Raw genomic sequence first — 111,522 nt, forward strand, 5'->3', positions numbered from 1 at the left:
GGCGCGCCACTGGCGCATGGCATTGCGCAGGGTCAGCACCTGCCGCTCGAAGGGCGGGCAGGCCGAACACAGCGCCATGTGCAGGCGCAGGCCCATCCGGTCCTGCCACGACAGCGCGCGGTCCTCCCGGGCGATGACCAGCGCGGTCACTTCCTTGCAGCTGCGACGAAACGGATACCAAGGCTTCATGGGCGGCGGGTGTTCTGGAACCAGTTCAGATCAAGGCATTCGCGCAAGCGCAGGCGGGCGCGGTGCAACTGAACATAGAGGTTGGTCGCGGTCAGGCCCAGTTCCTTACAGATTTCCTCACTGGACAGTTCCAGCCACTCGCGCATCAGGAACAGGCGCGCCTGCACCGGCGGCAGTTTCTCCGTGCAGGCTTCCAGCACGGCCATGAACTGGCGCTGGCGCAGGTCCTGCTCCGGATCGCCCCAGTCGGCCGGCTGCTCGGCGAAGTGTCCGTCACCGCGAAACGCCATCAGCTCCAGCGGGTCGCTCGCTTCGTCCTCGTCGCCGGTGCCCACGGTGACCTGACGGCTGTGGTGACGCAGGGTATCGACAATCTTGTGCTTGAGGATTCCGACCAGCCAGGTCTTGAGCTGCGAGCGGTTGCCGAAGGCCTGCGGCCGGGCCAGCGCGGCCAGCACCGTTTCGGAAACGGCATCCTCCGCCCAGACGTCGTTGCGCAACTGCAATCGGGCAAAACGCATCAGGTAGGCGCGGTGCTCCACCAGTTGGTGCTCGAACGGGGACGAATCGGCGGTGGACATGGCGGCGCAGTGTAATGAATCCGCCGCCGGGCCGACCAAAGCCCTGCAACCGGAGTTACCGATGTCCATCCCCACCCGACCCCTGCCGACGACACGGCGGCACTGGCTGACCAGGGCGCTGCCGCTGGCCCTGACGCTGGCAACCGCGCCCCAATGGGCCCGCGCGACCACCCCGGCCGGCGGCTCACCGGGTGCGCCCGGCCCGGTGGCCGAACTGGCGGGCCGCACCCTGGATGGCCGCGCATTCGACCTGCGGGCCCTGCGGGGGCGGGTGGTCCTGGTGGTGGCCTGGTCGACCGACTGCGCCGTCTGCCGCGACAAGATGCCAGAGCTGCGCAGCAACGCCGCCGGGTGGCGGGACCAGCCCTTCAGCCTGGTGTTGCTCAGCATGGACCGCCGCCGGCAGGATGCCGCCGACTACGAAGCCATCCTCGCACGCACGCTGGCACCGGGCCAGCGCCTGACCTCGATGTGGATTGGCGACATGGTCACCGCCACCGGCCTGAGCCGCCGCGAACCCCTGCCCGCGACCTGGTTGCTCGACCGGCAGGGTCGGGTGGCGCAGCAATGGACCGGGCGCATTGCGCCGGAGGCCTGGGACCAGATTGCCGACCTGCTGTGACCGGCGAAAAAAATCCTCCGATCGCGTAAGAAGCGGCTCCGGTGACCGACAGACCCACACAACCGGCAGCGATGTGCAACCGCACGGGCCACCGGTTGTTGAACGTTTCCCTGTATCCACCTTCCCACTCTGGAGAATCACCATGAACCAACGTACCCTGATTGCCACCGCCGCCACCTCCCTGATGTCGCTGGCCTTGCTGAGCAGCCCGGCCCTGGCCCAGACCGCCGCCAAGGAAAAGTGCTATGGCATCGCCAAGGCCGGACAGAACGACTGCGCCAACCTCGCCGGCACCCATTCGTGCGCCGGCCAATCGAAGGTCGACAACGACAAGGGCGAGTGGAAATACGTGGCCAAAGGCACCTGCAAGCAGATGGGCGGCCTCAGCGCCGACGAAGCCAAGGCCGCGGCCAAGAAAGCCTGAGTCCCGCCGTGACCGCTGCCCACCGCGCCCGCTCCTTCGCCCTGCCGGCGGGCGGTGTCGCCGTTGGCATCGGCTGGCGCCACCCGCATTACGAGGCTTTGCTGCGGGAGTTGCCGGCGCTGGATTTCATCGAAGTCCATTCCGAGAATTTCTTCGGCGAGGGTGGCGCCGGCCTGGCGCTGTTGCGACAGGCCCGGCAGTCCTACCCCGTCAGTCTTCACGGCGTGGGCCTGTCGCTGGGCTCGGCGCACGGTATCGACGCCTGGCATCTGGATCAACTGGCGCGCCTGGTCGACACCATCGATCCGGTCCGCGTCAGTGACCATGCCAGCTTCGCGCGCGGCCAGCGCGATGGCGTCACACAGGCGCCGACCATGCACGGCGCCGATCTGCTGCCCCTGCCTTTCACACACGAGGCGCTGGACACCCTGTGCGCCAACGTGCAGCGGGTACAGGAACGACTGCGGCGGCCCATCGCCGTCGAAAACCTGTCGGCCTATCTGCACTGGCGCGACGCCGACATGGCCGAGCCCCGGTTCCTCGCGGAACTGGCCCGCCGGACCGGCTGTACGCTGCTGCTGGACATCAACAATCTTTTCGTCAACGCACTCAACGGCCAGTACGGAGACGACCGAGTGACGCCCCTGCAGGCATGTCAGACCTGGCTGGAGTCGATCCCGCCCGATCTGGTCACCGAGATCCACCTGGCGGGCCACCGTGACTGCGGCGACATCGTCATCGACGACCATGGCAGCCGGGTATGCGACGCGGTCTGGCAGCTCTACGGCGACGCGCTGAAACGATTTGGCCCAGTGGCGACCCTGATCGAATGGGACACAGACGTTCCGCCGCTGCCGGTGCTGCTCGATGAAGCACGGCGGGCGCGCGACAGCGCCGCGCAGGCGCTCCAGGCCGCGGTGGAGCTGGCAGCACAGGCGGTGCCGGCATGACGCCCCTGGCCCAGGCCCAGCAAGCGCTGCTGGCGGCCATCCTGTATCCCCCGGGAGGCGCGGACGCCGCGGCGGCACGGCTCCTGCCGCTGGTGTCGCCCCCGTCGGCCCGGGGCCTGGCCGCCTACCGGGCCAACGGCCATGCCCTGGCCGAGCGTGCCCTGGCCGCCGCCTACCCGGCGTTGCAGGCCCTGATCGGTGCTGAGGACTTCGCCGCGCTGGCGCGGGACTTCTGGCACCGGCGGCCACCCGAGTGCGGTGATCTGGCCCATTGGGGCACGGACTTGCCCGATTTCGTCCGCAACAACCCCATGCTGGCGCAGGTTCCGTACCTCGCCGACGTGGCGCAGGTCGAATGGGCTCTGCACCGGGCCGCAACCGCGGCCGACCCGAGCGCCGACCCGGCCAGCTTCGCACGCCTGACCGACACCGACCCGGACCAGCTCGGGCTGACCCTGGCGCCGGGCCTGGCTCTGATCGCCAGCCGCTGGCCGGTGGTCACGCTGGTGGTGGCCCACCAGAGGACGCCCCCGGATCTGCAGACGGCCGGGGCACGCCTGCGCGAGGGCGCCACCGAGACGGCGCTGGTGTATCGGGAAGGCCTGCGCCCCGTGGTGCGCGACTGCGGCCCCGGCGAACAGACCTTGCTGAGCGCTTTGCTGGCCGGCACCCCATTGGGACCCGCGCTGACTGCCGCCGTGGCGCAGGAGCCGGCGCTCACCGCAGCCAGCCGTGTGCCATTCGACTTTGGCGCCTGGCTGCCCTCGGCCGTGCAAAGCGGTCTGGTGCTGGGCGCGCACGCCTTGCCGGTGCGCCACTGAGCCGGCCTGCCACTGAACCCACCCCCGATCCCCGGAGCCTATTCATGACCTTGACCCATCTCGTTCACCGCGGCGAATCCGTGTGGCGCCTCATTCGCGCCGCGCTCGACGGTGCCCAGGCGCCAGCCGCGCTGCTGGCGCGCTTGTACGTCGCCCAAGTGTTTTTCAGCGCCGGCCTGGCCAAGGTCCGCGACTGGGATACGACGCTGGCCCTGTTCCACGATGAATACCAGGTGCCGTGGCTTTCGCCTGCCCTGGCCGCAGTGGCCGGCACCGCCGGGGAACTGGTCTTGCCGGTCCTGCTGGCTCTGGGTCTGGCGGGACGCCTGGGCGCACTGGGGCTTTCGGTGGTCAATGCGGTGGCCGTCATCAGCCTGGCGGAAATCGCCCCCGCCGCCCTGCAATTGCATGTCACCTGGGGCGTGTTGCTCGCCGCTTTGGCGCTGTATGGCCCGGGACGCTGGTCCATGGACTGCCTGCTGGTTGCGCCCTGGCTGCGCCAACGCATGGCCCACCGGGCACCCTGAACCGAACGCCGCTGCCGCAGGTCCTTTTCCCCGCCACCGCCACCGCGGCACCGGCACATGCGGCCGACCCCCCGGGGCCATCGATTTTCATAGCAGAAAACGACCTTTTTACGCTGGGTAAGGCCGGATTCGACGTCAAATCCAGCCGGACGGGACGTTTTCCAGGTCGGCGGGCTCGTCCACATCGCTGAGCATCGGGCCGGTCCAGACCGATCGGCCCTGCTGCCCCAGCCGGCGCACGGTTTCGGCAAACACCGCCGGTGTGCTCCACGGCATGTCGGCAAAAACCGGCTCACACGGTGCGCGCAGGCCGATCAGCACGTAGCCGCCGTCGCGCACGGGCACCAGTGCGGCGTCGTGGTCCGCCAGCGCCGCCGCCGCCGCCGCAATGACACCCTGGTCCAGCGCCGGGCAATCCGTGCCCAGAATCAGCACCGGCCGCATCGGCGCATGGCGGGCCACGATGCGGGCCATGCGCCGGCCCAGATCACCCGGACCCTGGTCGGTGCAGGTGTCGACACCGTCCCGATCCACGCCGGCCCAGGCCGGATCGTCCGGCGGCGGGCTCATGCACAGCTCCACCGGTCCGGCGGCGCTGGCCCGCGCCTGCTGCAGCGCATGCGCCAGCATGTGCCGCGCCAGCAACGCGGCGCCCTCCAGGCCAAGTGCCGGCGCCAGCCGGGTCTTCGCCAGACCTGGCTGGGGCGCTTTGGCCATGACCACCAGCTGCACTGGCGCCCGCCGGGCCAAAAGCGCGGCCGGCGCGCCGGGCAGCGGGGGCCACACGCCACTCAACGGTAGCGCTCCGCCAGGCGCTCGGGCGACTCGCCGCGCCAGTACGCCCAGCGCAACTGCCACATCAGCACCATGGTTCGCCAGGCACCCCGGCTTTCCCAGCGGCGGCCCGACGTGCTCACCCGCTGGCGCAGGCAGGCCGGCGCAGACAGCGCGCGCAGGCGGCGCGAGATCTCGATGTCTTCCATCAGGGGCTGGTCGGGAAACCCGCCCACAGCGTCGAACGCACTGCGCCGCACGAAGATGGCCTGATCACCCGTAGCAATGCCGGTAGCCCGAGAGCGCAAGTTCATCAGCGCCGCAATCACCGGCAGCAGCGGATGCCGCCCGGCAATCCGCACGTCGAAACGGCCCCAGTCGGCACCGCTCGCCAGGGCGCGGGCAATCGCCTGGTCGGCTTGCGGCGGCAGGCGGGTGTCGGCATGCAGAAACAGCAGGCAGGCACCGGCGCTGGCCTGCGCGCCGGCATTCATCTGCCGCGCCCGGCCGCGCGGCGCGCTGATCACTGTCACGCCGTGCGCGCGCACCCGCGGCACCGTGTCGTCGGTGCTGCCGCCGTCCACCACCAGCAGCGCGGCGCCCCGCTCGCGCAGCGGCTGCAGCGCCGCCAGGTGCGCGTCGATCCCGCCCGCCTCATTAAGCACGGGCATGACGATGCTCAGTTCCCGCACCACCACCGCTCCGCAACGGGGTTCACGCCGGGTTTCAGGCCGCCAGGGCACCGCCGCAGCTGCTGCCCTGCCCCGCCGTGCAGCCATAACAATGGCCGGCGACACGGATCGCCTGGCCTGACAGGTCACGCTGCAGCAGGTCGCGCAAGTGGCGGCGCACACTGCTGTGGCCAGCCGGCAGACCCAGCTGCTGGTTGAAATCGCAGTCGTAGAGCCAGCCTTGCCAGTCCACGCTGACCAGGCTGCGGCACATGACGCCGTCAAGATTCTCGGGGCGGAAGCTGCCGCGCAGCAGATCCATGTAGGTGTCGAAACTGCCCTTGGACACCAGCGTCGAGCCGAAGCGCTGGATGGGCATGTTGGTCAGCGCCAGCAGTTCGTGAAAGACCACGCCGAAATGTTCGGCCAGTTCGCGCTGATAGTCCGCCTGCAGGCGTTTCTGGTCCGGCGGCAGGGACGGCCCCTGCGGGTTGTAGACCAGGTTCAGCCGCAAGGAAGAACCGGGCTGTCCGTAACCGAGCGCGTTGAGGGCCCGCAGCCCCTCGATGCTGCGCTCGAACACGCCGTCGCCGCGCTGGCGGTCGACATTGCCTGCCGAGTAGCAGGGCAGCGATGCCACCACCTCCACCGCCTGCTCGGCCAGAAAGGCGGCCAGATCGTCCTGCCCGGGCTCGGACAGGATGGTCAGGTTGCAGCGGTCAATGACCCGCACACCCAGGCCGCGCGCCTGACGCACCAGCGCGCGAAAGCCCGGGTGCAGTTCGGGCGCGCCGCCGGTGAGGTCCAGCGTCCCCAGCCCGCGCTGGCGCAGCACCTCGGCAATCAGGGCGATGTTGTCCTCGTCCATCATCTCGGTGCGGTTCGGGCCGGCGTTGACATGGCAGTGCAGGCAGCTCTGGTTGCAGCGGTAGCCGAGGTTGACCTGCAGGGTGTCCAGCCGGCCCCGCTGCAAGGGGGGAAAGGCAATGGCGGTCAGGCGTGGCAAGGTGTCATGCATGGTGGGTGCTCCGTCGGATGGGCGATCAGGCCAGCAAGGCCGCCAGGCGCTGGCGAACGGCCGGCGCCATGGCGTCGGGCTGGGTGACCAGCGCGTGGGCCAAGGCGGTGTGGGCCGGGCTTTCGGGCCATTCGGCGCCGAGCCGCGCGATGGCGGCCGCCGCGACCCGCTGGGCCCGCGCCGCGTTGCGAAACAGGTTCTGCAAGGCCATGTCGGCCGTCACATGGGCCTCGCGGGGGTGCCAGCAGTCATAGTCGGTGACCATGGCCAGCGTGGCATATCCGATCTGGGCCTCGCGGGCAAGTTTGGCTTCGGGCAGGTTGGTCATGCCGATGACCCCGGCGCCCATGGCCCGGTAGCGTTGCGATTCCGCCAGGCTGGAAAACTGCGGCCCTTCGATGCAGACGTAGGTACCCGATTCATGCAGTCGCACGCCGTCGGGGTTGCCCTCGCGCGCCAGCTCGTCGCGCGCCGCGTGCGCCAGCGCCGCTGCCGCCACCGGGCAGACGGGCTGCGCCATCGACACATGGGCCACCGCACCCTGACCGAAAAAGGTGCTGTCGCGGCGGGTGGTCAGGTCGATGAACTGATCGGGCAACACCAGATCGAGCGGGCGAAAGTCTTCCCGCAGGGACCCCACGGCCGACATCGACAGCAGGTAGCGCACGCCCAGTTGCTTGAGCGCATGGATGTTGGCACGGTAGGGCACTTCCGAGGGCAAAAGCCGGTGGCCCCGCCCGTGGCGGGCCAGAAAGGCGACCGGCACCCCGGCCACCGTGCCGGTGACGATGGCGTCTGACGGCTCGCCAAACGGGGTCTGGACCCGCTGTTCCTGCGCCTGCTCCAGCGCCTCCATGGCGTACAGGCCACTGCCGCCAATCACACCGACCCGTTTCTGGCTCATGGTTTCTCCGTTCCAGTTCTGCCTTGCGATGGTAGGCGGCTTGTACGTCCGGCGCACCACCGCCGGCCAATTCACCCACACCCGCACCCCGACGTGTCGGTCGGCGGGCGCGGCATTGTCTTACAGGCCGGCCACACACGCGATGGGCCGGCGAAAAACGTGGCGCGGTGTAAGAATGGCTCCGTCCCCGCGACACAGCACCACTGCGTCATTCCTCTGGAGCCCCCGTGAACGTGAGAAAAATCCTGGTCCTGCTGGCGCTTGTGGCCACCGTCGGGGCGTTTTTCGCCCTGGGCTGGAACCGCTATTTCAGCCTCGAATTTCTCAAGGAAAGCCAGGCCCGCTTCGCGGAACTGCGCGCCACGCAGCCCCTGACCCTGGCGGCGGCCTATTTCCTGACCTACGTGGCGGTGACGGCGCTGTCGCTGCCGGGCGCCACGATCGTGACCCTGGCCGGGGGTGCCCTGTTCGGCCTGGGCTGGGGCTTGCTGCTGGTGTCGTTTGCCTCCAGCATCGGCGCGACGCTGGCCTTTCTGACCGCACGATTTCTGCTGCGCGACAGCGTGCAAAGCCGCTTCGGGCAGCGGCTGGCCGAGATCAACCGCGGCATCGACAAGGACGGTGCCTTCTACCTGTTCACCCTGCGCCTGATCCCCGTGGTCCCGTTTTTTGTCATCAACCTGCTGATGGGCCTGACAAAGATGAAGGCCCGGACCTTCTACTGGGTCAGCCAGCTGGGCATGCTGGCGGGCACAGCGGTGTATGTGAATGCCGGCACCCAACTGGGCCAGCTCAATTCCCTCCAGGGCATTCTCAGCCCCGCCCTGCTGGGCAGCTTTGTGCTGCTGGGCCTGTTCCCCTTGATGGCGCGCAGGCTGGTCGAAGCGGTCCAGAAGCGCAAGGTCTACGCCCGGTGGGCGCCCCAGCGGCCACAGCGCTTCGACCGCAACCTGATCGTGATCGGCGCCGGCGCGGGCGGCCTGGTCAGTGCCTACATCGCCGCGGCGGTGAAGGCCAAAGTCACGCTGGTGGAAGCCCACAAGATGGGCGGCGACTGCCTGAACTACGGCTGCGTGCCGAGCAAGGCGCTGATCCGCAGCGCCAAGCTGGCGCACCAGATGCGTCACGCCTCGCACTACGGCCTGTCCGATGCCACGCCCGGATTCCGTTTCAAGGCGGTGATGCAGCGCATCCACGACGTGATCCAGGCCATCGCGCCACACGACAGCGTGGAACGCTACACCGGCCTGGGGGTGGAGGTGTTGCAGGGCTACGCGAAACTGGTCAACCCGTGGACGGTGGAGATTGCGCTCACCGGCGGCGGAACACAACGGCTCACGGCCCGCAGCATCGTCATCGCGGCCGGCGCCCGGCCCTTCGTGCCGCCGCTGCCGGGGCTGGATGACGTGGGCTACGTCACCAGCGACACGCTGTGGGATGCATTTGCCCGGCTCGACGAGGTGCCCAGGCGCCTGGTGGTGCTGGGCGGCGGCCCTATCGGCTGCGAACTGGCGCAAAGTTTTGCGCGGCTGGGGGCGCAGGTCACGCAGGTCGAAATGGCGCCGCGCCTGATGATCCGCGAGGATGAGGAGGTCTCGGCACTCGCGAAGGCCTCGCTGGCAGCCGACGGCGTGGCCGTGCTCACCGGCCACAAGGCGCTGCGCTGCGAGCGGGTGAACGGCGAGAAGACGCTGGTGGTGGAACACGATGGGGTGGAGAAGCGCATCGCCTTCGACCAGCTGCTGTGCGCCGTCGGCCGTGTCGCGCGGCTGACCGGCTACGGCCTGGAAGACCTGGGCATCCCGACGAACCGCACGGTCGAGACCAACGAATACCTGCAGACGATCTACCCCAACATTTTTGCCGCCGGCGACGTGGCCGGGCCGTTCCAGTTCACCCACACCGCCGCGCACCAGGCCTGGTATGCCGCCGTCAATGCCCTGTTCGGCGACTTCCGCAAGTTCAAGGCGGACTACTCGGTCATCCCCTGGGCCACCTTCATCGACCCCGAAGTGGCCCGTGTCGGCCTGAACGAGCATGAAGCGAAGGAAAAAGGCATTGCCTACGAGGTGACGAAGTACGGAATCGACGATCTGGACCGCGCCATCGCCGACAGCGAGGCGCACGGCTTCGTCAAGGTGCTCACCGTGCCCGGCAAGGACCGGATTCTGGGCGTGACCATTGTCGGCACCCATGCCGGCGACCTGCTGGCCGAGTATGTGCTGGCCATGAAACATGGCCTGGGCCTGAACAAGATTCTGGGCACCATCCACACCTATCCGACCCTGGCAGAAGCCAACAAATACGCCGCCGGCGAATGGAAACGGGCCCATGCGCCGCAGCGCCTGCTGCAGTGGGTGCGGAAATTCCACGACTGGAAGCGAGGCTGACATGAACACCCGCCGAAACGCTATCTTTTATATAGCTTCATTGCACCTTTTTACGCTGGGTACGCCCGGTTTTGCCCAGAATTCCGGGCTGGACACCCGCTACCAGGCCTGGGAGGCACTGCTGAAAAAGCATGTGCGCTGGCTGCCCGACAACCGGCAGTCGCGGGTGGACTACCGGGGCTTCGCCGCCGATCGCGCCGCCTTGCAGGCGGTGCTGGCGCAATGGTCTGCCGTCACCCCGGCCCAGTTCAACGCCCTGCCCCGCGCCGAACAGATGGTTTTTCTGATCAATGCCTACAACGGCTTCACCATCGAGCTGATCCTGACGCAATACCCCGATCTCAAATCCATCAAGGATCTGGGCTCGTTGCTGCAATCGCCCTGGAAGAAAAAGTTCTTCACCCTGCTTGGCGAGACCCGCCATCTGGACTGGATCGAGCATGAGCAGCTTCGCCCGCGCTACCAGGAGCCCCGCGTGCATGTGGCCGTCAACTGCGCCAGCATCGGTTGTCCCGCGCTGTTTCCGCAAGCCTTCACGGCCGATCGCCTGGAAGCCATGCTGGAAGACGGCATGCAGCGCTTCCTTGGTGATCGCACCCGCAACCGCCTCAGTCCGGGCGGGCTGCAGGTTTCGAGTATCTTCAAATGGTTCCGTGAAGACTTTGAAAAAGGCCACCAGGGCTTTGCGCGCCTGGAAGACGTGTTTGCCCGCTATGCCAACACCCTGGCGTCCGATGCGCCCAACCGGCAACGACTGCAGGAGCGCCATGTGGCGATTTCTTTTCTCGATTACGACTGGTCTCTCAACGATCTGGGCCGCTGAGGCGCAGTCGGCCGAGCCGGCACTGCCCCCGGCGGGGCCGCTGGCCGCCTTTTCTGCCGGGCGCGGCGATGCACCGCCGCCCGCCTGGCGGGCGGTCGGGCTGCCCGGCGGCAAGGTGCCATTGAGTGCGATGCTGCTGGACCACCGCCTCTTTCCCGGCGCCGCCGTATTGCGCCTGGCCAGCACGGCCTCATACGGCACACTGGTGCACGACCTGCCCCTGTTGCCCGCACAGCCGCAGACGGCGCTGGCCTGGCGCTGGCGGCTCGACCAGCCTGTGCCCGGCGCCGACCTGCGCCAGCGCGCCGGCGACGATGCCGCCGTCAAGCTGTGCGTGATGTTCGACCAGCCACTGTCTCGCCTGTCGCTGGGCGAGCGCAGCCTGTTGCGCCTGGCGCGCACCGTTTCCGGCGAAGCCCTTCCGGCGGCCACCCTGTGTTACGTCTGGGACCCGCAATTGCCCGCCGGCACCGTGCTGGCCAACGCCTACACCCGGCGCATGCGCTGGCTGGTGGTCGATGGCAGCGACAGCCCCCTGGGTCAGTGGCGCGAACACCGCCGCCCGATCGCCGCCGACTTCCAGCGCGCCTTCGGCGACGAAAGCCCCACCACGCCGCCGATGACGGCGGTGGTGGTAGGCACGGACAGCGACAACACCGGCGGGCGCAGCCTGGCCTTTGTCGGGGATGTCAAACTCTCGCCATGACCACGTCGACCCTGGCCCTCAAACATCTGGTCCTTCTTGGCGCCGGCCACGCCCATGTCCAGGTCCTGCATGGCCTGGCGCAAAGCCGGCCCGCCGACCTGATGGTCACGGTGGTGGCCCCCTACCCGCGCCAGATGTATTCGGGCATGGTGCCCGGTTTTGTTGCCGGTCACTATGCGCTCGACGACTGCGCGATTGCGCTGCCCCGCCTGCTGGAACGGGCCGGCGCCCGCTTCGTGCAGGCGCATGCGGTGGGCCTGGACGCGGACCACCGCACGGTTTTTCTGGACGACGAAAGCACACTGGACTTCGAGTGGCTGAGCATCAACACCGGCCCGGTGCTGGATCGCACCTGGCTGGACCGGCATCTGCCCGGCGCCACGGAGCATGCCCTGCTGGTGCGCCCGATCGAACGTTTTGCCATGCTGTGGCCCCGGGTGGTCGAGCTGGCCGGCGAGCGGCCCCTGCATGTGGCGGTGGTCGGCGGCGGCGCGGCCGGTATCGAGCTGTCCATGGCCATGAACCATGCGCTGACCGGCCCCGGCACCATGCCGCAATCGCACGTGACGCTGGTGTGCGGGCCCGACGAGCCTGGCGCCGCGTATCCCGAAGCGGTGCGCCGGCGGATCGCACGCGCCCTGAAAAGCCACGGCATTACCGTGCTACGCGACAGCTGCACTGGCTTCGCCGCCGGTGAAGTGCTGCTGGCCGGCGGCGCGCGGCTGCACTGTGACGCGCCGGTTCTGGCGATTGGCGCGCAGGCGCCCGGCTGGCTCGCCGACAGTGGCCTGGCGCTGGACGCGCAAGGGTTTGTCGCCGTCAACGCCTGCCAGCAAAGCACCAGCCATGCGAACGTCTTTGCGGCCGGCGATGTCGCCAGCCGGATGGACCGGCCCCACCCGCGCAGCGGCGTCTATGCCGTTCGGGCCGGCCCGCCGCTGCTGACCAATTTGCGCGCGACGGCGGCGGGGCAAGCGCTCACGCCTTACAGGCCCCAGACACGAACGCTCAACCTGCTCTCCTGCGGTACCCGCACCGCGATCGGGGCGTGGGGGCCACTGAGTTTCGAAGGCGGCTGGGTCTGGCGCTGGAAAGACCGCATCGACCGCCGCTTCATGCGCACCTATTCCTCATGACAGCCCCCCCTTCGCGTACCCGAACCCTGACGCTGTTCGACTATGACTGGGACGCGGTCGGCCATGCCCGTGCCGCTGCGGCGCGGGGCATTCAACTGGACGAAGCCGGTTTCGACCTGTTCTCGTTTCCCAGCAACGCGCGGCTGGCCTGGTTCGACCTGGACCGCTTCGTAGCCCGCCTGGCCCGGCAGGCTCCAGGCCGGGGCTGGAGCGCCGTCACCTCGCAGCACGAGCAGTTCGGGGCGCTCGCGGCCGCGATGCTGGCGGAACGCATGGGCTGGCCCGGCACCCCGGTCGACGCCATCCTGACGTGCCAGCACAAATGGCTGGCCCGCACGGTCCTGGAGCGGGTGGCGCCTGAGGCCAACGTGCCGTTTGCGCTGCTTCAGGCCGAATACGGCGCCCCGGTGCCCACCGGCATCGACTACCCGCGCTTTGTCAAGCCGGTGAAGGCGGCGTTTTCCGTGCTGGCGCGCACCGTGCACAACCACGCCGAGTTGCACCGGCACACCCGCTTCGGCGCCTGGGAGCTGTGGGTCATCCGCCACCTGGTGGAGCCGTTCGAACGGATCGCCCGGCGCCGCCTCGACCCGGACCTGCCCAGCGCGCACCGTCTGCTGCTGGAGGCACCGGTTCGCGCGGCGCAGTTCAACCTGGACGGCTATGTCTTTGACGGACAGGTTCATGCCGTGGGTGTGGTGGACGCTGTCATGTACCCCGGCACCCAGGCCTTCATGCGCTTCGAGCTGCCCAGTGCCCTGCCGCCGGCGGTACAGGCGCGGGCGCTGGACGTGGCCCGCCGCTTTCTGCAGGCGGCGGGCTTCCGCCACGGCCTGTTCAACATGGAGTTCTTCTACGACGCCGCCCGGGACCGGCTGACGGTCATCGAATTCAACCCACGCATGGCGTCGCAGTTCTCCGACCTCTACTTGCGGGTGGTCGGTATCGACCTGCACGCCCTGGCGCTGGCGCTGGCGCACGGCGAGGACCCCGCACGCGTTCCTTCGGTGGCACCGGTGGCAGGGGCGGCGGCCAGTTTCGTCTACCGCAGCTTCCAGCCTGATGCGGTGGTCTGCCAGCCGACGGCGGCCCGGCGCATGGCCTTGGCCGAAGCCTTCCCCGATGCGCTGCTGCTGCCTTTTCCGAAAAGCGCAGGGTCCGTCGAACGCGATTTCAAATGGCTGGGCAGCTACCGCTACGGCATTCTCCACCTGGGCGGGCGCGATGCCTCCGACCTGCGCGCGCGGTGTGAAGAAGCCAGCGCCCTGCTGGGCTGGCCAGCGCCTTACCGGGAACCCGCCGAGCACGACGCGACTCTCATCCGGCAGGCCGTCGAACCGCAACCCGCGCGACCCTTTACCCACCCCTCCACGAAAGCTGCACGATGAGAACGACCGACGCTCTGCCCCCCTCGATTCACCGCGCCGTGCTGATCAGCACAACGGTGCTGGCGCTGGCCGGCTGCGGTGCGATGACCGCCCAGAACCCGTCATCGGCCCTGAAACCGGTCAACGCCGTGGAAATCGCCCCCGATGCGCGCGTCATGCTCAAGGGCGCCGATGTGGTCGCCTATTTCACCCTGGGCAAGTACGTGCAGGGCAGCCCGGCCTTCAAAAGCACCCATGAGGGCGTGGTTTTCCACTTCTCGAACGCCGAGCACAAGGCCCGCTTCGATGCCGCGCCGGCACAGTACCTGCCGCAATACGGCGGCTATTGCGCCAATGGCATCGTCTATGGCATCCCTTGGGGCGGCGACGCAGATACCTGGCGGATGATCGACGGCAAGCTCTACATTTTTGGCGGCCAGGCCAGCAAGGACGGCTTCGAGCTGGACCTGAAGACCAATCTCGCGCTGGCCGACAAGTACTGGAAGGAAGAAGTCCAGGGCGCCAACAGTTTCATCCAGCGGGGCAAGCGGCTGGTGTTCAAGGTCCCGCACTACAAGACCGGCGAAGAGCTGGCCAAGGCCGTGGCCGAAGCCAAGGCCAGGAAACCCTGAGTCCACGCGCCCCTGAGCCGCTGTCATGCGCGTGCCGCGCCGCTCCCTGCTGATGATGGCCGGCGCCGCCGGCCTGGCCGGCTGCAGCCTGGCACCCGACCAGGACCACACCGGTCCCGATGCACCCCGCACGACGGCCCTGCGCCGCCCGGTGCGCACGGCCTGGGTGCTCAGTTCGGGTGGCCCACGCGGTTTTGTGCATGTGGGCGTGCTCAAGGCGCTGCAAGAGCTGCAACTCAGGCCCGATCTCATCGTCGGCGCTTCGGCCGGCGCGCTGGTGGGTTGCCTGTGCGCCTCGGGCGTGCCCGCTGAGGAGGTCGAGGCCCTCGCGCTGGACCTGCAGGCCTGGTCGCTCGGACGCCTGGCCCTGGGAACACCCGAACGCCTGAGCGGCAGCGCGGTGGCCGACCTGGTGCGCGAACGCGCCCGGGTCCGCCTGCTCGAACAGATGGCCGTGCCCATGGCCTGTGTGGCGCTGCGCCGCAGCGACGGAGCGCCGGTCGCCTTCACGGCGGGCGACGCCGGGCTGGCTGTACAGGCCTCGACCGCGATCGAAGGCCAGTTTGCACCGGTGCGCATCCGCGGCCAGCGCTACGGGGATCCTGACGGGAGCACGCCGCTGCCGGTGCGCATTGCCCGGGCGCTGGGCGCCCAGCGCGTGCTCGCGGTCGATGCCAGCGCCCACGTGGAGCGAGCCCCGCCCGGCGCCGAGCGCTACCGCGAGAGCGATCTGCGCAAGAAAGCGCTGATCGACACCGACGCTGCGCTGGCCGACTTGCTGCTCAAACCCGACTTCGGCTATTGGGTCAGCCTGTCACGCGAGTTCCGCGAGCGCGCGATGGCGGCGGGGTACCGGGCGACCATGGCGCAGGCCAAGGAGCTGCAAGCCTTGCATGCGGTTTGAGGCCCAAGGCGCATGAGGGGTGCCGGGTTCCGGCACGGAGCGGATTTCCCCCGCACCTCCCGTTGGCGAGCGGGAGGTCTGCGGCCTCCATCTTTGCCTTCAGGAAGGCTGCGCGCCGGGCGCATAGGCAGCCGCGAACTCGGCCGACGGGGCGATCGGCGTGATGACGTCGATCAGGACGCCAATCGGGTCTTGCGCAATGAAGTGACGCTGACCCCAGGGTTCGTCCCGCAGCGACAGCACGATCGGTACACCGGCAGCCGCCAGCCGCGCGTGGTGTGCATCCACATCGTCGACCTCGAAGTTGATCAGCAACCCGCTGGTGCGTTCGGCTTTGGGGCCCGGGATGGTCGGGTGCCCTGCCTGCATCACCGCCAGGTTGACGTGATCGTCTTCGCGGGACTGCAAATGCACGTACCAGTCTGAGGTAAACACCGTCCGGAAGGCAAAGTGACGGACGTAGAAGTCGGCGGTTTCGTTCACGCGGTCGCTCATCAGGACCGGGTAATACTGCTGGCATTTCATGGTGACTCCTTGGTCAAGAATAACATACACTCTGTATGTAAATGCACTTTACATACAGGATGCATGTATGTCAACGCCCCACCGAACACAGGAATCACGGCGCGAGGCCACGCGTAAGGCCTTGATGGCGGCGGCGCGACGATTCTTCGTCGAGCGCGGCTATTCCGCCACTGGAACCCCGGAGCTGGTCGCCGAGGCCGCGGTCACCCGGGGCGCGCTCTACCACCATTTCCAGGACAAGTCGGACCTGCTGATGGCCGTGGCCACCGACATGGCCTTTGAGGTCGCCGCGGCCGTGGCCGCTTCGACGCCCCCCGATCTGCCGCCACTGCAGGCAATGCGGGACGGCAGTCACGCCTATTTCGCAGCGATGGCAGAAGGCGGACGCGCACGCGTGCTATTGCTGGACGCCCCCGCGGTGCTGTCCCCGGCGCAGCTTGCGATACTGAGCGAGGCCGCCGGGGCGGACGAATTGCGACACGGGCTGAAGGCTTGCCTTCGTGCGGGACGCAATGCGCCTGTGCACGAACTGGGCAGCCTGCTGTCCGCCGCATTCGACCGCGCCGCCCGGGCCGTGGCCGAGGGCGAGGATCCGACGCCTTGGACAGCAGCGATGGACCTGCTGGTCGGCGCGGTCGCCGCCGATCTGGCGCGCTGATCCGGTCAATGGTGCTGCCGAAACAAGCCCGTGTTCGCGTGACGACCGCTCTCCCAGTGGACAAGCCAGCGGGCCGCCAGGGCGGGCGGTGGCGCACCGCGCGGCGGGGATGTCATGTATCCCGGGCCAGGCGCACCCCGCTGAACTGCCAGCGCGCGTCGGTGGGGAAAAAGTTGCGGTAGCTGGCACGGATGTGGTCGCGGGGTGTGGCGCAGGAGCCACCGCGCAGCACCATCTGGTTGATCATGAATTTGCCGTTGTATTCGCCCACGGCACCGGCCCAGGGGCGGTAACCGGGGTAAGGAAGGTAGCTGCTGCCGGTCCACTCCCACACGTCACCGCCCATCTGCTGCAGCCCGGGCCCGCCGCGCGACAGCGGCATGGGATGCAAGGCGCTACTTTCCAGGAAGTTGCCCCGGGTTTGCAGCGCAGCGCCCAACGTGCCGGCCGCGTGCTCCCATTCGGCTTCGGTGGGCAGGCGGATGGGCTCGCGGTCTTGCGCGGCGCGCCAGCGCGCGTAGGCATCGGCTTCGAACCAGCTGATGTGCACCACCGGGGTGTGCGGGTCGATGGGCACACGACCGTGCAGGGTGAAGTTGGTCCAGCCGCCGTGTTGCGCCGGGTCACCGCTCTGCTGCCAGTACAGCGGCGCCTCGATACGCTGGGCGCGCAGCCAGTCCCAGCCTGCGGCCATCCACCAGCGCGGATCGGTGTAGCCGCCATCGGTCATGAAGTCCAGCCATTCGCCGTGCGTGACCAGCCGGTTCGCCAGTGCATGCGGCGCCAGCAGGGTGTCGTGGCGCGGCGATTCGTTGTCGAACGCAAAGCCGTCGCCGGTGTGACCCTGCGACGCGATGCCACCGGCAAACGCGACCCAGTCGATGGGCGCGGCCACCACGCTGCCCAAGGGCCATTGCGGGTGGTAGACCGGGTTCAGCGGGTTGCTGGCCAGCAGGTGCTTGAGGTCGGTGAGCAACAGTTCCTGGTGTTGTTGTTCGTGCTGCAGACCCAGCGTCAGCAATTCGGTGATGGTGCCGGTCACCCCGCCTTGCAGCAGCGCGGCCATGCGCGCATCCACCTGCGCGCGGTAGGCCTTCACCTCAGTCAGGCCGGGGCGTGTGATCAGGCCGCGCTGCGGGCGCGGGTGCTGGTCGCCCACGCCCTGGTAGTAGCTGTTGAAGAGCACGCGAAACGCCGGGTGGAACGGCCGGAAGCCGGGTTCGAAGCGTTCGAGGATGAAGGTCTCGAAAAACCAGGTGGTGTGGGCCAGGTGCCATTTGGTGGGGCTGGCGTCGGGCATGGACTGGACCTGGCAGTCGGCTTCGCTCAGCGGTGCGGCCAGCGCCATGGTCTGCGCCCGTACCGCGTCATAACGCAAGAAAGCCGCCGGGCACGGTGGCGGACTCAGAGGGGCGGTTGTGCTGCTCACCGGACATCTCCCTTGTGAAGACCACTGGCAATATACCCCATACCCCACTGGGTACTTTCCCAGACAAACGCGTCGCAATGTGCGGCCACCAGGCTCCAGGGTTCCCACAGATCGGCCGCTTTGGCGTTGTAGGGACGGTTCTTCAACCAGGCCAGCACATTCAGCGGCCCGGCCCACCAGGGAAAAAACTTCATGCCCGCCATGGCCACGCGCGCACCCGGCCTGACCTGGCGCAGGATATTGGCCACCGCCTCGGGGGTGCGGCAGATGTCGTGCGTGTAGTTGAACAGCACCGCATCGGCCGTGTGGGGCAAGCGCACCGTTTCGGCCGGTTCGTTGGTGTGCCAGACATTGCGCCAGCCTTCCCGCTGCACGCGCCGGTGGGCAAGGGCGAACATGTCCGGGCTTTGTTCAAAGGCCAGCACGCGGCCGGTTTCGCGCACCCCGTCACGCAGCAGGGCATAGCTCAGACCGGTACCGGCGCCGACGTCCAGCACCGTCTGTCCGGGAACCAGTTGCAGCAAGACAATGGTGCGCCGACGCAGCGCCATGGTGCGTTCGGCCGAGGCGTCATAACTCGCGGCTTTGCCGCGGTAGCGTGCGATGGACAGTTCGTTGTCGGTCATGTCCCGCTTGGTCGCACCAAGGCCTCAGGAACTTACACGCGATGCGGAGTGCAATCCCATGACACCAATGACGATCAGACCGATACTGACCATCTTGACTGCAGTGGCCGGCTCCTTGAAATACCAGATGCCGATCAGTGCAGTCAGCACCGTGCCGACACCCGACCAGACGCCATACACCACGCTCAGCCCGAGCACCCGGATCACCATGGTGTTGAGTGCAAACGAAGCGGCATAAAAAACAAAAATCATCACCGACGGTGTGAGCCGGGTAAAACCTTCGGCCAGTCGCATCGAGGTGGTCCCGGCCACCTCCAGCAGGATGGCCACCGAGAGCACGACCCAGGCCTGGGAAACCGTCAACAGCGGGAGGGACATGGTGATCTTGCGGATTGGCGGGATGAATCAGCGGGTGAGCCAGCGACGCGCGCCATGACTGGCGGCATCGACCACGGCCACCATCAGCAACATGGCCCCGAGGATGGTCGCGGTCTTGCTCATGTGAAACAGCCCCATGTGGAAGGCCAGCAGCTGGCCCAGTCCCCCCGCACCCACCACACCCAGCACGGCGGCGGCGCGAATGTTGTTTTCCCAGCGGTAGAGGGTGTAGCTCATGAGCTGCGGCAGTACCTGCGGCAAAGTCGCGTACAGAAACACCCGGCCATTGCCCACCCCGTGGGTACGCAGGGCGGCCGCCGGGCCGGGGGGCGCGTTCTCTATCGCTTCGGCGAACAGCCGCCCCAGCACGCCGGTGGTGTGCAGCGCCAGTGCCAAGGTGCCGGCAAACGGACCCAGGCCGGCCGAGATCAGCAGCAACGCCGCCCACACCAGCTCCGGGATACTGCGCAGGGCGTTCAGTATCAGCCGTGTCGGCACCCGGGCTGGTGCCGTGTGGCCCGCGTACAGGCGGCTGGCGGGCACGGCCAGCGCCAGACCCGCCAGCGCCGCCAGGCCCGTACCCAGCGCCGACATGGCCAGAGTCTCCCAGGCGCCCAGGGCCACCTTGCGCAGAAACGCCGGCGAGGTGTCGGGCGGAAAAAACTCGCCGACGAACCGCGCCATGCTGTGCACCGCCTGCAGCGACAGAAACTGCGCCCACTGCAGATCCAGCGACCAGAAGCTGGCGATGACCAGCACCACCAGGGCCAGCGTGAACCAGCAGGCTTTGCAGCGCGCGTCAAACAGCGGCGGCGGCAGGCGCCAGGGCTCGTTGGCAGCGCGCGGCCGGGTCATCCCAGCGCCTTTCGCAGCCAGGCGCTGACCCGGTCGGCCAACGCCACGAGGGCGATGAAGACCAGCAGCATGCTGGCGACCTCGCCGCCGTTGAACATCTTCATTGAATTGTCCAGTTGTTGCCCCAGGCCGCCCGCACCCACAAAGCCCAGCACGACCGAGCTGCGGATCGCGCATTCCCAGCGGTAAACGGTGTAACTGGTCAGCTCGGCCGCGCTGCTGGGCAGCAGCGCGTAGAAGAACGCCTGCAGGCGCGAGCTGCCGTTGCGCAACAGCGTTTCCGTGGCATGGGTTTCACCGCTTTCCAGGATTTCGCCATACACCTTGCCCAGCATGCCGCCGTAGGTCAGGGCAATGGCCAGCACTCCGGCGGTCGGACCCAGACCCACCACGCGGACAAATACCAGCGCCCACACCAGTTCAGGAATGCTGCGCAATACGATCAGCAGCCAGCGCACCGCCTGGCGCAGCCAGAACGGCCCCCGCGCCATCCGCCCCGACAGGGCCGAGATGGACAACACACGGGTGTTGATCAGCGTCAGCGGGATGGCCACCACCAGGGCCAGCGTGACGCCGGCCGTGGCCATGGCGACGGTGCGCCAGGTCTCGCGAACCACCATGCGCACAAACTCTGCATCATGCGCCAGCGGCCAGAAACTGCCCAGGAACTGCCCGGTCACCTTCAGGTTGTCCGGCTCCAGCAGGATCCAGGGTTTGAACTCGGTGGCAACACCCAGCGGCCACAGCAGCACCCCGATGGCCAGCATCCAGAAAAGGCGGCTGTGCCAGGCCGGGTCACGGCGCGGGACAGGGGGCAGGCTCAGTTGCGCCACCACCCACCTACCGGCAATGCATGACCACCGGCTGCGGGGCCAGGGCTTCGGCGGACGCCGGCACCGGAACCTCGCCGCGCAGCTCGTGTTCGAACTGGTCGTACAGCGCCGCCAGCCGCTCGCGGGAGACCGCCCGGGCGGGCAGGTCGAAAGCCATCTGTCCGTCGCGCAAGCCGATGATGCGCGGGAAATGCGCCAGCGCCACATCCACCTGATGCAATGTGGCCACCAGCGTGGCCCCGCGCTCGCCCGCCCCGGCGACCAACGCGCCGATGGCCTGGCGGGACCGCGTCGGGTCCAGGGCCGACAAGGGCTCGTCAATCAGCAGCAAACTCGCCCCGGCCCCCATACCCATCAGGGCGCGCGCCAGGCCGACGCGCTGGCGCTCGCCACCCGAGAGGCGGTCCACCCGCTCAAACAGTTTGTCGCCCAGATCAAAGCGGTCCAGCGCCTCGTAGGCGGCGGGGATGTCGTCCGGATAAAACAGTGACCGCACGCTCTGCCACAGCCCCATGGCCGGCAGGCGGCCGGCCAGCACCGCCGTGACCACACGCTGGCGCGGCGGCAGGGGCGGTACCTGGGGCGCCAGGAACAAGCGGCCGCGCAGCCGCTGCAGCTGCCCACGGGGCAACTGCCACGGCAGTTGCCCGTCCACACGCAGCGTGCCGGCCGACGGCGGCAACGCGCAGGCCAGCGCCTGCAACAGGGTGGTCTTGCCGGCGCCCGACGGGCCGATGACGGCAACCTGCTCCCCCGGCGCGATCGTCAGGTTGAGCTCACGAATGGCCGCCGCCACACCCGCCCGGGCCGCCGGGTGACGCGCCGACAGCGCCTGCAGTTCAAGCTTCAAGACCGCCCCGCCCTGCCCGCGTCAGAGCAGGCCGGCGCTGCGTGCCGCTGCTTCCAGCCCCTTGTAGTTTTCGGGCTTGGTTTCGATGTAACGGGTGGCGCGGTTCAGACGCAGGATTTCGGCCTGGTCAGGCTTGGCCGGGTCCAGCGCCAGCAGCGCCGCCTTGACCTTGGCCTGCTGCGCCGCGGGCATGTCGGCATGCACCGACCAGTTGTAGTTGTAGTAGCCCGGTGTGGTGTAGAACACATCGACCGCCTTGGTGTCCACCTTGTTTTCGGTGACGAACTTGCGCCAGACCGTGATGTCCAGCGCCGCGGCATCGACCTTGCCGCTGACCACCGACGCAATGGTGGCGTCATGCGCGCCACTGTAGGCGATACGCCGGAAATCCTTTTCCGGGTTGATGTTGGCCGCCAGCAGGAAGCTGCGCGGCATCAGGTGCCCGGACGTGCTGCTTTGCGAACCAAAGCTGATCTGCTTGCCCTTCATGTCGGCCAGCGTCTTGATGCCCGAATCGGTCTTGGCGATGAAAACCGACTGGAACCGGGTGTCTTCCTCGCGCTGGGCCAGCGGCACGATCTTGCCGCCCGAGCGGATGTTGGCCTGCACGTGGGTAAAGCCACCGAACCAGACCAGATCCACCTTCTTGTTGACCAGCGCTTCCACCGCCGCCGGGTAGTCATTGACCGGCGTGAACTCGACCTTCATGCCCAGCGCCTTTTCCAGATAGGCGGCCAGCGGCGTGAACTTGCGCACCTGTTCGGTGGCAGCTTCTTCGGGGATGGTGGTCACCCGGAACACGGCAGGGGACTGGGCGTGGGCCAGACCGCTGATGAACAGGGCGGGAACCGCCAGAACGGCGAAAAGGGCATGACGGCGCTGGGACATGGAATCGCTTTCAGAGGGATGGAACGGACGTATTACAACCGAAATGCCACCCTTTTGCGGGCGCGGGTCATGCAGACAAACGCCTGTAAGGAAATGCCGCTTTCACCGACCCACGCGGGCAGCACGCCCCCCGCAGCGTGCCCCCGGGAGGCCAACAGGCGGGTATAAACCGCTGCGCGACCCCAACTTTCCCATCCGCCCAGCGCTCGCCCCATGCCCGCCTCAGACGCCCCCCGTTTCCTGCAGCTCCATCGGCCCGACGCCGAGGCCCTCCGTACCGAGCTGACCGAGGGCCTGCTGGCCACGCCGGCACGCGCCGAGCCGAAATTCTTCTATGACCGGCTGGGGTCGTGCCTGTTTGACGCCATCACCGAACTGGGCGAGTACTACCCCACCCGCACCGAGGCCGGCATTTTCGACGCAGGCATCGCCGACATGGCCCGGGTGCTGCCACCCGCGGCGGTGCTGATCGACCTGGGGGCCGGCAACTGTGCCAAAGCCGCGCGGCTGTTCGCGCCGCTGCAGGTGGGCGCGTACGTGGCGGTGGACATCTCGGTGGATTTCCTGCGCCACACGCTCGCTGCCTTGCAGCAGCGCCACCCTGCCCTGCCCATGCTTGGGCTGGGGCTGGACTTTTCGCAGACGCTGGCCCTGCCCGACGCGGCGCAGGAATGGCTTGCCACGCAGCATCGGGCGCAGGCGCCCCGCTGTGTCTTCTACCCGGGCTCCAGCATCGGCAACTTCACCCCCGAGCGTGCCCTGGCCCTGTTGCGCCAGGCCCATGCGCTGTGCCGCGCCGGCGGGCCGGGTGGCGGCCTGCTGATCGGTGTGGACCAGGTCAAGGACCACGGCGTGCTGCAAGCCGCCTACGACGACGCGCTGGGCGTGACGGCCGCCTTCAACCGCAACCTGCTGCTGCACGTCAATGCCCTGCTCGGATCGGATTTCGCGCCCGCCCGCTGGCGCCATGTGGCGTTCTACAACAGCGCCGAATCACGCATCGAAATGCACCTGGAATCGGACCGCGCCCAGACGGTTCGCTGGCCCGGCGGCGAGCGCCGCTTCGTCGCGGGCGAACGCCTGCATACCGAAAACTCCTACAAATGGACCCCGGAGCGCTTCCGGTCCCTGCTGACCGCGGCAGGTTTCGGCCCCGCCACCCACTGGAGTGACCCGCGTGGCTGGTTCAGCGTGTTCTGGGCACCTGTCTGAAGGCACTGCCCCTTCGGACAAGGGCCCGGCCTGGTCCGACCGACCCCAAACAGGCCCGCCAAGGGAGATTTCAAGCAAAAACGGCCCATACCCAGCGTGAAAAGGTCACATTCAGCTATATTATTTATAGCTATCGGTCGATGGTCGGATCACCGGTTGGAGGCTTGACCGGGGCAGATCCGGGCGGAGGGGCTGTCTCCGGGGGGCAAGGATGCGGTTCAAACCGCCACGCTGCGAAAACCGGCAAAGATATCGTTGCGCTCGGCGGTGAAAAAGTTGCGATAACGAGGGTGAACCATCGACGCGGCCGTGGCGGCGCAGGCCCCTTTGAGCACCGGGCGTCCGTAGAACCATGGCGCCGAATAGTCCCGGTAAGGATGGGGCTGAAATCCGTCGAACGGGGCAAAGGGGCTGGCCGTCCATTCCCAGACCTGGCCCCAGTCAAAACCGGGCTGCCCGCTGACGGCCAGCCATTCGGCCTCGGTCGGCAGGCGGCGCCCGGCCCAGGCACACCAGGCTCGCGCTTCGTGGAAAGTGACATGGCAGACCGGCGCCTGAGGCTCCAGGGGTGTCCAGCGACCCCAGCGTTGCTGCTGCCAGCCTGCGGTATCGACGCGCACGTAACGGGGCGCACGTGCCGACGTCGCGCAACGCCAGCGCCAGCCTTCGGCCGTCCACCACCGCGCATCGTCATAGCCGCCCGCTTCGACGAAGGGCAGATACCGCGCCCAAGTCACCGGCGCCGCGTCGATCCGGCCTGGTGCCACCGGCACCCGCTGCGTGCCACATTCGTTGTCGAAGGCAAAACCCGGCCCGTGCCAGGCCAGATCGCAAGTCCCCGGAGGAACGGCAAGCTCGGCGGCGCCGCTCCCATCCACCCGCCGCGGCAGGCTCACCGGCCGGTCCAGCGCGGCGCTGGTCTGCGCATCGGCCGGGTCATAACCCACGGTCTGGGCCATGTACACGGCCGCTTCGGCATGCATGTCTTCGTGGTAGAGCGCCAGGCGAAAGAAATACAGTCCGGCGTCGGTTTCGTCGGCGGCTTCCAGCCACGCCAGCGTGTCGGTCAGACTGCGCTCCAGGTCGGCGCGCGTCTGCGCCGCGTCGGGCAAGGGCAGCTGCCAGCGCACGTTGTGGGCCACGCGACTGGAGTGGTACAGCGCCTCGGCATCCACACCCCGCGCCGCCTGGCGTGCGGGACGGCGCGAAACATCCGGGTCGGCGGCCAGCCCCAGGGCGCGGTGCGGGTTGCGGGCAATCCACCAGTCGGCAAACCAGCCGACATGGCCCAGCTCCCACAGCGGCGGATTCAGCTCGGCGCGGACCGGCACGACCAGCGCCGGCCCCAGGGCGCGGACTGCCGCATCAAACAAGGCCAGTGTGCGGGCACGGGAGGCCACCAGCGCCTCGGCCAGCGCCCGCCGCCCCAGGCAGCGTGAGGCGTCTTGCTCCACAATCCGCCCACCTCCCCCCTGCGTCGCATCCATGTCGTCAAAGCCCTCGTTGTGCCTGGTAACGCCCGCGCTGGCCGACGCCAACAACGGCAACTGGCAAACCGCGCGCCGCTGGTCGCGCCTGCTGCGCGACCATTATGCGGTGCGCCTGGCCGCCAGCTGGCCGGATGCCGCCGAGGCGAAGCAACCGGCAGCGCTGCTGCTGGCCCTGCACGCCCGGAGGTCGGCTGCCAGCATTGCCGCCTGGGCGCTGTCCCATCCCGCCAGGCCCCTGGTGGTGGCCTTGACCGGAACCGACCTTTACCGCGATATCGAAACCGACCGCGACGCGCAGCGTTCGCTGCGCCTGGCGACCCGCCTGATCGTGCTGCAGGACCAGGGCGCGCTGGCGTTGCCGGCCAGGCTGCGGTCCCGGTGTGACGTGGTGGTGCAGTCCACCACCAGCCGCCAGACCCTGGCCAAAACGGGCCGCCGCCTGCGCGCCGTGGTGGTCGGCCATTTGCGCGACGAAAAAAGCCCGCAGACGATCTTCGCCGCGGCGCGCCTGCTCTCCCCGCACGACGGCATCACCATCGACCATATCGGGCTTGCGCTGGACCCGGCGCTGGGCGCCGCCGCGCAGCAAACCGCCGCCGTCTGCCCGCATTACCGCTGGCTGGGTGGCATGACCCATGCTCAGGCACGTCGCCGCATCCAGCAGGCCCATGTGCTGCTGCACCCGAGCCGGATGGAAGGCGGCGCGCATGTGATCATGGAAGCCGTCTGCAGCGGCACGCCGGTGCTGGCCTCGCACATCCCGGGCAATGTCGGCATGCTGGGCGCCGGCTATGGCGGCTATTTCCCACAGGGCGACGCCGGCGCCCTGGCAAAGCTGCTGCGCCGGGCACGTGCAGGGCAAAGCGGCCACTCGCCCGACATCCTGGCCGCTTTGCACGCACAATGCGGGCTTCGCGCGAGCCTGTTCGCGCCCGAATCCGAACGCGCAGCCCTGCTGCAATCGCTGCGCACCGCGCAAGCCCCCCTTTCAGGAGAACACCCATGACCCAGACCGCCGACACCCCCCGCGCCGAACCGCGCCTGACCAGCCTGTCGCACGGCGGTGGCTGCGGCTGCAAGATCGCCCCGGGCGTGCTGGCCGACATCCTCAAGGGCACAACCCAGATGCCGGTACCCAAGGAGTTGCTGGTCGGCATCGAGACGGCCGACGACGCCGCCGTCTACCAGCTCAATGACGAGCAGGCGCTGATCGCCACCACCGATTTCTTCATGCCCATCGTGGACGACCCGTTCGATTTCGGGCGCATCGCGGCCACCAATGCCATCAGCGATGTATACGCCATGGGCGGCACACCCATCATGGCGCTGGCCCTGGTGGGCATGCCCATCAATGTGCTGTCCACGGCGACCATAGCCAAAATCCTGGAGGGCGGCGCGTCGGTGTGCCGCGCGGCGGGCATACCGATTGCGGGCGGCCACACCATCGACTCGGTCGAACCGATCTACGGCCTGGTTGCTCTGGGACTGGTGCACCCCAGGCGGGTGAAACGCAACGCCGACGCCCGGCCCGGTGACGTGCTGGTACTGGGCAAACCGCTGGGGGTCGGGGTGCTGTCGGCAGCGCTGAAGAAAGAACAGCTGGATGCGGACGGATACGCCCGCATGATCGCCACCACCACCCGCCTGAACACGCCGGGCCCCGCCCTGGCCGCCCTGGCGGGCGTGCATGCGCTGACCGATGTCACCGGCTTTGGCCTGGCCGGACACGCACTGGAACTGGCCCGGGGCTCGGGCACGCAGGTGCAGATCGACTGGAGCCGCGTGCCGCTGCTACCCGGCGTGCGCGACCTGGCCGCACGCGGCATCGTGACCGGCGCCTCCGGCCGCAACTGGGCCGGCTACGGCGCCGACGTCACCGTGCCCGAAGACTTCGCCGACGCCGACCGCGCCCTGCTCACCGACCCGCAAACCAGCGGCGGACTGCTGGTGGCATGTGCGCCCGAGGTCGTCGACACCGTACTGGCGGTGTTTCGGAATGGGGGGTTTGGGGAGGCGGCGGTGGTGGGGGGGGTAGGCAACCTTGCCAAACCCAAGCTCCACGTAACCTGAGGCTTCACCAATAAAACTTTGATAGTAGACCGCAGCACCAGCGTGGGCTGCCTACTCCGTCAGGAACGTCTTTTGGTCCGAGTGGTTCTCTACGAACTCAAACTGTATGGTTCGCCTCAAGCCTTCCGCTAACTGAACAACCGGGACAAAGCCGGTCTTCCTGACTGCAGTCGTGTATTGGGAGTCCGCACAAAATTTCCGGATGCGAATGGCACTCACCGGGAACGTGCGACCCGTCGCTCGAGCGATCATGTCCAACAGGTAACCACCGAATAAGCCCACCGGGAAAGGAATGCGAAATCCAACTTCTGGCTTCCTTCCAAGCGACTCCCTGACATTCACAACCAACTCGTTCATTGAAAAATCAGGTGTATCAACATAATTGAAAACATGAACTCCCGGATCGAACGCCAGAGAATACTCGAGGAAGGCCGCCACATTCTCGACATAAGCTAGCGATTTGCGATTTTCCCCCGAACCCACCATCAAAAAACGATGGTTCGCGATCTGACGCAACAGATTGTAGACGTTTCCCCTATTTCGTTCCCCGAAGATAACAGTAGGACGAACGATTACCAAAACACGGCGATCCGGATCACGGGCTTGCCAATTTTTCAGGACCTCTTCCGCTGCCGCTTTGGTTCTACCGTAATCATTGAACGGATTGAAAGGCGTATCCTCACCGGAACCAGGCTTCGCAAACCCATAACACGCGACTGAACTGGTGAAGACAATTTTCTCGACTCCATTCCGTTCAGCCGCTTCGACGACATTCGACGTCCCCATCACGTTGGTCTGATCATACAAAGCGATCGGACGAACATCATCGCGATGCACAGCCGCGAGGTGAACAATGGCCGAACAACCTCTCACGGCATTGCACAAATCACCCGCCTTCCGAATGTCGACGTCCATTCGATGATGCGGGTAATCGGGACTTTCAGCAATATCGAACAGCCGAAAATCCGTACCGACTGCCTGCATTCGAGCACACAACCGAGTTCCAACAAACCCGGAACCTCCAGTAATACCAATTGTCACCTGTCAAATTCCTTAATGTAATTGGCGAAAATTGCGCTTTGGACCTGACGAGAGTAACGGCTTCTCTTCAAATGCAGATTGTCGCGAAAGGGTTTCGTATCAATTCGATCATCTATTAAATCGGCAATCAAGCGCGCGCACTCGATGGACTGACTGTTATCAAAACTCCACCCAAGGCCCTCTCGCTCCACCTCAATACCGGACTCGTTCTTCGGGATAACAATAGATGGTATTCCCGCACCGATAAATTCGAAAACCTTAACCGCAAAACCAGCGTTCGTGCTTGGCTGATTGGTGTGGACGGAGAGTCCGAAGTCCGCCTTCGCGAGATGTTGGAGCACTTCTTGATGCGAGAGATGCCCGACATATGATAAGTTTTTGAGCTTCATTTCGGTGATCTCCTGAATCCCAGGTCCATAACCTGCAATCACGAATTGATGCGGCCCCGCATTCACTCCACAGTATCGAACAATATCAACAAAGGAATTGATATCAAATAGTCTTCCAAATAAACCATGCATGAAGATGACCTTCGGCGCCCCGCTTGTTCTAACGTCAACGCCTTGCAGCACCACAGTCGCATCAAAACCGTTCATCACGACCTTTGGAACAATCTGGGTTTCATTGCCGATCTCCTTAGCCAACGCCGAGGTAACCGTGGTGACCATGGCAGAATGCCGATAGATGAATCTCTCCAACGCAAGCAAAATACGGCCGGCATACGAATCGCGTCGCAATAGTCCAAGAGAAAAGAAAACCTGAGGATACCGATCCCTCACATCGAAAACGTAGCGCCTGGAGAATAAGAAACAGACGAATGCTGGGATGACCATGCCGAAGAATGGCGGACTGGTCAAAATAAAGAAATCGAATTTCCTGTAATGAGTCACTATCCTCCACCCAAAGGCGAAACCAAGGCGCATTTCATGAACCAACCGGTTAATCAAGCCCTTGCTATTGTCGGGCGGTTGGACATTGATATGCTGAACTTCAGAATTTTTTGCAGGCTCGGGCGTCACTCCATCGACTTTCGCCGTCAAGACAACAACCGACTGCCCCGCATCAATCAGTGCCTCGACGTTAAATCGACTACGAACTGCTACAGCGGTTTGCCCAGGATAATATTCCGAACAAACATAAACTATCCGCATATTTGGAAATATACCTTCTGATACGCACTTGTCATCGGTCGGCTGTCATCCAACGACTTCTTTTGCGCATCTTATAGATCAAACTTCTTCACATATTTTCGGAATCCGATTCACCACATTGATAACCTCGGCGAAATCCAGGCCAATCGCATCAAGATACCATTTGATATTCGGATAACGCGGTCGGTTTTCGTCCTCGACCAAAACCAGTGCTTCTTCGCGGGTGATGTCGCCCTCGCGAATCTGATTGCTGCGGAAAGTATCGTGCTCGGTAAAACCTGCGACGGTATAATAAATATAATTATAAATAGCCGCCGTTCCATCACCGATGCGCCAGGTTGTGTTCGTATCGGGCGCACGTTCCCAGTCATATTCATTCAACAAGGTATCGTCGATTGTTTTCTCATCCCAACGCCAGAAGTCAAAGATATGGAAATAATCGGTTTTTTCATGGAAACTTCTGTAATACTCTCCGGACAGGGTATCCCAGAGCGACGAATTGAAGTACCCAGGACTCTTCAACATCGCCTGAATGCGCAACCACTGATAGCGCAATTGCTTCATTGCCCCGTGGGAATACACCCGCTCCTCCTCAAAGTCAGGGGGAACACCAAGAAAACCAGCTTTAAAATGGGTAACTTCCAAAGGATTTACACCCCAAAGATTCAGAGAAATCCCGGTCTGCTTCTTGACGGTTTCAATGTGACGGAAAAAATGTTTATCTCCCGCAGTAAATATACTTACCATTCCCAAATGGGGAGATTTGAGCCACGCTTTAAAATTCATGGCGATATTTCGTCGCTTCTGGGCGATATCGTCCGCCACAATGATGTTCTCAACTCCGAGTCGGGCACTCATCCGACTGATGTTGCGTCGTCCAAGATCCGTCACCATACCCCAGTCATACGTGTAGGTTATCGGCTTCATCTTGAGTTCGCGCGCGATCAGATGCAGCCCGTAACAACTGTCCCGCCCGCCGGAAAACGGAACCAGACAGTCATCGCCAACCTTGCGGCGATACGGCTCCACCAGCGAGAATAGCTCTTCAACCGGGCGTGGGCGATTTCTGGGCTTGTAGTTATTACAGTAGTTACACACCCCGTTAGCATCAAATTTGATGTAAGGCATTGTGTGGGGCAAAATACACTTGGTGCACCGTTGCAGGCGATACCGCTTGTACTCCAGCATTTTCTCTTCCTGCGCATGCGTTCCCAATTTCGGGATCAGGTCGATACGAGTCGATGCCAATTCCACAACATCCAGGCGAGTCTCCTGTTTCGGCATATCCAGAACGCGCCCTTCGCGCCGAACCTGATCAATCTGCGTACAGCCGATCAGGGTCAAAGGATAGCGCTCGGACGAGAAATACCATGAACCATCTTTCGAACCCAGGTAAAGACTACCGTTATTTGAAAAAAGGCACAATTTCCCGAGCTTTGGAAGAGCAAGAGCACAAGCAACCACTCCATCACAGGAAGACAAGACTCGCTCAGCCACACCATCGGCCAGCCCAGTCTTTTCTACCTCCTCTGCCGCAAGGGCAGCAATGATCTCCGTATCGATTTCCTGTTTGCGTTCCTTGGAACACTTCGCCCAGAGCTCTTCGTAATTGACAACAATGCCATTGTGAATCACAACGATATCGTCGCGATACACCGGTTGATTGTCAGCGAGTCCGTTGGTAATCAGTCGACTGTGACCAATCGCAAAGGAAGAGCCACCAATGTCAACCTCTTTCAGCAATGACGAAATAGCCTTGTCCGCGCGATAAATTTTCCCGATTTTTCCCGTGAAAAGCAGAAGCCCACTCGAGTCCTTGCCGCGTTGTTCGGCATGATGCGCCAGGACGCTCAGCTCATCGGACGCAATGGAACCCGACGAAACAATACCGAAAATACCACACATAAGAATACTCCATGAAATCCAGATCGAAATTAACGAGATAGAAGCTCTTTATAGCTTTCCTGAAGCCGAGTCGCCTGTGTCTCCCACGCCAAGAGAGAAAGATCTCTGACGTTGCGATGAATACCATGGACACAAATCTTTTCAATGGCTTCGACCAAACTATTGGAATCAAGTTCACAAGTCGAACCCAAACCATGATGATCGACCACTCGTCGGATTTCAGGAAAATCACAGGAAAGCACGTACAAACCCGCGAAGGCGTACTCAAACAACTTGTTGGGCAGACAATAGTAGTCACTCAATGACACGTTTTCGATGAGACAAAGCCCAACATCCGCGCTCCGCGCGATCGCAACAACCTCATCGTGGGGAACAGCTTCATGATAATGGATATTGGAAAAGCGGGAAGCGCTCGCTTTGGCCAAGGGTACCAGAGCGCCGTATCCGACCATTACAAAATGGGCGTCCGGATGACAGCGAGAGAACGCATCCAAGGCAATCTCAATACCACGTCCCTTGCCAATGATTCCGAGATAAAGAAATATCTTCGCCTTCTCCGGAATCTGAAACTTGCTATGCAAATACTGCGCTTCTTCATCGCAGACTTCATTGGTAGTATGCGTTGAACTCTTTATTTGCGGGGAATTCAAAACCAACGTCGAGGGCTTGGGGCCAAATTTCTCAAAATACCACTGTACAATTCTGTCGCTGACAGTGACAAAATGATCCACTGAAGACCAAGAGATACGCTCCATAACCAACGTTGATACGGAAAGAAGCTTCGTCTGACCGTTCTTGTTCGACTCCAACTCGTGCGCATCATAAATTAAACGCGACTTCGTAATCCACTTCAGAACAACGCCTGCTGGAAGAACAAGGGTGTCGTGACAATGAACGATTTGCGGTTGAATCGTTCGCCCACGCAAAACCAATCTGAGCGAAAGTTCAACAAAATTGAAGGCGTAGCGTATTGGGCGTGGCAACCACTTGAATATCTTAGTGTAGAGACGAATTGTTTCAATCCGAACATCAACAATAGTTTTTGGTGGAGCTTCCGAAGTGTCAGCCAGTACACCAAGCCCAAAAACTTGGACTCCATCAATATTTCTTATCGCCTCAATTTCTTTCAGTATTCGCGAGTCCGAACGTATATCGGTATGACTAATATGCAAAACCCTCTTTTTCATCCGCATTCCTTCAACAAAATACGACGGGCCCATCAAATCTGAAAATCGGACATTTCATCTGTAAACCTTAGCGAAAATCACGGCGTCGTTCTCCCAGTATGTAGATTTTGCATATTTAGCGACGCTACTTTTAAACGACTTAATTTCTTCGATATCGAGGCGTGCAAAAACATCCTTCAAATTTTGCAAACCAACCACGAGACCTAAAGAGTTATCCGTAAGCAGTCTTCCGAGGTATTTCAGGTTATCGCTGACCAAAATCGGCAGCCCCGCATGTATGTACTCGAAAAATTTATTCGGCTGGCTCAACTCATAGCTTAGCGAAGTACCCTCAGAAACAATAATGCCAATGTCAGCCCCAGCGGAATACGAAGTAATCAAATTCAGCGGAACCGGTTCGTGATAATGAATATTGATCCATTTCTCGGCAGCACTCATGACCATGGTCTCCGCTTCAGAAGATCCAAAGCCCATCATGACGAGATGTGCCGCGTCATTATTTGAATAAGAGAACGCGTCGAGGAGTTCTTTAGTGCCTCGGCCAACACCAAACATTCCCTGATATATAAAAATAATCGATCGCTCTGGTATATCAAATTTCTTCCTGAAATTCGCTGGCATTGGCTTGACCTTGGCAGCCTCTATTTCGGGTGCATTTCGGACAACGTGAACATTCTTCAATTTGTACCGATCACGATACCACAGTGCAATCGGCTCACAAACTACGACAACATCTCTGACATATTGAATAAAAAGATATTCATATAATTTATCTCTATATTTCGCAAACCCCGCCAATCCAGACCTCTCGGTCTCGAGTTCATGAGGCAGATATACGACCGGACAATCGCGTATCCACCCGAAAAAACAAGCGATCGGAAGGTCTGTGACATAATGACATGTCAGCACATCTGGTTCGGCTTGACGGATTGCAGAATAACAGCCACGGAAGTACTGGAAATATGCGTAAAGAGCCAAGATTTTTCGTATGAAAACAAGCCGAAAACGGTAGTTTTTGGAGAAAAGCTCCCTTATTTTGGTCTTTATTCTGATTATTCTCAAACCGGAGGGATGGATCTCGGTTTCTTCCCGTCCGCCCACCCAAAGACCCACCGCGTAAACGGCATCAGCGATCCCTGTTGCAAGGACGTATCGAGCCTCCTTGAATAATCTATTTTGACTATAAATATCCGTCGGATAAATATGGAGTATCTTCACCGTAAATCCATTTCACCTTATCGCATTTTTGATTCTTACAGCGACTCGACTCAGTCTGCCAATCCACATTTTTTGACGGCTATTCGTTGGATATTCTTGTGCGCATTTCGGCTGCTCGCTCATTACCCGCTCAAATTCCGCCTGTGTTATCTCAAGCTTCTTTAACCAGTAATGCATTTCCTCTTTTAGAACTCGGTCTTCGTAAAGCGGTTCCTCCAGTTCGCGTATCGCATCTTCGCGCGCAAGTTGGCCGGATACAATCAGACTTGACAGATGGGCTAATCTCTTGTCATAGCCGAATTTCGTTGGTAAATAATAGGCCTGATGGAACTTCGTGAATACCGACTCGTAGTGTTTTCCACCATAGTCGCGCCACCCTAATTCTTCTTTCAGGAGTCTTTTCGCAGATTCTTTTTCGTAAGCAATGTATTCGAGAGGACGGTGGACACGCATTCCCAGAATGTACGGGTTGAGTACAAGTCGTTGAAACGCGCTGATAGTTGGGTAGTTTCGTAAGGGGATGCGTCCGAACTTCCGATGAATGGCACGGAGGTTTACTGCATCCGAGGCGTCATAACCCCAGGCCGGCGGCAAAACAGATTCGGTCTGCATGTTTCCGCCATTCAGTACATCTCTGATCCCATACTTCTTTGCTTCTCTGTAGAGTGACGCGATGAATGCATGATCTTGCGGCACATCCAGGTTTGCAACCCCTGAGAGGAAGTACGCTCTTTGAATGTCTCGAATTTCATTCCAATCAATTACCAAAGTATGCAGATCAATTTTGAGTTTCTGTACAATGTTTTGTATGTTATTGACCGCGAGTTCAGAATTCCATCCTGTATCTACATGTACGACCAGAGGTCTAAGTTGGAACTCCTTTACAGCCAGCCATGCGAGATAGGAGCTATCAACCCCCCCAGACAACCCCATGATGCAGTCATAGTCTTTACCGCGGCCACGCTCCTTCAAGTTGGAGACAATATCTTGAAGTTTTTTGGCCCGCTCCTCAATGGTGCCAATCGCTTTTTGATATTTCTCGTAACTGCGGCAATGATTACATACGCCTTCACTATCAAAACTGATGTCAGGATCGGAAGTATCCATAACACAGCGAACACACCGTTGATATTTTTTCTTTCCATGTGACGCCAAGTGGCTGTCTGTCAAGTCTTTACTTTCGTTCATTTCGCTTTTTCCCGTTTGCAAATCGGTACGACATAACGATACACAGAACGTACCAAGCGCCTACAGCGGCGGAGTAAATAAAGAGCGTTGTCTGCAATGTGGTTTCTGACATCAAGATTTTCGGCATCAACAACGCGCCAGCACTGATGACTACAAGGCCAATTTGCCAGAAAAAATCCTCTTTCTGTTTTCCTGCGATGATCCAAACATAGCTTAGAGGTGAGGAAACAAAACGCACAATCAACAAAAATGCAAGACACTGGATGATTTCACCGGCATCGACCCATTGCTTTCCAAATATCAAAGGGAATACAAATGGAAAGGCAATCAGCATGGGCACGATTGCGACGAGTGAAAACAGGATCAACAGAACGAAAAAACGGTTGAAAGTCCTTTGGCAGCTGCCGTCTTTTCCATATTCATCAGCAGCCTGCTGCCGAAAAAACTCCTGTGCGCTTGTTGTAACAAAGCTCAACGGCATACTGATCATCCGATTTGCCAGTGAGTACTGACCCAGCTGGGCAGTACCGAAATTTCGACCAATCAGAAGATCAGGCAGATAACTGCTCACCGTGTTGACGAGCGTTGCCGGTAGTGTCCATAACGCCAACCTGTAATGCTCATTGAATTTTCGAATAAGTTGTCGGAAACTTATAATTCTAATTGAATCAAGCTGGTGATTGGCGCAACAGATTTTTACCAGCAATATTAGCGAGATGGTCATACCAATGAGATTTGCAATCACGAATCCACTCGGCCCAGGCTGCAGGAAACCTATTCCGATCTGCAATACTGCAGTGAGACTCGCCAATATCAGCTTGTTGCGTCCGAGTTCCCTGTAACGCTGATTTTTTGTCGCCCATGCATAAAATGAAGCCGATAGTCCCCCGATCAACACGGTCAGTGGGAGCCATCTTTCGACATGACTGTCAGTTGCAACGCCCAAACTGACTAACAATGTGCCAGGCGTCGCCGCAATTACCGCGGCAGTGACAAGTGCGGACATCAAAGTAAGACCACATGCTACGAACAGTGCATGCATCTGACCAATTTGGTCGTCTTCCAGGATGATCGCGTTATGCATGCACAGTGAGGAGAGCACCGTCAATATGGTCGCAATTGCGAAATAGACTGCATAGACGCCAAATTCGGATGGGCTGTACAGACGCGAAAGGATCGGGGCACTGATCAGCGGAAACAGCATGGACGCAGCAGTCCCTCCCGCAAAAATGGCATGCCCTCTATTGAAAACTGATAGCAAGTTTCGGAGATTTAACATCGACTATCAGTCAAACACCGTCTAAGTCACTCAGAGACCCGCCCGGTCTTTAGAGTCCGGGTAACTGATCAGCACCGCGCGATGCTTTCCTTGAAAAACAAACATGGCTCCCGCGGCGGCGGCGGAGGCCCCGGCTTCACGAATCGCCCGTCGCATGTCATCGATAGAACCGGCCCCCCCTGCCGCCACAACAGGTACATTGACCGCCAAGGCAATGCGTTTCACCAATTCGAGATCGTATCCAGACATTTCACCGTCGCGATCGACTGAATTGATCAGTATTTCGCCGACACCTAGTTGTTCCAACCGGCGAGCCCACTCTTCAGGACCTGGCTTGATCTTTTCGGTGCCGCCACGTATCAAAACCTGTTCCTTGCCTAGCCAGTTGCGACGAACGTCAATTGAGCCCACCACGGTGGAACTACCGAAGCGGTCGGCAAGCTCGGTGACAAAGGCTGGATTTGTCCAAGCGATTGTATTGACCACCAGTTTTTCAAATCCGATTGCCAATATCTGCCGCGCCAATTCAACGGATCGCACACCGCCACCATAACTCAATGGCATGAAACATTCGCCGGCGATGTTCTTCAGAAGCGGGATATCTGGGTCAGCGCCTGTTTTTGCAGCTTCAATATCGAGAAAGATCAGCTCATCAACTTCTTTTTCGTTGAAAATCCGGATGCTGTTGATCGGATCGCCGAGATAGGTTTCGTCAGTGAATTTTCGGGTCTTGTAGAGATATCCCTTCTTCAGCAGGAGGATAGGAATAATTCGGGATCGCATCAGGCATACCTCGCAAAGAAGCGCCTGAAGAAGTGCATACCGAACTTGTGACTCTTTTCCGGATGAAATTGAACACAATGAATATTGTCCCGACTGAGACCGCAGGCAAAATCGAAGCCATATTTCGCTGTCATCGAAACTTCCGCCTCATTCTGCGCCTTGAGATAGTAAGAATGCACGAAATAGAAGCGTGGCGGTTCATCCAATTTGTCCAGAAAAGGGCAACCGTTTTGCGGATGCACGTCCCGCCAGCCAATGTTCGGCAACGGCCAGCGACCCTCTACGCCAGAAAAATCCATCCTACGGGTATGGGCCTGGAACCAGCCCAAACCGGCCTCCGACCCTTCATCGCTCGAAAGGGTCATGAGTTGCGCACCCAAACATATCCCAAGGACTGGGATGCGTTTGTTCATGACCAGATCATTCAGGGGTTCAACCAGTCCTGACGATCTCAAATGCTGCATCCCGGTATCGAAGGCTCCAACTCCGGGCAGAATCAATGCCGATGCCTGCTTTACCTCCTCCGGATCGCGACTGATTATGGAATCGAATCCTAACTTCTTGAGCATGTTATGGATGGAACCGAGATTTCCTATCCCGTAGTCGATGATTGTAATCATCAGGATTTCTTTCCACGTCCAAGGACCGGCTTCATTGATGCGATACCCAGCATTAACCAGAACACAGGCCATGTGAAAAACGTCGCTACCGTACCAATTGCCAGCACAGCTACGAAAACAATCAGGGCACTGCGCTCGGTGTCCGTGACGAAATTCCACCCCTTCAGCCGCGACATGAGCGAGAAATACAAAACAAATAAAAATATTGCAAATCCGACAATGCCTGAGTGCGTAAGGAATGAGAGCGGCAAACTATGAATATAAAACCCCTCCCCGGCATATGAGAGGTTCTCGGCATTGAAATTCCCAAAAATCGGCGAAACTTCGAATTGATCGATAAACGTTGAAAGCAGATTAATTCGATTGTCAAGCGGTGAGAACCCTTTATCAACACCCAGCAATTCCGAAAACCTGGTTCTCGCAACGATATTTTCTATGGCATCACCATAAAAATCAAAAATAATTACTAAACCGAAAATAACAACCCCAGCGGAGACTGCCTTGTACCTCGAATCGCGCACCATCCCATATAGAATATTCGCTACAAAAAGAGCGCCAAACAAAACAATCAAGGTGGATTGCATCAGGGCAACAGCGGCAATCAAAAACCCCGCCCCTACAAGCAGCAACACATTAATAAATTTTGGCACGCCATCAGACCATGCCGCCTTTGATGTCAGAAAAAGGAAAATCAAAAGAGTAATTGCAGTTGCTGCTGCAGGCTGATAGTTTTCAGTTAGCACGGGATCGGCAATATAATCAATCGACGTGTCAATGATGGCAAATATACCCATCACCATCATGAACAATATTGCCATTCTCGCTCGCCGATCCCGGCTCCCGTCTTTTATCTGTGCAAACGCACTCAGCGTGGTAGCAACGCCAACACCCAAGATAAACCACATCAATATTCCGTGTCGCGATATCAGAAAAGCTTCAAACGGCGTTCGGACGTCGGTGAAGGCGAAAACGATTGACACGTATCCAATGAGCACCAAAACCAGTAGCAGGGCAGGAAAATTGAAATACCGATGCATCAACGCTCGCAGACCAAGAATACAACTGATCATTACGGAGACCCAGAAACCAAGAATATCTAAGCGCGTCCCCGACAGTTGGAACGCATCAATATTCAATGATCGAACCATCTGAAAGGTAAATACTCCATAAAATACCAGCGCCAAGGCGACAACCCAAAGCGGCGCTCGTTTCATACGAATATCATTTCCGGCGTCCGGCATTACCTGTTTTCTCTGATATTACGTTTTACGGAATCTATGATGCAAGAATCTGATTAACTTGAAATAGTTTGATTCACCATGCCTAAGATTGGCCGTAGCGGTAGTCTTGATAGCGATATTTGCTGTAGCGATAGCCGTAACCTCCGTACCGACGCTTGTCCGCCCTGAAGTCGTTGAAGACGATGCCCTTGACTGCTATTCCAGCCTGTTGCAGGCGTTTTGCGGATTCCTGTATTTCCCCAACGGTGGATACGCCTTCTTTGCTCACCAGGAACACAGTTCCTGCATGGGCAGCAACGATTTGGGTGTCCGCAACAGCCAGTACCGGCGGTGTGTCAATCAGGACCAGGTCATACATGGCACCCAAACGATTCAGTGCATCGAGAAAAGCGGGAGAATTCAATACTTCTGCTGGATTGGGGGGAAGAGCACCCGTGGCGACAAGGTCTACGTTGGGCGCGACGGCGCGTCTGATGGCGTGTTCCAAACTGGCCGTACCGGCGACCAACTCGCTCAAGCCTGGCTTGCGGTCAATTCCGAAATATTGGTTCAAATACCCCTTGCGCAGGTCTGCATCTATCAGCAACACGCGCTTTCCAATCGCCCCCAGCACCGCTGCAAAGTTTCCACTGACAAAGGACTTTCCAATTCCGGGGGTCGGCCCGGTGAACAACACGATATTGTTGCGGGCGTCCAGTAGAGCAAACTGAAGTGCCGTTCGCAGGCTCCTCAGACTTTCAATGCCAGGATCCCCGGAGTGGCTCAAAGCCAGAAGATGCTGGCCGGGCGCTTTGGATTTGATCGCTGCGAACAGCTGTTCTTGTGCATCGCTGTGGGGGACCGTGGCGAAGACACTCAGCCCGGTTCGGCCCTCGATCTCGCTGGCATCGCGCACGCCGGGATTCATCATGCTACGAAGCACGGCCACTCCCAAACCCAGCAACAAACCTACAAAAGCACTGGCCATGACGATCATTCCCCGTCTTGGCGCGATCGGGCTGGGACTCACTGCGGCGGAATCCACCACGCGAACATTGCCCACCTTGCCTTCGCGTACCAAGCGAAGCTGCTGGGCGCTGTTCAGCAGGCTGGTGTAGAGCTCTGCGTTGACTTTGACATCCCTGGTCAAACGCAGGATTTCCTGCTCGACATTCGGCAGCACGGTGACCTTGGCGTTCACTGTGGCCAGCTCCTTCTTCAACGCTGCGATTTGCGCATCGACAACCTGGACCGAAGGGTGCGCCTGTGTGAACTGCGAAAGTAGCTCGCGGCGCTTCTGTTCAAGTTCTACAACCTTGGTTTGCAATCCCACCGATGATTCCAAGGCAAGTCGTCCTTCAGAGCTCAGGTCAAACGTGCCTTTCTGGTTTCGAAACTGGCTGAAACGGGTCTCGGAGGATTCGAGCTGCCGCCTGAGTTCCGGCAAGAAGCCGTTCAGGAAGCCGAGCGTCTTGTCCGCTTCTGCCGCCTTTCGTTCCACGTTCTGGCGGACGTAATTCGCACCGACAGCTGACAAAATCCGAGCAATATGGGCTGGGTCACCGCCACTGAGTGACACGGAAATGACGCCCGATTGGCGCCCGCGCTCCGAGATGCGGAGGCTTCTCTGCAGGTTCTCGACGACCGACTGGCGGTTTGCCCGCACAACATGGAACTCCGCTCCGGGTTTGCCCCGCAACTCCTGAACCAAGAAGCGCCCCCCAGCGAATTCGGCAACATTCCCCACGGTACCTCTGACAATTTCCACCCCCTCCCTGTTCAGGAGGGTGTAGCCTTCCTGCGTCGCGACGAGCGTGAGGCGGGTACCCTCCAACTCCGAGGGCAGCTCCAATATGCCAACGCGAACTGCCTCATTGCCCGAAACATAACCTTTGAAACCCATGAACCCGGGATCGGACAAGCCTTTTGCCCTGCTGGCAAGCCAGCCACCTATATACGGAAGCCGCTTGGGTGCAGCAGACACAAACAGCTGCAACTCATCGACCGCCTGACCAACCACGAGCCGGGACCGCAAGATTTCCATTTCAGCGGAAGCGGGCGAGCGAATCTCGAAAAGGCTGGCAGCTTCGCCGAGCGCTCCTGCGGCTCCCGGTTTGCTTTCTTCCACCTGGATGAGCGTATTGGCTTCGAACACGGGGCGGCTCAACATTGCGTACGTGGCCCCAATAAGCGTCACGACGATCGTTACCGCCGCAATCAACCACTTCGCGTCGAGCAGAGAGTCCAGTACTCCGAGTAAATCGAAGGAATCCTCCGCTTCGACGGCTGCGGGCGCGGTTGCGGAGTAGGTAGTTGGGTTAGTCATTGGTATGCAGAACCTGCGAACATTCAGGAAACAAGACGGATTCGTCGAATCCACTCCACGGCGCCGGCTTCAATACGTTGATGCGCGATTTCAAAAGCGGCCAGGGGTTTTCGGTAGGGATCGTCAATTTCAAAGGGTCCCGTCGGGCCGTGATCCCCCAGACGCCGAACCTTTCCGCGAGCGAAAGGGAATCGTTCTTCCAGCGCTGCCTTGTGGGATGACTCCATCACCAGGATGAGATCTGCCTGGGTGCACATCCATGTTTGAACTTGCTGGGCTCGATGAGTCGACAAATCCAAACCAGAACGTGAGGCAAGTGCCGCGGCGGTTTCATCAGCGGGCGCTCCGACCACGGCGGCCAGGCCCGCCGACCAGACCTTGCGTTCCGGAAAAGCACGGCGCAAAAAGGCCTCAGCGACAGGACTACGGCAAATGTTGCCGACACAGACGGTCATGATGTTGGCGATAGCCACGGGAGTCGCGTCGTTCAGTTGGTAACGATGCTCTTCGTCGTGTTCAGCGCCTGGGCGGTGGGCAGTATCAGGCTGATGACCCGGTTCCAGCGGACGAGGGGGACGGGGTCAACAAACACGACGTCCCGCGGCTTCAGCTCGAAACCTTCGGCAAGCGCGTACCCCATGGGTGAGCGCGCATCCAGGTGATAAATCTCGGGCAGATCGGCCGCTTCAGCACCCGCCGCCCCTGTTGCACCCGCCGGCTTGGCGCGGATCACAAAAACCTGGCGCGGATCGGCCGACCCCGGATTGATACCACCGACTTCGCCCAGTGCCTCGTTGAGACTGAGGCGACCATTTCGCAGCGAGAGCGCCCGAGGGGCCAAGACCTCGCCGAGCACGTAGACACGGCTGTCGTCGCGATGGGCAACCCGGACCAGGTCACCGGCCTTGAGCAATATGCGGCCCGGGTTGACGCCCCGGGCGGCGAGTTCGGTCAGGTTGACGTTGACTAGGTTGTCCCCCCGGGACAAGAGGACGCTGGCACGGTCCGCATTGGTCGTGAGCCCGCCGGCACGGCTGAGTGCCTCAGGCAAGGTCATGGGGATGTCGTTGATGGCCAACTGCCCGGGTGTGCGAACTTCACCGTCGACATACACCCGCCCGGCGCGATAGGCCTGAAGGCGCACAGTGACCTGCGGGTCGCGGATGAAGCGGGCCAAGGACTGTGTTATCGCGGCACGGGCTTGTTCTTCGGTGAGGCCGACAATACGGATGGAACCGATCAGCGGAAACTGGATCGCCCCTTCCGGGCTGACGTTGTAGCCGTTGCCCACGTTGGAAAGGCTGCTGGCGTCCGACGTCAGGGACGATCCCGCCGGGGGGAGTGCCAATTCCGGCCGGCCCCAGACGACCACGTTGACGATGTCTCCGACGCCAATGCGGTAGCTCGCCGCTTCACCGAAAAATGGACGCAAATTGACGAGTGGGTCGGCTTGGCGCGCTGCAGCTTGCTGGCTACGAACCAGTTCCGTAGTGATGCTGCGCAGTACGCCGGGGGGCGGCGGATCGGGCAGCCCCTGTTCAATCTGCAGCGCACCGGTGCCAGCGGCCGCATTGCCTTTGCCGCCAAACAAGCGCGCGAGCGTAGTGGCCGAGCCCGATGGCTGCACGACCAGCGCCTGGTTGGAGGCCGTCTGCGGGTTGGGCTTGGCAACAGGCACTTGGTCCAGCGTCGGCCCGAAAAGATTACCCGGGGAATAGGCGCAGCCCCCAAGAACAAGCAGGACGACGGCGAGAGCCCCGCCAAGGGTCAAACGCGAGGAAGCGACAATAGCAATAGAGGGCATCATGCGGATAGGCTAACGGGTTCAGACGGCAGGCACTGGAATCAATGAGGGCGCCTATTTGTCCCCGCCGGCCGCAACGCGGCTTGCAGGTTCTTGGGACAGATGGACCTGGGACGCACCCACATCAGCCCCGAACCGTCGCTCCCGTTGGTGGAACGAGGCGATGGCGGTATCGAGGTGGTCGCCGCTGAAGTCAGGCCACAAGGTGGGGGTGAAATAAAACTCGGAATAGGCCAGCTGCCACAACATGAAGTTGCTGATGCGCGATTCGCCGCCGGTGCGGATCAACAAATCGGGCGGTGGCAGCCCGGCGGTACACAGGAAAGGCTCGAGCGCCTGCGGACTCAAGGACTCGACGGACTGCCCAGGATTGGCCCTGGCCCAAGCCTGAACGGACTGGACAATGTCCCATTGCCCACCGTAGTTCAGCGCCACATTGAGCTGCAGGCGCTGTCCGCCAGCGGTGTGCGTTTCGGCACTGGCCATCAAGGCCTGCAAGGCGGGGGCAAGTGCATGCCGGTTGCCCAGAAACCGCAGGCGCACCCCCTCAGAGACCAGATTGGAGACTTCCTGCTGTATGAAGCGGCGAAGCAAAAGCATGAGCGCAGCCACCTCCGCACGCGGGCGGCGCCAGTTCTCTGTACTGAACGCAAATATCGTCACCACGGGAATCTCGCGCGCAGCACACGCACGCACAAGCGTTCGCACGGCATCAACGCCGGCTTTGTGACCCAGTGGGACAGGCCAACCGCGCTGCTCCGCCCAGCGACGATTGCCGTCCATGATCACCGCGAGATGTTGCAAAGTGTTAATAACGGTCTCCCGGGAAAGCGTCGATTATCACTGGTTTGGCTGCGGCGTTTATCAGGGCCGTTTTCGCACGAGCGTGCGATTCGAACGCTCGCGGCAGGTCACGACCAAAACCACGCGACCGTGTGGCCCGCGGCGCCTTGTGCCTACAATTGCCGAACGCTCGGGCCGAAAGTACACCCGACCTCCCTGCTACCAAACCGACCAAACGCCCGCGCCGCCATGACCAGCAATCCCAGAGCGAAGAATAGACCCCAGACCCGAGCAGCGACCGACGAAAACGGGCTGGCAGGTGAATTCCCCTCCCCTTTTTCCAGACGGCCTATATGGGTGCTTTCAGCGGTCGCGATGGCTGCGGGGGCCTGCAGTGCAGTGCACGCCCAGGTTCTGCATGACACCTATCAGCTTGCCCCGGCCGGCTATTCCGGGGCAATCAACACCCCCACGGCAGACGTGATCCGAACGGGTTCGGCAGTTCTGGCCCTGAGCAACAGCATCCCGGAGCGGAGGCAACTATTTCCTGGCAATCCATTCGGCGGCTTCAATCTCGGGCTGGGATTACTACCGGGCCTTGAAGTCGTGGGACGACTGGTGTTTGACGGTGACCTTCAATGCAATCAGTTTGATCGCCCAAGATGCCAATCCGCATCCCGCGATCTTTCTGTCAGTGCGAAGTATCAGTTGCCGCTGACGTTGCCGCTGGACTCGCGCGTAGCGGTTGGCTTTACCGATTACGGCGGTGCAGCCACCAATTTTCGGCAGCTGTACGGGGTGGCGACCACCACATTAGGGCCGGTGGATCTGTCCGTGGGGTACAGCAGGCCGAGTTCGACCAGCGCGCTTATGGACGGAGTGTTTGCGAGTGCCACGGTACGGGTGAACGACCAGCTGGCCGTGGTGGCCGAGTCGGACACCAAAGCGCGGCGAATTGGGGCGCACTACACCCTGGCGCTTCGCGACAACCTGAATGTTCAGCTGGGCGTGAGCCATCGGCTCACCGGCACAGCGAACCAGAAGGCCAACCAGGTGACGGCAGCGCTGCAGTACACCTTTGATCGCCCGCGCGCCGTGACGGCTGATCGCCCTGCCGTTGTGGGCTCCGCGTCGACCGCCGGTCAGCAGCTTGCCGCAGGCGCGGCGGCGGCTCCCAGCGATTTGGCGGCTCTGGTGGCAGAGCGTGTCGCACGGGCCGGCTTTGAAAACATCACTGTCTCTCGGGTTGCTCTGGGCACTTCGCCGGCAGCTTTGTGGTGGATTCAGGCAGAACCGTCGGGCTGGCGCAAGAACCATCTGGATGCGCTTGGTGTCGGCCTGCGGCAATGGATGGAGCTACCCGGGTCAGCGGGTGATGAAGTGTTCTTCAATTTGACCCACCGTGGCGTCCCAATTGTCGGCCTGCACGCCGGGCGCACCTGCCTTGCGGAGTTTGCAGGCGGACTGACCACCTGCGCCAACGGCCAGGCATTGACTTTTTATCGGGGGGAGGCCAGACCGCCCGCCCTTCGTGAGGGGTCGGCAGGCGTGGACCGGCTGGTCGCCGAGCACAGTGCCGGGAAACTCCGGCCGGATTTTGAACTCGGCGCAAGCCTGCGCACCTCGGTCGGCACAGAGGTTGGTCTCTTTGACTATTCTGCAGCGGTCGACGCCGCGGCGGAAGTGCCGATTGCCAAAGGCCTGGCCTGGCAAGGCAATCTGCATGTGCCGGTGGCTCGGTCCGGCGATTACCGGCAAGGCGGCGCCTTCTACGGGCTTTCTCACCAGAAGACGCAGATTGAGCAGTCGGTGCTGACTTACTGGCGGCACCTGGATCTGCCGGTTGTGGGCGCCACGGCGGTTCAGGCCAGCGGGGGACAGATTGCCTCCAACTACCGCGGGGGCCAGGTCGACGCGGTCTGGATGAACCCCAACGGAGATTGGCGCGTAGGCGCAACTGCGGGCGTTTACCAACGTGGCACGGACAGCAAACGGGTTGTGCCGGTGTTGGCGAGCGCCCGCCACACGGTGATGCCTGGAACCTGGCACCTGGAAGGCACCGCCGGGCGTTTCCTGCGTGGCGACCGGGGCTACCAGGTGGCCAGCCAGCACTGGTTTGGCGACTATGGCTTCAAGATGTTCATCCGGGAGTCTGTGGGCGACGCGACGATGCCTCGCACCCGTTTCGCTGGATTCGAGTTCTCTGTGCCATTGGGACCGAAAGCCGCCAGCAAAGTGGCGGGCTTTAATGTGCGCGGACAAGACCGCTTCAGTTGGGGGTTGACCACCAAAATTGGGGGGACCGACAACATCATTACCCCAGGCTACCTGCAGGTTCCGAGGGCAAGACACGGCGTGTGGACCGACGTGACCGACTACGACCGAAATGGCATTTTGGACCTGTGGGGCAATGCCGACCGGCTGCGGCGGGCTTTGGCCAGGCCCAACCCCGATACCCCAATCCGCTGACCTGACAGACTTTGTGAAGTAATTGGTACTTTCTGCATAATCTTGGTCCGTAGGGCGTAGCGATAGTCTTGGCAGCGCGATCGATACAATGGCGGCCACGCGAATCCGTTACCATACGTTTCTGTTTTCCGTCACTTTTTTGGAGTCCTTATGAAGATGCGTCTCAATCCGATGTTTGCCGCTGCGGCAATTGTCGCTGGTTCCATGGGTCTTGTGGCTTGTTCTGACAGTGATCCGGTTCGCTCGGTTGCCAGCAACACCGCCGTGACCGTCACGCCGGCGACTGCGACCTCAGCCAAGGCGGTAGTAGCCGCGCTGCCTGCTGCGGGGACCACTTTCACACTGCCGGCCGCAGTGACCGGAACCGGTGGGGCTGGCGTCATTCCCGCCGGATCGGCCATGACTTTGAAGAGCACGAGCGGCACAAGTGTCGCTGCTTTCGAAGTAAAGGGCGCGGACCCGGCCAACACCATGACTGGAGTAATGGATGCTGGCTCATGCATCTTCCGCGTGACCGCAACGACCGGTACCGGCCTGGGCTTCAAGATTGGGGACACGTTCACCGTCAGTCCTTGCAGCGTCACTGTGAACACGGCGGGCGCTGCGGCGGATGGCACCAGCCAGAACCGGACGGTTTCGGTGACCCTGGGTACTGTACAAACCAGTATCGGGACCGTTGCCGTGACCATTACGCCATCCGGCGAGATTCAGGTTGGTGGCAATTCTGTGGGCACCGCCACGTTTGTGACCGGCACCTGAGGGCCGAACAACACGCCCCGCTTGAAAAACCCGCCAGATGGCGGGTTTTTTATTGCGGGGGCTCTTCCATCACGGAAGAGTCCAGGAAGCTGCTCTGCTCAGGCGGCGGTTCCAGTCGGTTGACGATAAACACGAACAGGGTCACATAAGCCGCGCAGATGATTTGGAGCCAAGCCGTTTTGCCAGGTACCAGCATGGCAAGAACGCAGGGAATTGCAGCAACGGACATCGTTCGCAATGCTGCAGCCGGATTGGAAGCACCAGGCCAGGGACGATGACCCGAGGCACGTGCCTGGCGTCGCAGCCGCTCGACCCACAAAGAATGCATGTGGCGGGAGTCCGGATGGGTAGCACGCAAACCCTCGCGGATTCGCCGCCAAGCCGAGTACAGCGTCTCGGTGACGGGATGGATGACAACCGCCAAAGCAAACCACGGGCTGACGTTCGCATTGCGTTGAACCAGCGCAATGACAAGGACGGCAACCACAAAGCCAATGAGGTAAGCCCCAGCGTCGCCGCAGAAAATCTTGCCGTGAGGAAAGTTCATGAAGGCAAAGCCGGCAACCCCCATGGCGGTTGCAGCACTGGTCAAGACAATCGCCTGATCGCCCACGCCATGGGCCACAACGGCAATAACGCCCAGCATGACCAGCGTGATACCGGCCAAAAGGCCATTGAGACCGTCCACGATGTTCATTGCATGGACCAGACCGCCCACAGCAAGAACCGTGACACAAAAAGAGAACCAAGGCCACGCCACCAGCCATGCGTCCAGCCATTGAAATCCTGCAGATTGGATCCGCACGCCTGCAAACCACCACACGACGCCACCGGCAATCAGCGAAACAATCAGTCGCAGGCGGATGCTGGTTGCCTTGCGGATGTCTTCGTCAAGACCAAGCAAATAGAGTGGCAGCAGACCGAACATCAACCACGCCGGGGAAAGACCCAAAAACGCTTGCCATAAGGTTCCGCCGGAAGCCGACAGAATTCCGACAAAAACGAGTATGCCTACAAAAATCGCCAGCCCACCAACGCGCGGGGTAGGATGTTCGTGCTGCTTTTGTGGACCGGCGGCCGGATGGTCACCGGTCAGGTGAAGGTGAAAGTCGCGAGTATGGACCAGCAACCACGCGATGGCAAAGGACGAGAGCACCCCTCCAACCAAGGGAAGCCAAACGGCGATCAGCAACCTCATTTTCGGCAGCTTTCGACCCAGCCCTGAAAACGGTCCCCCTCCGGCGGACCACCCTTCTCGCTATAGTGCATGAATATCAATTCTTTTGTGTGCGAGAGACCGCCGCAGCGAGCCGCCCGGGACCCGCAGATATCGCCGCCCCTAAGGGATTACGATCAATCACAACCCCAGGAAAGCCTCCACCGTGCCGAATTCTAATCCGCAATCGAACTTCGCCTCCACATGTTACGGTCTTGCGGACGGGTCCGAAGGGAAGATACGGGACGTGAGGTAGGGACTTATCCGGAAACTGCATGCTGAGAAGGTTTGCTTGATAAGCTGAAGGAGACAAGGCGCCTCACTTTCTGGCATCAAGTACCTCTCCACTAAAATGTCGGAGGTCCGACGATCTTTCGAAGTTCAATCAGCGATCAGCGATTTGGCAACCCGCACTTTAGCGCGCAAGAGGTTTAGCGGGATTCCCCACCACGACCACGCCGTCATGGACCGATTTCACCACGACCGCACCGAGTCCAACAACAGCGTCTGATCCGATTGTCAATTGATTCAGAATTGTTGCATTCGGCGCAATCCAAGCCCTCGGACCAATTTTGACACCTCCGGAAACTTCGGCACAGGCGATCACGAATGCATCCTCGCCAACATCAATGTTGTGCGCAATGTGGACGTGATCGTCAATCTTGCAGCCGGACCGCAAAACCGTGTCGCCTAGCGTGCCTCGACAGACAGTAGTCAGCGAGCCAATCTCGACATCAGAACCAATTACAACCGTGCCGATATGCGGAAGGCGAACCGCCCGTCCACTTGCATCCCGCTCGAAGCCGAAGCCTTCTTCTCCGACAACCGCTGATGACTTGATTACACAGTTCTCACCGACGATCACTTCATCGCCAATCACAACATTGTGATAGACGACTGATCCCGCACCGATCTTCACACCTCGCCCCAAAACCACGTTTTGCCCAATTCGTGCGGACGGGTGGATTTCCGGGGCGGCGTCCGACCATACAAAACCGGCCCACTGCTCCAACAATCCAAGTGCCCGGGCGAAATCAAGGCGCGGTTGCGTCGAAACCAATGTAGGGCCGAGACCCCGTTCCGATGCAAACTCTGAGGTGGTCAGAAGCACAGGCGCCGGCCCCACTTTTGCAGCCCAACCTGCGCTCTTCGCAAAACAAAGAGAACCACCAACTGCGGATTCCGCAGCATCAACCCGGGTAATGACTACTCCCGGATCGCCGTGAAATTCGACTCCCAATGCGGCCGCAATCCTGGACACAGGAACGGCTGTTTTCAGTGCGCGACCCATCGTATTACCTCAAACGCTTCTGCGTAACGGCATCCTACCTGAAAGCCCCGTTGAACGGCGAGGCTCTCAATGAACTCTTCGTAACGAGGATTCCTGAAAATCTGTGATCTATACGCACCGATCGCACGCACTTTGGCAGCAAGTTCGGACGCGTCGACCTCTTGAAAAAAAGTCAGATCTGTCTTGCGATTGTTCCATGGCATGTCGTACCCAAGGATGCTTGACCGTTTAAAGGCGCGAAATCCCTCTTCCGATATGACTTGATGATCCTGGTGGGTATCGTGGGAACTCGGGAGCAATACCAAACTAGGGTTCAATTCTTTTCGCAATCGGATCATTTCCTCGAGAATATCTTGCCGATCTCTGGGAAAGTAGCGCACTCTGTGATGGAGAACTCGTACATGTCCAACTGGAATTCCCAACTCCCTTGTGGCATCAAAAACCTCAGTCCGCAGCACATCCTCCGGGAACTCCGTCAGAACAGATTCCTCCGCAGCGCTGAAGGCAACATACCAAACCTGATGTCCAATCCCGATCCAGCGAGCGATAGATGCGCCCGCACCCCATTCACCGTCATCAGTGTGAGGGGCAAGCACCAAAATCCTCTGTAAATCGTTATTCATTGGCATACTTGTCTTACTACCCGGTCAGGCAACTCGGGCAAACGAATAAACACCCCAAAATTGGAGGGCTTTTTCGATTACTTTGAAATCGAGGAGACCAATGCGCGACAAATCGCTTCCTGATCAGCGATCGAAAGATCAGGACTCATGGGAAGACTCATGACCTTTGAGGCCATCTTCTTGCTCTCCGGAGTACAGTCGGGACAACAATAATGCCTGTAGACTGGCTGTTCGTTCAAAGGAATGGGATAGTGCACCGCTGTGGGTACTCCCTCGTCTTTGAGTTTCTCCTGCAACCTCTCACGATCCTCGACAAATACGGTGTACTGTGCGAAAACACTGGTCCTATCGGGACGTTGGGTCACAACTGGAACGCGACCTTTCAACAATTCGTTATAGCGATCCCCTAAATCGAGACGTTTTTGTATTTCCCATTCAAACCGCTCCAGCTTGGCGAGAACTATCGCGCACTGCAGCGTATCCATCCTGCCGCCAACCCCTATCCGTGTATGCAAATACCTTTTGCTTTGACCATGAATTCTGATTTCTCTGAAGGCTTGCGCTAACGCATCATCGTTGGTAAATATCGCGCCGCCATCACCGTAGCAGCCCAAAGGCTTGCTCGGGAAGAAACTGGTACAACCGATCGTACTGAGATTGCAGCTCTTTCGCCCGTTGTACTCTGCACCGAAGCTTTGAGCAGCATCTTCGATGACCGGAATTCCACCACGACGCTGCGCTATGGCATTAATCTCGTCCATGTCGGCAGGTTGGCCGTAAAGGCTAACGGGCATGATGGCGCGGGTCTTTGATGTAATCCGCGCTTCGATCAGGGAAGCATTGATATTGCAGGTGTCTGGTTCAATATCAACAAACACTGGCACCGCACCGAGCAAAGCGATGACTTCTGCGGTCGCCGCAAAGGTAAAGGGGGTCGTGATGATCTCGTCGCCAGGCTTGATATCCAGTGCCATCAAGCTGATCAGCAAGGCTTCCGTGCCGCTGGCAACGGTGATGCAATGGCGGGCGCCAGTGAACACCTCCAGGCGCTGCTCGAGTTCGCGCACCTCCGGGCCCATTATGTACTGACCGTGCTCCAGCACAGCATCAATTCGGGTCTGGATTTGGGGTTGTAAAGCCCGATACTGGGACTTCAGATCAATGAACGGGATATTCATGCTTGAACTCGCTCTATACGGTCATTATTCAGTTGATAAGTCTGGCCGCTGTGCGGGCAACGATAGACGCCATCGCCCTGAAGTGGCAAGGGCATCTGCTCGCCGTGTTCACTCATCCAGCCAACTTGGCGTGCGGGCACCCCGACCACCAAGGCGTAGGGTTTGACGTCTTTGTTGACCACGGAGCCTGCGCCAACGAAAGCGAATTCCCCAACTGTCACACCACAGACAATAGTGCAATTGGCGCCTAGTGTTGCGCCTCGTTTCACCAAAGTATCTCGGTATTCGTTCTTACGTTCGATCAGCGACCTTGGGTTGTAAACGTTGGTAAATACCATGCTGGGCCCGCAGAACACACCCTCTTCCATCGTGACGTTGTCATAGACCGACACATTGTTTTGCACCTTGCATCGATCGCCTATGACTACCCGATTCCCGACGAAGACGTTTTGTCCAAGAGAAACTCCCCGTCCGATGCGCGCCCCGCCACAGACATGCACCCAATGCCAGACACGACTACCCTCACCTATCTGCGCACCGTCATCTACGATTGCAGTGGGATGAATGCTTGGTCCCATCAGTACTCCAGAGGCAGACTGACGGTCTTGCCGTCGCGGGCGGCCAAGTACGCCCCAATCAACAGTTCCAGCGACTTGAGGCCTTCTCGACCGTCTGTTTCGGGTTCCGCCTGTCCGCGCATTACGTCGACTACATTGCGGTAGTACAACGGGTGTCCGAACCCGTACACTGAAGTTGTCTCGTAATTGGCAGACTGGATGTCCTTGTCATAGTCCTTGGGTTCAGCGAATTTCCACAATTGAATGTCATTAACTGCCACGCCCCCGACCCGAACTGTGCCAGTTTCACCCAAGATGGTGATACTGCCCTCAAGGTTATTCGGATAGGTGAGCATGGTCACGGCCACTGAACCCAGTGCGCCATGACGCCATTTGATATTCAATACCCCGGTATCCTCGGTTTCGATATCGCGAGTTGTACTGGTCATCGCCTGGATTTTTTCGACAGGTCCGATCAACCAATCAAGCAAATCAATATAGTGGCTTGCCTGGTTCATGAATGCGCCGCCGTCAAACTCCCAGGTGCCGCGCCAACCATTTCCTTGATCGTAGTATGACTGGGGGCGCGTCCAAAAGACGTTCAGATGCACCATGTGGATTCTGCCAAAGCGCTTCTCAGAAACGGCTCGCTTGAGCAGTTGCAACGTGGTGTTGCGCCGGTTTTGCTTAACTACGAACAGCCTCACGCCGGCTTCGTCACAGGCTTTAACCATCCGCACGCCATCATGAAAGCGAGTGGCCATTGGTTTTTCCGTCAACACATGCACTTTATGGCGTGCAGCAAGTATCGCCTGATCAGGGTGAAGACCACTGGGAGTGCAGAGTGCCACCAAGTCAATCTGCTCGTTCTGCAGCATTTGCTCCATGTCGGTATAGCCAGCGACCTGGTATTTGCTCACATGGTCATCAAGCACCTGGCGATCTATATCACAAACTGCTACCAATTGCAGATCATCGCCATGCGATTCAATCGAGCCAAAATGATTCTTTGAGATCCTTCCGCAGCCGACAATGGCGATGCGGATTTTGCGACCTGTTATCGGTTCGTAATTTTTCAATTTCATCGTTTGATTTCCCTGCTTCAGAGTCGAAAGACCGTAAAACCCGCCTGCGCCGCCCGATGGCGATCATAGAGAGACTTCATATCGCCAAGCACCGGTTTATCAGTGCGGCACAGGCCTCTCAACGCCTGCGGGCTCAGGTCGCGAAATTCGTGGTGCCCTACGGCCACAATAATCGAATCTACCCGATTGTCGGCGTCTATACTCCCTAGCCTTACACCGTATTCATGCTCGACTTCGGCCGCATTGGCCCAGGGATCAGTTACCACCACCTTCGCACCCCAGCTTTCGAGTTCACGGACCAAATCGGCAACCTTGCTATTTCGAATATCGGGGCAATTTTCCTTGAATGTGATCCCCATTACCCCGATAGTGCTGCGAGCGACGTCGATTCCGTTGCGTAGCATCATTCGTATGACGTTGCGCGCAGCATAGTGCGCCATGTTGTCGTTGATCCGTCGCCCCGCCAATATGACCTGCGGGTGATAGCCAACCTGCTCTGCCTTGTGAGTCAGATAATAGGGGTCCACACCAATGCAGTGCCCTCCTACCATCCCAGGTCGAAACGGAAGAAAGTTCCACTTGCTACCTGCCGCTTCCAGTACTTCGATTGTGTCAATACCCAAACGTTCGAAAATAACGGAGAGTTCGTTGACGAAAGCTATGTTGAGATCACGCTGGCTGTTCTCAATAACCTTTGCCGCTTCTGCGACTTTCAGACTGCTTGCCTTCCAGGTGCCCGCCTTGATGATGCTCGCGTACAACGCATCGACAGCGTCTGCAACCTCCGGCGTGCTTCCGCTGGTGATCTTCTTGATCGTCGTGAGCGTGTTTACCTTGTCACCAGGGTTGATCCGCTCGGGGCTGTAACCACAGAAGAAACCTTCATTGAACCTCAACCCCGATTCGCGCTCCAGTACCGGGACACAGACCTCTTCAGTACATCCCGGATAGACGGTCGACTCATAAATGACCAAAGCGCCCGGCTTAAGGGCTCGGCCGACCGTTTCACTTGCTTTGATGACTGGTGTCAGGTCAGGGCGATTCGCATTGTCGATCGGCGTTGGGACCGTGACTATGAAAATCCCACATTCGCCGAGGGCGTTCCGATCACAACTGTACTCAAGGCCTGACGCTAGCCGAAGATCTTCAGGGGAAACCTCCAGGGTACTGTCCCTCCCGGCGCGAAGTTCGTCAATCCGTGATTGGTTGATGTCGAAACCAAGCACCTTTCGCGACTTGCCAAACTCAACGGCCAAAGGGAGCCCTACGTAGCCAAGGCCAATTACGGCGACTTTTTGTTGGATATCCATATCAGTGCTGGCCGATACGCCAGGAAAACGAAGAACCCTGCCGATTCTGACTAAGGTGCCCGGTCGGCGCGACACCTTTCGAGCCTCGGCCCTATCACTTCCGAAGAACGACTCCTATCGGCGACCGGAAGAATGTCTGGGACGCCATAGAATACCGCCCAGACTACAACCTCACGGTCGCCCAAGAAGCAAGCCGCCGGATTGTACGTCGTCACATCCAGTTTCAATTCGGACAACACCCAGACTACCCAAGAATCGATACGCCGGAAGTTCGCATGACGAATACAAACGAATTCATTGAGGGTCTGTCCTTCTGGTAGTTTCGATTTGCGTCCGGAACAGCTAGCGCCGCTGAATCATTAGCTTGCGTTTCCACGTGCGCCTCAAGTCAGTACCGTTTCACACCGTTCTCCAAACGCCACCTCTGACTGGTCCTGAGATTCGCGGGAACTTCACACCCATACCTCGAGCCAGTGGACTGCGTGTGGGTTTGGAGGCAAAACGCAATAAATCAACAGGGACGCACGCCTGCGGCGCAATCGCAGGCCCCGGCCAAAAGAGACCAAGCATCAACGATGCCCTGGATGCGTGGGAGTTGCGCTCTACTGCGGAAAGGCTTGGATCAAACTGGGCGAAATGCTCAACGGCGTGATCAATCCAGCCAGCAGGGCGACCAAGGCTGTGGCGAGCAGGGCGGATGCGAGCACGATGGCGTGGCCTGCTTTTGGGCGGCGGCGGCCAATGGGCACAGAGATGTGCAACCCCAAAGCCAGGACGGCTAGGCCATAGTAAGGTGCAAAAAAATAGGCCCATGCGCCCGCGTGCATGCCTGCGGCGGCAAAAGCGAGATCGGTTTCAACACCGCTCCAGCGTGCCTGTATCACCGCGAACACATGAATGCTCAGGAAGAGCGCCAAATACACACCGCTGATTGGCTGCGCGCCCATTCGCCAAAGGCTGGATCGACGCTGCCAGACCATGCGCAGGCCTGTGGCGATCTGCATCGCGCAGGTGGCAAGTAACACCGGCTCCAGCCAGCCCTGGTATAGCCAGCGCAGGGCCAGTTGCACACTGCGGTGCACGTCTTGCCCGGCCAAGCCGGCAACATGGTTGGCCAAGTGCAGCAAGACGAAGCCGCCCAGCAGCATGGCAGAGAAGCGATGTGTTTTGCGAAGCAGGGCCAATAGCTGAGGGTTGGCCGAGCGAGTGGTCGTGTTGGGTGGCTGGGATGGATGCGAGGCTTGAGTCATAAACTGAAATTTACCATACTTATAGGTATGGTATGATCGCCGAAAGCATTCCGCTTGCTCTTGATTGGAAGTCAAAAAATATGGCTCACTCAGCCGCGCCAGCCGGCGGCAAACATGTCGCACGAACCAAGTTGCAGCCCGATGATTGGGTGGTTGCAGGCTTTCGCGCTTTGGCGCGTAGCGGGCCGCAGGCGGTGGGCGTGGAGGCTTTGGCGCGCGAACTGGGCGCAACCAAAGGCTCGTTTTATTGGCACTTCGCGGACCTCGCCGCGCTCAAGCTGTCCATGCTCCAAACTTGGGAGCAATTGGCCACCACCGACATCACGGCGGCAGTAAGAAGCTCGGGGCTTTCTGCGCGCGATCAGCTCTTTCTTCTGGTGGAAAAGGTGTCTATCACACCCAGCGAAGAGTTCGGCGGCAATGCGATCGAGCCGGCGATTCGCGAGTGGGGCCGTGCAGAGCCGCTGGCTAGGGCTGCACTTGAGCGGGTAGACCGACAGCGATTGGCTGATTTGCGCGAGTTCTTGCGGACGGCAGGCTTGGCACCCATGGCCATCAGCCAAGCTGCGGTGGCCATTTATGCCGCGGTGATTGGGCTGGAGAACCTGCGCCTGTCTGCAGGCGTGGGCATGCGCGAGCCGCTGCTGGCCTTGGTGGAGCAAATTCTGACCACAGCACCCCGGGTAGATCAGGTGTTGCACCAAGACAATACTCTACGGTATGTTTAAATAATCCATCAGGAGTGAGGTATGCCCGTTGTTCCGGTGGAATTGCCGCAGCGCAGCTTACTTTTGGGGCAAGCCGGGCCCGTAGATCACGTGGACGGATTTGCAATAGACGTTTCAGGCCAGGTCAGTTTGCAGGCCTATGTCGCGGCCTTCTACACCACTTGGCTGTTCAAGCTCGAACGTGCAGTGCTGCGGTTGGCAGGGTATCCGTCGCAGGACGCGCAGGCGCAGGCCTTGGCGCGCGGCGAGCGGCAAGGCTTCGCCTATTGGCGGCTGGAGGAACGAACCGAACACCAACTTCTGATGCGCGATCTGAGCGGCGCGACGTGTTCGTGGCTGATGGTCGCCCCCACAGCCAGTGGCACTCGTTTGTTTTTTGGCTCAGGCGTGCGGGCACGCAAAGTGCCCGGCGAAGATAGCGGCCGCCTTGCACGGTCATATAGAGCGCTCATGGGTTTACACCTGGCCTATTCACGCGCCCTGCTGGCGGCTGCGGCAAAGCGTGTGGAAGGCAAACAGAAGACTCATGGGCAGGAGAAGATTTGAGTCTCCGACGGGTAGATTTGTAGTTAGCTTGGCCTTGCCATGTGCAGCAGCTTCTGCACGCATGACTCAACGTGGCAATGCATCTTTGGGCACAAATTGATTGAGGCGTTGTCGCTCTGTAACTGATTCAGAACTCAGTGAGGATCATTTTGAGTTCAATGTGTCAACAGCGAAAGGAACCTGAAGCCCACTCCGGGTGACCGGGAACTTTCCGTCTTAGCACTCCATCCAAGGGAGTGCTAACATTTCAACTATTACCAAGGAGGATTCCTGCATGAACGGTCTGACGAGTACGGCGCTGCCCAGCCTGTCGGCGACCTGGTCGCAATCGTCCATGGTTTTGCCCCCGCTGGGCAACCTGGACGCCTATATCGCCGCGGTGAATCGCATGCCCATGCTGACGGCGGATGAAGAGGACTCGCTCGCCCGAGACCTTCGCGCGACCAACAGCCTGGAGGCGGCCGGAAGGCTGGTTCTGTCGCACCTGCGGGTTGTGGTGTCGGTGTCGCGGCAGTACCTTGGCTATGGCCTGCCCCAGGGCGATCTGATCCAGGAAGGCAATATCGGCCTGATGAAAGCGGTGCGTCGCTTCGACCCCGACCAAGGTGTGCGGCTGGTCAGCTACGCGCTGCACTGGATTCGCGCTGAAATTCACGAGTACATCCTGCGCAATTGGCGCCTGGTCAAGGTGGCGACCACCAAAGCGCAGCGCAAGCTGTTTTTCAACCTGCGCTCGATGAAGCAGGCCTTCAAGGCCGATTCCGGACTGGATGACGAGACCCATCGTGACCTGCTCAGCGCACGGGAGATTGACGTCGTGGCGCGTGAGTTGAACGTTCGTCCGGAGGACGTCATCGAGATGGAAACCCGCATGGCCGGTGGCGACGTGGTTCTGGACCCCGCGCCCGGCGAGGACGGCGACAAGGCGTTCGGCCCGATCGCCTTCCTGTCCGATGCCCGCACCGAGCCGACCGCCATCCTGGAGTCACGCCATCGTGACCGGCTGGCTGGCGACGGCGTTACGACCGCGCTGGCGCAGTTGGACGAACGCAGTCGCCGGATTGTGCAGGCACGTTGGCTGAACGTGAACGACGATGGCTCCGGAGGCCAGACATTGCACGACCTTGCAGCGGAGTTTGGGGTAAGCGCTGAACGTATTCGCCAGATCGAGACGGCAGCACTGAAAAAAATGAAAAAAACCCTGTCTGACTGGCGCTGAGCGTCACCTGCGGCGGCCCGGCATTGGGGCCGCCTTTCCGTCTGTCGGCCTGCGATAGCCGATTGACGGGGCGCCACCCACCGATGTACGGCGGGGCCGACAATCGAGGGATGCAACACCTGCCCGCCATGACGAGCTTGCTGCGGCAATGGCTGATCGGCGCTTGCTGGCTGCTGCTGGCTTGCGCGGCAGCGGGGCAGGAGCGTGCGCCGATTGTGCTTGACTCCTCGGACGAAAGCATTGTGTTGACAGATCGCGCGCTGTTCTGGATCGAGGATGGCCAGGCGCTGACGCCGCAAGACCTCGCAAGCCGGCGCACCGGGTTGCCCTGGTGGCCGCTGAAAGACGACAGCCAATATGCACTCAATGGCAAGGCGTTCTGGCTGACCTTCGAGATCGCGCCGGCTGCGCCTGGTAACCGCTGGTTCCTGGAACTGGCGGTATCCGGCCTGGACCGTGTGAGTCTCTGGCACATTGATCGCCTGGGGCGCTGGCAACTCCAGGAGGCCGGTGATATCCGCGCGGTTTCAGACTGGCCACTTCCCGGTCGATTCCCTACGCTGGTTGTCCAGCCGCGCGAAGACGCCCCGGTACGCTATTGGCTGCGGATCGAACATGCCCGCGTGACGATGTCGGGCGCGATGCGCCTCATTGCAGAGCGGCCTCTGGCTGTGCATCGAGACCGTGAACAGTTCCTGCTGGGCGCCCATTTCGGTTTGCTGCTGCTGGTTCTGATGGGTGCGCTGATGGGCGCGTCGCTGTGGAATGACCGCAACTTCGTGGTCTATGCTGTCTATGTGGCGATTCTCGGCCTGACACAGGCCGCCCTCTTGGGCGTCGGGGCCCAGTATCTCTGGCCCGACTGGCCAGCCTGGGCCAAAAGCGCAACTTTTGTCCTGCCGCCTCTGGCTTCCGCCGCCGGCCTGTGGTTTGTGCGAACCGTTACAGAACCCCGACGTTACTACGAGGCTTTGGATCGGCTGGTCTGGATCGCCATTGTGTCTCTGTCGGGCATGGCGATGGTGGAAGCGGTGATACCGTCCGCCGCAAGTTACCAGATCGTTTCCCTTTCGATTTTGGCGTCGATGGGCCTGATCGTGGGCTTGATTGCGCTGATCTGGGCCCGAGGCGAAGACCCGGGCGCACCGCTCCTTGCCTTGGGCATTGCACCCGTGGTGGTGTTTGCTCTGTTCCCGATTGCCCGGACGCTGGGATTGCTGCCCTCGGGCTTCCTGACACGCTATGGCCTCACCATCGGGTCCGCACTTGAAGCGCCCCTGTTGTTATACGCCCTGGTCATCCGCGCCCAACGGCGCACCGAGGGGCAGTGGCGCGCCAAGGCACTGGTTACCACCGATGCACTGACCGGTTTGGCCAACCGGCAAACTCTCCGGCTTCGTCTGGAAAGCGCGATCCGCCGAGCCGAACGACAAGGCCATTTCGCGGCATTGATCGGCGTGGGCATCGGAAATCTGGATACCCTGGTCAAGGAAAACGGCTCCGACGCGTCGGACCGCGCGCAGGTATTGGCCGCCTCGCGCCTTCGCCGAATCATCGGTGATGTAGATCTGGCCGCGCGTGCCGACACCAACCTGTTCTTCCTGCTGCTGGAAGGTCCGATCCGGGAGGACGCCGTGCGCGAGATTGCCACCCGCATCGTGGTCAAGGGGCTTGCGCCCTCCCCATTGATCGCGAGCGGCCACACCCTGCGGTTTCACGTCGCAGTGCAGATGCTGCCGGCGGCCGAGCCCAACGCTGACGCGGTACTGGATGGCGTTGCTTCTGAAATCCGTGCGATACGGATCGAAGACCGCAAGGTGATCCGCCACAGAGGCCTCAGCACCGCTCCGTGGTCGACACCCGCCATGATGGATTCATCGCCGTCGGTGGACACGCCACCAACCCGTCAATAATTCGAGCATCGGCTGCACAAGCGGCCCGTATCCACCTTGCCGGAGCCCGTCGGATGCCTACCCACCCGCCATCGATAGTTCGCCGCCGTACATTGACCGCAGCGCTTGGGGCTGCTACCGCCAGCCTGTGTCCAGGCACCTTGTGGGCGGTCAGCCCCCGGGAATGGCCGACCCGGCCGGTGCGCCTGTTGGTGGGGTTTCCCGCAGGCTCTTCGCCGGACCTGACGGCGCGGGCCCTGGCGGAGCCGCTGACCCGGGTCCTGGGGCAACCGGTGCTGGTCGAAAACCGGCCCGGGGCCGGCGGCAATCTTGCGGCGGGCCTGTTGGCCAAGGCCACAGACGACCATACCCTCGCGATACTGATCAACGGCAACATGACCATTGCCCGCCTGCTCAATCCCGCTTTGGGCTTCGACCCGCTCACCGAGCTGGCGCCGGTCAGCCTGATCGGCACGGCGCCTTTGTTGCTGGCCGCCGCCGTATCGACCCCCGGCAGCGAATCGGCACCGACCTTCCTGAAAGCCGCACGGGACGCCGGGGATCGCTGGAGTTATGGCTCGCCCGGCATTGGCACGGTGGCGCATATCGGCATGGAGTGGCTCAAGGGGCTGAGCGGGATCGCGCCGGTCCATGTGCCCTACCCCGGCAATCCACAGGTCGTCAACGCCATGATCGCGGGCCAGATCCAGCTGGCGCTGCTCCCGCCGGGGTTGGCCGCGCCGCAGGTTCGCGCCGGGAAACTGCGCGCCATAGGAATCACCTCGGCCGGACGCAGCGTGCTGGCACCCGAATGGCCGCCGCTGTCGGAAGCCGGCGTGAGGGGCTTTCACCTGGAGATCTGGAACGCGGTCGCGGCGCCCGCCTCCATGCCGGAGGCGCTACGCAACCGGCTTTCGGCAGTCCTCGGTGAGATCGTTCGCACGCAGGACATACGCCAGCGCCTGTTTCAGCAAGGTTGGCAGGTGGCAGGTACGTCCCCACAGGGCTTGGCCAACCGGATCAGGACGGACACGGCGGCCCTGGGCCGAGTCATTGCGGAACGCCAGATCAAGGCCGAGTAAGACGCAGTCTGTCCCTGGCCGGCCACCGGACCGGCTGGTTGGTTTACGGTTCAGCGCCCCGCCAGCAGCAGGCGGGCATCAGCAGCCAGGGCCTCGGCACCGCTGCCATAGCGGTGGTAGATGCGCAACCGGCCCTGCGGGTCATACAGGTAGCTTCCGGCCGAATGGTCCATGGTGTAGCTGGTCGGCGTCTGGCCTTCGACCCGCTTGTAATAAATCTTGAAGTCCTTGGCCACCACCGGAAGCTGATCACGGCTGGGAATCAACGCCAGGAAACTGGGGTCGAAGTGGCCCATGTAGGCTTTGAGCACCGTGGCCGTGTCCCGCTCGGGGTCGACCGTCACAAAAAGGCCCTGCAGCCGCTCGCCGTCGGCGCCCAGGCGCTTCTTGACCTCGGCCAGTTCGTTCATCGACGTCGGGCAGACATCCGGACATTGGGTAAAACCGAAGAAAACCACCACGACTTTCCCCGAGAAGTCGGCCAGCGTGCGGGTGCGGCCGTCATGGTCTGGCAGGGAAAACCCGCGGGCATAGTCCGCACCGGTAATGTCAATGCCTCGAAAGGCCGCCTTGGGCTCGGTACACCCATAAAAAATGGCCATACCCAGCGCAAAAAGGTGCAGTAAAGCTATCTTTTTTATAGTCATCGTATGGCTCGGTCCCGTCAGAGGAGGTAGTGGTCAAGCAACAGTGCGGCAAACAGCACCGACAGGTGAATCAACGAAAAGCGAAACGTCCTACGCGCCAGGGCATCGGAGTACTGCCGCCACAGCCGAAACGCGTAAGCGGTGAATCCGACACTCAGAGCCACCGCCACCACCAGGTAAAGCCAGGAGCTCATGCGAATGACAAACGGCAACAGGCAGGCAGCAAACAGCACCAGTGTGTACAGCAAGATCTGCAGACGGGTGAACTCATTGCCATGGGTCACCGGCAACATGGGCAGGCCGGATTTTCGGTAGTCCTCCACCCGGTACAGCGCCAAGGCCCAGAAATGTGGTGGTGTCCACAGAAAGATGATCAGGAACAGGATCATCGCCTCAGGGCCCACGTCGTTTGTCAGCGCCGCCCAACCCAGCACCGGAGGCATCGCCCCGGATGCCCCGCCAATGACAATGTTCTGTGGCGTGAGCGGTTTCAGGATGACGGTGTAGACCACGGCATACCCGACGAATGTGGCAAACGTGAGCCACATGGTGAGCGGATTGGCGCCAAAGTACAAAACCGCCGAGCCCAGGCCACACAAGACCACGGAGAACAGCAAGGCCTGACGGTCCGACAATTCGCCCCGCGCGGTCGGTCGCCAGGCGGTACGACGCATCTTGGCATCAATTCCCTTTTCGACCAGACAGTTGAAGGCGGCCGCGGCGCCGGCTACCAGCCAGATGCCGGCCGAGGCGATCGCCATGCGGGTCAGCTCCGGCCCTGAAGGCAGGCCCGGTACGGCCAGCACCATGCCAATCAGCGCGCAGAAAACGATGAGCTGCACCACGCGGGGTTTGGTCAGGGCGTAGTACTGGCGCACCACGGACAGCGGGGCGGCGGTGGACAGTTCGGTACTCATGTGGGACAAGATGTGCGAAACAGAGGGGCCGGCTTGATCGCCTCAGCGCCGGTTTGCGGCGCGGCCCAGGCCCAGGTCAGCACGGCCATCAGGGCCGCCGCGCCGCTGGTGTGCAGGACTGCCGCCAACAAGGGCCAGCCCAGCACGATATTGGACAGGCCGGTCAGCAGTTGCAGGCTGAGCAAAGCGCCGAGCGCGACGGCCTGCCCGCGACGGCGGGGGTAGCGAATCAGCACGACCGCCAGCAACAGCAGGGCCACCACCACCACGGAGGCAAAGAGGCGGTGCGCCATGTGAATCGCCGTCAGAGCGGCAAACGTGATGGGTGCACCCTCGGCGGTATGGCCCAGCTCGCGCCACAGTTCGAAGCCTTCGGCGAAGTTCATTGGCGGCCACCAGACTCCCTGACACCGCGGAAACTCGGTGCAGGCCAGTACGGCGTAGTTGGTACTGACCCAACCGCCCAACGCGATCTGAACCACGACCAGCAGCAACACGATGGCCACTCCCGCGCGCAGCCACGATGGCTCCAAGGCCACCGGGGGCTTGCCGGAGGGCTGCGCGATGTGTCCGGATGCCTGCAATCGTGCGGCCTGCACGGTCAGCAGACACAGCAGCCCCAGCCCCCCCAGCAGGTGGAGCGTGACGATGGCGGGAAAAAGCTTCATGGTCACCGTCAGGGCGCCGAATGCCCCTTGCACGCAGACCCATACCAAGGTCGCCGTCGCCCAAGCGGGGTGTATTTGTAACCCGGCACCGGTGGTGCTGGGCCCCGCCCGCTCGGCCATGGGCGATCGGCAAGCCTGACGCCAGTTGTGCCACGACACCACCGTCATGGTCAGGATCAGGACACCGACTGCGGTTGCGAGGTAGCGGTGGATCATCTCGATCCAGGCCTTGGAAATCGTCACAGGCCCGGTGGGCAGCGCAGCTTCGGCAGCCCGAATGGACTCGCGGGCTCCGAGTGGACTCGCGCTCCCATAACATCCCGGCCAATCGGGGCAGCCCAGGCCCGAATCGGTCAGCCGGGTGAATGCACCAAAAGCGATCAGATCAAAGGTCAGGAACAAGGTCACCCAGGTCAGCGCCCGCAAGCGCGCTGCAGGCTCTTGTTCCCGGTGACGAAGCCACACCCACAGCAGGGGAGCGGCCGCCAGGACTACGCCCGTGAGCATCAGGCGCGCCAAGGGCGACAGGTCGTACAAAGCAGGTTCCACCATGATGGTCGGTCAGCGCCCGGCGTTGTCCCACCAGGCCGAGGCGCGCAACAAGCGGTCGATGTCCCGGCGGGCTTTGGCGGCTCCAGCGGCGTCAAGCCCGGCGGGAAATCGCATCATCAGGTTGCCCATCGGATCGACCACATAGAGGTGATCGGGCAGACTCTTGCCCGGCGCCGCCTGCAGCCAGGCCGCCAGGACCGTCGGCGGCACACGCAGCACCGTCGCCTTTGCCAGCGCGGGACGCAAGGCGTCGGCCACCGGCGCGTCGTCCGAGACCAGCCAAACCCAGTCGATTCGCTCTTTCTCTTTGCCCATCGCCTCGCGCATTTGCCGCTGCAGGTACAGGTGCCGCTCACAATCCGGGCCACAGGCACCGCCCGCGACACTGACGAGCAACCACTGGCCTTTCAGGTCGGCGAGTGCCTTGGGCGCTCCATCCAGAGTGCGCGCGGACACCAAAGGCACCGGACGGGCCGGCTCTACCAGTTCGCCGAATACGCGCCGGCCCTCCGGCCGTATCACATAGAAGGTGAAATATGAGGCAATGACGGGGGCCGCGCAGATGAGCAAAATGCCCAGCATCTTCCAGCGTCCGGTGCGGGTGCGGCGCGCCTCGGCGTCGGCCATTTGTTCCGGAAGCGGCATTGCATGGACAGTGAAGGCCAGGGGCTCGTCAGGGCGTTGGGGGGCGGGTGTGGATGCGTCGGACAATTTGGAACCAGACATAAAGTACGGCAATCAGGCTGGCCAGGCCGAACCATTGGGCGGCGTAACCATGATGCTTTTCAACCCCGGTACCGACCACCGGCCACTGGCGCAGCAGTCCATCGGGCTGCGCGGAGGTTTCCAGTATCGCCAAGGGCAACAGCGGCCAGCGAATTTCCGCCGCGTAAGCGTCAATATCGAGATTTTGCCGGATCGGACCCGATTGCGCGGGGGCCAGCTCATATAGCCGGGACGGTCCACTGGTCACCCTGCCCTCAACAATTACCGGACCAGGTGGGGTCGCCACCGCGGGCAAGGCGGTGCGATCGACAAAATTGCGGGGCACCCAGCCCCGCTGGACCAGGACCGCTTCGGATGAATCGGCGATCTTCAAGGCCGTCACCACGTAGAAGCCCGGTCGCCCGTTCATCTGGCGGTTGTCCAGAAAGACCGTGGTTTCGGGCAGCCAGGCACCCCGAAGTACCACGCGGCGATGCTGCAGCTCCTGCGGCTGGGTCGACCGCAAGACGAATTGGTCCACCGCAGGTTGAGTCAGCCGTGATTCGATGGCTGTCTGAAGTCGGGTTTTCTGCGCGGCCCGGTCGAGTTGCCACAAACCCAACGCGGACGTGATGGCAACACCGGCGGCGGCCGCCGCGGAAACAAGCCAGAATCGCCAGCCCAGTCCGTAGCGGTTCACCGGATAATGCTCCCCATGAAAGTCCTCGTAGCGCTTGCGTTTGTCGCGATTATCGGCAGTCTGGCTGTGGCTTTGATATACATGATGCGGGGTGGTCGAGATCCGGCAAGTGGCGATCGGCGCAAGAACCGGATGGCCCATGCGTTGGCATTTCGGGTCGGCTTTTCGATTCTTTTGTTTGTCTGTGTATTGATTGCGTGGAAGCTCGGCTATATCCAACCGACCGGACTGCCCGCCAGCCGGTAGGTAAAGAGGCAAACGTTCCCTCGAAAGAACTCAGAAAAAAAGCGCCTCACGGCGCTTTTTTTGTGGTCGGCACGCCGGCTACATCCAATAGACGAGGATGTAAAGACCCAGCCAGACAACATCGACGAAGTGCCAATACCAGGCCGCGCCTTCAAAGCCGAAATGCCGCTCTGCGGTGAAATGCCCTTTTTGCAGGCGCAGTGTGATGAAAAACAGCATCAACATGCCAACAAACACGTGAAAGCCGTGAAAGCCCGTCAACATGAAGAAGGTCGAACCAAAAATGCCGGAGTTGAGCTTCAGGTTCAGGTCGGTATAGGCATGGTAGTACTCGTAGCCCTGGACACACAGGAACACGAATCCCAACGCTACCGTGATCCACATGAAGGCGATCGTCTTGCTGCGGTTGCCCGCCTGCAGTGCGTGGTGGGCAATGGTCAGGGTGACCCCGGACGTCAGCAGCAAGGCGGTGTTGATGGTCGGCAACCAGAACGGCCCCATCGTCTGGAAGGGCTCGACGATCCCGGCCGGAGACGTGGTTGCACCCGGAGTGGTGCTGGGCCAGGCCGCCTTGAAGTCGGGCCACAGCAACGAATTGGCCAGGCTGCCGAGTTCCGGAATACTGTGGGAACGAGCCCACCACAGGGCAGTGAAGAACGCGCCGAAGAACATCACCTCGGAGAAGATGAACCAGGTCATGCTCCAGCGATAGGACAGGTCAATCTTGTGGCCATAAAGTCCGCCCTCGCTTTCGGCGATCGCGTCCTTGAACCACTGATAGAGCACAACCAGCCACCATGCCAGCCCCCCCAGAACGGAGTACATCCCCCATTCCGAACCGTTGACCCATTGGCCAGCGCCAAGAATCACGAAGAACAAGCCCACCGATGCCATGACAGGATGGCGGGACTCATGCGGAACGTAGTAATAAGGCGTGCTGCCGTGCGCGGTTGAGCTCATGGGTTTTCCGGAGTAGATTTTGTTCTCAGGTTGGCGAAAAAGTCAGGGTTCACAGTGTCATGGGCTGGCGGACGATCCAATTGACCAGGACCACCAGCAGTGCGACAAAGGCAATGGCAAGCACCAGACCGACCACCATCAGATGGATCGGGTTGATCTGGGCCATGTCCCGGTTGAATTCCTTTCGGCTACGGACGCCGAAGAACGACCACAATACCGCCACCAGCGTACGGATCAGGCTGGGTTTGGGCAAATCGGGTCGGTGGTTCGCGCTCATGAGCGGCCTGCGGAAGTCGGGGCCTGCGCGACGGGTGCCGCGGGGGTCTTGCCTCCGACCTCGAAGAATGTGTAGGACAGGGTGATCGTTGTCACATCTTTGGAGATGCGCGGATCAATGACAAACGCCACCGGCCACTGTTTCTTTTCGCCGGGCGCCAGGGTGTACTGGTTGAAACAGAAACATTCAAGTTTGTTGAAATGCGCTGCCGCCTGCTTGGGGGCATAACTCGGAATCGCCTGGGCCGCCAAGGTGCGATTTTGAACGTTCTGAAACTCGTACATCACGGTGGCGAGTTCACCGGGGTGAACCTGAATCGAGCGACGCTCGGGTTTGAAGTCCCAGGGCCCCCGGGCGTTGGCGTCAAACTCCACCGTGATCAGACGAGTGCGATCAATCTGGCTGTTGCCAAGAACACGGGCATCCTTACCCGTGAGACCACTGCCGGGTAACTGACGCTCCGAAATCGCCAGAATATTGATCCCGGTGGCTTCACAGATGGCACGGTAGATCGGGATCAGCGCGTAGCCGAAAGCGAACATGCCGACAGCCACCACCAGCAGTTTGCCAACCATCCGGAAGTTTTCAGCTCGAACCCAGTTCACCGGTACCAACTTTCAGTAGCCAAAGTAGGCGATCTTGACGACATAGCCCAACAGAAAAACCAACGCCACCGAAGCCAGGATCAACCCCAGACGTACGTTGTTCTTACGCTGTTCGCGGGCATCCATGGACATTCACTCAGCCGATCACGCGGGTCGCCGTGGCGTCCAGTTTGGGCGGATTCTCGAAGGTATGGAAGGGGGCCGGCGACGGCACTTCCCACTCCAATCCTTCAGCAGCTTCCCAGGGACGCTGCGATGCGGTTTCTCCCTTGCCACGCATCAACGGAACGACGATGAACAGGAAGAAATACACCTGCATCAAGCCGAAACCGAAAGCACCGATCGACGACAGCATGTTGAAGTCGGCAAACTGCAACGGGTAGTCTGCGTACCGACGCGGCATTCCGGCAAGGCCCAGGAAATGCTGCGGGAAGAAAGTCACATTGAAGAAAATCAGCGACAGCCAGAAATGGATCTTGCCGCGGGTTTCGTTGTACATCACGCCAGCCCACTTGGGAGCCCAGTAATAAAAACCACCGAACAGGGCAAAAAGCGAGCCGGCAACCATGGTGTAGTGGAAATGGGCCACCACGTAATAGGTGTCATGCAGTTGCTGGTCCAGGGGAGCCATGGACAGGATCAGACCAGTAAAGCCGCCCATGGTGAATACGAAAATGAAGCCGACCGCCCACAACATCGGCGTCTCAAAGGTCATGGAGCCGCGCCACATGGTCGCGATCCAGTTGAACACCTTCACGCCGGTCGGTATTGCAATCAGCATGGTCGCGTACATGAAGAACAGCTGGCCGGTAACAGGCATGCCGGTGGTGTACATGTGGTGCGCCCACACGATGAAAGACAGGATGGCAATCGACGCCGTCGCATACACCATGGAGGTGTAGCCAAAGAGCTTCTTGCGGGCAAAGGTCGGAATGATCTGGCTGACAATGCCGAACGCCGGCAAAATCAGCACATACACCTCAGGGTGGCCGAAGAACCAGAAGATATGCTGGTACATGACCGGATCGCCACCACCAGCCGGGTTGAAGAAACTGGTGCCGAAGTGGCGGTCGGTCAAAGTCATGGTGATCGCACCGGCCAGGACAGGAATCACAGCGATCAGCAGGTAGGCGGTGATCAGCCAGGTCCAGCAAAACAGCGGCATCTTCATCAGCGTCATGCCCGGAGCGCGCATGTTCAGGATGGTCACGATGATGTTGATCGAGCCCATGATGGACGAGGCGCCGAGGATGTGCATGGCGAAAATGCCGGCATCCATCGACGGCCCCATCTGCAGCGTCAAAGGCGCATACAGCGTCCAGCCCGCAGCCGGCGCGCCGCCGGGCATGAAAAACGATCCGGCCAGCATGATGGCAGCGGGGATCATCAGCCAGAAGCTGAAGTTGTTCATCCGCGCGAAGGCCATGTCGGAGGCGCCAATCTGCAGCGGAATCATCCAGTTCGCAAAGCCGACAAAGGCCGGCATGATCGCGCCGAACACCATGATCAGGCCGTGCATGGTAGTGAACTGGTTGAACAGTTCGGGGTTGATGAGCTGCAAGCCTGGCTGGAACAGCTCCGCACGGATCATCATGGCGCAGAAACCACCGATCATCAGCATCGCGAAGCTGAACAACAGGTAAAGCGTGCCGATGTCTTTGTGGTTGGTGGCGAAAACCCAGCGACGCCAGCCGCTGGGGGCATGACCGTGATCGCCATGGTCCGCGTGGCCGTGGTGGTCGAGAACTGCGCTCATGTCGGATTCCTTCTCAATTACTTGTCTGTGCGACTGCTGCCAGAGTTATTTGCGAGCGGTCTTGATGTCCGCGGGCTGTACCAGCTGGCCGGTCTTGTTGGACCACGAATTCTTGGTGTAGGTCATCACGGCTGCAATCTCGGTATCGGAGAGCTGCTTCCATGCCGGCATCGCCCCATTGTTCTGACCGTTGAGCATGACTGCGATCATCTTGCTCTTGTCGGCATCAAGCACCACGGCGGAACCATCCACGGGTTTGATCGGGCCAGCCCCTTTGCCGTTGGCCTGGTGACAGGCTGCGCAATTGGCAGCGTAGACCTTTTCACCACGGGCAATCAGGTCGTTCTGTGTCCAGACCTTGGTGGGGTCATCGGCCTTGGCAGCGAGAATCTTTTTCTCGCTTTCGACCCACTTGCTGTATTCCTCTGCCGTAACCACCTTGACGTGAATAGGCATGTAGGCATGCTCCTTGCCGCACAACTCCATACACTGGCCATAGAAATCGCCGGTTTGATCAGCACGGAACCAGTTGTCCCGGACAAAGCCGGGGATCGCATCCTGTTTGACGCCAAACGCCGGGACGGCCCACGCGTGAATCACGTCATTGGCGGTCGTGATGATTCGAACTTTCTTGCCCACCGGCACGACCAGCGGCTTGTCGACCTTCAGCAGGTAGTTGTCACCCTGCGGCTTTCCGGAGTCGGACATCACCCGATGGGAGTTGTCGAGGGTGGAAATGAACGCTATCCCCTCCCCTTCGCCCTTGATGTAGTCGTAGCCCCACTTCCACTGGTAGCCGGTGATCTTGATCGTAAGGTCGGAATTCGACGTGTCTTTTTGCGCGACCAGCACTTTGGTCGCAGGCAACGCCATGCCGATGACAATCAGGAAAGGCACAACCGTCCAGGCAATTTCGACCGGGACCGAATCCGTAAAAGTGGCCGGCTTGTAGCCCTTGGATTTGCGGTGGGCAAAGATCGAATAGAACATCGCGCCGAAAACGCCGACAAAAATCACCGCGCAGATGATCAGCAGGAACCAATGCAAGCCATGTTGCGCCTCGGCAATGCGGCTGACCGGCGGATGCAGGTTCAACTGGTTGACGGCGGGGCCACCGGGCAGGTCGTTCACCGCATGGGCAGCCGATGCCAGAAAGGCGCCAGTCCACAAGGCTGCGTGACTCAGCCGACGGGCTGCTTTGCTGAAAATGTTGTTCATCGTTTTCACGTCTCGTCTTTGCTCAGATAACCGTAACCCATCAATCCAACCACCACCGCCGCTTCACGACCCGCGCAGCGCGGTGCGCAATTCCCTGGCCAAGGCCGGCCGCAACTCGGGACGGACGAAGCGCCCCACGTTGATGACCCGGCCCCGCGCCGACAAGGCGATGAGCGAGTGCTCGCCGTAGCGGGGCTCGACCGTCAGGCTGCGGATATCCAACTCCGTGCGCTCCAGCCTACCGCCAACGGCTTTTTCGACCACCAGACTCTGACCCTGCAGCACAATCCGCTCGCCATCCAGCGCATGCCGGGCATACACCCACAGCGCCACGCCTACCGCCAGGATCTCGATTCCGGCAAAACCCAGCACCAAGGGTGCCCCCATCTGCCAGAACCACAGGCCGATGCTCAGCGAAACTGCGCAGAGGCCGGCGTACATCCAGACCAACTGGGCGGGAGTAACAGAGCAGTTGCGGCGCAACAGCCACTGGAGCCCCTGACCGGAGACACTTGCGAAGCGATACACAGGATTTGACACAGATCAAGCCCCTTCGAATCCCACCCGGCCATTGCCAAAGCAGACCCTATCGGTAACGACTGAAGTTTACCCGAGACTCGCGGGGTCTTTGATTTTTCTCAAAGATTCCCCAGATTCTTTTTGCGCTCGCGCAACGCGGAACGGAATTCATCCAGGCCTATGGCGCTTTCCGGTGCGACGCGGTGACGCGTCGCCGATTTGAAGGCATGCCCATAGACAATTTCGAAGCGCAGCACGAGGCGGCCTTGTTCGTCCGGACGCGCCAGTTCCATGAGCATCCGGGCGAACAATTCGTCGCGCCAGCGGCGTCCACGCAGCCCCTGGGCCCGCTGCGGGTGCAGGTTTCGCCCCAGCTCACGAAGCTCGGCCACCAGGCGCGCAGGTGTTTCGAAACTCAGGCGAATGGTTTCCATATCCATGACAGGCTCGGCAAATCCAGCCTCCAGCAGCAAATCGCCCCAGTCGTGCATGTCGGTGAATGGAGCCGAAGGTGGCGGCCACCCGGCACGCGCATACAGTTCACGCAACTCCCCAAGCGTGTCCGGCCCCAGGCAGGAGAACATCAGGTACCCGTCCACTGCGAGTGACTGATGCCAGCGGCGCAGCAGTTTTGCCGGATCGGCCTGATGGTGCAGCAGCATGTTGGCCCAGACCATGTCCACCGCCCCGGGGCCTGGTTCACCGCGCAGCAGACCGGCGCCCCAGCTCGCGGGATTCCACCATGTGCCCCCCAACGCCCGCTCGGCAAGGCGCAGGCGGCCCCCATCGGCCTCGACCAGATAGGCCGGAGCCCGGCCCAGTGCCTCCTGCACGACGCCGTGGGCCTTCACTCCGCCCGACAGGGGTGCCCAATGCGCCCAGGAGCGGGGCTTGACGGTGATCCAGGACAGGCGCTGCGCCATGCGTCGGCCCACCTCTTCGTGCAGCCACGGCGATACCGGCTTGCCGTCCGGGGCCACCGACGGCGGCAATGCGGCCCAACGCGCAGCAGCACGGGAGTCGATGGGCGGGCGGGGTTTGTCCATAAGCGTTGGAATCGGACCGCGCAGTATATTGAGCGCCATGTTTCGTGCATTGCTGGCGCGTATCCCCCCTGCGCTTGACCGGGTTGGCGGCGTCTGCGCGGTCTGCCACCGCTGGCCCGCAGCACCGGTGTGCGAAACCTGTGTCAGCCGGTTCGGCGCACCCCGGTATCGCTGTGCCACCTGTGCCGTCGCACTGCCGCAAGAGCTCACCCGCTGCGGAGCGTGCCTGACCGACCCACCCCCGCTGGATCGGTGTCTGTGTGCGGTGGACTACGTCTGGCCCTGGATCGGCTGTATCGCCCGTTTCAAGTTCGAAGATGAACCGGGCTGGGCACCCGCGCTGGTTGCACTGCTCCGCAGCACGCCCTGGGTGGAGCCCGAACTGGAGCAGGCGGACTGGCTGATTCCCATGCCCCTTTCGCGCGGCCGCCTGGCCGAGCGGGGTTACAACCAGGCGCTGCTGCTGGCGCAGGCGCTGGACGCCCGGCGCACCCGGGCCGACTTGCTGCTCCGCATCCGCGAAACGACGCCGCAAAGCCATCTGAGCCGAGCCGAACGCCTTCGCAACCTGCGCGGAGCGCTGGCGCTGGAGCCAAATCAGGCCGAATCCGTACGCGACCGCCATGTTGTGCTGGTCGACGATGTGATGACCAGTGGCGCATCGCTGCACGCCGCGGCCCGGGTCCTGCGCGAGGCCGGCGCCCGGCGCATCGCCGCCCTTGTGGTCGCCCGCACTCCGGCAGAAAGCCATTGAGCCCGGCGACAATGGCGAGATGTTCCACATCGTTCTGGTCGAACCCGAAATTCCGCCCAACACGGGCAATGTCATCCGCCTCGCCGCCAACACCGGCTGCTCGTTGCACCTGGTCGAGCCGCTGGGTTTTTCCATGGATGACAAGCAGTTGCGACGCGCCGGGCTGGACTATCACGAGTACGCGCCAGTACAGCGCCACGCCAACTGGGACGCGCTGATCACCCGTTGCGCGCCGGCGCCCGATCGGCTTTTCGCGCTGACCACCCACGGACGGCATGCCGTCCATGACGTCCGCTTTGAGCCGGGCGACTGGCTGGTATTCGGGCCTGAAAGCCGCGGCTTGCCACCGGCGCTCCGAGAGCGCTTTGCCGACGAGCGCCGCCTGCGCCTGCCGATGCGCCCCGATCAGCGAAGCCTGAACCTGTCCAACGCCGTCGCAATCACCGTCTACGAAGGCTGGCGCCAGAACGGATTCGTCGGATCGCTATCATTAAAGTAGCTAAAAACGACCTTTTTACGCTGGGTATGGCCGGAAAAAGCTCAAAATCGCCGGGCGAGGGCTTCGGCGACACACACCGGGCGGTCCTGACCCTCGCGTTCGATGGTCACCTCCCAGGCCATCTGATAGCCGCCGCCCGCGATCGGCTCGGCGGAAAGCAGTTTCAGCCGCCCCCGCAGGCGGCTGTCCACCGGCACCGGCGCAATGAAACGCACTTTGTTGAGCCCGTAGTTCACCCCCATGTGGGACTCAAGCACGGTGATCGAATGATCGAAGAACCAGGGCACCAGCGACAGGGTAAGAAAGCCATGGGCAATCGGCGCGCCGAACGGCCCGGTGCGTGCGCGCTCGGGGTCGACGTGGATCCACTGGTGGTCACCGGTCGCGTCGGCGAACTGGTTGATCCGGGTCTGGGTGACCTCCACCCAATCGGAGACCGCAATCTCCTGTCCCACGCAGGCAGCCAACTCGGGCAAAGTCTGAAAGCATCGCATCGCGCGATTGTGGCCGCGCGGTGCCATCGCGCCCTGTCCAGGCCGGGACAGGGCCAGGCGACTTCAGCGCTCCAGCCAGTCAATGATCCCCTGCCATTGCTCCAGATCGCGCGCGACCCGGCCCGGCGCAACGTCGAACAAGGTCAGCCCCTGCGCCGACAGATGAACATAGTTCTGGGTATCGCGCAGGAAACCCAGCACCGGCAGGTTCAGGCTATCGAAAAAATCCTTCAGCCGTTCGGCCGCCAGGGTGCGTGAATCGACACGCATGCCCACCAGACCGATTTGCAGGCGCTGTGCATGGCGAAACTCGGCCAGTTGGTCGACAAATTCGCGGGTCGCATGAATGTCGAAAATGCTGGGCTGCACCGGAATCAGCACTTTGTCGGCCAACCGCATGACCTCTTTGTAACGCCAGCCATGCAATCCGGCCGGTGTATCCAGCACCACGTGTGTCGTGCCCTTGGGCGGTCGTGCGACTTGATCATGCGATGTCGCCCAGGTTCCGATGGGCCGCGCCGCCACCGGCCGCCACTGCAGCCACAGCCGCGCCGACTGCTGCCGGTCCACGTCACCAAGCATGACAACGTGGCCGCGGCTGGCGAAATAACCGGCTACATGGGTGGCCAGCGTGGACTTGCCCACGCCGCCTTTGGGATTGGCAACCACGACAACCGGCATGACGGGCTCCTGAATCGGGTCGGACTTCCGGTATGTTACCGACATGGAACACCTGCCCGCCTGGCTGGGCTACAGCCTCACCTACCTGGCCGCCGCCGTCGTGGCCGTGCCCCTGTTCAAGGCTCTGGGTCTGGGCAGCGTGATGGGTTACCTGGTGGCCGGCCTGGCCATCGGGCCCTGGGGCCTGGGCCTGGTGGACAACGTGGAGGACACGCTGCACTTTGCGGAATTCGGGGTGGTGCTGATGCTGTTTCTGGTCGGACTGGAGCTGGAACCCCGCCGGCTGTGGAGCCTGCGGCGTCCGATCTTCGGCTGGGGCAGCCTGCAGGTGCTGGCCTGCGCCGCCGTGCTGGCCGGCCTGGCCCTGCTGCTGGGCGTGAAATGGAAGGTGGCCGTGGTCGCTTCCCTGGGGCTGGCGCTGTCGTCCACCGCCATTGCGCTGCAGGTGCTGGCCGACCGCAACCTGTTGCGCACGCCTTCGGGCGAAGCGGGTTTCTCGATCCTGCTGTTCCAGGACGTGGCGGCCATCCCCATTCTGGCGCTGGTGCCGCTGCTGGGCAGCGTGTCCGAGCGCGACGACACCACGCTGTGGGTCGAGGCGCTGCGCTCGGTCGGCGCCATCGTCGCCATCGTGGTCGGCGGACGCCTGCTGTTGCGCCCGCTGCTGCGCTGGATCGCCCGCAGCCGCACGCCGGAGATTTTCACGGCGGCGGCGCTGCTGCTGGTGGTGGGGACGGCCGCGTTCATGCAGGCGGTCGGCCTGTCGATGGCGCTGGGCGCCTTTCTGGCGGGCGTCCTGCTGGCCGAGAGCGAATTCCGCCGCGAGCTGGAGACCGATCTCGAACCCTTCAAGGGCCTGCTGCTGGGCCTGTTCTTCATGGCGGTCGGCATGACCATCGATCTGGGCGTGCTGGCGGCGTCCCCGGGCCGGGTGGCCCTGGTCCTGGGTCTGTTCCTGCTGGTCAAACTGGTGGTGATCGGTGCGCTGGCGCGCCTGATGCGCCTGCCACGGCCGGAACGCCCGCTGTTCACCCTGCTGCTGGCGCAGGGCGGGGAATTTGCCTTTGTGGTGTTTCAGGCCGCGGTGGGCGCCCGGGTGTTCCCGGCGAAGACGGCCTCGCTGCTGACGGGCGCCGTCGCGCTGTCCATGCTGCTGGGCCCGCTGCTGCTGTGGCTGGTGGACCGCTACCTGCAGCCCAGACTGGACCGGCGCCCCGGCCCGACCCCAGAGCCGCTGAACACACCACAGGAGGCGCCGGTCATCGTGGCCGGGTTCGGACGCTACGGCCAGATCGTCTCGCGGTCGCTGATGGCCTGCGGCCTGTCCGTCACGGTGCTGGACCACGACGCCGAACTGATCGAGCAGACCCGGCGCTTCGGCTTTCGGGTGTTCTACGGCGACGCCACCCGGCTGGATCTGCTGCGCACCGCCGGCGCCGCGCAGGCCCGTGTGCTGGTGGTGGCGGTGGACGACAGCGCCCAGTCGCTGGCCATCGTGGACCTGGCGCGCGCCCATTTCCCGGCGCTGAAGATCGTGGCCCGGGCGCGGGACGTGACGCACTGGTACGCGCTGCGCGACCGGGGGGTGGAACACATCCAGCGCGAACTGTTCGAAAGCAGCCTGGCCAGTGCGGGCGACGTGCTGCAACTGCTGGGCCGCGACGCCGCCACCGCCGCCCAGGCCACGCAGCGTTTTCGCAGCCACAACCTCGCGCTGCTGGAGGAGACCTACCCGCTCCACAAGGACGAGGCCCGCCTGATCGCCGCCGTCCGCCAGGGCCGTCAGCAGTTGCAGGAGCAACTGGCACGCGAGCGCGAAAGTCGCGGACCGGATCGGGCCGGCGCGGAACCGGCCGCCACGCCGCCCGCGCCGAAATTCTGATCAAAAAATGCCATTACCCAGCGTGGAATGGTCATTGTTTGCTATGGATTCAGGACTTTACGCCACCGCATCCCACAGCAGCTTGAGCCCGGTGAGCGCCATGCCGACGTACACAAACCGGTAAAACAGCGCCGGCTGGATTCGTCGCGCGATGCGCACACCGATCCCCACCCCCAGCGGCGCCAGCGGCAGCAGCACCATCGACGTGGCGAAGTTGCGCAGGTCCAGCAGGCCCAGCCAGGCGTAGGGCAGCCATTTGGCGAGGTTGATGAAAAAGAAGAAAAACGCCATGGTGCCGGTGAACAGCACCGGCGACAGCCGCAGCGGGATCACGTAGGCGTTGATCGGCGGGCCGCCCGCATGGGCGATGAAGCTGGTAAAGCCCGAGGTGGTGGTCAGCAGCGCCCCCAGCCAGCGCGGAGGGGGCGGACTGTCCGGCCGCGGCGGAAACAGCAGCCGCTGCGCCAGAAACAGCAGCGTGAAGCCCCCGACGATGCCCGCCACCACTTTGGCGTCCAGCACCCGGAACAGCAGGGTGCCAATCCCCACGCCCACCAGACCGAACGGCAGCAGAAAACGCAGCAGCCGGCGGTCGACATCCTTTCGGAAGGCTGCCATGCCCATCAGGTCCATCACCAGCAGCACCGGCATCAGGATGGCCGCGGCCTGCGGCACCGTCACGGCCAGCGCCATCATCGGGACGGCCAGCGATCCGAAGCCGGCACCAAAGCCGCTTTTGCTGATGCCCAGCAGCAGCACGGCCGGCACGGCGACGGCATAAAAGAACGGATCGGTGATCAGGGTCAGGGCCATGGGGAGACAATCCTCGCATGAATGGCGTTCAGCATTGGGGCGAAGGAGTGCGGTTGCTGGTGGAAATCGCGGCCACCGCCGCGTTTGCGCTCTCCGGCGTGATGGACGCGGCGCGCAAGCGCCTGGACGCCGTGGGCGTCTGTGTGGTGGGTTTCCTGGCGGCCTTCGGCGGCGGCACGCTGCGCGACCTGCTGCTGGACCAGCGCCCTTTTTTCTGGGTGCGCCATGTGGACATGCTCTGGGGCGTGCTCGGCCTGTGTGTGCTGGCCATGCTGCTGCTGCGCCACCGGCACTTCGAGCTCACCGAAAAAGCCATCCAGTGGCCGGACGCGCTGGGCCTGGGCCTGTTCGCCGCCGCCGGCACCCACGAGGCGCTGGCCGCCGGCCTGCCCGGCATTGTGGCGGTGCTGATGGGGGTGATCACCGGTGTGTTCGGCGGCGTGCTGCGCGACGTAGTCTGCAACGAAATCCCCACCGCCTTCAGCGACCACCGCCCCTATGCCGTCTGCGCCTTTGCGGGCGGCTGGGTCTATGTCGCCTTGTGGCACAGCGCCGCACCCGGCTGGGCCGCCCTGCTGGGCTGTGTGCTGATCACCGCCGGGCTGCGGGCGCTGGCGTTGTGGCGCAACTGGCGCCTGCCGGCCTGGCAAGCCTGAGCACGGCCCGTTCCAGGGCGGCATTCAGCGCAGACACAACCCCATGTGGATCTTGGCCAGCGGTTGGCCGTCCACCCGGATCGCATCGGGCTGCATGCCGAAGACGGTGAAGCCGCATCGCTGGTACAGCGTCAGCGCAGCCGTGTTGCCCTCGGTCAACGTCAGGTCCAGTTGGTCCAGCCCGGGCAGTGCGCGCGCCTGCGCCAGCAAGACCGCCATCAGCGCCTGCCCCAGCCCGCGCCGGGCGGCTTCGGGCGCCACATACAGGCCCACCACGGTGGCGTTGTGGCGTTCCTTGGCGCGGTAACGCCCCTGCAGTCCGACGGTACCGACCAACGCGTCACCGAGAAATCCACCCAGGAAAAAGTCGTGCGGCCGCTGCGGGTCGTCGCGCAGCCGCGCCTGGGCCCAGGCCAGCGGCCGGGACTGCTCCTCCTCCAGGCTGGACGTGAAGGCCTGCGGGTGTTCGCGCAGGCCGCGCAGCCGCAACGTGCAGTAGCGGGCAGCATCCTCTTCCAGCAGGCGCCGCACCGGCAGCGGAGTCGCCGGTGCGTCCGGGCTCACACCCGCTCCAGCACCAGCGCGATGCCCTGTCCGACCCCGATGCACATGGTGCACAGCGCATAGCGCCCGCCCGTTGCGTGCAGCCGGTTGATGGCCGTGGTGGCCAGGCGCGCGCCGCTGGCACCCAGCGGATGACCCAGCGCAATGGCACCGCCCCAGGCGTTGACCCGGGCGTCGTCGTCGGCCAGCCCCAGCAGGCGCAGCACCGCCAGGCCTTGTGCGGCAAAGGCTTCGTTGAGTTCGATCACGTCGATCTGCGCCAGGCTCAGGCCCGTCAGCGCCAGCACTTTTTCCGTGGCCGGTGCCGGGCCGATGCCCATGATGCGCGGCGCCACACCGGCGGTGGCCATGCCGACCACGCGGGCGCGGGGGGTCAGGCCGTTTTTCGCAGCCGTGGTCTCGTCGGCCAGCAGCAACGCGCAGGCACCGTCGTTCACGCCGGAGGCGTTGCCGGCGGTGACGCTGCCGTCCGGGCGCACCACCCCCTTGAGTTTGGCGAGCGACTCCAGGCTGGTCTTGCGGGGGTGCTCATCGGTGTCGACCACGATGGCATCCCCTTTTTTCTGCGGGATCGTCACCGGGCAGATCTCGCGCGCCAGGTGCCCGGCTTCAATGGCCGCCACGGCCCGCATCTGGCTGTTGAGCGCCATCCGGTCCTGGGCTTCCCGCTCGATCTTGTAGTCCACCGCCACGTTTTCTGCGGTTTCGGGCATGGAGTCGACGCCGTACTGGGCCTTCATCAGCTTGTTGACAAAACGCCAGCCGATGGTGGTGTCGTAGACCGCGTTGGCGCGCGAGAAGGCGCTTTCGGCCTTGGGCATCACAAACGGGGCGCGGCTCATGCTTTCCACGCCGCCGGCGATCATCAGGCCCGCCTCACCGGCCTTGATGGCGCGCGCTGCCGTGCCCACCGCGTCCAGGCCGGAACCGCACAGGCGGTTGATGGTGGCACCGGGCACCTCCAGCGGCAGGCCGGCCAGCAGGCTGCTCATGTGCGCGACGTTGCGGTTGTCTTCGCCGGCCTGGTTGGCGCAGCCATACAGCACATCGGTGACGGCTTGCCAGTCCACCTGCGGGTTGCGCGCCATGAGCGCCCGCAGCGGCACGGCGCCCAGGTCGTCCGTGCGCACGCTGGACAGCGCGCCGCCGTAGCGGCCGATGGGGGTGCGGATGGCGTCGCAGATATAGGCTTGGGTCATGGGGTCTCCAGGGTCTTGTCGGTCAAACCGCGGCGCCAGTGCACCACGCGGGAACCTGCGACTGTAACCAAGGCCCGGCGTGGGGCACGGTGGCTGGGCGACAATCCCGACCATGCTGATCCAGCCCTCCCAAGCCGACGTGCGCCGCTTTTTCTGTGGCGTGTACACAAAATCCCGCGCGGGCCAGCCCCTGGAAGCGATCGAAACCCTGGCCAGCCTGTGGATCGACGAGCACCCGGAATACCACGCCGATCTGGCGGATGTGGACGAAGCGTTACGCCAGATGCGAACGGTGGATCCTGCCCGCGACAACCCGTTCCTGCACCTGTCGATGCACCTGTCCATCAGCGAGCAGTGCAGCATCGACCAGCCCCGTGGCATCCGCCAGGCGGTGGAACTGCTGGCCCGTCGCCGCGATTCGCTGCACGACGCCCACCACGGCGCGATGGACTGCCTGGGCCGCATGATCTGGGAAAGCCAGCGCGCCGGCCGCATGCCCGACGGCGCGGCCTACATCGCCTGCGTGCAACGCCAGGCCACACGCGACTGAGCCTGGGCGGCAGCAGGAACCTTCTTTAATTCGATTTTTGTAGCAAAAAGTGACCTTTTTCCGCCGGGTATGGTCAGTTTCGGCAGAAATATTCGAAAAAAAGCCCGCCGAAGCGGGCCTGGTGCGCTGCGCAACGCGCCGGTCAGCGAAACTTCTGCTGGGGGATCGTCTTGAGGTCGCCGTCCAGCGAGGCCAGGTACTGCGCCATCGCCTTGAGCTCGGCATTCGAAAACTGCTTGGCCACGCCACCCATCACGCCATTGCTGCGACCCCAGGTGTGCTGCCCTTCGACTTTGTAGGACTTGAGGGCCACAAACAGGTAGTCGGCAAACTGGCCGCCCAGCTTGGGGTAGCTGGGGTCGATCGGTTTGGAGAAGTTGTCACCGTGGCAGGAGGCACACGCGCCCTTCTTGAGCAACTCCGCAACCTTGGCCGACGGCTCCTTGCCGCCTTTGCCGGCGCCCTTCTGCCCTGCGCCATGCTGGGCATAGTAGGCGGCAACATCCGCGATGTCCTGATCGGTCAGCGAATCGGCGATGCCACGCATCGAAGGATGTTTGCGCTCGCCTTTGCGGTAGGCGGCCAACGCCGAGGCAATGTATTTTTCGTTTTGACCGGAGATCATGGGCACCCGGTACACCTCCGGAAAACTGGCCTGATAACCGGGGATACCATGGCAGCCGATACACATGGCAATCTTTTTCTCACCGGCCTTGAAGTCCCCCTTGACTTCCTGGGCCTGTGCGGCAAAGGAGGTCACAGAAGCGACAGCAATGGTCAGGACACGGGACATCAGCTGGTTCATTTTGCGCGCACAATCGTTGGTGAAATTGGTCGAGGTTTGATAAATATCAAACCAAAATTATATAGAGGCCTTTCCCGTCTCCCGGCCTCGTGTTTTCCATAAAGACGTCCTCATGAAATTCAAAGGCTCCCAGAACTACGTTGCCACCCAGGACCTGATGCTGGCGGTCAACGCCTCCATCACCCTCAAGCGCCCGCTGCTCGTCAAGGGCGAGCCGGGCACCGGCAAGACCATGCTGGCCGAAGAAGTGGCCCAGGCGCTCGACATGCCGCTGCTGCAGTGGCACATCAAGTCCACCACCAAGGCGCAGCAGGGCCTGTACGAATACGACGCGGTCAGCCGCCTGCGCGACTCCCAGCTCGGTGACGAGAAGGTCAAGGACATCCACAACTACATCGTCAAGGGCGTACTGTGGCAGGCCTTCACGGCCGACCGGCCGGTGGCGCTGCTGATCGACGAAATCGACAAGGCCGACATCGAGTTTCCCAACGACCTGCTGCGCGAGCTCGACCGCATGGAGTTCTACTGCTACGAAACCCGCGAACTCGTCCGTGCAAAAAACCGGCCGCTGGTGTTCATCACGTCCAACAACGAAAAAGAGCTGCCCGACGCCTTCCTGCGCCGCTGCTTTTTCCACTACATCAAGTTCCCTGACGCCGACACGATGCGCCAGATCGTCGATGTGCATTTCCCGACCCTCAAACGGGACTTGCTCGCGGTTGCGATGAAAACCTTCTACGACGTGCGCAATCTGCCCGGCCTGAAGAAAAAGCCTTCGACCAGCGAGTTGCTCGACTGGCTCAAGCTGCTGGTGGCCGAGGACATTCCGCTTGAAGCCCTGCAAAGCACCGACAGCAAGGTGTCGGTGCCGCCGCTGGTCGGCGCGCTGCTCAAGAACGAGCAGGATGTGACCTTGTTTGAGAAGCTGGTGTTCATGAACCAGCGCAACCGCTGATGTTTGTCTCCAGTGTCACTCTGCGCGGTCGGGGCCTGCGGCTTGAACCGCTGGCGGTCGACCATGAAGCGGGGCTGCGCGAGGCTGCGGCCGATGGCCAACTGTGGAACTTGCGCGTCACGTCGGTACCCGAACCGGAGAACACCCGCGCCTACATCGAGACCGCCTTGCAGATGCGCAGCGAGGGGCATCGTTTCGCCTTCGCGGTGATCGATGAGGCCAGCGGGCGCGTGCTCGGCAGCAGCAGTTACCACGACATCCTGCCGGCCGTAAAGCGGGTGGAGATCGGCTACACCTGGTACGCCCGCAGCGTGCAGCGCACCCACGTCAACACCACGGCCAAGCTGCTGCTGATGACCCATGCCTTCGAGACCCTGGGTTGCCACGTGGTGGGCTGGCGCACCGACAACTTCAACTTTGCCTCCCAGCGCGCGATAGAACGTCTGGGCGCCCGCAAGGACGGCGTGATTCGCGGCCACGCGCTGCGCCGCGACGGCACCATCCGCGACACCGTGATGTACAGCATGCGCGCCGGCGAATGGCCCGAGGCGAAGGCGCAGCTGCTGTACCTGCTGGACCGGCACCCGGCGTGAGGAACCCGCCATGCTGATCGACTTCTTCTACACCCTGCGCGCCGCCAAACTGCCGGTTTCCGTCAAGGAATTCCTCACCTTGCTGGAGGCTCTGGAGGCAGACGTGGTCGGACCACGCTCGGACGCCTGCACGATCGACGACTTCTACTTTCTCTCGCGCACCGCGCTGGTGAAAGACGAGAAGCACTTCGACAAATTCGACCGAGCCTTTGCCGCCTACTTCAAGGGCGTCGACATGCTGGCCGACTTCACCAAGGAAATTCCCCAGGACTGGTTGCGCAAGGTGCTGGAGCGGGAGCTGACCCCCGAGGAAAAGGCCGCCATCGAGAAGATGGGTTGGGACGAGCTGATGGAGACGCTGAAGAAGCGGCTGGAGGAGCAAAAGGAACGCCACGAAGGTGGCAGCAAATGGATCGGCACCGGCGGCACCAGCCCGTTCGGGCACGGCGGCTACAACCCTCAGGGCATCCGCATCGGCGGCAAAGGCGGCAACAAGTCGGCCGTCAAAGTCTGGGACCAGCGCGCCTACCGGGACTATGACGACACGCAGGAGCTGGGCACCCGCAACATCAAGGTCGCCTTGCGGCGCCTGCGCCGCTTTGCGCGCGAGGGGCATGAGCTCGAACTCGACCTGCCCGACACCATCCGCTCCACCGCCGCCAACGCCGGCTGGCTGGACATCCGCATGGTGCCCGAGCGCCACAACAACGTGAAGGTGCTGCTGCTGATGGACGTCGGCGGCACAATGGACGAGCACATCCAGCGCGTCGAAGAACTGTTTTCCGCCGTCAAGAGCGAATTCAAGCACCTGGAGTTCTACTACTTCCACAATTGCGTCTACGACTTCATGTGGAAGAACAACCGCCGCCGCTTCGCGGAGAAATTCCCGACCTGGGACATCATCCGCAAGTACAACAAGGACTACAAACTCATTTTCGTCGGCGACGCAACGATGAGCCCGTACGAGATCCTGCAGCCTGGCGGCAGCGTGGAATACAACAACGAAGAGGCTGGCGCCGAGTGGCTGCAGCGCCTGACCCACGCGTTTCCAAAATTTGCGTGGATCAATCCCGAACCGCAGGGCGTGTGGCAATACCGCCAGAGCATCGCCGTGGTGCAGCAACTGATGAGCCAGCGCATGTACCCGCTGACCCTCAAGGGGCTGGAGGATGCGATGCGGATGCTGACCAAATAGGCGCCTCAGCCCCGCCGGCGGGCCTGCATTTCGGCACCGATGCGGGCCAGGCGATCCGCGTCCAGGCGCGCCCGCGCCGCCGGGTAGACAAGGTTTTCCTCGGTGGCGATGTGGGCATCGTAGCCGTGTCTGAACGTATCCAACACCGCGTGGGTTGCGGCATCGAGCGGCGATGGTGCCGGATGGTCGCGCCAGGTGAGCAAAATCGCGCGAGCCTCGGTCCAGCGAGTGGCCATCGCCAGGTGGTCGTCCTGCAGGTCGCGCACGGCCTGCACAACTGCAGGGTCACCGCAGTCCGCCAGCGCCGCAAACACATGCAATTCCTCGTCCTCGTGGTGCAGCGGCGCCGCGATATCGAAGTACCGCAGCACGTCGGCCGCGGCCGAGCGCGACTGCGCGTCATGTCCGTGGATTTTGACGTGCGTGATGATCCGGCCCAGCAGGGCCAGGCTGCGGCGGACACGGTCATGGCAGGCCATGAGCAGTTCAAAAGGCTGGTCAAAGCCAGCAGCCGGGCTGTCGAAACCGGGAAACGGTGAGGTGTTCATGGGGGGCTTGGTTGGCATCCCGATTGTGCTCCGGCTGGTACAGTGGCAACGCTGTTGACTTCGCTACGAATGCCCCCAACGTTCCCATCTGCCCTGCTCACGCTGTTGACGGGGTTCCTGCATCGACCCGCGAAGCCGAACGGGCCACCCCCCAGACGCGGCAGCCCGTGCGCTGCCCCGCCCGGCGGCGCTCCGATTGCCGCCTTGATCATTCTTTCTGCCCTGCTCGGGGGGGTGCCTGCACGAGCGGCCGGTCCAGACTCGATGCCGGATTCAGCCGCCAGGTCCGAGGGACCCCGCGCCCCCGAATCGGGCCCCGGTGCCGCTTTCGAGCTTGATATCGACGCCCCGGGCGAGCTGGCCGATTTCCTGCGCCGCCACCTTGAACTGCTGCGTTACCGCAGCGTGCCGGACCTCGACCTGCGCGAGCGGCAGGCTCTGCTGGCAGCGGCTGAAGTCCAGACCCGGGAACTGCTGGCAACGCGCGGGCATTTCGCGCCACGGGTCACGTCGGGCCAGAAATACGGCCCACCGGTGGGTGGCACCACTCAGCCAAACGGCACGAACCAGGCTCCCGTGCACCTGTGGTTGCGGGTCGAACCCGGTCCGGTTGCCGTGGTGGAGCGGGTCGGCATCGACTGGGCGGGCCCCGTCTCCAGCGAAGGTGCCGAGACCAGCCGTCGCGCCGCGCTGCGCGAAAGCTGGAACCTGCCGCCCGGAACCCCCTTCAGCCAGGTTGCCTGGGACGAAGCCAAGACCGCGCTGCTGCTCGCGGTGAGCGCGCGCCGCTATCCGCGTGCCCGTCTGGCCGATACCCTGGCCGACGTGGACCCGCAAAGCCACCGCGTCGTACTGCACGTCACGGTAGATCCCGGTCCTGCCGTAAGCCTGGGTGAACTCGCTGTCACCGGCAACCAGCGCATCGATGCGGACCTGATCCGCCGCCTGACCCGTTTGCGACCCGGCATGGAGTACGACCGCAACGAGGTTCTGGCCGCCCAGCAGCGGTTGGTGGAAAGCGGCTATTTCGATTCCGCCTTCGTGACGGTCGACCATCAGGGCGATCCGCAGGCGGTCCCGGTCAGGGTCGAGTTGCGCGAAGCGCGCCGTCAGAAACTGGTCCTGGGTGTCGGCGCCAGCACCGACAGCGGTGCCCGCCTGTCTGCCGTCCATACACACCATATGGTGCCCCTTGTGGGCTGGCGCGCAGTCACCAAGCTGTCCACAGACAGGGAGCAGCGCCAGTTCGGCAGCGAATGGCTCAGCCCCCCGGATGACGGCGGCTGGCGCTGGGCTGTCGCGGGCGAGCTGCGTCGCGAGGCGGCCGCCAGCTACCGGATCGACGCGCGCCACCTGCGTCTGGGCCGAACACTGTCCAGCCGCGAGACCGATCGCAATTACTTCTTGCAGATCGAACGGGCCCGCACGGAAGGCGCACCGACTGCGGTGCTGAATTCCCAAAGCGCCAATGCCGTCAGCGTCAACCTGGCGTTGACCCGGCGCCGCTTCGACAGCCTGCCATTTCCGGCCGACGGCGACGGGATGGCCCTGGAGCTGGGCGGAGGGTGGACACTGGATGGCCAGCGCACCCCCTTCGCCCGTGCCATGAGCCGTTGGACCCATTATTGGCCTCTGGCGCGCCACCCCCGCAGCGGAAGGGCCGAGGGCCTTGCCGGTCGCGTGGTCACCCGACTGCAACTGGGGGGGGTACTGGCCCGCGGCGACGCCGGGCTGCCGGCGACGCAATTGTTTCTGGCCGGCGGCGACGCGAGCGTCCGCGGTTACGGTCTCAACGAAATTGGTGTCCGGCAATCCGATGGGAGTGTCGCGGCCGGCCGCTTCCTCGCGGTGGGCAGTGTCGAATTGCAGCGGCCCATCCTCACGAACGGTCGCCTCAGCCCCTGGGAATGGGTGCTGTTTGTCGATGCCGGTGCGGTGGCCAACCGGGCATCCGAGCTCAAGGCACACACCGGCACCGGTGCGGGTGTGCGCTGGCGCAGTCCGGTCGGGCCGCTGCAGATGGATCTGGCCTGGGGCAGCGAAACGCGCAAGCTGCGGCTGCACCTGAACGTGGGGTTTGTGTTCTGAGAGCCCTCCTGTCTCTTCTTGGCCGCGGTCTGGGCGGTTTGCTGGCCCTGGCCACACTGGCCACGGCAGCAGCGGCCGCGGGCCTGTGGGCATGGTCGGGACACAGCGATTCGGTCGGCGATGCACTGCGGCTGGCGCAGCGGTTGGTGCCACAGCTGCACGGCTTGCAATGGCAGCAGGCCCACGGCTCCTTGCGTGACGGCACCGCCCGACTGGAAAGCCTGCAGTGGGCCGAGCCCCACCTTACCGTGCGCGCCAGCGGGGTTTCGCTCCGCTGGTCGTGGCCGGCGCTGTGGCAAGGACGCCTGGAATTCGCCACGGTCGAAGCCGCCGCCATCACCGTGCATGACCAGCGTCCCCCCAAACCGGCCACGCCACCGGAAAACCTGACTCTGCCCTGGCCGGTGCAGGCCAGCGTCGCCGTGCAGACCCTGACCTGGAGCGGCGCGGTCAACCTGATCGCCACGGAACTCGCCGGCCTCTACGTCTACGACGGGCAAAGTCATCGACTTCAGGGTGCACGGGCGCGTGTTGCCGCAGGTCGCTACACGGGCGACGCATCGCTGTCAGCCCGGCAACCCTGGGCGGTTTCCGTCCAGGCGGCGGGAACCGTCTCGGTCGCCGTGGCTGGACGATCCCAAGACCTGCCCTTGCACGCCCGCGCGCACCTCAACGGGCCGCTGGGCGGCCCGAACCCCCAACTGGCACTGGCCGCGCACCTGCAACCGCTGGGGCGCTCTGCTGCGGCCCAGCACGCTACGGTGACAGCGACGGTCCGCCCCTGGGCAGACCAACCGATTGCCGCTGCCCGGGTGCAGGCCCGGGCGCTGGACCTGGCCAATCTCTGGCCCGGGCTGCCGGCGACTTTGCTCGACGGCGAAGCCCGCATCCAACCTGACAAGAGCGGCTGGGCAGCCGACCTGAACTTGAACAACCGCCTTTCCGGGCCCTGGGACCAGCAGCGCCTGCCATTCGAGCAGATTGCGGCAAAAGGACACCTGGCCGGGCACGGTCGCTGGGAGCTTCACTCCGGCATTGCCCAGGGCGCGGGTGGGCGAATCTGGCTGGACGAAGCGCGGTGGAACACCACCGCGGGCCAGCCCTTCGGCGGGACCGCGACGGTGCGTATCGAGCGGGTCGACCCGGCCCGTGTCCACACCAGCCTGCCCGCCACCATGCTGGACGGCCAGCTGCGTGCAGGTCTGGCCGGCGGCACTCTGACGGTTGCGGGGGACCTGCGCACCAGTATCGGTGCGCGCGCCGTGCCGGGCGCGGTTGCGCTCCAGCGAGCCCAGTGGCAAGCGGTGCGACGGGGTCCGTTGTGGGAGGTGCGCCAGCTCGACGTGCAAACGGCTGACGCCACCCTTCAGGCCAGCGGACAGATCGACTGGCCGGCCCGAACCGTTGCCGGCGCATTGCGCGCCACCTGGCCCGGCGCGGTGATCGAAACCCAGGGCCACCTGGCCGCCACCGCTGGCACGGGCACCTTGAACCTGCAGGTGACCGATGCGCTGCGGGCGGGTCAATGGCTCCAGCGCTGGCCGGCGGTGGCCCGGGCGCTGGGCGGACAGCACACCGGCGGCCGCCTCACGCTGCAGGCAAAGTGGCTCGGCGGCTGGCAGAACCAGGGACGTGACCTGCAGATTGACGCCCGACTGGCCGCGCCGCTTCTGACTTTGACACGCGATGGTGGAACCGCGCCTTGGCTCGTTCGCGACCTGTCCATGCATGTACAGGGTTCACCGAGCGGCTTCGCCGTGACGGGACAGGGCCGCGGGGAAGGCGATGGTCTGAGCGTGCGGCTGCACGGTAGTGCCACGGCCGCAGTCACGGCGACCGGAGACTGGCGCGGCCGGCTGGAAAGCGCGGTGCTCGAACGGCAGGACAGCGGTCCCTTGGGCACGGTTTCGGCGCGACTGGCAGCCCCGGTACCGGTGGATTGGCAAGCCGGAAGCGCCACACTGGCGGTCGGAGCCGGGCAGGTCTTCGTCGCCGGCCCCGGAGCGCAGCCGGGTCGACTGCGCTGGACTGAACTTCTTTGGCGTGGCTCCACCGGCCAATGGCAAGGCAATGGCCGCGTCGAGGGCTTGCCGCTGAGCTGGATCGACGGCATTGATGCGCTGGACGGTCGTACAGCGGGTCTGCGCGGTGACCTGGAGCTGGCGGGCGACTGGTCGGTACGGGTCGCGCCCGGGCAGTTGGCGATCCAGGCGGAACTGGCCCGCAGCCGGGGCGACCTGCTGGTGGCCACCGAGGCGGATGACAGCGGCTCCACCATAGCCGCCGGAATCCGGCAGGCGCGCCTGACGCTGACTGTCAACAACAGCCGCGCCAGCGCCCAGCTGCGCTGGGACAGCGAGCGAGCGGGCGAAGCCACCGCGACGGTCAGCACCGAACTGTCCTACCAGCCGGCCGCCGGCTGGCAATGGCCCAGCCGTGCCCCGCTGAACGGTCAGGCCCAGGTGCGATTGCCCCGGCTGGGTGTCTGGGCCGTGCTCGCGCCGCCGGGCTGGCGGGTGCGGGGGACACTCGACGCACAGGCCGTTCTGACGGGCACCCGGGCCGCCCCAGCCTGGCAAGGTTACCTGCACGCCGATGACCTGGCCGTGCGCTCGGCTGCGGAGGGCATCGAGTTCAGCCAGGGCCAGTTGCGGGCCAGTCTGGCCGACAACCGGGTCGACATCACCAGCCTGAGCTTTCGTGGCGCCGGTGCCCGTGGTGGTCAGCTCGACCTGACCGGGCGTGCCTTGTGGCTGCCACGCGCGGCAGACCAGGCCAGCACCCTGCCCCTGGGCACCCGCATCGAGGTGCACCTCGCAGCCCGGGCCCAGGCGCTGCGTGTCAGCGCGCGTGCGGATCGGCGCTTGGCGGTTTCCGGTCAGTTGCAGGCCAGCCTCGACTCGAACCGTCTGGCGCTGAGCGGATCACTGCGCGCAGACCAGGCGCTGTTTGTGCTGCCCGAGGACGACGCGCCCGCCCTTGGTGCCGATGTGCGCGTGCGCGGACGGGGCGACCCGGTGAACCCGGCCGGTGGCATCGGGGCGACGGCGGCGCCACCCCCCCGGCGGGTGCCACTGGCCGTTGTGGTCGACGTGACGCTGGACCCGGGCGCCGACTTCCGCGTCGAAGGCAAGGGTCTGACCACCCGCCTGGCCGGGTCGCTGCGCCTGCGCAATGAGCCGGGGCCCCGCCTCCAGCCCCAGCTCACGGGCGAGTTGCGGACCGTGGCAGGCAGCTACCGCGCCTACGGACAGGTGCTGGAAATCACCACGGGCCGTCTGCGGTTCTCCGGTGCGTGGGACAACCCGGCGCTGGACATTCTGGCGGTACGACCGAATCTGGAACAGAAGGTCGGTGTTCAGATCCGGGGCAATGCGCAGGCTCCCCTGGTTCGCCTGTGGGCTGAGCCCGACATGCCGGACCCCGACAAACTGGCTTGGCTGGTATTGGGACGCGGCGCCGCCCAAGGGGGCACGGAATCGGCCGTGCTGCAACAGGCCGCTTTGGCCCTTCTGGGGAGCAAAGGCGCGGGCTTGCCTGGCAGCGTTGCCCAGGCTTTCGGGCTGGACGAGTTTTCAGTACGGGGTGCGAGCCAGACCAATCTGGCCGACCTCAGCGGTGCCACCGTCACCGTGGGGAAGCGGCTGTCCCGCAACTTCTACGTCAGCTACGAGCGCAGCCTGACCGGCGCCCTGGGCACGCTGTTCATCTTCTATGACCTGTCGCGGCGCCTGACGTTGCGCGCCCAGACTGGTGAGCAAAGTGCGGTGGACCTGGTGTGGACCGTACCGTTCGACTGACGGCCCTTACAATCGCGCCCGCAACTGCCGCCGTAGTTCAATGGATAGAACGAGCGCCTCCTAAGCGCTAGATACAGGTTCGATTCCTGTCGGGGGCGCCAAATTCAAAGCCGGGACGGTCCCAAGCCTTCCGGCTTTTCTCGTTTTTCCCTCTGTAGCCCTGCGTTACGTAGTGCGAAGCGGTCCGGCGAAGTTTGCCACATTCCGGGGCCATCTGGGGGCAAAATCGGGGGCAGTTTTTGGGGGCATGGGGGCACCGGATTTGCCCCCCTCTTTCCTGACCTTCTGGCCCCAAGAAAAAGGCCCGGTGCGGGGCAAGGCGGGCTGGTTGCTGGGGTGTAAACGTGTACCCCCCCGCCCCAAAACCTGCGCACGCGAAAAATCGCTTAAGCGGTGGGTCTGGAGCGAAAGACCCCAAAGTTAAAGCCCCCCCCCTACCCATGCACTCCAAGGTATCGAGCGGCCAGAATCAAAGCCATCATGGCAGCCGCCAAAGGTGCGCCCTGTCTGACGCCGGGTTAAGTTAACCCCCTTAGGGGGCGTCGCGAAACAGTCCGAGCACGCGGCTCGAATTACCCGCGTAGCCAGGGTCCGGGAAGGACCCGTTCCGGGGGGGCGCCTGTCCGCAGGTTCGCCCGTGCCGGTCAAAGGCCGGGGCTGTCGTCGCCTTCACCATGCGTCAAGTAAATGTCAAGTGCATTGGAAATGCAGCCACTGGCGAAACGACGGGGGTCGAATTACCCGCAACGGTCACAGGCCCAGGAGTACCTATAGGGGGGCACGCCCCCAAAACCAGCGGCCGCACCATGCCCACCAGCCCCGTGCCAGCGGGTCGTCGGGCCGTTGGGGCAAGGGGTTTGGCCCGATCGGCTTCGGGGGATCGTTCAAATTCTGCGGGGACAGTGGGGACAAATCGGCAAAACCCGCGTAACCCATTGTCGCTATTGGGGAAATCTGTCCCCGTTGGCAGCGGGGACAAACTCGAAAGCAGCGGGGACAGCGGGGACAAATCACTCCGGGCACGTGCGAAGGCGTCGCCCCTTGGTTTTGTCTGGTGCCTGGTGCGCCTGAATCACGGCTTTGCTGCGCGAAAGTTCTCCCGCACCCGCCCCCTACGGGCGGCCCGACAAGACTCCCGCCCGGTCATAGATCAAGCTCGAACAAGGCGGGCGGGATGCGATAACACCGGGTCAGCCCAAGACCCGGCAAACGGGGTTTGCAGTCGAAGGCGCGGCCCTTGTCAGGGATCAGGCAGCCATGCTCCAACAGCACACGGCACACAGCCACCGGGTCAAAGCCTTGGCACACCTCGCCCTTGAATGTCTCAGCCAGGATGAAATACTCGAAACTCACCCCTTCACCCAGGACAACGGGCATCCGGTCGCCAAACTCTGCGCCGTGCTGGCTATTGGTCTTGATCGGTTCGCCTTCCGCGTTCAACATGCGTCGCACGCCGGCCCGCATCAAGGTCTTGGGGGCGTGGTCGTCTGCGGATCGGTGCCACATTGCGAAGCGCCCTTCGCCGTGGGTTTCCAGAAAGCGGCGCACCTGTCGCAACATGGCCACCACTTCCCCGTTACCGATGCCCCCACGGGCGGCCAGCCAGGCATTGAAGCAAGCACGGGCGGCCCGCTCACTTTCCCCCTTGGGCCAGCCGGTCAAGCCTGCGGCCGTGGCCAGCTCGCCCGCTGCGCCCACCAGCGCGAAGCGGGCGCCCACCCGCTCTACCTGCCCGCTGGCGGCCTCGGGCACGATCTGGCCAGCCAGGGCGGCCGATGCTTCACGGATGCGGGCTTTCAGGGTGTCCGCGTTCGTGGTCAACCATTCCAGCCAGGCGCGGCCGGGTGCGCCGTACACGCTGGCGGCCAGCCCGGTGACGTGACGCGCAAAGGCGCTGCCGCCTTCATGGCCATGCAGGTTTTCAAAGGCACCCATGCCGGCGCCGGCATCGGCCGGAATATCGGCCATGCGGGTTTCCTGCCCGACCTTGATCCGCTTCATGCCTTCGGCCATGTGGTCAGATAGCCCCAGCTCGCCAGCCGACAGGAACAACAGGCGCCAGGTCTGACGGGCGCGGGGCGTGCCGGTGCGGGTGGCTCTGGCCTTGCCTTGTTCGTTGGCCAGCATGTAGGCGCATTCGCCCGCCGTCTTGGGGTCAACCTGCGACAGTTCATCAAGGATCAGCAGACAGTCTGAATGCTGCGCCGCGATGGCTTCCAGGGCGTTATCGGTGGTGCGCCAGCGTTGCAGGTAGCCCGCCCCGCCATACACACTGGCAGCTACCTTCAGGGCCGTGGTCTTGCCGCTGGAACTGTCGCCCCGGTAGTGAAAGCCCCCGCTCTCCACCCCGGCCGGGCGCAGCAGCGGCCCGGCAAAGGCACAGGCCACCGCAAAGGCCAGGCGTGAGTTACCGACACACACAGCCCCTACCCGGTCGCGCCAGGCGTCGGGCGTGCCCTTCAGGGTGAAGGTGTTTTCGATCTGGCTTTCAGACTGGAACACGATCCGCTCTGCGCCGTCGCCGATGGTTTCGCGGGGCAGCACAAAGGCGCGGCCGTGCCAGCCGATGCGGTCGGTACAGCTTGCGAAGGCGTCGGGCTGGCGGGTCTGTATGAATTGCGTCAGCAGGTTGCGGGCGCGGGGGCTGGGTGCGATGCGAAGGCCCATGCCCAGCAATGCGGCCCGGTATTCGCCGCCATCGCCGGACAACATGCGGGCAGGCATGGCCCAGGTCTTTACCTTGCCCAGCGGATCGCCAAAGGTCAGCAGGTAGCCCCAGCCGCCGCCGTCCTGGTCACGGGTCAGAGCCTCAACGTCCAAACGGCTGCACACCCATTCGGGCGGCTTGGGTTTGCCTTCCTGGTCGCGCCCCATGTGCCACACGCCGGCATCGTCAACAGTGAACGGATCGAAGGCGCGGCCGGTGTCGTGGGCATCGTCGCCGCCCCCTTGGTGCGCATTGCGCGGGCCGTGGCCACCCTTGCCCGGTCGGTCGGCTTGCGCCGCGTGGGCGGCCGATGCGCCGGCCTGGTGCGCCTCGATTGCCGCCTCGATACAGGATCGCACAGCATCAAGGCCGGATGCCGTGGCCAGGTCGTTGAAGTCAGATCCATTTTCAGGAAGGGGCGCGGGGAACACCGCCAGGCCCCGCACCGCTCGGGCCGCTGCCGTGGCCTTCAGGCGGCCGGGGTTCGTGCCGGTGCGGGCTTCGGTGGCCTGGTCATCATCGCCGCACAGCACCAGCAAGGCAGCGGGGTGCAGCTTGCGCAGGGCCTTTGACACGGGTAGCAGGTTGCCCGCGTCAAAGGCCACAGCAGCCGGGCGGCCGGTGGCCTGGTGAACACTGGCGGCCGTGGCGTAGCCCTCGCACACGATCAGCACGGGCGCATCGTCGGGCGTCCCGCACCAGTGCCAAAGGCCGGACTTTCGACCACCGAGCAGGAAGCGTTTTTCGCCGCTGGCGTTGATCGTTTGCACGTTGCGCAGTTCGCCGCGTTCGTCGCACAGGGGCACCAGTAAGCGGCCATCACTCGCAAAACGCACGCCGTGGGCTTGCACCCCTTTGCGGGTCAGGTAGGCGCTTTCGCCCCGGTCGCTGGCTTGCGCCCACAGCGCCGCCGCTTCGACCGCTGCGCGGGCGTGGGCAGCTTCGGTGTGGGCTTGTTCCTGCCGCTGGCGTTCGGCTCGCTCACGATCACGCCGGGCCACTTCCTCGGGGCTCGGGGGCGCTGGTGCCTGGTCGGTTTTCGGCAAGGCGAAGCCGTGTTCTTTGGCCAGGTGCAACAGCGTGCCGATGGTCACACCGCCGCCGGCCTTCACGCTGCGCCAGGTGGCGGCCGTGGCCTTGGCGTCGAAGTTATCGGCCGTTCCGCTCCAGTCTGTGAACAGGTCGCGCCCCGTGCTGTCGGGAAACTCGGACTTGATCGCCATTGCCACCCGTGCCCAGGTTTCACGGTCACAGGTTGCCGGAAGGTGCGCCAGGGCAGCGCGGATCAGTTCGGGCGTGATGTTGGTTTTGGTCATGCGGTCGGGAATAGATCAGGCTGGGTGCGCGGCCGATACAAAAGGCGGTAGGTGCGTACCTGCCGCGTGCGGGTGCCGTGGTCGCACCGCACATCACGCCAGCCCTTGCGGATGCCGTAGCCCATCACCCGCATATCGGAAAGCACCTTCGTGATGCAGCCGGTATCACATGCCGCGTCGATTTCCTTTGCAGTGCTGTCGGGGTGGTTCGTCAGGTAGTGGGCGGCCCGCTCCATTTGCGCCGGGCGGGTGTCCATCTGGGGCTTTGCCGGGGCTGGCGCGGCCGGTGCCGGTGCCGGTGTGGCTGTGCTGGCCATGCGGGCGGACGGATCGCCAGCGGGCGCGTTTTGATCGCGCCTGCGCCTTGATGCCTTGCCCATCACTCGCCCCCGGTGTTTTCGGCTGGCGGGGTTTCGGCTGCCTTGCGCTTGCGGGTCACAGCATAGGCGGTAAGCACCTGGTGGGCTGTCACGTCAAGGCCCTGCCGGGGTGTGCCGTCGCTGGCGTTCCATGTTGATATGGCGGCTTCGCCAGTCACCGCGATGCTGTCGCCGTCGCTCAGGCGTTCTACAGCCTCCAATACCGTCGCAGAAAACGCGATGCAACTGCAAAGCACGCTTGCGCCGGTCTTGTCAGCAGCCGACACACGGAACAGGGCAAAGGGTGCGCCGTTGCTGCCGGTGCGCACGCTCGGAGCACCACGAAGGCGGCCGGAAATCAGGGCGTCAATCATTGGGCGCCCCCCGCTTGCTCGCGCTGGGCTTGCCAAGTAGCGATCCTCGATTCAGGCCAGGCCACGGCACGCGCAGAAAGCCGAATGCAGAGGGGGAAGGTGCCAGCCTTCATGCCGGCATAGATGCTGGATTTTTTGAGGCCGGTCAGACTTTCGACATCGGAAAGGCGCAAATACTTTTCTGGCTTTGGGGGGGCAGCTAGGGTCATCGGAGCTCCGTCGTTTAGTGGAGCCTTAATCTTTCCGATTGCGTCCATTGGCGTAAATTGGATGCGGGGGCCGCGTCCATGGATGCGGGGGGGCAATCCACCCTACCGAAAACGCTGCAGCTTCTTGCGTACTGTTGTTTTTGCAAGTCCCAGTTCCATCGCAATCAAAGGCGCGGCCTCGTTCTTGGACTTGCCTTCCGCCTTGTGTTGCTCCCAGAGGATAGGCACTTTCATGGCATCCCGTATGTGGTTCTTATGCGGCTTCATTCCGTTGATTCGTCCGCTTACGCTAATGATCTCGTTCCGCAACTCGCGATCGACTAAGCATCCAACAATATGGCGTACCGGGTTATCGCTGTAATCCGCTTCTTCACTGACCGCATAACGGAAACGGCGAAAAAGATCCCAGACGGCAACATCACCATTTACGGCTGGGTCGTCTACCGCAGTTTCAAGAATATGCGCGACCCGCTCCCATGCCTCGACCCTCTGCGAGAAAAGCAGCTTTTCTAGGACTGCCGCTTCGATGGCCGGTGCTGCGCCCACCCAGCCCACCTCCCAGTTTTCGGAAATGTCGCGGGCTATCTCTTCGCTGTTCTGGCGCCAGGACTCATAACCGAACACACGGAACGCGGGCCTTTCATGCGCAATCCGTCGAAGACGCCGCAGCTCAGACAATACGGCGTCTTTTTCGGTGTCGGTCTTGCTGTGCCAAGTGCGACAAACTGCATCGGTTTCTTCGTCGGTCAACATCGCCACCCCTTCAGGTGCGGCCTTCATTGGGTGCCAGCGCCAGGCCGGTGAAGGTGTCCGGCTTTTCGCCCTCGGGGATCAGCCTCGGGCTAGGCGTGGCGAAACTTCAGTCCCTCAGATCAGCCCCAGTTCTGCCATGCTCAGGGCCGCGCCTGGTGCGACGATCACATGGTCCAGAACCCGAATGCCCATCAAGGCCAGCGCCGCTTTCAGGGTCTGCGTCAGGGCTTTATCGGCCAAGCTGGGAATCACGATGCCGCTTGGGTGGTTGTGGCAAAGCACCACGGCCGCCGCGTGGTGTTGCAGCGCGGCCAGTACCACTTCACGCGGGTATACGCTGGTTTCCGTCAAGGTGCCGGAAAAGTGGACTTGAAACGCGATCAGCCGGTTTTGGCCATCCAGGTACATGACCCCGAAATGCTCTCTCGATTCGGCGGCCAGGCGCAAGGTCAGATAGTGTTTCACCGCGTCGGGCGTGCTGAACACCTCGCGTTCGCGCAAGGCTCGCCCCACAATATCAAGGGCACGGTCCAACACCCCACGTTCCCGCGCTTGTAACCCATGCCGGAACGAAGTCGGCCCCTCAGGCAGGCCATAGGCGGGGGCTGGTTCGCGTGCCTTCACGCGGGGCTGTGCGGCCAGTCGTTTGGCCTTTGGGGTAGAGTCTGTCGCAGCCATGATTCAAGCTCCTTTGTAGCCTGTTTTGTGGTCAGGCGGGGCGGGTGTTGCACCACTCACCCCGCCGCCCTTGTGCCCTGGTCGAACGCGCCAGGGCTTCGCGTTATTCGTCGCCCTTGGTCGGGGTCAGATAGACGGCGCTCAGGCGCTTGACCTCCAACAGCAGCCCCAGGTGTTTGGGCACCCATGCAGGCACGGGCACCCCGTCATTGCGCCAGCGGCTCGGGGTGTTGCGGTGCAGACCGGTTGCCCTGCAAAAGTCGCTTACCTTCCACCCAAGTTCGTCAAGTGCAGCGTCGAATTCATTGATCGTCATAGGCGCCCTTCTTCGTCGATTCGGATTGTTGCACAAATTCCCGATAGTGTGCAAGAATGAATATATTCAGCACATCACTTAACATAACGCCCGTTGTATGAAGTGTGCTATGTGGAGAACTTTTAGCACACTGGCGGGAATCTCAATGAAAACAAGCACTTAACCGCATAGGTGCAACAGCTTAATTTTTCAGCACATAAACGGGCGGTAGTTATCCACAGGAATACGATCTGGCACGAAATCCAGCGAAACCCGCCGAAAACCAGCCCCGGCGACGGGCTCCAGGGGAAGGCCCCTTCGCGCTCAATTCCGCAAACGTGCAAGGGTGACCAGCAAAGGCCCGGCCAGGGCAGCGCGGGGCGTTCGGGGCGGTCAAGGGCGGGGGCTGTGCATGAATGAAGAAGTGAATGAGTTTTCATCATGTAAAAGTGTCCCCGCTTTGTCCCCGTTCTGTCCCCGCAGTGTCCCCGCTGCCATGTCGCCCCGAAACCCGCATGAATGCTGGGTTTCGCTGGTTTGTCCCCGCTGTCCCCGCTGTTTTGCAGCGGTAGCAAGGGAAGGAAGGCGGGCCGGGATTTTCACGCGGCCCGCTGGGGCAGTTTCACCACGTTGCCGGCCTTGCGGCCGTCCAGATAGTCCGCCCACCACTGCATGAGGCGTTCGCGGTCTTGCAGGTAGGTTGACCGGTGGTATGCGGCCCGCACTTCGTTGCGCTCTACATGCGCAAGCTGTCGCTCGATTACGTCGGGGTTCCAACCGCATTCATTGGCCACGGTCGAGAACAAGGCGCGGAAACCGTGGGCGGTCGCCGTGTTTTTGTAGCCCATGCGGGCCAGGGCGGAATTGAAGGTGTTTTCGCTCAGGGGTTTGCTGGGATAGAAGGGGCTGGGGAACACCAATTCACGGCCGCCGCTCAGGGCCTGCATGGTGCGCAATAGCTCCAGGACCTGCCGGGACAGGGGCACCCGGTGTTCGGTGCGCATCTTCATGCGTTCGGCGGGGATGGTCCACAGTGCCGCGTCCAAGTCGAATTCCGCCCACCGTGCGCCGCGTGTTTCGCCGGGTCGGGTGGCAGTCAGGATCAGCAGGCGCAGGGCGTGCGCCGTGTGAACGTCGCCACCATAGGCGGCCAGCTTGTTCAGGAACTCGGGCAAGTCACGATCCGCCAGGGCGGCCCGGTGGCGGACCTCGCGGGGCTTGAGAATTTCGGACGGCACCAGATCAAGCATGGGGTTCGATTCGATGCGCTCATGATTGACCGCCCACCGATACAAAGCCTTCACCCGCTGCAACACCCGGCCGGCCTGGTCCGGGGCGCCGCGTGCCTCGATGCGCTTTACCACGGCCATGACCTCGCCCGGCTTGATGCTGGCCAGCGGGCGGTCACCCAGGGCGGGAAACAGGTCCGTCCGTAGGCTGGCTTCGATCCGGTCCAACGTGGTCGGCTCCCAGCGTGCGGCCTGGTGTTCCAGCCAGGCACGGGCCACCGATTCCAAGGTGTTCGCCGCGTCGGCTACCGCCCGCAGTTTGGCGGCCTTGCGCAGCGCCCCCGGATCGCTGCCGCCTTTCAGGATTTTGCGGGCTTCGTCCTTCCGGTCACGGGCTTCCTTGAGACTCACGGACGGATAGACCCCAAAGGCAAGGCGCTTTTCCTTGCCGGCAAAACGGTACTTCATGCGCCAGTACTTGGCGCCGGCTGGGGTCACCTCCAGGTAAAGGCCCTCCCCGTCCGCATGTTTGCCGGGGGTCATCACGTTGCGCAATTGCGCGTCGGTCAGCTTCTTCATGGTGGCATCCTTTGCCCGTTGGGGGCATGTATGGGGGCATATTTTCACCCCTTCGCCACTACATCAAGGATTCATGCGGGTTTGCGGCTTATTTGCGGTTCCTGTCGGGGGCGCCAAATTCAAAGCCGGAACGGTCCAAAGCCTTCCGGCTTTTCCTTTTTCGATATCTTATTTATAGCTAAAGAGCACCTTTTTACGCTGGGTATTGCCTTATTAAGCCACATTTCCGGTGAACGATGACGCCGTGGCACCCCGGGCGGCAGCCGGACACAAAAAAAGGGGGCATCTGCCCCCTTTCCGGCCCGTTCGCACCTCAGGCAGCGTAGCCCGGATTGGGCAGACCGCCGGTGATCTTGGGCGCGTTCAGTTTGCGCGCGCTGACCTTGCCCCCGCGGGCCTTGAGCCAGGTCTCGACCACATCCCAGACCATCTTGTTGCCGGCCGTCTTGGCCTCCTCGGCCACCGGCGCCCAGCCAGCCACCTTGTATTTCTTGCCTGCTTCAATCGGCTTGTCGCCCAGACGCATGTCGGTAATGCGCTTGCCCATGGTCGCGGTCGGATCGCAGGCGTAGCTCATCCCGCCGACCCGCACCATATCGCCACCTTGCTGGTAATAGGGGTCGGCGTTGAACAGGTTGTCGCAGACGTCCTCCATCACGGTCTTGATGGTCTCGCCCGTCATTTCCGTCACGGTGGCGTAGGAGTAGGTGGTCGCCGTCATGTCCAGCAGCCATTCGCGGGTGATCGCCTGACCGGGCAGCAAGGTGGTGCCCCAGCGGAAGCCGGGCGAGAAGGCAATCTCGGCGCCCTGCACTTCCAGCAGCGCATCGACCAGCAACTGGTCACCGGTGCCATTGAAGTTGCCCCGGCGGTACAGCAGGCCTTCGGTGACCGCCAGTTTCTCGCTGAGTTTGGCTTCGTACGGCGCTCGGATCTTCGTGATCAGGGCGTCCATCTCCTTGTCGGCCGGCAGCATGTTGGAGAAGACGGGCAGCAGCTTGTAGCGGAAGTCGGTGACTTTCTTGTCCTTGACCTCGAAGTCCAGCACCCCCAGGAATTTGCCGTTGGAGCCGGCGTTGGTGACAATGGTCTTGCCGCTCTTGTTGGACACCAGTGTCGCCACCGGCATGCCGTCGTGGGTATGGCCGCCCATGATGGCGTCGATGCCGGTGACCCGGCTGGCCATCTTCAAATCCACGTCCATGCCGTTGTGGCTGATGACGACGACCACCTGGGCACCTTTGCCGCGGGCTTCGTCGACCATCTTCTGCATGTTGTCGTCCTGGATGCCGAAGGCCCAGTCGGCCACCATGTAGCGCGGGTTCGCGATCGGGGTGTACGGGAAGGCCTGGCCGATGATGGCGCAGGGCACGCCGTTGATTTCGCGAATCACATACGGCTTGAACACCGGGTCGCCAAAGTCGTTGGTCTTGACGTTCTGGGCGACAAAATCGACCTTGCCGGCAAAGTCCTTCTCGACGATTTCCTTCACGCGTTCCATGCCCAGGGTGAATTCCCAATGGCCGGTCATCACGTCCACGCCCAGCAGCTTGCAGGCGTCGACCATGTCCTGACCGTTGGTCCACAGGCAGGTGCCCGAGCCTTGCCAGGTGTCTCCGCCGTCCAGCAGCAGGGCACCGGGACGGCTGCCCTTGAGTCGTTTGACCAGGGTAGACAGATGGGCGAAGCCGCCGACCTTGCCGTAGCGGCGGGCCGCTTTTTCATAATCCAGGTAAGTCAGCGCATGCGCCTCGGCCGTGCCCGGGCGAATCTTGGCAAACTTCAGAAGGTGCTCGCCGACGAGGTGCGGCAGGTTGCCTTTCATGGAGCCAATGCCAAGATTGATCGAAGGCTCGCGAAAGTGGATCGGCTTGAGCTGCGCGTGGCAATCGGTCATGTGCAGAAAGGAGACCTGCCCGAATCGAGGAATGTCATACAGCGCATTGGCGGCGGTTGCCGCATCGGCCTCGGCCCAGGTACCCAGACCCATTCCAGCCACTGATCCTGCGCCCAGGACCTGAAGAAATTCGCGTTTGGACAAATTCAACATGTAAGCAACTACTGAAGTAAGGAAGAAGAAAAGACCCGGCCAGGCCGGGTCTGTGGAACACGGTTTACTGGTTCACCGGGGACTTGGGGTCGAGCAGCAAGGCCACCACGTGACGCACCTGCGCTTCGGTAAGAATTCCGGTGTGACCGGCGCGTGGCATGTTGGAGCAGGCGTTGTAGGCCTTGGCGTTCCAGATCTTGCCCCAGGTGTATTCGACGATCGCCTTGGAAGCCGGGCTGCTGGGGTCGGCCACGCCGCGGATCTTGCCGTAGTTGTACAGGCTCGGGCCGATGGTGCCAAAGGAGATTTCTTTCTTGTCGATCTGGTGGCAGTTGTAACAATTGCCGCCGTTGACCACGGTCGCGTCGTCGGTGTAGGTCAAGCCTCGGCCACTTTGGGCAATGCGCTCGCCTTCTCGCCAGTCACCGAGAAACTTGCCATCGGTCGGCCATTTGACCGTCTTGAGATTTTCCGCCTCGATTCGTTTGGCGGTTTTCTCGTCCAGCGGCTTGCCTGCAACGTCGGCGGCGCTGCACAGGCGGTTGGTCTCGTCGGTCTGGGTCAAGGTGGTCACTTTGACAATGCCTTCGTCGCGGAACGACGCCTTGACGATCTCGTCGGTCAGCTTGTCATAGTCGGGGGTTGCGGGTGTGCTGGCACAGCCGGCAACAATGGCGGCGGCGCCCAGCAAGGCAGCGGTCGTGGTGGCGATGGTCTTCATGCAATGCTCCTGGTTCTTAACGCTTGATTGCCGGCGCCACAGACGCCGATCCCTTGCTGTTGACACCGAGGTAGACACCCAGCGCGATCGTTGCGTCACTGCCAAATCCCGGGTAGGGGAAACGTTGCTGACGGTAGCAGTCATTGAGCCGCAGTTGCATGCCCCACATTTGCCCGTTGGACACCCGGTAAGCCGGCCACGCCGCCACCCCGATGCCGTCGCCCGGGTTCTTGGTCAGGTTGGGCAGGTCCTGCAGGCGGATGCGTTTGTCATCTTCACCGTGGCAGGAAGCGCAGGAGAAGTCATGGGGACCACCGCGCTGGAAGAAAAGGCGTTTGCCCACTTCATAGAATGTCTTTTCCTGGGGATGGTTCTGCGGCAAGTTGAAGCGCATGCCCTTCGATTCGGCCGAAATCCAGGTCGCCAGCGCTGTGACGTTGTTTTGCTCGCCCCGGCCAAACCGGGTCTTGGCGATCTCGGCGCCATTGAAGCCTTGCAGGGTTTCCATGCAAGTCACCAGGCGCGACTCCAGGTCCTGCATCTTCTGCGTATCCGGGAAATACCGCGGCAGCTCGACAAAAGCGCCTTTGACCACACCGGGACCCTTGCCCAGGTCGCATTGTTCCAGCGAAGCATTTTTCGGACCCCGCTTCTGCTTCCACAGGCCCTCGCCTTTCGCTTCGAAAAGCTCTGCGGGATTGCCATCTTGCAGCATCGCACGATACTCTTCGATGGACTGCACCGCCGCATTTTTCTGGGCCAATGCTGCCGTCGTGCACAAGGCGCCGGCCGCCAGGATCCACATTGATTTGGTCATCCGCTTGTCTTCCTCTTGTGGTTGAAAAAACAAGGGTGAAGTCACCTTCACCCCTGCAGGTCCGCAATTCCGCGTCGTTGGATCAGGACACGGTGGCTTCGTCCGTCCGGGTTTCGCCTTTGTTGTCTTTCCAGGTCACGGCGATCTTGTCGCCCGCCTTGGCGCCTTTGACGGAGAACTGAAGGAACGGGTTTTTGGACACGGCCGTGCCCCACTCGGCGGTCATGACCGTCTTGCCGTTGTGCTTGGCTTCAACGTTCTGGATGAACCACGCCGGAATGGTCTTGCCGGCGGCGTCCTTGCGCTGACCGGTTTCCATTTCGTGGCTCATGAGAACGCGAACAGTGGCTTTGTCGCCAGCGGCTTGGGCGCGAATGCGCATCGGATCTGCCATTTTGAATACTCCTGAATATGGTGGGTTCGGTAAAGGTGGGTGAGCAAGCGCCGATCAGCCGCCGCAACCGCCCAAGGTGACCTTGACTTCTTTCTTGGCGAACAGCGCCTTGCCGTCGTTCATGATCGCCACGGCGTAGACATCGGACGACTGGCCCATCTTGGCGCGGGTCGAAAAGTTGGCGTCCACAGAGTCCGTCACGTTGAACATGGCCACCAGCGCCGACGGATTTTTCTCGACCAGCAACAGCATCTGCTTGACGCCTGCCAGCGTGGTCGCAGCACCCAGGGGCACCACGGCGCCGTTCTCGGCGATATCCGGACCGGTCACCGTGACGTCCTTGCTCTCCGCGGGAGCACCGGCACCGTAGGCCTTGAGCGCGTCAGCGATCGACTTGGCGTCGAACGCATTCTTGTTGAACGCATGGGCGTACTGCGGGAACAGTCCGGTCGAAGCCAGCAAGCCGGCTACCACGGCGCCCTGCTTGAGGGTATCGCGACGATTTTGCATTGGGGATCTCCTTGGTTAAATCAATGCTAATGAAAGGATGAAGGTTTCCGCTCGGTATTTTCCCGTGCTTCAACGGGCCGCGCCGGCCGCCAGCCAGTGCGCAATGGCCTTGGCATCGGCATCACCGATCGACTGCGGCGGCATTGGCACCGGACCCCAGACACCCGAGCCACCCGCCTTGATCTTGCCGGTCAGGTAATCGACCTTACCAGCATGCTTCTTGGCGATATCGGCAAACGAGGGGCCGACGATCTTGTTCGTCATGCCATGGCAGGCCGTACAACTGTGTTTGGCCGTCAGCGCGATGGCCGCCTTGTTGTCGGCGCCGCCCTCGGCTTTGGGCGCGGCCGCAGCCGGTGCAGCGGGCGCCGCCGCCGGCGCTGCCTTGCCTTCCGGGCGGGTGGTGTCCGCACCACGCTGAGCCCCCACCATACGGTTCTGCTCGGCCAGGTTGCCATGCGCATTGCGAGCGAAGTCCGGCAGGAACGAGGCGACCTTGGGCTCGGTGGCGCAATCCTTCATGCAGGCCTTGGCGCGCACGTCGGGCACCTTGGTGCCGCCAAACTCGTTGCCCGGCCACATGGCGTGGGCCGTGGTCATGCCATTGCGGTTGGGCATGCGCGCCTGAACTTCGGCAATGTTCTTGTCCGACAGGGTGTAGTTGTCAGGTACCACGCCCGCCAGGTTCAACAGGAAGGCGGTAACGGCGTAGACCTCTTCGGTGGTCAAGGTCTTGGGGTTGGTCCAGGGCATCGCCCGGTTGATGTAGTCCCACAACGTGGACACCGTGGCCACCTTCATGATGGTGGTGCGGCCGGGATAGTCCTCGCGAGACAGGTTGGCCACCCGCCCGTTCTTGATGTCGTTGGCCGTGGTACCGCCGATCAGCGGGCTGAACACTTCGTTGGACTCGCCGAACACGCCATGGCAATGGGCACACTTGGCTTCCCAGACATCCTGGCCCTTGGCAACGCTGCCCGAGCCCGCAGGCAAGCCCTTGAAATCGGGTCGTACATCAATATCCCAGGCCGCGACTTCCCTGGGGGTCGCCTCCCGACCGACGCCCGGAAACTTGCCCGACTGGGCGAATGCGGTGCCCGCCAGGCCGATTGCGAGAACCGCCAGCCATGCATTACGAAACCTGGACATTCTTGACCTCTCCGTTTTCCTGAACGAGCCACGACTGGATCGCGTTGTTGTGGTAGATCGAGCGCGTGCCACGCACGGCGCGCAGCTGCTGATAGTTTGGCTGTACATAACCGGTGTCATCGGTGGCGCGACTTTGGATGATGGCGGCTTTGCCATCCCATACCCAGTCGATGTTGAAACGGGTCAGCGCCTTGGACAACACGGGCGTCTCCAGACGGGCCTGGCGCCAGTTGCGCCCACCGTCCACCGAGACGTCGACCTTTTTGATCTTGCCCTTGCCTGACCAGGCCAGGCCGGTGATGTTGTAGAAGCCCTTGTCCAGCAGCACCTGACCGCCGGACGGTGTGGTCACCACACTCTTGCACTCCTGCAGGTTGGTGTACTGGCGATGCAGACCACCCGGTTGCAGGTCGATGTAGTGGATGGCCTCGTCCTTGGCTGCATAGGGCTTGTCACCCACTTCAATCCGGCGCAGGTACTTGACCCAGCTGACGCCCTGCACACCCGGCACCACCAGTCGCAGCGGATAGCCGTTTTCGGGCCGCAGCATTTCGCCGTTCTGGCCATAGGCCACGATCACTTCACCGGACGTGATCAGGCTCATCGGAATGGTGCGGGTCATGGCCGAGCCTTCACCGCCTTCCGCCAGGACAAACTTGCCGTTCTTGAGATCGGCGCCCGCCAGTTCCAGCAGGGTGATCAGAGGAACACCGGTGAACTCACTGCAGGACAACATGCCGTGGGTGTACTGGACAGTCGGCACGGCCACATTGCCCCATTCCACCGCCGTGTTGGCACCACATTCAATGAAGTGGAAACGCGATACCGCCGGCAAGCGCATGATCTCGTCCATGGTGAACACCATGGGCTTCTTGACCATGCCGTTGATCATGAAGCGGTGCTTGGAGGGGTCGATGTCCCACCAGCCCTGGTGGTGGCGCTCGAAATGCAGTCCGCTGGGCGTAACGATGCCAAAGAGCGACTGCAGGGGTGCAAACGATACCGAGGCCTGCGTGGTCTGGGTCAGACCGGGGCTTTGGCGGCGCTGCACATTGGCTTCGAACTTGGACGGCTTGCCATACCCGTCGGTCGCGACCCCTTGCCCGAGACCCGTCGCGTGCTCGGGCAGGTTCAGGATGTTGGGGTCCCCACCCTCCGGCGGAACCGGGTTGCCCTGGGCCAATGCCACAGGAACGGCCGCGCCCGCTGCCGCCGCGGCAAAGGCGTTGCGGATGAAGTCGCGGCGGCCCCGTTTGGCCTCGGACCATACCGTCTTGATTCCTTCACGGCTCAGGAAATGTTCGGGTGCCTTGCGGACCCTTCCTGAGTTGATGCTGTCGTCTTTCACATAAGCTCCTTTTCTCCGTTGTCACGAACACGCGACGGCCTGAAAACGCCGCCTCGCCTTCAACCTTTGTCGTCCAGGTCAATCGCCACCTGCGTGCACACCGCGCGACACACCATGCCCGCCGATTCGTCGGCGATACGGTAATAAATCTGGGCACCCTGGCGTCTGCGAGACACCACGCCTGCCCGGTACAGCATGTTCAGATGCTGCGACATATTGGGCTGCGCGACTTCGATACGCTCCAGCAGTTGCCCGACGTTGCGCTCGCCGGTGCACAGTTCACTGATGATGCGCAGGCGAATGGGCGTAGACATCAGCGAAAACAGTTCGGCCGCCTTGTCAAACACTTCCCGTCGCTGCGTTTCCGCGTCAGTCATTCTCTCGTCACTTGTTTATATGCCGATGCACGAATATATAGGATATGCCGCGAAGCTTTATCAGGGATTACACCGATAGCCTCGCCAAGGTCGGCGCCGACGCTTCGCCCGGGCCTACTTGAATCGGTAGTGATCGCGGTTGAGCACGGCCGCGACAGCCGTCACCTCCTCCGGGAACAGCCCCAGATTCAGTTCGGTGTTGCATTGCTCGACCATGCCGCGCAGGAAACCGGCGGTGTTGATACGGCCGGCCGGTCGATAGATCGCGCTGCCGTCTCCGCCCACTTTGCTCACATGGCAGGCAGTGCATTTGTGCTCGGCGATCAGCCGCTCGCCCAGTTTGAGGTCGGCTTCACGAAACAGTTCGGGGGTCTGCGCCTTCGCCGACACCGCCAGCAGAGCCAGCAGCGCAAACAGCAGGGAACCGACAGTCGCTTTCATGGGAAATACCTCCTGGTGGATCGGTCGGCCTGCAGTGTCGCCGACCAGAAAAAAACCCGCCAGAGGTAACCCTCTGGCGGGATCAAGAAAGCAACGAGTACCAGTCGCGCTTCCAGTTCCACGAATCGGTTCGGATCGCCGTCCCGACCCTGGAGACCATGAACAGGGAATTACTTGGCGCCCGCGAGCACCCACTTGGCCAGCGTGGCAGCCTCGGCGTCACTGAGTGCCGCCTGTGCGGGCATGGGAACGGCACCCCACTTGCCCGAACCGCCGGCCTTGATGCTCTTGGCCAGCATGGCCTCAGCGTCCTTCTGGCCGGCGTACTTCTTGGCGACTTCCTGGTAGGACGGGCCAACCAGCTTCTTGTCCACCGCGTGGCAGGCCATGCAGGCCTTGGCCTTGGCCAGATCCAGGCTGGCAAACGCCGGGGACGACAGGGTGGCGGCAACAGCGGCAGCCAGGATCCAGTGAGACTTTTTCATTGATGCTCCTCGTGGGGTGGGGGTGAATATAAACCGCCACTTATTTTAACGAAGCTTGACCGATCCGGTGGACAAATCCCGCGCCGCTCAGGGTTATTCCCGGGTCAGCGGTAGCGCGCGGACATCAGCTCCAGACTGACCGGCTTGATTCGGCTGCCCATGCCCGCACAGCCAAAGGCCTCGAAGCGTGCCTTGCAGATGCCCCGTGCGGCTTTTCGGGCGGCCTCCAGCGCCTTGCGGGGGTCAAACTCCGATCGTTTTTCTGCGAACACCTGACGCATGGCGCCGGTCATCGCCAGGCGGATGTCCGTGTCGATGTTGACCTTGCGCACGCCACTACGAATGCCGCGCTGGATTTCTTCCACCGGCACGCCATAGGTTTCCTTGATGTCCCCGCCGTACTGGCGAATGATTTCCAGCCACTCCTGCGGCACGCTGGAGCTGCCGTGCATCACCAGGTGGGTGCCGGGAATCTGGGCGTGAATGGCGGCGATGCGGTCGATGGCCAGGATGTCGCCGGTGGGTTTGCGGGTGAACTTGTAGGCACCGTGGCTGGTGCCGATGGCGATGGCCAGCGCGTCCACCCCGGTCTTCGCCACAAAGTCGCGCGCCTGCTCCGGGTCGGTCAACATCTGGTCGTGGCTCAGTTTGCCCTCGGCGCCGATGCCGTCTTCTTCGCCGGCGTCCCCGGTTTCCAGCGAGCCCAGACAACCGAGCTCACCCTCCACCGACACGCCCACCGCATGCGCCATCTCGCACACCTTGCGGGTGATGTCGAGGTTGTAGTCGTAGCTGGCCGGGGTTTTGCCGTCCGACAACAGCGAGCCGTCCATCATCACGCTGGTGAAGCCCGAGCGGATCGACTGCAGGCACACCGCCGCCGACGTCCCGTGGTCCTGGTGCATCACCACCGGGATGTTCGGGTGCGATTCGACCGCGGCCAGCACCATGTGGCGCAGGTAGGCCTCGCCCGCGTATTTGCGCGCGCCGGCCGAGGCCTGCAGGATGACCGGGCTGTCGGTTTCCTGGGCCGCTTCCATGATGGCCTGGATCTGCTCCAGGTTGTTGACGTTGAACGCGGGCACGCCGTAGCCATGCTCGGCGGCATGGTCCAGCATCTGGCGAAGGGAAACAAAGGCCATGAACGGTCTCCAGGAGGTTAAAAGCGAAAAATTTGAATGAAAAGTGCCATTACCCATCGCCAAACGGTGATTGTTTGCTACTGTTTTGTGAGTAAACGCCGCTCACCCCGCCGCCCGCGCCTGCAGGATCTCGAACGCCGGCAGCGTCTTGCCCTCCAGCACTTCCAGGAACGCGCCGCCGCCGGTGGAGATGTAGCCCACGTCCTTTTCGATACCGTATTTGGCGATGGCCGCCAGCGTGTCGCCGCCGCCGGCGATGCTGAAGGCGCTCGATTCGGCAATGGCCTGCGCAATCGTTTTCGTGCCGTTTTCAAAGGCCGCAAACTCGAACACGCCCACCGGGCCGTTCCAGACGATGGTGCCGGCGGCCTTGAGCTGGGCGGCCAGTTTCTGTGCCGTCTCGGGGCCGATGTCCAGGATCAGGTCGTCGTCCTCCACGGCGGTGGCGGCCTTGACGGTGGCCGGCGCGTCGGCGGCAAAGGTCTTGGCGCAGACCACGTCGGTGGGAATGGGCACGTCGGCGCCGCGCGCGGCCATGGCTGCGATCACGGCCTTGGCTTCACCGACCAGGTCGGGCTCGGCCAGGCTTTTGCCGATCTTCAGCCCGGCAGCGAGCATGAAGGTGTTGGCGATGCCGCCGCCGACGATCAATTGGTCGACGTTTTTCGCCAGGCTTTGCAGGATGGTGAGTTTGGTGCTGACCTTGGAGCCGGCCACGATGGCGGCCAGCGGGCGTTTCGGGTTGGCGAGGGCCTTGCTGATGGCGTCGATCTCCGCCGCCAGCAGCGGGCCGGCGCAGGCGATGGGCGCGTACTGGGCGATGCCGTAGGTGGTGCCTTCGGCGCGGTGGGCGGTGCCGAAGGCGTCGTGCACGAAGATGTCGCACAGCGCGGCGAGTTTGCGCGCCAGTTCCTCTTTGTTCTTCTTTTCGCCGACGTTGACGCGGCAGTTTTCCAGCAGCACGACCTGGCCGGGCGCAACGGTGACGCCGTCCACCCAGTCGGCCACCAGCGGCACTTCGCGCCCGAGCAGTTCACCCAGCCGCTCGGCCACCGGCGCGAGGCTGTCTTCGGGCTTGAAGGCGCCTTCGACCGGGCGGCCCAGGTGGCTGGTGACCATGACGGCCGCGCCCGCCTCCAGCGCCATGCGGATGCAGGGCACGCTGGCGCGGATGCGGGTGTCTTCGGTGATCTCCCAGCCGGTGTCGTCCAGGACGGCGCCGGGCCGCCCCAAGCCGGCCGACGCCCCCTCGGGGGGCAGCGACCCGCGCAGCGGCGGAGCGTGAGGGCGCAATGGCACGTTCAGGTCGGCGCGGATGAAGACGCGCTTGCCGGCGGCAAAACCGCTGGCCACCACATCGGAAAAGCGCAGCACGTTCACAGCGAGGCTCCCACCACCCGCACCATCTCCAGGCACTTGTTCGAGTAGCCCCACTCGTTGTCGTACCAGGCGACGACCTTGACGAAGGTGCTGTCCAGCGCAATGCCGGCATCGGCGTCGAACACGCTGGTGCAGGTCTCGCCGCGGAAGTCGGTCGCCACCACCTTGTCGGTGGTGTAGCCCAGCACGCCCTTCAGGGCACCCTCGCTCTGGGCCTTCATCTCGGCGCAGATCTCGGCGTAGCTGGCCGGGCTGGCCAGCTCCACCGTCAGGTCCACCACCGACACGTCGGAAGTCGGCACCCGGAACGACATGCCGGTCAGCTTCTTGTTCAGCTCGGGGATCACCACCCCCACCGCCTTGGCCGCGCCGGTGCTGCTGGGGATGATGTTTTCCAGAATGCCGCGCCCGCCGCGCCAGTCCTTGTTGCTGGGGCCGTCCACGGTCTTCTGGGTGGCGGTGGCCGCGTGCACGGTGGTCATCAGGCCGCGCTTGATGCCCCACTTGTCGTTGAGCACCTTGGCCACCGGCGCCAGGCAGTTGGTGGTGCAGCTGGCGTTGGAGATGATGGTCTGGCCGGCGTAGGTCTGGTGGTTCACGCCGTAGACGAACATCGGGGTGTCGTCCTTGGAGGGGGCGGAGAAGATGACCTTCTTCGCGCCCGCGGCCAGGTGCTTCTCGCCACCGGCCTTGTCCAGGAAGATGCCGGTGGATTCGATCACGATGTCGGCGCCAACTTCGGCCCACTTCAGGTTGGCGGGGTCTTTCTCCTGCGTCAGGCGAATCTTCTGGCCGTTGACGACGAGGGTGTTGCCCTCGACGCTGACGGTGCCCTTGAAGCGGCCATGCACGCTGTCATAACGCAGCATGTAAGCCAGATAGTCGGGCTCCAGCAGGTCGTTGATGGCCACGACTTGGATGTCGCTGAAATTCTGGATGGCGCTGCGCAGCACGTTGCGGCCGATGCGGCCGAAGCCGTTGATGCCGATCTTGAGGGTCATGATGGGAAGAAATGGAAAAGGTAACCGGAAAGCGGATCAGGCCGGGGCCTCGGCGGCCAGCAGGGCGGAGAAGTCGGCGATGACGCGGTCAGGGGCGCAGGCTTCGACCGGCTGGCCCATGTTGTAGCCATACGGCAGCAGCCACACCGGCACACCGGCGTTTCGGGCGGTGGCGGCGTCGATGGACGAATCGCCCACGAACAGCGCGCGGCCGGCTGGCACCTGGAACTGCTCCAGGCAAGCCAGCACACCGGCCGGGTCCGGCTTTTTCACCGGCAACGTGTCGCCGCTGATGACCCGGTCAAACAGCGGCCCCAGCTGGTGCGCCGCAAGCACCGTCTCGGTGTAGCGCCCTTCCTTGTTGGTCACCACGGCAAGTTTGACGCCCTCGGTGCGCAGCGCCGCCAGCACCTCACGCACTCGGGGATACAGGTGACTGCGCGTGCCGCAACGCGCCTGATAGAAGCGGCCAAACTCGATTTCGATCCGTTGGAAACTTTCGGAATGGCGGACCGTTTCGGCGGAAACACCGCCCGCCCAGGCCAGCGCCTGGATGAGCAGCTCGCGGGTGCCGTGGCCAATCCAGTCGTTCACCTGCTGCTGCGTCACTTCCGACAGGTCAAAGCGGCGCAGCGTGTCGTTCACCGCGTCGGCGATCTCCGGCGCCGTTTCGATCAGCGTGCCGTCCAGGTCGAACAGGATCAGGTCAAAAGCGCGGTTCATGGCAGGCACCGGTTCAGTTGCTGGACCGCACGATGTGGGCCGGCAGCGGCTGCTCGCGCCGGTGGGCGGCGCGGTGCACCAGCGTGCGCGCGGCGTCCACCACCCGGGCCGACGTGATGCCGAAGTGCTCGTACAGCAACCCGGCAGGCGCCGATTCGCCGAAGGTGGCGATGCCCACCACCACGCCGGTGCGGCCCACGTACTTGCGCCAGAAGTCCGGGTGCGCCGCTTCCACCGCCACCGTGGGCAGGCCCAGCGGCAGCACCATGTCCTGATAGGCCTCGCTCTGGCGGTCAAACAGGTTGGTGCAGGGCATGGACACCACGCGGGTGCGGATGCCTTCGGCCGCCAGCGCCGCCTGGGCCCGCAGCGCAATCTCCACTTCCGAGCCGGTTGCCAGCAACACGGCCTGTGGCTCGTCCATGTCGGTCAGGATATAGCCGCCTTTGCGAATGTGGCCGGCCAGCACCGTGCCGGTGACCTTGGGCAGGTTCTGGCGCGACAGGCACAGCGCCGAGGGTCCGTCGCGGCGCTCCAGCGCGTGGGCCCAGGCCACGGCAGTTTCCAGCGCGTCGGCCGGGCGCCAGACATCCAGATTCGGGATCAGGCGCAGGCTGGGCACGTGCTCCA

Annotated in this window: 112 protein-coding genes, 1 tRNA gene and 2 pseudogenes (2 of these 115 only partly in view); 35 read left to right on the forward strand and 80 right to left on the reverse strand. The window is 62.5% G+C overall.

Features of this window, described 5'->3' with window-relative positions; all coding sequences use genetic code 11:
• Both AC2EBU_RS07490 and AC2EBU_RS07495 read right to left on the reverse strand, forming a co-directional pair.
• Positions 1–189 carry the 5' portion of a zf-HC2 domain-containing protein gene (locus tag AC2EBU_RS07490; protein WP_484609735.1) on the reverse strand. It extends 30 nt beyond the left edge of the window, so the window shows 189 of its 219 coding nt (coding positions 1–189); it begins with the start codon at positions 187–189; its stop codon lies beyond the left edge, outside the window.
• A complete protein-coding gene (locus AC2EBU_RS07495; protein WP_484609736.1) occupies positions 186–770 on the reverse strand; it encodes a sigma-70 family RNA polymerase sigma factor in 585 nt (194 codons plus the stop codon). Before AC2EBU_RS07495 ends, AC2EBU_RS07490 begins: the two co-directional genes overlap by 4 nt.
• 61 nt (positions 771–831) lie before the next feature.
• Here AC2EBU_RS07495 and AC2EBU_RS07500 point away from each other — a divergent pair, with 61 nt between their 5' ends.
• The 5 genes from AC2EBU_RS07500 to AC2EBU_RS07520 all read left to right on the forward strand — a co-directional run bounded on the left by AC2EBU_RS07500 (position 832) and on the right by AC2EBU_RS07520 (position 4,114).
• On the forward strand, positions 832–1,392 hold the full coding sequence (locus AC2EBU_RS07500; RefSeq protein WP_484609737.1) for a TlpA family protein disulfide reductase: 561 nt from the start codon (positions 832–834) through the stop codon (positions 1,390–1,392).
• 142 nt (positions 1,393–1,534) lie between these two features.
• A complete protein-coding gene (locus AC2EBU_RS07505) occupies positions 1,535–1,816 on the forward strand; it encodes a BufA1 family periplasmic bufferin-type metallophore (protein ID WP_484609738.1) in 282 nt (93 codons plus the stop codon).
• Between the two features lie 8 nt (positions 1,817–1,824).
• Complete coding sequence (gene bufB, locus AC2EBU_RS07510) at positions 1,825–2,766, forward strand: MNIO family bufferin maturase (RefSeq protein WP_484609739.1); 942 nt, start codon at positions 1,825–1,827, stop codon at positions 2,764–2,766.
• Positions 2,763–3,587 (forward strand): HvfC/BufC family peptide modification chaperone, encoded by an 825-nt coding sequence (locus AC2EBU_RS07515; protein WP_484609740.1) that lies wholly within the window; start codon positions 2,763–2,765, stop codon positions 3,585–3,587. Before bufB ends, AC2EBU_RS07515 begins: the two co-directional genes overlap by 4 nt.
• A gap of 44 nt (positions 3,588–3,631) precedes the next feature.
• Positions 3,632–4,114: a DoxX family protein gene (locus AC2EBU_RS07520; protein WP_484609741.1), complete on the forward strand. Its 483-nt coding sequence runs from the start codon at positions 3,632–3,634 to the stop codon at positions 4,112–4,114.
• A 135-nt stretch (positions 4,115–4,249) separates the two neighbouring features.
• Here the strand turns inward: AC2EBU_RS07520 and AC2EBU_RS07525 are convergent, their stop codons facing one another.
• From AC2EBU_RS07525 to mtnP, 4 genes are read right to left on the reverse strand one after another with little or no spacing between them, the layout of a single operon-like run.
• A complete protein-coding gene (locus AC2EBU_RS07525; RefSeq protein WP_484610139.1) occupies positions 4,250–4,900 on the reverse strand; it encodes a TIGR04282 family arsenosugar biosynthesis glycosyltransferase in 651 nt (216 codons plus the stop codon).
• Positions 4,901–4,905: 5 nt separating this feature from the next.
• The gene (locus AC2EBU_RS07530; RefSeq protein WP_484609742.1) at positions 4,906–5,559 is read right to left on the reverse strand and encodes a TIGR04283 family arsenosugar biosynthesis glycosyltransferase; all 654 of its coding nucleotides are present in this window, start codon (positions 5,557–5,559) and stop codon (positions 4,906–4,908) included.
• A 55-nt stretch (positions 5,560–5,614) separates the two neighbouring features.
• On the reverse strand, positions 5,615–6,577 hold the full coding sequence (arsS, locus tag AC2EBU_RS07535; RefSeq protein WP_484609743.1) for an arsenosugar biosynthesis radical SAM (seleno)protein ArsS: 963 nt from the start codon (positions 6,575–6,577) through the stop codon (positions 5,615–5,617).
• Between the two features lie 25 nt (positions 6,578–6,602).
• Positions 6,603–7,481, reverse strand: a complete 879-nt coding sequence (mtnP, locus tag AC2EBU_RS07540; RefSeq protein WP_484609744.1) for an S-methyl-5'-thioadenosine phosphorylase — start codon at positions 7,479–7,481, stop codon at positions 6,603–6,605.
• 227 nt (positions 7,482–7,708) lie between these two features.
• On the opposite strand from mtnP, the gene AC2EBU_RS07545 reads away from it, so the two are divergent.
• The 7 genes and pseudogenes from AC2EBU_RS07545 to AC2EBU_RS07575 all read left to right on the forward strand — a co-directional run.
• A complete protein-coding gene (locus tag AC2EBU_RS07545) occupies positions 7,709–9,871 on the forward strand; it encodes an FAD-dependent oxidoreductase (RefSeq protein WP_484609745.1) in 2,163 nt (720 codons plus the stop codon).
• 1 nt (position 9,872) lies between these two features.
• A complete protein-coding gene (locus tag AC2EBU_RS07550) occupies positions 9,873–10,694 on the forward strand; it encodes a DUF547 domain-containing protein (RefSeq protein ID WP_484609746.1) in 822 nt (273 codons plus the stop codon).
• Positions 10,639–11,400, forward strand: coding sequence for a DUF3047 domain-containing protein (locus tag AC2EBU_RS07555; protein WP_484609747.1), 762 nt, complete (start codon positions 10,639–10,641; stop codon positions 11,398–11,400). The genes AC2EBU_RS07550 and AC2EBU_RS07555 overlap by 56 nt, the downstream gene beginning before the upstream one ends.
• On the forward strand, positions 11,397–12,536 hold the full coding sequence (locus AC2EBU_RS07560) for an FAD-dependent oxidoreductase (RefSeq protein WP_484609748.1): 1,140 nt from the start codon (positions 11,397–11,399) through the stop codon (positions 12,534–12,536). The genes AC2EBU_RS07555 and AC2EBU_RS07560 overlap by 4 nt, the downstream gene beginning before the upstream one ends.
• Positions 12,533–13,924, forward strand: coding sequence for an ATP-grasp domain-containing protein (locus AC2EBU_RS07565; RefSeq protein ID WP_484609749.1), 1,392 nt, complete (start codon positions 12,533–12,535; stop codon positions 13,922–13,924). The genes AC2EBU_RS07560 and AC2EBU_RS07565 overlap by 4 nt, the downstream gene beginning before the upstream one ends.
• Positions 13,921–14,535, forward strand: a complete 615-nt coding sequence (locus AC2EBU_RS07570) for a YHS domain-containing (seleno)protein (RefSeq protein ID WP_484609750.1) — start codon at positions 13,921–13,923, stop codon at positions 14,533–14,535. The genes AC2EBU_RS07565 and AC2EBU_RS07570 overlap by 4 nt, the downstream gene beginning before the upstream one ends.
• A 55-nt stretch (positions 14,536–14,590) precedes the next feature.
• Positions 14,591–15,085 (forward strand): annotated as a pseudogene (locus AC2EBU_RS07575) (patatin-like phospholipase family protein); the annotation flags it as partial.
• A 453-nt stretch (positions 15,086–15,538) separates the two neighbouring features.
• On the opposite strand, the gene AC2EBU_RS07580 reads toward AC2EBU_RS07575, so the two are convergent.
• A complete protein-coding gene (locus AC2EBU_RS07580) occupies positions 15,539–15,964 on the reverse strand; it encodes a VOC family protein (protein ID WP_484609751.1) in 426 nt (141 codons plus the stop codon).
• Between the two features lie 67 nt (positions 15,965–16,031).
• Here AC2EBU_RS07580 and AC2EBU_RS07585 point away from each other — a divergent pair, with 67 nt between their 5' ends.
• The gene (locus AC2EBU_RS07585) at positions 16,032–16,622 is read left to right on the forward strand and encodes a TetR/AcrR family transcriptional regulator (protein ID WP_484609752.1); all 591 of its coding nucleotides are present in this window, start codon (positions 16,032–16,034) and stop codon (positions 16,620–16,622) included.
• 112 nt (positions 16,623–16,734) lie between these two features.
• Here AC2EBU_RS07585 and egtB read toward each other — a convergent pair whose 3' ends face one another.
• From egtB to AC2EBU_RS07620, 7 genes are all read right to left on the reverse strand, one after another.
• Entirely contained in the window at positions 16,735–18,051 is a 1,317-nt protein-coding gene (gene egtB / locus AC2EBU_RS07590) for an ergothioneine biosynthesis protein EgtB (RefSeq protein ID WP_484609753.1), read from the reverse strand.
• Positions 18,048–18,677 (reverse strand): class I SAM-dependent methyltransferase, encoded by a 630-nt coding sequence (locus tag AC2EBU_RS07595; RefSeq protein WP_484609754.1) that lies wholly within the window; start codon positions 18,675–18,677, stop codon positions 18,048–18,050. Before AC2EBU_RS07595 ends, egtB begins: the two co-directional genes overlap by 4 nt.
• A gap of 24 nt (positions 18,678–18,701) precedes the next feature.
• The gene (locus AC2EBU_RS07600; RefSeq protein WP_484609755.1) at positions 18,702–19,055 is read right to left on the reverse strand and encodes a DMT family transporter; all 354 of its coding nucleotides are present in this window, start codon (positions 19,053–19,055) and stop codon (positions 18,702–18,704) included.
• Positions 19,056–19,082: 27 nt separating this feature from the next.
• Positions 19,083–19,910 carry a phosphonate ABC transporter, permease protein PhnE gene (gene phnE, locus AC2EBU_RS07605; RefSeq protein WP_484609756.1) on the reverse strand — a complete coding sequence of 276 codons (828 nt, stop codon included), beginning with the start codon at positions 19,908–19,910 and terminating at the stop codon, positions 19,083–19,085.
• A complete protein-coding gene (locus AC2EBU_RS07610; protein WP_484610140.1) occupies positions 19,907–20,677 on the reverse strand; it encodes a PhnE/PtxC family ABC transporter permease in 771 nt (256 codons plus the stop codon). The genes phnE and AC2EBU_RS07610 overlap by 4 nt, the downstream gene beginning before the upstream one ends.
• A gap of 73 nt (positions 20,678–20,750) precedes the next feature.
• Positions 20,751–21,593 (reverse strand): phosphonate ABC transporter ATP-binding protein, encoded by an 843-nt coding sequence (locus AC2EBU_RS07615; RefSeq protein WP_484609757.1) that lies wholly within the window; start codon positions 21,591–21,593, stop codon positions 20,751–20,753.
• Between the two features lie 21 nt (positions 21,594–21,614).
• Positions 21,615–22,481, reverse strand: a complete 867-nt coding sequence (locus AC2EBU_RS07620) for a putative selenate ABC transporter substrate-binding protein (protein WP_484609758.1) — start codon at positions 22,479–22,481, stop codon at positions 21,615–21,617.
• Positions 22,482–22,694: 213 nt separating this feature from the next.
• On the opposite strand from AC2EBU_RS07620, the gene egtD reads away from it, so the two are divergent.
• Entirely contained in the window at positions 22,695–23,693 is a 999-nt protein-coding gene (gene egtD / locus AC2EBU_RS07625; protein ID WP_484609759.1) for an L-histidine N(alpha)-methyltransferase, read from the forward strand.
• A gap of 218 nt (positions 23,694–23,911) precedes the next feature.
• Here egtD and senA read toward each other — a convergent pair whose 3' ends face one another.
• Positions 23,912–25,180, reverse strand: a complete 1,269-nt coding sequence (senA, locus tag AC2EBU_RS07630; RefSeq protein WP_484609760.1) for a selenoneine synthase SenA — start codon at positions 25,178–25,180, stop codon at positions 23,912–23,914.
• On the opposite strand from senA, the gene senB reads away from it, so the two are divergent.
• Together senB and selD are read left to right on the forward strand one after the other, a co-directional pair.
• Positions 25,179–26,189 carry a selenoneine biosynthesis selenosugar synthase SenB gene (senB, locus tag AC2EBU_RS07635; protein WP_484609761.1) on the forward strand — a complete coding sequence of 337 codons (1,011 nt, stop codon included), beginning with the start codon at positions 25,179–25,181 and terminating at the stop codon, positions 26,187–26,189. The genes senA and senB overlap by 2 nt on opposite strands.
• A complete protein-coding gene (gene selD, locus AC2EBU_RS07640) occupies positions 26,186–27,253 on the forward strand; it encodes a selenide, water dikinase SelD (protein ID WP_484609762.1) in 1,068 nt (355 codons plus the stop codon). Before senB ends, selD begins: the two co-directional genes overlap by 4 nt.
• Positions 27,254–27,304: 51 nt before the next feature.
• Here selD and AC2EBU_RS07645 read toward each other — a convergent pair whose 3' ends face one another.
• The 14 genes from AC2EBU_RS07645 to uppS form a co-directional block, all read right to left on the reverse strand.
• On the reverse strand, positions 27,305–28,294 hold the full coding sequence (locus AC2EBU_RS07645) for an NAD-dependent epimerase/dehydratase family protein (protein WP_484609763.1): 990 nt from the start codon (positions 28,292–28,294) through the stop codon (positions 27,305–27,307).
• Positions 28,291–29,445, reverse strand: coding sequence for a glycosyltransferase (locus tag AC2EBU_RS07650; RefSeq protein WP_484609764.1), 1,155 nt, complete (start codon positions 29,443–29,445; stop codon positions 28,291–28,293). Before AC2EBU_RS07650 ends, AC2EBU_RS07645 begins: the two co-directional genes overlap by 4 nt.
• 78 nt (positions 29,446–29,523) lie before the next feature.
• A complete protein-coding gene (locus AC2EBU_RS07655) occupies positions 29,524–31,350 on the reverse strand; it encodes a glucosamine 6-phosphate synthetase (RefSeq protein ID WP_484609765.1) in 1,827 nt (608 codons plus the stop codon).
• A gap of 29 nt (positions 31,351–31,379) precedes the next feature.
• Positions 31,380–32,537: a glycosyltransferase gene (locus tag AC2EBU_RS07660; protein WP_484609766.1), complete on the reverse strand. Its 1,158-nt coding sequence runs from the start codon at positions 32,535–32,537 to the stop codon at positions 31,380–31,382.
• 54 nt (positions 32,538–32,591) lie between these two features.
• A complete protein-coding gene (locus tag AC2EBU_RS07665; protein WP_484609767.1) occupies positions 32,592–33,755 on the reverse strand; it encodes a glycosyltransferase in 1,164 nt (387 codons plus the stop codon).
• 12 nt (positions 33,756–33,767) lie between these two features.
• Positions 33,768–34,943, reverse strand: coding sequence for an N-acetyl sugar amidotransferase (locus AC2EBU_RS07670; protein ID WP_484609768.1), 1,176 nt, complete (start codon positions 34,941–34,943; stop codon positions 33,768–33,770).
• On the reverse strand, positions 34,930–36,222 hold the full coding sequence (locus AC2EBU_RS07675) for an oligosaccharide flippase family protein (RefSeq protein WP_484609769.1): 1,293 nt from the start codon (positions 36,220–36,222) through the stop codon (positions 34,930–34,932). Before AC2EBU_RS07675 ends, AC2EBU_RS07670 begins: the two co-directional genes overlap by 14 nt.
• Before the next feature lie 30 nt (positions 36,223–36,252).
• Complete coding sequence (locus tag AC2EBU_RS07680) at positions 36,253–37,005, reverse strand: AglZ/HisF2 family acetamidino modification protein (protein WP_484609770.1); 753 nt, start codon at positions 37,003–37,005, stop codon at positions 36,253–36,255.
• Positions 37,005–37,625, reverse strand: a complete 621-nt coding sequence (gene hisH, locus AC2EBU_RS07685; protein ID WP_484609771.1) for an imidazole glycerol phosphate synthase subunit HisH — start codon at positions 37,623–37,625, stop codon at positions 37,005–37,007. Before hisH ends, AC2EBU_RS07680 begins: the two co-directional genes overlap by 1 nt.
• Positions 37,625–38,866: an O-antigen ligase family protein gene (locus AC2EBU_RS07690; protein WP_484609772.1), complete on the reverse strand. Its 1,242-nt coding sequence runs from the start codon at positions 38,864–38,866 to the stop codon at positions 37,625–37,627. The genes hisH and AC2EBU_RS07690 overlap by 1 nt, the downstream gene beginning before the upstream one ends.
• A gap of 82 nt (positions 38,867–38,948) precedes the next feature.
• Entirely contained in the window at positions 38,949–41,171 is a 2,223-nt protein-coding gene (locus AC2EBU_RS07695) for a polysaccharide biosynthesis tyrosine autokinase (protein ID WP_484609773.1), read from the reverse strand.
• 23 nt (positions 41,172–41,194) lie between these two features.
• Positions 41,195–41,644 (reverse strand): low molecular weight protein-tyrosine-phosphatase, encoded by a 450-nt coding sequence (locus AC2EBU_RS07700; protein ID WP_484609774.1) that lies wholly within the window; start codon positions 41,642–41,644, stop codon positions 41,195–41,197.
• A gap of 14 nt (positions 41,645–41,658) precedes the next feature.
• On the reverse strand, positions 41,659–42,849 hold the full coding sequence (locus AC2EBU_RS07705) for a polysaccharide biosynthesis/export family protein (protein WP_484609775.1): 1,191 nt from the start codon (positions 42,847–42,849) through the stop codon (positions 41,659–41,661).
• Between the two features lie 180 nt (positions 42,850–43,029).
• The gene (gene uppS, locus AC2EBU_RS07710) at positions 43,030–43,758 is read right to left on the reverse strand and encodes a polyprenyl diphosphate synthase (protein ID WP_484609776.1); all 729 of its coding nucleotides are present in this window, start codon (positions 43,756–43,758) and stop codon (positions 43,030–43,032) included.
• On the opposite strand from uppS, the gene AC2EBU_RS07715 reads away from it, so the two are divergent.
• Positions 43,702–46,227 (forward strand): YjbH domain-containing protein, encoded by a 2,526-nt coding sequence (locus AC2EBU_RS07715; RefSeq protein WP_484610156.1) that lies wholly within the window; start codon positions 43,702–43,704, stop codon positions 46,225–46,227. The two genes, uppS and AC2EBU_RS07715, sit on opposite strands and share 57 nt — an antisense overlap.
• A 150-nt stretch (positions 46,228–46,377) precedes the next feature.
• A complete protein-coding gene (locus AC2EBU_RS07720; protein WP_484609777.1) occupies positions 46,378–46,986 on the forward strand; it encodes a hypothetical protein in 609 nt (202 codons plus the stop codon).
• 49 nt (positions 46,987–47,035) lie between these two features.
• Here the strand turns inward: AC2EBU_RS07720 and AC2EBU_RS07725 are convergent, their stop codons facing one another.
• The 8 genes from AC2EBU_RS07725 to AC2EBU_RS07760 form a co-directional block, all read right to left on the reverse strand.
• Positions 47,036–48,184, reverse strand: coding sequence for an MraY family glycosyltransferase (locus AC2EBU_RS07725; RefSeq protein WP_484609778.1), 1,149 nt, complete (start codon positions 48,182–48,184; stop codon positions 47,036–47,038).
• A 433-nt stretch (positions 48,185–48,617) separates the two neighbouring features.
• Positions 48,618–49,493 carry a hypothetical protein gene (locus AC2EBU_RS07730; protein ID WP_484609779.1) on the reverse strand — a complete coding sequence of 292 codons (876 nt, stop codon included), beginning with the start codon at positions 49,491–49,493 and terminating at the stop codon, positions 48,618–48,620.
• Positions 49,478–50,116 (reverse strand): PIG-L deacetylase family protein, encoded by a 639-nt coding sequence (locus tag AC2EBU_RS07735; protein WP_484609780.1) that lies wholly within the window; start codon positions 50,114–50,116, stop codon positions 49,478–49,480. The genes AC2EBU_RS07730 and AC2EBU_RS07735 overlap by 16 nt, the downstream gene beginning before the upstream one ends.
• 77 nt (positions 50,117–50,193) lie before the next feature.
• The gene (locus tag AC2EBU_RS07740; RefSeq protein WP_484610141.1) at positions 50,194–51,288 is read right to left on the reverse strand and encodes a DegT/DnrJ/EryC1/StrS family aminotransferase; all 1,095 of its coding nucleotides are present in this window, start codon (positions 51,286–51,288) and stop codon (positions 50,194–50,196) included.
• Between the two features lie 2 nt (positions 51,289–51,290).
• A complete protein-coding gene (locus tag AC2EBU_RS07745; RefSeq protein ID WP_484609781.1) occupies positions 51,291–51,872 on the reverse strand; it encodes an acyltransferase in 582 nt (193 codons plus the stop codon).
• The gene (locus tag AC2EBU_RS07750; protein ID WP_484609782.1) at positions 51,872–52,936 is read right to left on the reverse strand and encodes a Gfo/Idh/MocA family protein; all 1,065 of its coding nucleotides are present in this window, start codon (positions 52,934–52,936) and stop codon (positions 51,872–51,874) included. The genes AC2EBU_RS07745 and AC2EBU_RS07750 overlap by 1 nt, the downstream gene beginning before the upstream one ends.
• 17 nt (positions 52,937–52,953) lie before the next feature.
• On the reverse strand, positions 52,954–54,246 hold the full coding sequence (locus AC2EBU_RS07755) for a nucleotide sugar dehydrogenase (RefSeq protein WP_484609783.1): 1,293 nt from the start codon (positions 54,244–54,246) through the stop codon (positions 52,954–52,956).
• A gap of 602 nt (positions 54,247–54,848) precedes the next feature.
• On the reverse strand, positions 54,849–55,496 hold the full coding sequence (locus AC2EBU_RS07760) for a hypothetical protein (protein WP_484609784.1): 648 nt from the start codon (positions 55,494–55,496) through the stop codon (positions 54,849–54,851).
• Positions 55,497–55,528: 32 nt separating this feature from the next.
• Between AC2EBU_RS07760 and AC2EBU_RS07765 the strand changes: the two genes are divergently transcribed.
• The 5 genes from AC2EBU_RS07765 to AC2EBU_RS07785 all read left to right on the forward strand — a co-directional run bounded on the left by AC2EBU_RS07765 (position 55,529) and on the right by AC2EBU_RS07785 (position 60,963).
• Positions 55,529–56,224, forward strand: a complete 696-nt coding sequence (locus AC2EBU_RS07765) for a TetR/AcrR family transcriptional regulator (protein ID WP_484609785.1) — start codon at positions 55,529–55,531, stop codon at positions 56,222–56,224.
• A gap of 21 nt (positions 56,225–56,245) precedes the next feature.
• Entirely contained in the window at positions 56,246–56,770 is a 525-nt protein-coding gene (locus AC2EBU_RS07770) for a hypothetical protein (protein WP_484609786.1), read from the forward strand.
• 274 nt (positions 56,771–57,044) lie between these two features.
• Positions 57,045–57,989: an RNA polymerase sigma factor RpoH gene (rpoH, locus tag AC2EBU_RS07775; RefSeq protein WP_484609787.1), complete on the forward strand. Its 945-nt coding sequence runs from the start codon at positions 57,045–57,047 to the stop codon at positions 57,987–57,989.
• 110 nt (positions 57,990–58,099) lie between these two features.
• Positions 58,100–59,902: a sensor domain-containing diguanylate cyclase gene (locus AC2EBU_RS07780; protein ID WP_484609788.1), complete on the forward strand. Its 1,803-nt coding sequence runs from the start codon at positions 58,100–58,102 to the stop codon at positions 59,900–59,902.
• A 53-nt stretch (positions 59,903–59,955) separates the two neighbouring features.
• On the forward strand, positions 59,956–60,963 hold the full coding sequence (locus AC2EBU_RS07785) for a Bug family tripartite tricarboxylate transporter substrate binding protein (protein ID WP_484609789.1): 1,008 nt from the start codon (positions 59,956–59,958) through the stop codon (positions 60,961–60,963).
• Positions 60,964–61,013: 50 nt separating this feature from the next.
• Here AC2EBU_RS07785 and AC2EBU_RS07790 read toward each other — a convergent pair whose 3' ends face one another.
• From AC2EBU_RS07790 to AC2EBU_RS07810, 5 genes are all read right to left on the reverse strand, one after another.
• Complete coding sequence (locus tag AC2EBU_RS07790; RefSeq protein WP_484609790.1) at positions 61,014–61,565, reverse strand: SCO family protein; 552 nt, start codon at positions 61,563–61,565, stop codon at positions 61,014–61,016.
• A 62-nt stretch (positions 61,566–61,627) separates the two neighbouring features.
• Entirely contained in the window at positions 61,628–62,527 is a 900-nt protein-coding gene (cyoE, locus tag AC2EBU_RS07795) for a heme o synthase (protein WP_484609791.1), read from the reverse strand.
• Positions 62,524–63,747, reverse strand: coding sequence for a COX15/CtaA family protein (locus AC2EBU_RS07800; RefSeq protein ID WP_484609792.1), 1,224 nt, complete (start codon positions 63,745–63,747; stop codon positions 62,524–62,526). The genes cyoE and AC2EBU_RS07800 overlap by 4 nt, the downstream gene beginning before the upstream one ends.
• Before the next feature lie 9 nt (positions 63,748–63,756).
• A complete protein-coding gene (locus AC2EBU_RS07805; RefSeq protein ID WP_484609793.1) occupies positions 63,757–64,473 on the reverse strand; it encodes an SCO family protein in 717 nt (238 codons plus the stop codon).
• Positions 64,421–65,152 (reverse strand): SURF1 family protein, encoded by a 732-nt coding sequence (locus AC2EBU_RS07810; protein WP_484609794.1) that lies wholly within the window; start codon positions 65,150–65,152, stop codon positions 64,421–64,423. The genes AC2EBU_RS07805 and AC2EBU_RS07810 overlap by 53 nt, the downstream gene beginning before the upstream one ends.
• A 15-nt stretch (positions 65,153–65,167) precedes the next feature.
• On the opposite strand from AC2EBU_RS07810, the gene AC2EBU_RS07815 reads away from it, so the two are divergent.
• The gene (locus AC2EBU_RS07815) at positions 65,168–65,398 is read left to right on the forward strand and encodes a twin transmembrane helix small protein (protein WP_484609795.1); all 231 of its coding nucleotides are present in this window, start codon (positions 65,168–65,170) and stop codon (positions 65,396–65,398) included.
• 78 nt (positions 65,399–65,476) lie between these two features.
• Here AC2EBU_RS07815 and AC2EBU_RS07820 read toward each other — a convergent pair whose 3' ends face one another.
• The 8 genes from AC2EBU_RS07820 to AC2EBU_RS07855 form a co-directional block, all read right to left on the reverse strand.
• Positions 65,477–66,358, reverse strand: a complete 882-nt coding sequence (locus tag AC2EBU_RS07820) for a cytochrome c oxidase subunit 3 (RefSeq protein WP_484609796.1) — start codon at positions 66,356–66,358, stop codon at positions 65,477–65,479.
• Positions 66,359–66,407: 49 nt separating this feature from the next.
• Positions 66,408–66,635, reverse strand: a complete 228-nt coding sequence (locus AC2EBU_RS07825; RefSeq protein ID WP_484609797.1) for a DUF2970 domain-containing protein — start codon at positions 66,633–66,635, stop codon at positions 66,408–66,410.
• On the reverse strand, positions 66,632–67,240 hold the full coding sequence (locus AC2EBU_RS07830; protein WP_484609798.1) for a cytochrome c oxidase assembly protein: 609 nt from the start codon (positions 67,238–67,240) through the stop codon (positions 66,632–66,634). The genes AC2EBU_RS07825 and AC2EBU_RS07830 overlap by 4 nt, the downstream gene beginning before the upstream one ends.
• 12 nt (positions 67,241–67,252) lie before the next feature.
• Positions 67,253–67,372 carry a cytochrome oxidase small assembly protein gene (locus tag AC2EBU_RS07835; RefSeq protein ID WP_484609799.1) on the reverse strand — a complete coding sequence of 40 codons (120 nt, stop codon included), beginning with the start codon at positions 67,370–67,372 and terminating at the stop codon, positions 67,253–67,255.
• Positions 67,373–67,376: 4 nt separating this feature from the next.
• Positions 67,377–68,996 carry a cytochrome c oxidase subunit I gene (ctaD, locus tag AC2EBU_RS07840; RefSeq protein WP_484609800.1) on the reverse strand — a complete coding sequence of 540 codons (1,620 nt, stop codon included), beginning with the start codon at positions 68,994–68,996 and terminating at the stop codon, positions 67,377–67,379.
• A gap of 45 nt (positions 68,997–69,041) precedes the next feature.
• Positions 69,042–70,214 carry a cytochrome c oxidase subunit II gene (gene coxB, locus AC2EBU_RS07845; protein WP_484609801.1) on the reverse strand — a complete coding sequence of 391 codons (1,173 nt, stop codon included), beginning with the start codon at positions 70,212–70,214 and terminating at the stop codon, positions 69,042–69,044.
• A 63-nt stretch (positions 70,215–70,277) separates the two neighbouring features.
• The gene (locus AC2EBU_RS07850) at positions 70,278–70,754 is read right to left on the reverse strand and encodes a DUF2244 domain-containing protein (protein ID WP_484609802.1); all 477 of its coding nucleotides are present in this window, start codon (positions 70,752–70,754) and stop codon (positions 70,278–70,280) included.
• 98 nt (positions 70,755–70,852) lie between these two features.
• Positions 70,853–71,779, reverse strand: a complete 927-nt coding sequence (locus AC2EBU_RS07855; RefSeq protein ID WP_484609803.1) for a methyltransferase domain-containing protein — start codon at positions 71,777–71,779, stop codon at positions 70,853–70,855.
• Positions 71,780–71,816: 37 nt separating this feature from the next.
• Here AC2EBU_RS07855 and AC2EBU_RS07860 point away from each other — a divergent pair, with 37 nt between their 5' ends.
• Both AC2EBU_RS07860 and AC2EBU_RS07865 read left to right on the forward strand, forming a co-directional pair.
• The gene (locus AC2EBU_RS07860) at positions 71,817–72,533 is read left to right on the forward strand and encodes a ComF family protein (RefSeq protein ID WP_484609804.1); all 717 of its coding nucleotides are present in this window, start codon (positions 71,817–71,819) and stop codon (positions 72,531–72,533) included.
• A gap of 19 nt (positions 72,534–72,552) precedes the next feature.
• The gene (locus AC2EBU_RS07865; protein ID WP_484609805.1) at positions 72,553–73,032 is read left to right on the forward strand and encodes a tRNA (cytidine(34)-2'-O)-methyltransferase; all 480 of its coding nucleotides are present in this window, start codon (positions 72,553–72,555) and stop codon (positions 73,030–73,032) included.
• 41 nt (positions 73,033–73,073) lie between these two features.
• Here the strand turns inward: AC2EBU_RS07865 and AC2EBU_RS07870 are convergent, their stop codons facing one another.
• The gene (locus tag AC2EBU_RS07870; RefSeq protein ID WP_484609806.1) at positions 73,074–73,526 is read right to left on the reverse strand and encodes a MaoC family dehydratase; all 453 of its coding nucleotides are present in this window, start codon (positions 73,524–73,526) and stop codon (positions 73,074–73,076) included.
• 63 nt (positions 73,527–73,589) lie between these two features.
• Positions 73,590–74,207 carry a nucleotide-binding protein gene (locus tag AC2EBU_RS07875; protein WP_484609807.1) on the reverse strand — a complete coding sequence of 206 codons (618 nt, stop codon included), beginning with the start codon at positions 74,205–74,207 and terminating at the stop codon, positions 73,590–73,592.
• A 43-nt stretch (positions 74,208–74,250) separates the two neighbouring features.
• On the opposite strand from AC2EBU_RS07875, the gene kefC reads away from it, so the two are divergent.
• On the forward strand, positions 74,251–76,089 hold the full coding sequence (kefC, locus tag AC2EBU_RS07880; protein ID WP_484609808.1) for a glutathione-regulated potassium-efflux system protein KefC: 1,839 nt from the start codon (positions 74,251–74,253) through the stop codon (positions 76,087–76,089).
• A gap of 57 nt (positions 76,090–76,146) precedes the next feature.
• Here the strand turns inward: kefC and AC2EBU_RS07885 are convergent, their stop codons facing one another.
• On the reverse strand, positions 76,147–76,902 hold the full coding sequence (locus tag AC2EBU_RS07885; protein WP_484609809.1) for a sulfite exporter TauE/SafE family protein: 756 nt from the start codon (positions 76,900–76,902) through the stop codon (positions 76,147–76,149).
• Between the two features lie 17 nt (positions 76,903–76,919).
• Between AC2EBU_RS07885 and AC2EBU_RS07890 the strand changes: the two genes are divergently transcribed.
• The gene (locus AC2EBU_RS07890) at positions 76,920–77,558 is read left to right on the forward strand and encodes a trimeric intracellular cation channel family protein (protein WP_484609810.1); all 639 of its coding nucleotides are present in this window, start codon (positions 76,920–76,922) and stop codon (positions 77,556–77,558) included.
• Positions 77,559–77,582: 24 nt separating this feature from the next.
• Here the strand turns inward: AC2EBU_RS07890 and AC2EBU_RS07895 are convergent, their stop codons facing one another.
• Both AC2EBU_RS07895 and pcaF read right to left on the reverse strand, forming a co-directional pair.
• On the reverse strand, positions 77,583–78,122 hold the full coding sequence (locus tag AC2EBU_RS07895) for a GNAT family N-acetyltransferase (RefSeq protein ID WP_484609811.1): 540 nt from the start codon (positions 78,120–78,122) through the stop codon (positions 77,583–77,585).
• The gene (gene pcaF, locus AC2EBU_RS07900) at positions 78,119–79,321 is read right to left on the reverse strand and encodes a 3-oxoadipyl-CoA thiolase (RefSeq protein ID WP_484609812.1); all 1,203 of its coding nucleotides are present in this window, start codon (positions 79,319–79,321) and stop codon (positions 78,119–78,121) included. Before pcaF ends, AC2EBU_RS07895 begins: the two co-directional genes overlap by 4 nt.
• Before the next feature lie 115 nt (positions 79,322–79,436).
• On the opposite strand from pcaF, the gene AC2EBU_RS07905 reads away from it, so the two are divergent.
• Entirely contained in the window at positions 79,437–79,871 is a 435-nt protein-coding gene (locus AC2EBU_RS07905; RefSeq protein ID WP_484610142.1) for a DUF1841 family protein, read from the forward strand.
• A 142-nt stretch (positions 79,872–80,013) separates the two neighbouring features.
• Here AC2EBU_RS07905 and AC2EBU_RS07910 read toward each other — a convergent pair whose 3' ends face one another.
• The gene (locus AC2EBU_RS07910) at positions 80,014–80,676 is read right to left on the reverse strand and encodes a c-type cytochrome (protein ID WP_484609813.1); all 663 of its coding nucleotides are present in this window, start codon (positions 80,674–80,676) and stop codon (positions 80,014–80,016) included.
• A gap of 112 nt (positions 80,677–80,788) precedes the next feature.
• Here AC2EBU_RS07910 and AC2EBU_RS07915 point away from each other — a divergent pair, with 112 nt between their 5' ends.
• The 3 genes from AC2EBU_RS07915 to AC2EBU_RS07925 are packed head-to-tail and all read left to right on the forward strand — an operon-like array spanning position 80,789 to position 83,419.
• Positions 80,789–81,631 (forward strand): AAA family ATPase, encoded by an 843-nt coding sequence (locus tag AC2EBU_RS07915; RefSeq protein ID WP_484609814.1) that lies wholly within the window; start codon positions 80,789–80,791, stop codon positions 81,629–81,631.
• Complete coding sequence (locus AC2EBU_RS07920; RefSeq protein ID WP_484610143.1) at positions 81,628–82,224, forward strand: GNAT family N-acetyltransferase; 597 nt, start codon at positions 81,628–81,630, stop codon at positions 82,222–82,224. Before AC2EBU_RS07915 ends, AC2EBU_RS07920 begins: the two co-directional genes overlap by 4 nt.
• A 10-nt stretch (positions 82,225–82,234) precedes the next feature.
• Complete coding sequence (locus AC2EBU_RS07925) at positions 82,235–83,419, forward strand: vWA domain-containing protein (protein WP_484609815.1); 1,185 nt, start codon at positions 82,235–82,237, stop codon at positions 83,417–83,419.
• Between the two features lie 5 nt (positions 83,420–83,424).
• Here AC2EBU_RS07925 and AC2EBU_RS07930 read toward each other — a convergent pair whose 3' ends face one another.
• Positions 83,425–83,967, reverse strand: coding sequence for a hemerythrin domain-containing protein (locus AC2EBU_RS07930; RefSeq protein ID WP_484609816.1), 543 nt, complete (start codon positions 83,965–83,967; stop codon positions 83,425–83,427).
• 204 nt (positions 83,968–84,171) lie between these two features.
• Between AC2EBU_RS07930 and AC2EBU_RS07935 the strand changes: the two genes are divergently transcribed.
• From AC2EBU_RS07935 to AC2EBU_RS07945, 3 genes are all read left to right on the forward strand, one after another.
• Complete coding sequence (locus tag AC2EBU_RS07935; protein ID WP_484609817.1) at positions 84,172–86,055, forward strand: autotransporter assembly complex protein TamA; 1,884 nt, start codon at positions 84,172–84,174, stop codon at positions 86,053–86,055.
• Between the two features lie 38 nt (positions 86,056–86,093).
• Positions 86,094–89,855 (forward strand): translocation/assembly module TamB domain-containing protein, encoded by a 3,762-nt coding sequence (locus AC2EBU_RS07940; protein WP_484609818.1) that lies wholly within the window; start codon positions 86,094–86,096, stop codon positions 89,853–89,855.
• A gap of 26 nt (positions 89,856–89,881) precedes the next feature.
• A tRNA-Arg gene (locus AC2EBU_RS07945) sits at positions 89,882–89,956 on the forward strand.
• Between the two features lie 1,042 nt (positions 89,957–90,998).
• On the opposite strand, the gene AC2EBU_RS07950 is transcribed toward AC2EBU_RS07945, so the two are convergent.
• The 23 genes and pseudogenes from AC2EBU_RS07950 to tkt all read right to left on the reverse strand — a co-directional run.
• Positions 90,999–93,878 carry a DUF927 domain-containing protein gene (locus tag AC2EBU_RS07950; protein ID WP_484609819.1) on the reverse strand — a complete coding sequence of 960 codons (2,880 nt, stop codon included), beginning with the start codon at positions 93,876–93,878 and terminating at the stop codon, positions 90,999–91,001.
• Positions 93,875–94,135: a hypothetical protein gene (locus tag AC2EBU_RS07955; protein WP_484609820.1), complete on the reverse strand. Its 261-nt coding sequence runs from the start codon at positions 94,133–94,135 to the stop codon at positions 93,875–93,877. Before AC2EBU_RS07955 ends, AC2EBU_RS07950 begins: the two co-directional genes overlap by 4 nt.
• A gap of 122 nt (positions 94,136–94,257) precedes the next feature.
• Positions 94,258–94,611, reverse strand: coding sequence for a single-stranded DNA-binding protein (locus tag AC2EBU_RS07960; RefSeq protein WP_484609821.1), 354 nt, complete (start codon positions 94,609–94,611; stop codon positions 94,258–94,260).
• On the reverse strand, positions 94,608–94,820 hold the full coding sequence (locus tag AC2EBU_RS07965; RefSeq protein WP_484609822.1) for a helix-turn-helix transcriptional regulator: 213 nt from the start codon (positions 94,818–94,820) through the stop codon (positions 94,608–94,610). The genes AC2EBU_RS07960 and AC2EBU_RS07965 overlap by 4 nt, the downstream gene beginning before the upstream one ends.
• A gap of 102 nt (positions 94,821–94,922) precedes the next feature.
• On the reverse strand, positions 94,923–95,573 hold the full coding sequence (locus tag AC2EBU_RS07970; protein ID WP_484609823.1) for a hypothetical protein: 651 nt from the start codon (positions 95,571–95,573) through the stop codon (positions 94,923–94,925).
• Between the two features lie 114 nt (positions 95,574–95,687).
• Positions 95,688–96,074: pseudogene (locus AC2EBU_RS07975) on the reverse strand (JAB domain-containing protein); the annotation flags it as partial.
• 280 nt (positions 96,075–96,354) lie between these two features.
• On the reverse strand, positions 96,355–96,567 hold the full coding sequence (locus tag AC2EBU_RS07980; RefSeq protein ID WP_484609824.1) for a helix-turn-helix domain-containing protein: 213 nt from the start codon (positions 96,565–96,567) through the stop codon (positions 96,355–96,357).
• Between the two features lie 578 nt (positions 96,568–97,145).
• Positions 97,146–98,354, reverse strand: coding sequence for a tyrosine-type recombinase/integrase (locus tag AC2EBU_RS07985; protein WP_484609825.1), 1,209 nt, complete (start codon positions 98,352–98,354; stop codon positions 97,146–97,148).
• A gap of 313 nt (positions 98,355–98,667) precedes the next feature.
• On the reverse strand, positions 98,668–100,401 hold the full coding sequence (gene soxB / locus AC2EBU_RS07990; RefSeq protein WP_484610144.1) for a thiosulfohydrolase SoxB: 1,734 nt from the start codon (positions 100,399–100,401) through the stop codon (positions 98,668–98,670).
• Between the two features lie 67 nt (positions 100,402–100,468).
• Positions 100,469–101,125: a sulfur oxidation c-type cytochrome SoxX gene (gene soxX, locus AC2EBU_RS07995; protein WP_484609826.1), complete on the reverse strand. Its 657-nt coding sequence runs from the start codon at positions 101,123–101,125 to the stop codon at positions 100,469–100,471.
• 16 nt (positions 101,126–101,141) lie between these two features.
• Positions 101,142–101,942 (reverse strand): sulfur oxidation c-type cytochrome SoxA, encoded by an 801-nt coding sequence (soxA, locus tag AC2EBU_RS08000; RefSeq protein ID WP_484609827.1) that lies wholly within the window; start codon positions 101,940–101,942, stop codon positions 101,142–101,144.
• Between the two features lie 82 nt (positions 101,943–102,024).
• Entirely contained in the window at positions 102,025–102,336 is a 312-nt protein-coding gene (gene soxZ / locus AC2EBU_RS08005; protein ID WP_484609828.1) for a thiosulfate oxidation carrier complex protein SoxZ, read from the reverse strand.
• Positions 102,337–102,390: 54 nt separating this feature from the next.
• Positions 102,391–102,846: a thiosulfate oxidation carrier protein SoxY gene (gene soxY / locus AC2EBU_RS08010; RefSeq protein ID WP_484609829.1), complete on the reverse strand. Its 456-nt coding sequence runs from the start codon at positions 102,844–102,846 to the stop codon at positions 102,391–102,393.
• 69 nt (positions 102,847–102,915) lie between these two features.
• Positions 102,916–103,995 carry a c-type cytochrome gene (locus AC2EBU_RS08015; RefSeq protein ID WP_484609830.1) on the reverse strand — a complete coding sequence of 360 codons (1,080 nt, stop codon included), beginning with the start codon at positions 103,993–103,995 and terminating at the stop codon, positions 102,916–102,918.
• The gene (gene soxC, locus AC2EBU_RS08020) at positions 103,979–105,343 is read right to left on the reverse strand and encodes a sulfite dehydrogenase (RefSeq protein ID WP_484609831.1); all 1,365 of its coding nucleotides are present in this window, start codon (positions 105,341–105,343) and stop codon (positions 103,979–103,981) included. The genes AC2EBU_RS08015 and soxC overlap by 17 nt, the downstream gene beginning before the upstream one ends.
• Before the next feature lie 59 nt (positions 105,344–105,402).
• The gene (locus AC2EBU_RS08025; RefSeq protein ID WP_484609832.1) at positions 105,403–105,720 is read right to left on the reverse strand and encodes an ArsR/SmtB family transcription factor; all 318 of its coding nucleotides are present in this window, start codon (positions 105,718–105,720) and stop codon (positions 105,403–105,405) included.
• A 114-nt stretch (positions 105,721–105,834) separates the two neighbouring features.
• Positions 105,835–106,161 carry a hypothetical protein gene (locus AC2EBU_RS08030; protein WP_484609833.1) on the reverse strand — a complete coding sequence of 109 codons (327 nt, stop codon included), beginning with the start codon at positions 106,159–106,161 and terminating at the stop codon, positions 105,835–105,837.
• Between the two features lie 170 nt (positions 106,162–106,331).
• On the reverse strand, positions 106,332–106,646 hold the full coding sequence (locus AC2EBU_RS08035; protein ID WP_484609834.1) for a c-type cytochrome: 315 nt from the start codon (positions 106,644–106,646) through the stop codon (positions 106,332–106,334).
• A gap of 104 nt (positions 106,647–106,750) precedes the next feature.
• Positions 106,751–107,788: a class II fructose-bisphosphate aldolase gene (fba, locus tag AC2EBU_RS08040; protein WP_484609835.1), complete on the reverse strand. Its 1,038-nt coding sequence runs from the start codon at positions 107,786–107,788 to the stop codon at positions 106,751–106,753.
• A 102-nt stretch (positions 107,789–107,890) separates the two neighbouring features.
• A complete protein-coding gene (locus tag AC2EBU_RS08045; RefSeq protein WP_484609836.1) occupies positions 107,891–109,168 on the reverse strand; it encodes a phosphoglycerate kinase in 1,278 nt (425 codons plus the stop codon).
• The gene (gap, locus tag AC2EBU_RS08050; RefSeq protein WP_484609837.1) at positions 109,165–110,169 is read right to left on the reverse strand and encodes a type I glyceraldehyde-3-phosphate dehydrogenase; all 1,005 of its coding nucleotides are present in this window, start codon (positions 110,167–110,169) and stop codon (positions 109,165–109,167) included. The genes AC2EBU_RS08045 and gap overlap by 4 nt, the downstream gene beginning before the upstream one ends.
• A 36-nt stretch (positions 110,170–110,205) precedes the next feature.
• Positions 110,206–110,892, reverse strand: coding sequence for an HAD family hydrolase (locus tag AC2EBU_RS08055; RefSeq protein ID WP_484609838.1), 687 nt, complete (start codon positions 110,890–110,892; stop codon positions 110,206–110,208).
• Positions 110,893–110,905: 13 nt separating this feature from the next.
• Positions 110,906–111,522 carry the 3' portion of a transketolase gene (gene tkt, locus AC2EBU_RS08060; RefSeq protein WP_484609839.1) on the reverse strand. It continues 1,465 nt past the right edge of the window, so 617 of the gene's 2,082 nt are visible here — the last part of the coding sequence; its start codon lies beyond the right edge, outside the window; the stop codon is at positions 110,906–110,908.

Source organism: Curvibacter sp. T50 (genome assembly GCF_057219955.1).

What these genes read in the sequence shown, in the direction of transcription:
- soxA (WP_484609827.1), bottom strand. Translation starts at nt 101,942, where the DNA reads ATGACCAAATCAATGTGGATCCTGGCGGCCGGCGCCTTGTGCACGACG.
- gap (WP_484609837.1), bottom strand. Translation starts at nt 110,169, where the DNA reads ATGACCCTCAAGATCGGCATCAACGGCTTCGGCCGCATCGGCCGCAAC.
- AC2EBU_RS07580 (WP_484609751.1), bottom strand. Translation starts at nt 15,964, where the DNA reads ATGAAATGCCAGCAGTATTACCCGGTCCTGATGAGCGACCGCGTGAAC.
- rpoH (WP_484609787.1), top strand. Translation starts at nt 57,045, where the DNA reads ATGAACGGTCTGACGAGTACGGCGCTGCCCAGCCTGTCGGCGACCTGG.
- AC2EBU_RS07500 (WP_484609737.1), top strand. Translation starts at nt 832, where the DNA reads ATGTCCATCCCCACCCGACCCCTGCCGACGACACGGCGGCACTGGCTG.
- AC2EBU_RS07910 (WP_484609813.1), bottom strand. Translation starts at nt 80,676, where the DNA reads ATGAACCAGCTGATGTCCCGTGTCCTGACCATTGCTGTCGCTTCTGTG.
- AC2EBU_RS08025 (WP_484609832.1), bottom strand. Translation starts at nt 105,720, where the DNA reads ATGACTGACGCGGAAACGCAGCGACGGGAAGTGTTTGACAAGGCGGCC.
- AC2EBU_RS07725 (WP_484609778.1), bottom strand. Translation starts at nt 48,184, where the DNA reads ATGAGGTTGCTGATCGCCGTTTGGCTTCCCTTGGTTGGAGGGGTGCTC.
- AC2EBU_RS07690 (WP_484609772.1), bottom strand. Translation starts at nt 38,866, where the DNA reads ATGCCGGACGCCGGAAATGATATTCGTATGAAACGAGCGCCGCTTTGG.
- AC2EBU_RS07620 (WP_484609758.1), bottom strand. Translation starts at nt 22,481, where the DNA reads ATGTCCCAGCGCCGTCATGCCCTTTTCGCCGTTCTGGCGGTTCCCGCC.
- AC2EBU_RS07585 (WP_484609752.1), top strand. Translation starts at nt 16,032, where the DNA reads ATGTCAACGCCCCACCGAACACAGGAATCACGGCGCGAGGCCACGCGT.
- AC2EBU_RS07765 (WP_484609785.1), top strand. Translation starts at nt 55,529, where the DNA reads ATGATCGCCGAAAGCATTCCGCTTGCTCTTGATTGGAAGTCAAAAAAT.
- AC2EBU_RS07755 (WP_484609783.1), bottom strand. Translation starts at nt 54,246, where the DNA reads ATGGATATCCAACAAAAAGTCGCCGTAATTGGCCTTGGCTACGTAGGG.
- AC2EBU_RS07930 (WP_484609816.1), bottom strand. Translation starts at nt 83,967, where the DNA reads ATGAACACCTCACCGTTTCCCGGTTTCGACAGCCCGGCTGCTGGCTTT.
- AC2EBU_RS07550 (WP_484609746.1), top strand. Translation starts at nt 9,873, where the DNA reads ATGAACACCCGCCGAAACGCTATCTTTTATATAGCTTCATTGCACCTT.
- AC2EBU_RS07745 (WP_484609781.1), bottom strand. Translation starts at nt 51,872, where the DNA reads ATGGGACCAAGCATTCATCCCACTGCAATCGTAGATGACGGTGCGCAG.
- AC2EBU_RS07650 (WP_484609764.1), bottom strand. Translation starts at nt 29,445, where the DNA reads ATGCGGATAGTTTATGTTTGTTCGGAATATTATCCTGGGCAAACCGCT.
- AC2EBU_RS07530 (WP_484609742.1), bottom strand. Translation starts at nt 5,559, where the DNA reads ATGCCCGTGCTTAATGAGGCGGGCGGGATCGACGCGCACCTGGCGGCG.
- soxZ (WP_484609828.1), bottom strand. Translation starts at nt 102,336, where the DNA reads ATGGCAGATCCGATGCGCATTCGCGCCCAAGCCGCTGGCGACAAAGCC.
- AC2EBU_RS07515 (WP_484609740.1), top strand. Translation starts at nt 2,763, where the DNA reads ATGACGCCCCTGGCCCAGGCCCAGCAAGCGCTGCTGGCGGCCATCCTG.
- AC2EBU_RS07610 (WP_484610140.1), bottom strand. Translation starts at nt 20,677, where the DNA reads ATGCTGGCCATCGGGGTGCTGCTGTGGCCGCTGGGTGTTGCCACCGAG.
- mtnP (WP_484609744.1), bottom strand. Translation starts at nt 7,481, where the DNA reads ATGAGCCAGAAACGGGTCGGTGTGATTGGCGGCAGTGGCCTGTACGCC.
- AC2EBU_RS07870 (WP_484609806.1), bottom strand. Translation starts at nt 73,526, where the DNA reads ATGCGATGCTTTCAGACTTTGCCCGAGTTGGCTGCCTGCGTGGGACAG.
- AC2EBU_RS07565 (WP_484609749.1), top strand. Translation starts at nt 12,533, where the DNA reads ATGACAGCCCCCCCTTCGCGTACCCGAACCCTGACGCTGTTCGACTAT.
- AC2EBU_RS07600 (WP_484609755.1), bottom strand. Translation starts at nt 19,055, where the DNA reads ATGTCCCTCCCGCTGTTGACGGTTTCCCAGGCCTGGGTCGTGCTCTCG.
- AC2EBU_RS07865 (WP_484609805.1), top strand. Translation starts at nt 72,553, where the DNA reads ATGTTCCACATCGTTCTGGTCGAACCCGAAATTCCGCCCAACACGGGC.
- AC2EBU_RS07560 (WP_484609748.1), top strand. Translation starts at nt 11,397, where the DNA reads ATGACCACGTCGACCCTGGCCCTCAAACATCTGGTCCTTCTTGGCGCC.
- AC2EBU_RS07660 (WP_484609766.1), bottom strand. Translation starts at nt 32,537, where the DNA reads ATGAAAAAGAGGGTTTTGCATATTAGTCATACCGATATACGTTCGGAC.
- AC2EBU_RS07695 (WP_484609773.1), bottom strand. Translation starts at nt 41,171, where the DNA reads ATGACTAACCCAACTACCTACTCCGCAACCGCGCCCGCAGCCGTCGAA.
- AC2EBU_RS08035 (WP_484609834.1), bottom strand. Translation starts at nt 106,646, where the DNA reads ATGAAAAAGTCTCACTGGATCCTGGCTGCCGCTGTTGCCGCCACCCTG.
- AC2EBU_RS07965 (WP_484609822.1), bottom strand. Translation starts at nt 94,820, where the DNA reads ATGACCCTAGCTGCCCCCCCAAAGCCAGAAAAGTATTTGCGCCTTTCC.
- egtD (WP_484609759.1), top strand. Translation starts at nt 22,695, where the DNA reads ATGCCCGCCTCAGACGCCCCCCGTTTCCTGCAGCTCCATCGGCCCGAC.
- AC2EBU_RS07925 (WP_484609815.1), top strand. Translation starts at nt 82,235, where the DNA reads ATGCTGATCGACTTCTTCTACACCCTGCGCGCCGCCAAACTGCCGGTT.
- AC2EBU_RS07495 (WP_484609736.1), bottom strand. Translation starts at nt 770, where the DNA reads ATGTCCACCGCCGATTCGTCCCCGTTCGAGCACCAACTGGTGGAGCAC.
- AC2EBU_RS08055 (WP_484609838.1), bottom strand. Translation starts at nt 110,892, where the DNA reads ATGAACCGCGCTTTTGACCTGATCCTGTTCGACCTGGACGGCACGCTG.
- AC2EBU_RS07915 (WP_484609814.1), top strand. Translation starts at nt 80,789, where the DNA reads ATGAAATTCAAAGGCTCCCAGAACTACGTTGCCACCCAGGACCTGATG.
- AC2EBU_RS07980 (WP_484609824.1), bottom strand. Translation starts at nt 96,567, where the DNA reads ATGACGATCAATGAATTCGACGCTGCACTTGACGAACTTGGGTGGAAG.
- AC2EBU_RS07805 (WP_484609793.1), bottom strand. Translation starts at nt 64,473, where the DNA reads ATGTCTGGTTCCAAATTGTCCGACGCATCCACACCCGCCCCCCAACGC.
- AC2EBU_RS07680 (WP_484609770.1), bottom strand. Translation starts at nt 37,005, where the DNA reads ATGCGATCCCGAATTATTCCTATCCTCCTGCTGAAGAAGGGATATCTC.
- cyoE (WP_484609791.1), bottom strand. Translation starts at nt 62,527, where the DNA reads ATGAGTACCGAACTGTCCACCGCCGCCCCGCTGTCCGTGGTGCGCCAG.
- AC2EBU_RS07860 (WP_484609804.1), top strand. Translation starts at nt 71,817, where the DNA reads ATGTTTCGTGCATTGCTGGCGCGTATCCCCCCTGCGCTTGACCGGGTT.
- AC2EBU_RS07570 (WP_484609750.1), top strand. Translation starts at nt 13,921, where the DNA reads ATGAGAACGACCGACGCTCTGCCCCCCTCGATTCACCGCGCCGTGCTG.
- AC2EBU_RS07835 (WP_484609799.1), bottom strand. Translation starts at nt 67,372, where the DNA reads ATGTCCATGGATGCCCGCGAACAGCGTAAGAACAACGTACGTCTGGGG.
- AC2EBU_RS07760 (WP_484609784.1), bottom strand. Translation starts at nt 55,496, where the DNA reads ATGACTCAAGCCTCGCATCCATCCCAGCCACCCAACACGACCACTCGC.
- AC2EBU_RS07890 (WP_484609810.1), top strand. Translation starts at nt 76,920, where the DNA reads ATGAATGGCGTTCAGCATTGGGGCGAAGGAGTGCGGTTGCTGGTGGAA.
- AC2EBU_RS07730 (WP_484609779.1), bottom strand. Translation starts at nt 49,493, where the DNA reads ATGGGTCGCGCACTGAAAACAGCCGTTCCTGTGTCCAGGATTGCGGCC.
- AC2EBU_RS07555 (WP_484609747.1), top strand. Translation starts at nt 10,639, where the DNA reads ATGTGGCGATTTCTTTTCTCGATTACGACTGGTCTCTCAACGATCTGG.
- AC2EBU_RS07655 (WP_484609765.1), bottom strand. Translation starts at nt 31,350, where the DNA reads ATGTGTGGTATTTTCGGTATTGTTTCGTCGGGTTCCATTGCGTCCGAT.
- AC2EBU_RS07820 (WP_484609796.1), bottom strand. Translation starts at nt 66,358, where the DNA reads ATGAGCTCAACCGCGCACGGCAGCACGCCTTATTACTACGTTCCGCAT.
- AC2EBU_RS07720 (WP_484609777.1), top strand. Translation starts at nt 46,378, where the DNA reads ATGAAGATGCGTCTCAATCCGATGTTTGCCGCTGCGGCAATTGTCGCT.
- coxB (WP_484609801.1), bottom strand. Translation starts at nt 70,214, where the DNA reads ATGAACAACATTTTCAGCAAAGCAGCCCGTCGGCTGAGTCACGCAGCC.
- arsS (WP_484609743.1), bottom strand. Translation starts at nt 6,577, where the DNA reads ATGCATGACACCTTGCCACGCCTGACCGCCATTGCCTTTCCCCCCTTG.
- pcaF (WP_484609812.1), bottom strand. Translation starts at nt 79,321, where the DNA reads ATGACCCAAGCCTATATCTGCGACGCCATCCGCACCCCCATCGGCCGC.
- uppS (WP_484609776.1), bottom strand. Translation starts at nt 43,758, where the DNA reads ATGGACGGCAATCGTCGCTGGGCGGAGCAGCGCGGTTGGCCTGTCCCA.
- AC2EBU_RS07885 (WP_484609809.1), bottom strand. Translation starts at nt 76,902, where the DNA reads ATGGCCCTGACCCTGATCACCGATCCGTTCTTTTATGCCGTCGCCGTG.
- AC2EBU_RS07790 (WP_484609790.1), bottom strand. Translation starts at nt 61,565, where the DNA reads ATGGCCATTTTTTATGGGTGTACCGAGCCCAAGGCGGCCTTTCGAGGC.
- AC2EBU_RS07955 (WP_484609820.1), bottom strand. Translation starts at nt 94,135, where the DNA reads ATGGACACCCGCCCGGCGCAAATGGAGCGGGCCGCCCACTACCTGACG.
- fba (WP_484609835.1), bottom strand. Translation starts at nt 107,788, where the DNA reads ATGGCCTTTGTTTCCCTTCGCCAGATGCTGGACCATGCCGCCGAGCAT.
- soxY (WP_484609829.1), bottom strand. Translation starts at nt 102,846, where the DNA reads ATGCAAAATCGTCGCGATACCCTCAAGCAGGGCGCCGTGGTAGCCGGC.
- AC2EBU_RS07970 (WP_484609823.1), bottom strand. Translation starts at nt 95,573, where the DNA reads ATGTTGACCGACGAAGAAACCGATGCAGTTTGTCGCACTTGGCACAGC.
- AC2EBU_RS07670 (WP_484609768.1), bottom strand. Translation starts at nt 34,943, where the DNA reads ATGAACGAAAGTAAAGACTTGACAGACAGCCACTTGGCGTCACATGGA.
- AC2EBU_RS07875 (WP_484609807.1), bottom strand. Translation starts at nt 74,207, where the DNA reads ATGCCGGTTGTCGTGGTTGCCAATCCCAAAGGCGGCGTGGGCAAGTCC.
- senA (WP_484609760.1), bottom strand. Translation starts at nt 25,180, where the DNA reads ATGGATGCGACGCAGGGGGGAGGTGGGCGGATTGTGGAGCAAGACGCC.
- AC2EBU_RS07780 (WP_484609788.1), top strand. Translation starts at nt 58,100, where the DNA reads ATGCAACACCTGCCCGCCATGACGAGCTTGCTGCGGCAATGGCTGATC.
- soxX (WP_484609826.1), bottom strand. Translation starts at nt 101,125, where the DNA reads ATGAAGACCATCGCCACCACGACCGCTGCCTTGCTGGGCGCCGCCGCC.
- AC2EBU_RS08015 (WP_484609830.1), bottom strand. Translation starts at nt 103,995, where the DNA reads ATGTCCAGGTTTCGTAATGCATGGCTGGCGGTTCTCGCAATCGGCCTG.
- AC2EBU_RS07675 (WP_484609769.1), bottom strand. Translation starts at nt 36,222, where the DNA reads ATGTTAAATCTCCGAAACTTGCTATCAGTTTTCAATAGAGGGCATGCC.
- hisH (WP_484609771.1), bottom strand. Translation starts at nt 37,625, where the DNA reads ATGATTACAATCATCGACTACGGGATAGGAAATCTCGGTTCCATCCAT.
- AC2EBU_RS07825 (WP_484609797.1), bottom strand. Translation starts at nt 66,635, where the DNA reads ATGAGCGCGAACCACCGACCCGATTTGCCCAAACCCAGCCTGATCCGT.
- senB (WP_484609761.1), top strand. Translation starts at nt 25,179, where the DNA reads ATGTCGTCAAAGCCCTCGTTGTGCCTGGTAACGCCCGCGCTGGCCGAC.
- AC2EBU_RS08030 (WP_484609833.1), bottom strand. Translation starts at nt 106,161, where the DNA reads ATGAAAGCGACTGTCGGTTCCCTGCTGTTTGCGCTGCTGGCTCTGCTG.
- AC2EBU_RS07595 (WP_484609754.1), bottom strand. Translation starts at nt 18,677, where the DNA reads ATGACCGACAACGAACTGTCCATCGCACGCTACCGCGGCAAAGCCGCG.
- AC2EBU_RS07785 (WP_484609789.1), top strand. Translation starts at nt 59,956, where the DNA reads ATGCCTACCCACCCGCCATCGATAGTTCGCCGCCGTACATTGACCGCA.
- selD (WP_484609762.1), top strand. Translation starts at nt 26,186, where the DNA reads ATGACCCAGACCGCCGACACCCCCCGCGCCGAACCGCGCCTGACCAGC.
- AC2EBU_RS07770 (WP_484609786.1), top strand. Translation starts at nt 56,246, where the DNA reads ATGCCCGTTGTTCCGGTGGAATTGCCGCAGCGCAGCTTACTTTTGGGG.
- AC2EBU_RS07505 (WP_484609738.1), top strand. Translation starts at nt 1,535, where the DNA reads ATGAACCAACGTACCCTGATTGCCACCGCCGCCACCTCCCTGATGTCG.
- phnE (WP_484609756.1), bottom strand. Translation starts at nt 19,910, where the DNA reads ATGACCCGGCCGCGCGCTGCCAACGAGCCCTGGCGCCTGCCGCCGCCG.
- ctaD (WP_484609800.1), bottom strand. Translation starts at nt 68,996, where the DNA reads ATGAGCGCAGTTCTCGACCACCACGGCCACGCGGACCATGGCGATCAC.
- AC2EBU_RS07960 (WP_484609821.1), bottom strand. Translation starts at nt 94,611, where the DNA reads ATGATTGACGCCCTGATTTCCGGCCGCCTTCGTGGTGCTCCGAGCGTG.
- AC2EBU_RS07855 (WP_484609803.1), bottom strand. Translation starts at nt 71,779, where the DNA reads ATGGACAAACCCCGCCCGCCCATCGACTCCCGTGCTGCTGCGCGTTGG.
- AC2EBU_RS07815 (WP_484609795.1), top strand. Translation starts at nt 65,168, where the DNA reads ATGAAAGTCCTCGTAGCGCTTGCGTTTGTCGCGATTATCGGCAGTCTG.
- kefC (WP_484609808.1), top strand. Translation starts at nt 74,251, where the DNA reads ATGGAACACCTGCCCGCCTGGCTGGGCTACAGCCTCACCTACCTGGCC.
- AC2EBU_RS07985 (WP_484609825.1), bottom strand. Translation starts at nt 98,354, where the DNA reads ATGAAGAAGCTGACCGACGCGCAATTGCGCAACGTGATGACCCCCGGC.
- AC2EBU_RS07800 (WP_484609792.1), bottom strand. Translation starts at nt 63,747, where the DNA reads ATGGTGGAACCTGCTTTGTACGACCTGTCGCCCTTGGCGCGCCTGATG.
- AC2EBU_RS07735 (WP_484609780.1), bottom strand. Translation starts at nt 50,116, where the DNA reads ATGAATAACGATTTACAGAGGATTTTGGTGCTTGCCCCTCACACTGAT.
- AC2EBU_RS07520 (WP_484609741.1), top strand. Translation starts at nt 3,632, where the DNA reads ATGACCTTGACCCATCTCGTTCACCGCGGCGAATCCGTGTGGCGCCTC.
- AC2EBU_RS07950 (WP_484609819.1), bottom strand. Translation starts at nt 93,878, where the DNA reads ATGACCAAAACCAACATCACGCCCGAACTGATCCGCGCTGCCCTGGCG.
- AC2EBU_RS07750 (WP_484609782.1), bottom strand. Translation starts at nt 52,936, where the DNA reads ATGAAATTGAAAAATTACGAACCGATAACAGGTCGCAAAATCCGCATC.